The 114378-nt window shown below is 70.7% G+C and carries 98 protein-coding genes, 4 pseudogenes and 1 riboswitch (1 of these 103 only partly in view); of the genes and pseudogenes, 45 read left to right on the top strand and 57 right to left on the bottom strand.

Annotated features, from left to right (window positions below; translation table 11 throughout):
• From JEQ17_RS18190 to JEQ17_RS18240, 11 genes are all read right to left on the bottom strand, one after another.
• Positions 1 to 48 carry the 5' end (the start) of a cytidine deaminase gene (locus JEQ17_RS18190; RefSeq protein ID WP_200396230.1) on the bottom strand. It extends 354 nt beyond the left edge of the window, so the window shows 48 of its 402 coding nt (coding positions 1-48); it begins with the start codon at positions 46 to 48; its stop codon lies beyond the left edge, outside the window.
• The gene (locus JEQ17_RS18195; protein WP_200396231.1) at positions 45 to 1310 is read right to left on the bottom strand and encodes an ABC transporter permease; all 1266 of its coding nucleotides are present in this window, start codon (positions 1308 to 1310) and stop codon (positions 45 to 47) included. The genes JEQ17_RS18190 and JEQ17_RS18195 overlap by 4 nt, the downstream gene beginning before the upstream one ends.
• Positions 1307 to 2437 carry an ABC transporter permease gene (locus tag JEQ17_RS18200; RefSeq protein ID WP_200396232.1) on the bottom strand — a complete coding sequence of 377 codons (1131 nt, stop codon included), beginning with the start codon at positions 2435 to 2437 and terminating at the stop codon, positions 1307 to 1309. The genes JEQ17_RS18195 and JEQ17_RS18200 overlap by 4 nt, the downstream gene beginning before the upstream one ends.
• Complete coding sequence (locus JEQ17_RS18205) at positions 2437 to 4050, bottom strand: ABC transporter ATP-binding protein (RefSeq protein WP_200396233.1); 1614 nt, start codon at positions 4048 to 4050, stop codon at positions 2437 to 2439. Before JEQ17_RS18205 ends, JEQ17_RS18200 begins: the two co-directional genes overlap by 1 nt.
• 255 nt (positions 4051 to 4305) lie before the next feature.
• Complete coding sequence (locus JEQ17_RS18210; protein ID WP_200396234.1) at positions 4306 to 5355, bottom strand: BMP family lipoprotein; 1050 nt, start codon at positions 5353 to 5355, stop codon at positions 4306 to 4308.
• A 388-nt stretch (positions 5356 to 5743) separates the two neighbouring features.
• Positions 5744 to 6799, bottom strand: a complete 1056-nt coding sequence (locus tag JEQ17_RS18215; protein WP_200396235.1) for a BMP family lipoprotein — start codon at positions 6797 to 6799, stop codon at positions 5744 to 5746.
• A gap of 300 nt (positions 6800 to 7099) precedes the next feature.
• The gene (locus JEQ17_RS18220) at positions 7100 to 8356 is read right to left on the bottom strand and encodes an amidohydrolase (RefSeq protein WP_200396236.1); all 1257 of its coding nucleotides are present in this window, start codon (positions 8354 to 8356) and stop codon (positions 7100 to 7102) included.
• Positions 8357 to 8859: 503 nt separating this feature from the next.
• Complete coding sequence (locus JEQ17_RS18225) at positions 8860 to 10005, bottom strand: hypothetical protein (protein ID WP_200396237.1); 1146 nt, start codon at positions 10003 to 10005, stop codon at positions 8860 to 8862.
• Between the two features lie 51 nt (positions 10006 to 10056).
• Positions 10057 to 10995 (bottom strand): N-acetylneuraminate synthase family protein, encoded by a 939-nt coding sequence (locus JEQ17_RS18230; protein WP_200396238.1) that lies wholly within the window; start codon positions 10993 to 10995, stop codon positions 10057 to 10059.
• A 14-nt stretch (positions 10996 to 11009) separates the two neighbouring features.
• Positions 11010 to 12323, bottom strand: a complete 1314-nt coding sequence (locus JEQ17_RS18235; protein ID WP_200396239.1) for an N-acylneuraminate cytidylyltransferase — start codon at positions 12321 to 12323, stop codon at positions 11010 to 11012.
• A gap of 62 nt (positions 12324 to 12385) precedes the next feature.
• Positions 12386 to 13747, bottom strand: a complete 1362-nt coding sequence (locus JEQ17_RS18240) for a DUF6716 putative glycosyltransferase (protein ID WP_200396240.1) — start codon at positions 13745 to 13747, stop codon at positions 12386 to 12388.
• Positions 13748 to 13945: 198 nt separating this feature from the next.
• On the opposite strand from JEQ17_RS18240, the gene JEQ17_RS18245 reads away from it, so the two are divergent.
• The 4 genes from JEQ17_RS18245 (at position 13946) to JEQ17_RS18260 (ending at position 18754) form a co-directional block, all read left to right on the top strand.
• Positions 13946 to 14923 carry a glycosyltransferase family 2 protein gene (locus JEQ17_RS18245; protein WP_200396241.1) on the top strand — a complete coding sequence of 326 codons (978 nt, stop codon included), beginning with the start codon at positions 13946 to 13948 and terminating at the stop codon, positions 14921 to 14923.
• The gene (locus JEQ17_RS18250) at positions 14920 to 16254 is read left to right on the top strand and encodes a polysialyltransferase family glycosyltransferase (RefSeq protein ID WP_200396242.1); all 1335 of its coding nucleotides are present in this window, start codon (positions 14920 to 14922) and stop codon (positions 16252 to 16254) included. Before JEQ17_RS18245 ends, JEQ17_RS18250 begins: the two co-directional genes overlap by 4 nt.
• A 309-nt stretch (positions 16255 to 16563) precedes the next feature.
• Positions 16564 to 17724 carry an acyltransferase family protein gene (locus JEQ17_RS18255; protein ID WP_200396243.1) on the top strand — a complete coding sequence of 387 codons (1161 nt, stop codon included), beginning with the start codon at positions 16564 to 16566 and terminating at the stop codon, positions 17722 to 17724.
• Positions 17725 to 17815: 91 nt separating this feature from the next.
• On the top strand, positions 17816 to 18754 hold the full coding sequence (locus JEQ17_RS18260; protein WP_200396244.1) for a class I SAM-dependent methyltransferase: 939 nt from the start codon (positions 17816 to 17818) through the stop codon (positions 18752 to 18754).
• A 94-nt stretch (positions 18755 to 18848) separates the two neighbouring features.
• On the opposite strand, the gene JEQ17_RS18265 is transcribed toward JEQ17_RS18260, so the two are convergent.
• Positions 18849 to 19499 (bottom strand): TetR/AcrR family transcriptional regulator C-terminal domain-containing protein, encoded by a 651-nt coding sequence (locus tag JEQ17_RS18265; protein WP_200396245.1) that lies wholly within the window; start codon positions 19497 to 19499, stop codon positions 18849 to 18851.
• A 71-nt stretch (positions 19500 to 19570) separates the two neighbouring features.
• Between JEQ17_RS18265 and JEQ17_RS18270 the strand changes: the two genes are divergently transcribed.
• Positions 19571 to 21076, top strand: a complete 1506-nt coding sequence (locus JEQ17_RS18270) for an FAD-dependent oxidoreductase (RefSeq protein WP_234048251.1) — start codon at positions 19571 to 19573, stop codon at positions 21074 to 21076.
• Here the strand turns inward: JEQ17_RS18270 and leuE are convergent.
• Positions 21073 to 21726, bottom strand: a complete 654-nt coding sequence (gene leuE / locus JEQ17_RS18275; RefSeq protein ID WP_200396246.1) for a leucine efflux protein LeuE — start codon at positions 21724 to 21726, stop codon at positions 21073 to 21075. The two genes, JEQ17_RS18270 and leuE, sit on opposite strands and share 4 nt — an antisense overlap.
• A 148-nt stretch (positions 21727 to 21874) precedes the next feature.
• The gene (locus tag JEQ17_RS18280; RefSeq protein ID WP_200396247.1) at positions 21875 to 23455 is read right to left on the bottom strand and encodes an acyl-CoA mutase large subunit family protein; all 1581 of its coding nucleotides are present in this window, start codon (positions 23453 to 23455) and stop codon (positions 21875 to 21877) included.
• A 136-nt stretch (positions 23456 to 23591) separates the two neighbouring features.
• Here JEQ17_RS18280 and JEQ17_RS18285 point away from each other — a divergent pair, with 136 nt between their 5' ends.
• Complete coding sequence (locus JEQ17_RS18285; RefSeq protein WP_234048252.1) at positions 23592 to 24467, top strand: L,D-transpeptidase family protein; 876 nt, start codon at positions 23592 to 23594, stop codon at positions 24465 to 24467.
• Between the two features lie 252 nt (positions 24468 to 24719).
• On the opposite strand, the gene JEQ17_RS18290 is transcribed toward JEQ17_RS18285, so the two are convergent.
• The 5 genes from JEQ17_RS18290 to JEQ17_RS50705 form a co-directional block, all read right to left on the bottom strand.
• Complete coding sequence (locus JEQ17_RS18290) at positions 24720 to 26129, bottom strand: hypothetical protein (RefSeq protein WP_200396248.1); 1410 nt, start codon at positions 26127 to 26129, stop codon at positions 24720 to 24722.
• Positions 26129 to 26803, bottom strand: coding sequence for an RNA polymerase sigma factor (locus tag JEQ17_RS18295; protein WP_200396249.1), 675 nt, complete (start codon positions 26801 to 26803; stop codon positions 26129 to 26131). Before JEQ17_RS18295 ends, JEQ17_RS18290 begins: the two co-directional genes overlap by 1 nt.
• A 382-nt stretch (positions 26804 to 27185) precedes the next feature.
• Positions 27186 to 27917, bottom strand: a complete 732-nt coding sequence (locus JEQ17_RS18300) for a hypothetical protein (protein WP_200396250.1) — start codon at positions 27915 to 27917, stop codon at positions 27186 to 27188.
• A 39-nt stretch (positions 27918 to 27956) separates the two neighbouring features.
• On the bottom strand, positions 27957 to 28574 hold the full coding sequence (locus JEQ17_RS18305) for an RNA polymerase sigma factor (protein ID WP_200396251.1): 618 nt from the start codon (positions 28572 to 28574) through the stop codon (positions 27957 to 27959).
• Between the two features lie 105 nt (positions 28575 to 28679).
• Complete coding sequence (locus JEQ17_RS50705; RefSeq protein ID WP_325176265.1) at positions 28680 to 29297, bottom strand: hypothetical protein; 618 nt, start codon at positions 29295 to 29297, stop codon at positions 28680 to 28682.
• A 352-nt stretch (positions 29298 to 29649) separates the two neighbouring features.
• Between JEQ17_RS50705 and JEQ17_RS18315 the strand changes: the two genes are divergently transcribed.
• Complete coding sequence (locus JEQ17_RS18315; protein ID WP_407700154.1) at positions 29650 to 32316, top strand: FG-GAP-like repeat-containing protein; 2667 nt, start codon at positions 29650 to 29652, stop codon at positions 32314 to 32316.
• A gap of 134 nt (positions 32317 to 32450) precedes the next feature.
• On the opposite strand, the pseudogene JEQ17_RS50875 reads toward JEQ17_RS18315, so the two are convergent.
• The 4 genes and pseudogenes from JEQ17_RS50875 to JEQ17_RS18330 form a co-directional block, all read right to left on the bottom strand.
• Positions 32451 to 32596: pseudogene (locus tag JEQ17_RS50875) on the bottom strand (cobyrinate a,c-diamide synthase); the annotation flags it as partial.
• Positions 32559 to 33134: a hypothetical protein gene (locus tag JEQ17_RS18320; protein ID WP_200396252.1), complete on the bottom strand. Its 576-nt coding sequence runs from the start codon at positions 33132 to 33134 to the stop codon at positions 32559 to 32561. The gene JEQ17_RS18320 and the pseudogene JEQ17_RS50875, both read right to left, overlap by 38 nt.
• A 99-nt stretch (positions 33135 to 33233) precedes the next feature.
• Positions 33234 to 33752, bottom strand: coding sequence for a hypothetical protein (locus JEQ17_RS18325; RefSeq protein ID WP_200396253.1), 519 nt, complete (start codon positions 33750 to 33752; stop codon positions 33234 to 33236).
• Positions 33753 to 33959: 207 nt separating this feature from the next.
• Positions 33960 to 35546, bottom strand: coding sequence for a beta-N-acetylhexosaminidase (locus tag JEQ17_RS18330; RefSeq protein ID WP_200401564.1), 1587 nt, complete (start codon positions 35544 to 35546; stop codon positions 33960 to 33962).
• 425 nt (positions 35547 to 35971) lie between these two features.
• Between JEQ17_RS18330 and JEQ17_RS18335 the strand changes: the two genes are divergently transcribed.
• The 8 genes from JEQ17_RS18335 (at position 35972) to JEQ17_RS18370 (ending at position 42143) form a co-directional block, all read left to right on the top strand.
• On the top strand, positions 35972 to 36496 hold the full coding sequence (locus JEQ17_RS18335) for a 2-oxo-4-hydroxy-4-carboxy-5-ureidoimidazoline decarboxylase (protein WP_200401565.1): 525 nt from the start codon (positions 35972 to 35974) through the stop codon (positions 36494 to 36496).
• Positions 36497 to 36903: 407 nt separating this feature from the next.
• On the top strand, positions 36904 to 37284 hold the full coding sequence (gene sdhC, locus JEQ17_RS18340) for a succinate dehydrogenase, cytochrome b556 subunit (RefSeq protein ID WP_079053671.1): 381 nt from the start codon (positions 36904 to 36906) through the stop codon (positions 37282 to 37284).
• 8 nt (positions 37285 to 37292) lie between these two features.
• Positions 37293 to 37778 carry a succinate dehydrogenase hydrophobic membrane anchor subunit gene (locus tag JEQ17_RS18345; protein ID WP_200396254.1) on the top strand — a complete coding sequence of 162 codons (486 nt, stop codon included), beginning with the start codon at positions 37293 to 37295 and terminating at the stop codon, positions 37776 to 37778.
• 19 nt (positions 37779 to 37797) lie between these two features.
• A complete protein-coding gene (sdhA, locus tag JEQ17_RS18350; RefSeq protein ID WP_200396255.1) occupies positions 37798 to 39555 on the top strand; it encodes a succinate dehydrogenase flavoprotein subunit in 1758 nt (585 codons plus the stop codon).
• On the top strand, positions 39555 to 40334 hold the full coding sequence (locus JEQ17_RS18355; protein ID WP_200396256.1) for a succinate dehydrogenase iron-sulfur subunit: 780 nt from the start codon (positions 39555 to 39557) through the stop codon (positions 40332 to 40334). Before sdhA ends, JEQ17_RS18355 begins: the two co-directional genes overlap by 1 nt.
• A 148-nt stretch (positions 40335 to 40482) precedes the next feature.
• On the top strand, positions 40483 to 41076 hold the full coding sequence (locus tag JEQ17_RS18360; RefSeq protein ID WP_200396257.1) for a hypothetical protein: 594 nt from the start codon (positions 40483 to 40485) through the stop codon (positions 41074 to 41076).
• Positions 41073 to 41393: a hypothetical protein gene (locus JEQ17_RS18365; RefSeq protein WP_200396258.1), complete on the top strand. Its 321-nt coding sequence runs from the start codon at positions 41073 to 41075 to the stop codon at positions 41391 to 41393. The genes JEQ17_RS18360 and JEQ17_RS18365 overlap by 4 nt, the downstream gene beginning before the upstream one ends.
• A 48-nt stretch (positions 41394 to 41441) precedes the next feature.
• Positions 41442 to 42143 (top strand): LiaF transmembrane domain-containing protein, encoded by a 702-nt coding sequence (locus tag JEQ17_RS18370; protein ID WP_200396259.1) that lies wholly within the window; start codon positions 41442 to 41444, stop codon positions 42141 to 42143.
• Here JEQ17_RS18370 and JEQ17_RS18375 read toward each other — a convergent pair.
• Positions 42096 to 42836 (bottom strand): hypothetical protein, encoded by a 741-nt coding sequence (locus tag JEQ17_RS18375; RefSeq protein ID WP_234048253.1) that lies wholly within the window; start codon positions 42834 to 42836, stop codon positions 42096 to 42098. The genes JEQ17_RS18370 and JEQ17_RS18375 overlap by 48 nt on opposite strands.
• Before the next feature lie 667 nt (positions 42837 to 43503).
• Between JEQ17_RS18375 and JEQ17_RS50050 the strand changes: the two are divergent.
• Positions 43504 to 43797, top strand: a pseudogene (locus JEQ17_RS50050) (DNRLRE domain-containing protein); the annotation flags it as partial.
• Between the two features lie 56 nt (positions 43798 to 43853).
• On the opposite strand, the gene JEQ17_RS18380 reads toward JEQ17_RS50050, so the two are convergent.
• Positions 43854 to 44105, bottom strand: coding sequence for a hypothetical protein (locus tag JEQ17_RS18380; RefSeq protein WP_200396261.1), 252 nt, complete (start codon positions 44103 to 44105; stop codon positions 43854 to 43856).
• Positions 44106 to 44268: 163 nt separating this feature from the next.
• Between JEQ17_RS18380 and JEQ17_RS18385 the strand changes: the two genes are divergently transcribed.
• Positions 44269 to 45426 (top strand): serine hydrolase domain-containing protein, encoded by a 1158-nt coding sequence (locus JEQ17_RS18385; RefSeq protein ID WP_200396262.1) that lies wholly within the window; start codon positions 44269 to 44271, stop codon positions 45424 to 45426.
• On the opposite strand, the gene JEQ17_RS18390 is transcribed toward JEQ17_RS18385, so the two are convergent.
• From JEQ17_RS18390 to JEQ17_RS18400, 3 genes are all read right to left on the bottom strand, one after another.
• Entirely contained in the window at positions 45413 to 47887 is a 2475-nt protein-coding gene (locus JEQ17_RS18390) for a DUF4132 domain-containing protein (RefSeq protein ID WP_200396263.1), read from the bottom strand. The genes JEQ17_RS18385 and JEQ17_RS18390 overlap by 14 nt on opposite strands.
• Complete coding sequence (locus JEQ17_RS18395) at positions 47887 to 48279, bottom strand: hypothetical protein (protein ID WP_200396264.1); 393 nt, start codon at positions 48277 to 48279, stop codon at positions 47887 to 47889. The genes JEQ17_RS18390 and JEQ17_RS18395 overlap by 1 nt, the downstream gene beginning before the upstream one ends.
• A gap of 127 nt (positions 48280 to 48406) precedes the next feature.
• Entirely contained in the window at positions 48407 to 49420 is a 1014-nt protein-coding gene (locus tag JEQ17_RS18400) for an aldo/keto reductase (protein ID WP_143639277.1), read from the bottom strand.
• Positions 49421 to 49688: 268 nt separating this feature from the next.
• Here JEQ17_RS18400 and JEQ17_RS18405 point away from each other — a divergent pair, with 268 nt between their 5' ends.
• From JEQ17_RS18405 to JEQ17_RS18425, 5 genes are all read left to right on the top strand, one after another.
• Positions 49689 to 50555: a helix-turn-helix transcriptional regulator gene (locus JEQ17_RS18405; protein WP_200396265.1), complete on the top strand. Its 867-nt coding sequence runs from the start codon at positions 49689 to 49691 to the stop codon at positions 50553 to 50555.
• A 25-nt stretch (positions 50556 to 50580) separates the two neighbouring features.
• Positions 50581 to 50991 carry a VOC family protein gene (locus tag JEQ17_RS18410; protein ID WP_200396266.1) on the top strand — a complete coding sequence of 137 codons (411 nt, stop codon included), beginning with the start codon at positions 50581 to 50583 and terminating at the stop codon, positions 50989 to 50991.
• Positions 50992 to 51212: 221 nt separating this feature from the next.
• The gene (locus JEQ17_RS18415) at positions 51213 to 51620 is read left to right on the top strand and encodes a hypothetical protein (RefSeq protein ID WP_200396267.1); all 408 of its coding nucleotides are present in this window, start codon (positions 51213 to 51215) and stop codon (positions 51618 to 51620) included.
• 5 nt (positions 51621 to 51625) lie between these two features.
• Positions 51626 to 52138 (top strand): thiol-disulfide oxidoreductase DCC family protein, encoded by a 513-nt coding sequence (locus JEQ17_RS18420; RefSeq protein WP_200401566.1) that lies wholly within the window; start codon positions 51626 to 51628, stop codon positions 52136 to 52138.
• Positions 52139 to 52148: 10 nt separating this feature from the next.
• Positions 52149 to 52925, top strand: coding sequence for a TetR/AcrR family transcriptional regulator (locus JEQ17_RS18425; protein ID WP_234048254.1), 777 nt, complete (start codon positions 52149 to 52151; stop codon positions 52923 to 52925).
• Positions 52926 to 52938: 13 nt separating this feature from the next.
• Here the strand turns inward: JEQ17_RS18425 and JEQ17_RS18430 are convergent, their stop codons facing one another.
• Positions 52939 to 55359 carry an MMPL family transporter gene (locus tag JEQ17_RS18430; RefSeq protein ID WP_200401568.1) on the bottom strand — a complete coding sequence of 807 codons (2421 nt, stop codon included), beginning with the start codon at positions 55357 to 55359 and terminating at the stop codon, positions 52939 to 52941.
• A 168-nt stretch (positions 55360 to 55527) separates the two neighbouring features.
• Here JEQ17_RS18430 and JEQ17_RS18435 point away from each other — a divergent pair, with 168 nt between their 5' ends.
• On the top strand, positions 55528 to 56217 hold the full coding sequence (locus JEQ17_RS18435) for a response regulator transcription factor (protein ID WP_189837259.1): 690 nt from the start codon (positions 55528 to 55530) through the stop codon (positions 56215 to 56217).
• Entirely contained in the window at positions 56214 to 57659 is a 1446-nt protein-coding gene (locus JEQ17_RS18440) for a sensor histidine kinase (RefSeq protein ID WP_200396268.1), read from the top strand. The genes JEQ17_RS18435 and JEQ17_RS18440 overlap by 4 nt, the downstream gene beginning before the upstream one ends.
• A gap of 116 nt (positions 57660 to 57775) precedes the next feature.
• On the opposite strand, the gene JEQ17_RS18445 is transcribed toward JEQ17_RS18440, so the two are convergent.
• The 4 genes from JEQ17_RS18445 to JEQ17_RS50055 all read right to left on the bottom strand — a co-directional run bounded on the left by JEQ17_RS18445 (position 57776) and on the right by JEQ17_RS50055 (position 61617).
• Positions 57776 to 58177: an ATP-binding protein gene (locus JEQ17_RS18445; RefSeq protein WP_200396269.1), complete on the bottom strand. Its 402-nt coding sequence runs from the start codon at positions 58175 to 58177 to the stop codon at positions 57776 to 57778.
• A 96-nt stretch (positions 58178 to 58273) separates the two neighbouring features.
• A complete protein-coding gene (locus tag JEQ17_RS18450; protein WP_200396270.1) occupies positions 58274 to 59824 on the bottom strand; it encodes an ABC transporter substrate-binding protein in 1551 nt (516 codons plus the stop codon).
• A 204-nt stretch (positions 59825 to 60028) separates the two neighbouring features.
• The gene (locus JEQ17_RS18455; RefSeq protein ID WP_200396271.1) at positions 60029 to 61360 is read right to left on the bottom strand and encodes a metallophosphoesterase; all 1332 of its coding nucleotides are present in this window, start codon (positions 61358 to 61360) and stop codon (positions 60029 to 60031) included.
• A gap of 14 nt (positions 61361 to 61374) precedes the next feature.
• Positions 61375 to 61617: an SCO4848 family membrane protein gene (locus JEQ17_RS50055; protein ID WP_055615755.1), complete on the bottom strand. Its 243-nt coding sequence runs from the start codon at positions 61615 to 61617 to the stop codon at positions 61375 to 61377.
• A 145-nt stretch (positions 61618 to 61762) separates the two neighbouring features.
• Between JEQ17_RS50055 and JEQ17_RS18460 the strand changes: the two genes are divergently transcribed.
• On the top strand, positions 61763 to 63094 hold the full coding sequence (locus JEQ17_RS18460; RefSeq protein ID WP_407700155.1) for a D-alanyl-D-alanine carboxypeptidase family protein: 1332 nt from the start codon (positions 61763 to 61765) through the stop codon (positions 63092 to 63094).
• Here JEQ17_RS18460 and JEQ17_RS18465 read toward each other — a convergent pair.
• The 4 genes from JEQ17_RS18465 to JEQ17_RS18480 all read right to left on the bottom strand — a co-directional run bounded on the left by JEQ17_RS18465 (position 63048) and on the right by JEQ17_RS18480 (position 66052).
• Positions 63048 to 64097, bottom strand: coding sequence for a YihY/virulence factor BrkB family protein (locus JEQ17_RS18465; protein ID WP_200396273.1), 1050 nt, complete (start codon positions 64095 to 64097; stop codon positions 63048 to 63050). The two genes, JEQ17_RS18460 and JEQ17_RS18465, sit on opposite strands and share 47 nt — an antisense overlap.
• Complete coding sequence (locus tag JEQ17_RS18470; RefSeq protein ID WP_200401569.1) at positions 64085 to 64528, bottom strand: GtrA family protein; 444 nt, start codon at positions 64526 to 64528, stop codon at positions 64085 to 64087. The genes JEQ17_RS18465 and JEQ17_RS18470 overlap by 13 nt, the downstream gene beginning before the upstream one ends.
• A gap of 62 nt (positions 64529 to 64590) precedes the next feature.
• Complete coding sequence (locus JEQ17_RS18475; protein ID WP_200396274.1) at positions 64591 to 65538, bottom strand: decaprenyl-phosphate phosphoribosyltransferase; 948 nt, start codon at positions 65536 to 65538, stop codon at positions 64591 to 64593.
• Positions 65531 to 66052 (bottom strand): phosphatase PAP2 family protein, encoded by a 522-nt coding sequence (locus JEQ17_RS18480; RefSeq protein WP_200396275.1) that lies wholly within the window; start codon positions 66050 to 66052, stop codon positions 65531 to 65533. Before JEQ17_RS18480 ends, JEQ17_RS18475 begins: the two co-directional genes overlap by 8 nt.
• A gap of 132 nt (positions 66053 to 66184) precedes the next feature.
• On the opposite strand from JEQ17_RS18480, the gene JEQ17_RS18485 reads away from it, so the two are divergent.
• Both JEQ17_RS18485 and JEQ17_RS18490 read left to right on the top strand, forming a co-directional pair.
• Positions 66185 to 67540, top strand: a complete 1356-nt coding sequence (locus JEQ17_RS18485; protein WP_200396276.1) for an FAD-binding oxidoreductase — start codon at positions 66185 to 66187, stop codon at positions 67538 to 67540.
• A 79-nt stretch (positions 67541 to 67619) separates the two neighbouring features.
• A complete protein-coding gene (locus JEQ17_RS18490; RefSeq protein WP_200396277.1) occupies positions 67620 to 68375 on the top strand; it encodes a decaprenylphospho-beta-D-erythro-pentofuranosid-2-ulose 2-reductase in 756 nt (251 codons plus the stop codon).
• A gap of 104 nt (positions 68376 to 68479) precedes the next feature.
• On the opposite strand, the gene JEQ17_RS18495 is transcribed toward JEQ17_RS18490, so the two are convergent.
• From JEQ17_RS18495 to trpS, 3 genes are all read right to left on the bottom strand, one after another.
• Positions 68480 to 69667, bottom strand: a complete 1188-nt coding sequence (locus JEQ17_RS18495; RefSeq protein WP_200396278.1) for a hypothetical protein — start codon at positions 69665 to 69667, stop codon at positions 68480 to 68482.
• A 67-nt stretch (positions 69668 to 69734) separates the two neighbouring features.
• Complete coding sequence (locus JEQ17_RS18500) at positions 69735 to 70313, bottom strand: 2'-5' RNA ligase family protein (RefSeq protein WP_200396279.1); 579 nt, start codon at positions 70311 to 70313, stop codon at positions 69735 to 69737.
• 156 nt (positions 70314 to 70469) lie between these two features.
• Positions 70470 to 71483: a tryptophan--tRNA ligase gene (trpS, locus tag JEQ17_RS18505; protein WP_200396280.1), complete on the bottom strand. Its 1014-nt coding sequence runs from the start codon at positions 71481 to 71483 to the stop codon at positions 70470 to 70472.
• Positions 71484 to 71583: 100 nt separating this feature from the next.
• On the opposite strand from trpS, the pseudogene JEQ17_RS18510 reads away from it, so the two are divergent.
• The 3 genes and pseudogenes from JEQ17_RS18510 to JEQ17_RS18520 all read left to right on the top strand — a co-directional run.
• A pseudogene (locus JEQ17_RS18510) lies at positions 71584 to 72183 on the top strand (RNA polymerase sigma factor); the annotation flags it as partial.
• A gap of 97 nt (positions 72184 to 72280) precedes the next feature.
• A complete protein-coding gene (locus JEQ17_RS18515; RefSeq protein ID WP_407700061.1) occupies positions 72281 to 73264 on the top strand; it encodes a hypothetical protein in 984 nt (327 codons plus the stop codon).
• A gap of 247 nt (positions 73265 to 73511) precedes the next feature.
• A complete protein-coding gene (locus JEQ17_RS18520) occupies positions 73512 to 74246 on the top strand; it encodes a hypothetical protein (protein WP_234048257.1) in 735 nt (244 codons plus the stop codon).
• 365 nt (positions 74247 to 74611) lie between these two features.
• On the opposite strand, the gene JEQ17_RS18525 is transcribed toward JEQ17_RS18520, so the two are convergent.
• Complete coding sequence (locus JEQ17_RS18525) at positions 74612 to 76057, bottom strand: glycine hydroxymethyltransferase (RefSeq protein ID WP_200396282.1); 1446 nt, start codon at positions 76055 to 76057, stop codon at positions 74612 to 74614.
• Positions 76058 to 76088: 31 nt separating this feature from the next.
• A riboswitch (ZMP/ZTP riboswitch) is annotated at positions 76089 to 76175 on the bottom strand.
• Between the two features lie 172 nt (positions 76176 to 76347).
• On the opposite strand from JEQ17_RS18525, the gene rocD reads away from it, so the two are divergent.
• On the top strand, positions 76348 to 77553 hold the full coding sequence (gene rocD / locus JEQ17_RS18530) for an ornithine--oxo-acid transaminase (protein WP_200396283.1): 1206 nt from the start codon (positions 76348 to 76350) through the stop codon (positions 77551 to 77553).
• Between the two features lie 66 nt (positions 77554 to 77619).
• Here the strand turns inward: rocD and JEQ17_RS18535 are convergent, their stop codons facing one another.
• Together JEQ17_RS18535 and JEQ17_RS18540 are read right to left on the bottom strand one after the other, a co-directional pair.
• The gene (locus tag JEQ17_RS18535; protein ID WP_200396284.1) at positions 77620 to 78804 is read right to left on the bottom strand and encodes a glutathionylspermidine synthase family protein; all 1185 of its coding nucleotides are present in this window, start codon (positions 78802 to 78804) and stop codon (positions 77620 to 77622) included.
• 85 nt (positions 78805 to 78889) lie between these two features.
• Complete coding sequence (locus tag JEQ17_RS18540) at positions 78890 to 79252, bottom strand: hypothetical protein (RefSeq protein ID WP_200396285.1); 363 nt, start codon at positions 79250 to 79252, stop codon at positions 78890 to 78892.
• A gap of 148 nt (positions 79253 to 79400) precedes the next feature.
• Between JEQ17_RS18540 and JEQ17_RS18545 the strand changes: the two genes are divergently transcribed.
• Positions 79401 to 80333 carry a DMT family protein gene (locus JEQ17_RS18545; protein ID WP_200401572.1) on the top strand — a complete coding sequence of 311 codons (933 nt, stop codon included), beginning with the start codon at positions 79401 to 79403 and terminating at the stop codon, positions 80331 to 80333.
• A gap of 188 nt (positions 80334 to 80521) precedes the next feature.
• On the opposite strand, the gene JEQ17_RS50060 is transcribed toward JEQ17_RS18545, so the two are convergent.
• Positions 80522 to 82108, bottom strand: a complete 1587-nt coding sequence (locus JEQ17_RS50060) for an aminotransferase-like domain-containing protein (RefSeq protein WP_234048258.1) — start codon at positions 82106 to 82108, stop codon at positions 80522 to 80524.
• 47 nt (positions 82109 to 82155) lie between these two features.
• On the opposite strand from JEQ17_RS50060, the gene JEQ17_RS18560 reads away from it, so the two are divergent.
• A complete protein-coding gene (locus JEQ17_RS18560; RefSeq protein ID WP_200396286.1) occupies positions 82156 to 82713 on the top strand; it encodes a carboxymuconolactone decarboxylase family protein in 558 nt (185 codons plus the stop codon).
• Positions 82714 to 82885: 172 nt separating this feature from the next.
• Here the strand turns inward: JEQ17_RS18560 and JEQ17_RS18565 are convergent, their stop codons facing one another.
• From JEQ17_RS18565 to JEQ17_RS18595, 6 genes and pseudogenes are all read right to left on the bottom strand, one after another.
• The gene (locus JEQ17_RS18565; RefSeq protein ID WP_200401573.1) at positions 82886 to 83839 is read right to left on the bottom strand and encodes an ABC transporter substrate-binding protein; all 954 of its coding nucleotides are present in this window, start codon (positions 83837 to 83839) and stop codon (positions 82886 to 82888) included.
• Positions 83840 to 83915: 76 nt separating this feature from the next.
• Positions 83916 to 84230: pseudogene (locus tag JEQ17_RS18570) on the bottom strand (ABC transporter permease subunit); the annotation flags it as partial.
• Between the two features lie 292 nt (positions 84231 to 84522).
• Positions 84523 to 86523: an ABC transporter permease gene (locus tag JEQ17_RS18580; RefSeq protein ID WP_200396287.1), complete on the bottom strand. Its 2001-nt coding sequence runs from the start codon at positions 86521 to 86523 to the stop codon at positions 84523 to 84525.
• Positions 86523 to 87875 carry a quaternary amine ABC transporter ATP-binding protein gene (locus tag JEQ17_RS18585; RefSeq protein WP_325176268.1) on the bottom strand — a complete coding sequence of 451 codons (1353 nt, stop codon included), beginning with the start codon at positions 87873 to 87875 and terminating at the stop codon, positions 86523 to 86525. The genes JEQ17_RS18580 and JEQ17_RS18585 overlap by 1 nt, the downstream gene beginning before the upstream one ends.
• Entirely contained in the window at positions 87875 to 89404 is a 1530-nt protein-coding gene (locus JEQ17_RS18590) for a GMC family oxidoreductase (RefSeq protein WP_200401574.1), read from the bottom strand. The genes JEQ17_RS18585 and JEQ17_RS18590 overlap by 1 nt, the downstream gene beginning before the upstream one ends.
• An 83-nt stretch (positions 89405 to 89487) precedes the next feature.
• Positions 89488 to 90999 carry an aldehyde dehydrogenase family protein gene (locus JEQ17_RS18595; RefSeq protein ID WP_200396288.1) on the bottom strand — a complete coding sequence of 504 codons (1512 nt, stop codon included), beginning with the start codon at positions 90997 to 90999 and terminating at the stop codon, positions 89488 to 89490.
• Between the two features lie 245 nt (positions 91000 to 91244).
• Between JEQ17_RS18595 and JEQ17_RS18600 the strand changes: the two genes are divergently transcribed.
• Positions 91245 to 92138 (top strand): bifunctional helix-turn-helix transcriptional regulator/GNAT family N-acetyltransferase, encoded by an 894-nt coding sequence (locus tag JEQ17_RS18600; protein ID WP_200396289.1) that lies wholly within the window; start codon positions 91245 to 91247, stop codon positions 92136 to 92138.
• Positions 92139 to 92331: 193 nt separating this feature from the next.
• On the opposite strand, the gene JEQ17_RS18605 is transcribed toward JEQ17_RS18600, so the two are convergent.
• Both JEQ17_RS18605 and JEQ17_RS18610 read right to left on the bottom strand, forming a co-directional pair.
• Positions 92332 to 93321: a malate dehydrogenase gene (locus JEQ17_RS18605; protein WP_200396290.1), complete on the bottom strand. Its 990-nt coding sequence runs from the start codon at positions 93319 to 93321 to the stop codon at positions 92332 to 92334.
• A gap of 594 nt (positions 93322 to 93915) precedes the next feature.
• Positions 93916 to 95211 (bottom strand): helix-turn-helix domain-containing protein, encoded by a 1296-nt coding sequence (locus JEQ17_RS18610; protein ID WP_200396291.1) that lies wholly within the window; start codon positions 95209 to 95211, stop codon positions 93916 to 93918.
• A 573-nt stretch (positions 95212 to 95784) separates the two neighbouring features.
• On the opposite strand from JEQ17_RS18610, the gene JEQ17_RS18615 reads away from it, so the two are divergent.
• The gene (locus tag JEQ17_RS18615) at positions 95785 to 95946 is read left to right on the top strand and encodes a hypothetical protein (protein ID WP_200396292.1); all 162 of its coding nucleotides are present in this window, start codon (positions 95785 to 95787) and stop codon (positions 95944 to 95946) included.
• A gap of 166 nt (positions 95947 to 96112) precedes the next feature.
• Here JEQ17_RS18615 and JEQ17_RS18620 read toward each other — a convergent pair whose 3' ends face one another.
• The 3 genes from JEQ17_RS18620 to JEQ17_RS18630 all read right to left on the bottom strand — a co-directional run bounded on the left by JEQ17_RS18620 (position 96113) and on the right by JEQ17_RS18630 (position 99167).
• A complete protein-coding gene (locus tag JEQ17_RS18620) occupies positions 96113 to 96640 on the bottom strand; it encodes a helix-turn-helix domain-containing protein (RefSeq protein WP_200396293.1) in 528 nt (175 codons plus the stop codon).
• A gap of 354 nt (positions 96641 to 96994) precedes the next feature.
• Entirely contained in the window at positions 96995 to 97450 is a 456-nt protein-coding gene (locus tag JEQ17_RS18625) for a DUF3017 domain-containing protein (RefSeq protein WP_234048737.1), read from the bottom strand.
• Positions 97451 to 98312: 862 nt separating this feature from the next.
• On the bottom strand, positions 98313 to 99167 hold the full coding sequence (locus tag JEQ17_RS18630; protein ID WP_200396294.1) for a bifunctional methylenetetrahydrofolate dehydrogenase/methenyltetrahydrofolate cyclohydrolase: 855 nt from the start codon (positions 99165 to 99167) through the stop codon (positions 98313 to 98315).
• A 315-nt stretch (positions 99168 to 99482) separates the two neighbouring features.
• On the opposite strand from JEQ17_RS18630, the gene JEQ17_RS18635 reads away from it, so the two are divergent.
• The 8 genes from JEQ17_RS18635 (at position 99483) to JEQ17_RS18670 (ending at position 109018) form a co-directional block, all read left to right on the top strand.
• Entirely contained in the window at positions 99483 to 100121 is a 639-nt protein-coding gene (locus JEQ17_RS18635) for a hypothetical protein (protein WP_200396295.1), read from the top strand.
• A gap of 190 nt (positions 100122 to 100311) precedes the next feature.
• On the top strand, positions 100312 to 101130 hold the full coding sequence (locus tag JEQ17_RS18640) for an FHA domain-containing protein (protein WP_200396296.1): 819 nt from the start codon (positions 100312 to 100314) through the stop codon (positions 101128 to 101130).
• Positions 101127 to 102695, top strand: a complete 1569-nt coding sequence (locus JEQ17_RS18645) for a serine/threonine protein kinase (RefSeq protein ID WP_200396297.1) — start codon at positions 101127 to 101129, stop codon at positions 102693 to 102695. Before JEQ17_RS18640 ends, JEQ17_RS18645 begins: the two co-directional genes overlap by 4 nt.
• Before the next feature lie 207 nt (positions 102696 to 102902).
• Entirely contained in the window at positions 102903 to 103655 is a 753-nt protein-coding gene (locus tag JEQ17_RS18650; protein ID WP_200396298.1) for an FHA domain-containing protein, read from the top strand.
• Positions 103652 to 105316 carry a protein kinase domain-containing protein gene (locus JEQ17_RS18655; RefSeq protein ID WP_234048259.1) on the top strand — a complete coding sequence of 555 codons (1665 nt, stop codon included), beginning with the start codon at positions 103652 to 103654 and terminating at the stop codon, positions 105314 to 105316. The genes JEQ17_RS18650 and JEQ17_RS18655 overlap by 4 nt, the downstream gene beginning before the upstream one ends.
• A 272-nt stretch (positions 105317 to 105588) precedes the next feature.
• The gene (locus JEQ17_RS18660) at positions 105589 to 106065 is read left to right on the top strand and encodes a peptidoglycan-binding domain-containing protein (RefSeq protein WP_200396299.1); all 477 of its coding nucleotides are present in this window, start codon (positions 105589 to 105591) and stop codon (positions 106063 to 106065) included.
• A gap of 69 nt (positions 106066 to 106134) precedes the next feature.
• Positions 106135 to 106560 (top strand): peptidoglycan-binding domain-containing protein, encoded by a 426-nt coding sequence (locus tag JEQ17_RS18665; RefSeq protein WP_200396300.1) that lies wholly within the window; start codon positions 106135 to 106137, stop codon positions 106558 to 106560.
• 412 nt (positions 106561 to 106972) lie between these two features.
• Complete coding sequence (locus JEQ17_RS18670) at positions 106973 to 109018, top strand: serine/threonine-protein kinase (protein WP_200396301.1); 2046 nt, start codon at positions 106973 to 106975, stop codon at positions 109016 to 109018.
• A 99-nt stretch (positions 109019 to 109117) separates the two neighbouring features.
• On the opposite strand, the gene purH is transcribed toward JEQ17_RS18670, so the two are convergent.
• Positions 109118 to 110689, bottom strand: coding sequence for a bifunctional phosphoribosylaminoimidazolecarboxamide formyltransferase/IMP cyclohydrolase (purH, locus tag JEQ17_RS18675; RefSeq protein WP_200396302.1), 1572 nt, complete (start codon positions 110687 to 110689; stop codon positions 109118 to 109120).
• The gene (gene purN / locus JEQ17_RS18680) at positions 110686 to 111351 is read right to left on the bottom strand and encodes a phosphoribosylglycinamide formyltransferase (RefSeq protein WP_200396303.1); all 666 of its coding nucleotides are present in this window, start codon (positions 111349 to 111351) and stop codon (positions 110686 to 110688) included. Before purN ends, purH begins: the two co-directional genes overlap by 4 nt.
• A 342-nt stretch (positions 111352 to 111693) precedes the next feature.
• On the opposite strand from purN, the gene JEQ17_RS18685 reads away from it, so the two are divergent.
• The gene (locus JEQ17_RS18685) at positions 111694 to 112590 is read left to right on the top strand and encodes an MFS transporter (RefSeq protein WP_200396304.1); all 897 of its coding nucleotides are present in this window, start codon (positions 111694 to 111696) and stop codon (positions 112588 to 112590) included.
• 176 nt (positions 112591 to 112766) lie between these two features.
• Positions 112767 to 113753 carry an aldo/keto reductase gene (locus JEQ17_RS18690; protein WP_200396305.1) on the top strand — a complete coding sequence of 329 codons (987 nt, stop codon included), beginning with the start codon at positions 112767 to 112769 and terminating at the stop codon, positions 113751 to 113753.
• Positions 113754 to 114378 lie beyond the last annotated feature (625 nt).

The raw sequence follows: 114378 nt of genomic DNA on the forward strand, positions 1-114378 counted from the left end.
GGCCACCTCCCGCAGGGCCTCCCAGTCGACCTCGGCGGCGGACGTCACTTGCCCTGCCCCCGCCGGTACGGCATGCCGTCCGCCTTCGGCATCCGCAGCCGTTGTGCGGACAGCGAGAGGACGAGCAGCGTGATGACGTACGGCGTGGCGGAGACGACCTGGTTGGGCACCTCGTCGGTGAGCGAGTACCAGGTGAACACCAGCACGCCGACGGCCAGGGTGATCACGCCGGGCACGTACTTCTTCCTGACCAGCAGCCAGACCGCGCCGATGGCCAGCAGGATGGCGCCGAGCAGCAGCAGCGCGTGGACGTTCTCGGCGCCGCCGCGCAGGTTGAGGCTGTCGGTGTAGCCGAACAGGCCCGCGCCGAGGGCGAGTCCGCCCGGCATCCAGTTGCCGAAGATCATCGCCGCGAGACCGATGTAGCCGCGGCCGCTGGTCTGGCCCTCCAGGTAGAAGGGGTTGGCGACGATGGAGAGGAAGACACCGCCGAGGCCCGCAAGACCGCCGGAGATGATCACGGCCAGGTACTTGTACTTGTAGACGTTGACGCCGAGCGACTCGGCCGCGACCGGGTTCTCGCCGCAGGACCGCAGGCGCAGGCCGAAGGCGGTGCGCCACAGGATCCACCAGGTGGCCGGGATCAGCGCGACGGCGATCAGGGTCAGCCAGGAGACGTTGGTGACCAGACCGCCGAGCAGACCCGCGACGTCCGAGATGAAGAACCAGCCCTTGTCGTTGAGGTCGACGAGCGCGTCGGACAGTCCCGGCACCGTGAAGTTGCCGATCGACTCGACCGGCGGGGACTGCTTGGCCGAGCCGCCCTGCACGCCCTCGAAGGCCAGCGGGGCGAGATAGCGGGTGGCGCCGAGGGCCAGGATGTTGATGGCCACACCGGAGACGATGTGGTTGACGTTGAAGGTGACCGTGACGATCGCGTGCAGCAGACCGCCGATGCAGCCGCCGATGATGCCCACGAGGATGCCGTTCCAGGGGCCCCACTGGTAGCCGGCCCAGGCACCGAACCAGGTGCCCAGGATCATCATGCCTTCGAGGCCGATGTTGACGACGCCCGCGCGCTCGGCCCACAGACCGCCGAGACCGGCCAGGCCGATCGGGACGGCCAGTTCGAGCGCGGTCGACATCTGGCTGACGTTGGTGATGCCGTCGGCGCCGGTGATGATGCGGACGATCGAGGTCAGCGCGAGGCCGCCCGCGATGACCAGCAGGAGGACGGGGAGCGTGAGCCGGCGGCCCTTGGGCGCCGTGGGCTGCAGCGAGGGCTGGTTGAGGTCGGTCACGGTGGTCATCGTCCGGCCACCTCCTTCTGGATCGAGTTGTCGGAGGTGGCGCCGAGGACGTGCCCCGCCGCGAGTTCGGCGCCGACGCGGCGCTGCTGGCGGCGCAGACCCCACTCGCGCACGGCCTCGTACGAGACGACGACCGCGATCACGATCAGGCCCTGCATGATGACCGCGATCTCCTTGTCGTACCCGTGGAAGTCGAGCTCGGGCGAGGCCTTGTCCAGCCAGGCCCACAGGAGGGCCGCGAAGGCGATGCCCGTCGGGTTGTTGCGGCCGAGCAGGGCGATGCCGATACCGAGGAAGCCGATGCCGGTCGGGAAGTTCAGGCTGTACGTGTGCGAGTCGCCGAGCAGGATCGGCAGGCCCGCGAGACCGGCCAGACCGCCGGAGATCAGCATGGCGGTGAGCACCATGCGCTTGGGGTTCACACCGCTGGCCGCGGCGGCGGTCTCCGAGGCACCGGAGGCGCGCAGGTCGAAGCCGAAGCGGGTGCGGTTGAGGACGACCCAGTAGCCGATGCCGAGCAGCGCCGCGAGGACGACGAGGCCGTAGATCTCGCCGGCGTCGCCCATGTCGAAGCCGGGGATCCAGCCGGACTCGTGCATCTCGCCGGTGGTGTTGTTGTTGCCGACCTTGACGCCGAAGACGCTGGGCAGCCAGAAGTAGGCGATGAGGGAGGTCGCGATCGCGTTCAGCATGATCGTCGCGACGACCTCGCTGACCCCTCGGGTGACCTTGAGGACACCGGCGATGCCGGACCAGAAGGCGCCGGTGAGCACGGCGGTGAGGAGCAGCAGCGGAACCTGCAGGACCGCCGGCAGGCTGGCGTGGGCGCCGACCACCGCGGCCATCATTGCGGCGAGCTGGTACTGGCCGTCCACGCCGATGTTGAACAGGTTCATCCGGAAGCCGATGGCCACCGCGAGTGCCGCGATGTAGTACAGCGAGGCCTGGTTGATGATCAGGACCTGGATGTCGGAGAACGTGGCCTGCTCGAACATGATCGAGTACGGCTCGATCGGGTTCTTCCCCGAGGCGATCAGCACGACCGAGGTCAGCGCCACGGCCACGACGAGCGCGATGACCGGCCCGGCCACCGCGAGGAGCAGTCGCTCCTTGTCGAACTTCTTCATCAGCGGGCCTCGTCTTCCGGGGCGTCTGCCGGGCCGTCCGCCGGCGTCTCGGCATGCTCTTCGAGCTCTGCCTGCTCTTCTTCCAGCTGTTCCACGAGCTCTTCGTTCTCCAGGTGTCCGGAGGCGGCGCCGGTCATGGCCGAGCCGAGCTCCTCCGGGGTGATGGTCGCCGGATCGGCGTCCGCGACCAGCTTGCCGTTGTAGATCACCCGGAGGGTGTCGGACAGACCGATCAGCTCGTCCAGGTCGGCGGAGATCAGCAGGACGGCGAGGCCTTCGCGGCGGGCCTCGCGGATGTGGTCCCAGATCGCGGCCTGCGCGCCGACGTCCACACCCCGGGTGGGGTGGGCGGCGATCAGGAAGCGCGGCTTGTGGGTCATCTCTCGGCCGACGATCAGCTTCTGCTGGTTGCCGCCCGACAGCGAGGCGGCGGTGACGTCGATGCCGGGCGTGCGGACGTCGTACGCCTCGACGATGCGGCGCGTGTCGTCCTGGGCGCCCTTGATGTCGAGCCAGACGCCCTTCGCGTTGGGCTTCTCGGTGACGTGGCCGAGGATGCGGTTCTCCCAGAGCGGAGCTTCCAGGAGCAGGCCGTGGCGGTGGCGGTCCTCGGGGATGTAGCCGATGCCCTGTTCACGGCGCCTGCGGGTGGCCCAGGAGGTGATCTCCTCGGCGGCCAGCGTGATGGTGCCCGAGTCGGCGCCCTTGAGGCCGATGAGGGCCTCGATCAGCTCGGTCTGGCCGTTGCCCTCGACACCGGCGATGCCGAGGATCTCGCCCTCGTGGATGGTGAAGCTGATGTCGTCGAGGAGGGCCTTGCCGCCGGGGGCTACCAGGCGCAGGTCCGCGACGGTGAGCACCGGCCGGTCGGTGACCGTGGACTCGGCGGTCTCCGGGGTGGGCAGTTCGCTGCCGACCATCAGCTCGGCGAGCTGGCGCGGGGTGGTCTCGGACGGGACGGCCGTGCCGACCGTCGTGCCCCGGCGGATCACCGTGATGTCGTCGGCGACCGACAGGACCTCGCCCAGCTTGTGCGAGATGAAGATGACCGACAGGCCCTCGGACTTGAGCTCGCGCAGGTTGGCGAAGAGCGCGTCGACCTCCTGCGGCACGAGGACCGCGGTGGGCTCGTCGAGGATGAGGATCCGGGCGCCGCGGTAGAGGACCTTGAGGATCTCCACGCGCTGGCGGTCGGCGACACCGAGCTCCTCGACGAGGGCGTCGGGGCGCGCGCCGAGGCCGTAGCGCTCGGAGAGCTCCACGATCCGGCGACGGGCCCTGGCGCCGATGCCGTACGACTTCTCGCTGCCCAGGACGACGTTCTCCAGGACGGTGAGGTTGTCGGCGAGCATGAAGTGCTGGTGGACCATGCCGATGCCGCGGGCGATGGCGTCGGCGGGCGACGAGAAGGTGACCTGGTCCCCTTCGACGGCGATCGTCCCCTCGTCCGGCTTCTGCATGCCGTAGAGGATCTTCATCAGCGTCGACTTGCCGGCGCCGTTCTCGCCGACGAGCGCGTGGACCGTGCCCTTGCGGACGCTGAGGTGGATGTCGTGGTTGGCCACGACGCCCGGGAACCGCTTGGTGATCCCGGCGAGTTCGACTGCGGTCACCGATCCGTTGACCGCGCCGGCCGGAGGACTGCTGGACGCGTTGATGGCGCACTCTCCTGAAGGGAAAGGGGGTCGTCTACGCGCGTAGCGCCCCTACGGCAACATGAGGGGCCGACGCGCCGCGAGAACGGGGTACGGGGAGCCAGGCTCCCCGTACCCCGTTGAGCGGACGTAACCCCGCGGTTACGAGCGACTCCGGGGAAGATCGGTGCGCGAACTTCCCCGGATCACTGAGCTGCTCCTGAGGTACTGCTGTCAGCTGGACTTGACCTTGATCTCGCCGCCGATGATCTTCTCCTTGGCCGCAGACACGGCTTCCTGGATCGCGGTGTCGCTCTTGAACTTCGGGTTGGAGTCCGCGAGGCCGACCTCACCGGACTTCAAGTCGCCCCTGACGATACCGGTCTCGGGCTTGCCGTCCTCGACCGACTTCGCGAGGTTGTACACCGCCTTCGCGACGTCCTTCGTCGCGGAGGTGAGGATGGCGTCCTTGTACTTGCTCAGAGCTTCCTGCTTGTACTGGTCCGAGTCGACACCGATGGCCCACACCTTGTTGGCGGAAGCGGCCTCGATGACACCCTGGCCCGACAGACCGGCCGCCGCGTAGACGACGTCGGCCTTCTTCTCGATCTGGCCCTCGGCGGCCGTCTTGCCCTTGTCGGGGCTGGAGAAGCCGCCCTCCTCGGCGGTCTGCGTCAGGTACTGCGAGAGGACCTTCACGCCGGGCTTGGTGTCCTTGACGCCCTGCGCGAAGCCCGCCCCGAACTTGTGGATCAGCGGGATGTCCACACCGCCGACGAAACCGACGGTGTTGGTCTTGGTGGCCTTGGCGGCCGCGACACCGGCGAGGTAGGAGGCCTCCTGCTCGGAGAAGACCAGGTCCGCGACGTTCTCCGCCTCGATGGTGGAGTCGTCGACGATGCCGAAGGTGGTGTCGGGGTACTTCTCGGCGGCCGCCTTGACGGCCGGCGCGTAGGCGTAGCCGATGCCGATGACCGGGTTGTGGCCCTGCTTGGCGAGCGAGACGAGGCGCTGTTCCTTGTCGGCGTCCGTCTCACCGTCGGTGGGCTCGATGTCGGCGGTCTCGTAGCCGAACTCGCCCTTCGCCTTCTTCAGGCCCTCGTACGCGGCGTCGTTGAAGGACTGGTCGCCCCTGCCGCCGACGTCGTACGCGATGGCGAGGCCCTTGTCGCCCTTCGAGTCCGCCGAGCCGGAGGAGGTCGAGGTACCGCCACAGGCGGAGAGGACGAGGGCGAAAGAGGCGGCCGCTGCGCCTGCGAGCGCGATGCGGGGAACCCGGCGCATGTGTTGTGCTCCTGTCGTACAAGCTCGTGCTGGGGCGTGCTGTGAAAGTCCCGTGCGGTGCCGGTGCGTGCCGGGCGCCATGGGTGCTGTGCGGGACTTCCACAACACCCCCCAGCGCCGGGCGGAACACCTTCGGCGCTGGCTTCGCCGCAGATTAACGCGCGTAGACCCGCGAGAGAACCCCCTCTGTCCACCTTGTTATGCGGCTGTGCCCGAGGCCTCCCGCCGACCGGGTGCGGGCTTGCCGACCGCAAAGGTCCGTGCACGGCGGATGACCTGCGCGGGGAACACCTGAGCGGGCGGGCATCGAGGATGCCCGCCCGCTCTGTGTGGCTTCGACTGCTTCGCCCGTTCGGGCGGTGACGGGCCCGAGGGCCCGCCCCCTGGACTACTCGGTCTTCACCTTGATGGTGCCGTCGATGATGCTCGCCTTGGCCTTGGCCACCGCGTCGGTGAGACCGGCGATCTCGCCCATCTTCGGGTTGCTGTCGGCGAGGCCGACGCCGTCCACCTTCAGGTCGAAGGTCTGGACACCGGTGAGCGGCTTGCCGTCCTCGACCGACTTGGCGAGGGAGTACACCGCGCCGCCGACGTCCTTGAGCGCCGACGTCAGGATGTAGTCCTTGTACGCGGCCAGCGCCTCCTGCTTGTACTGGTCGGAGTCGACACCGATCGCCCAGACCTTCTTCTTGGCCGCGGCCTCGATGACACCCTGGCCGGACAGGCCGGCGGCCTGGTAGATGACGTCCGCGTTCTTCTCCAGCTGGCCCTCGGCGGCGGCCTTGCCCTTGTCGGGGCTGGAGAAGCCGCCCTCCTCGGCGGTCTGCGTCAGGTACTGCGAGAGGACCTTCACGCCGGGCTTGGTGTCCTTGACGCCCTGCGTGTAGCCGGCCTCGAACTTGTGGATCAGCGGGATGTCCACGCCGCCGACGAAGCCGACCGTGTTGGTCTTGGTGGCCTTGGCGGCCGCGACACCGGCGAGGTACGAGGCCTCCTGCTCGGCGAAGACGAGCGAGGCGACGTTGTCGCCCTCGACCACGGAGTCCACGATGCCGAAGCTGGTCTTCGGGTACTTCTTGGCGGCGGCCTCCAGCGCGGGGCCGTAGGCGAAGCCGACGCCGACGACCGGGTTGTAGCCCTGCTTGGCGAGCGAGACGAGACGCTGTTCCTTGTCGGCGTCCGTCTCACCGTCGGTGGGCTCGATGTCGGCGGTCTGGTAGCCGAACTCCTTCTTCGCCTTCTCCAGACCGGCGTACGCGGCGTCGTTGAAGGACTGGTCGCCCTTGCCGCCGACGTCGTAGGCGATGGCAAGACCCTTGCCACCCTTGCTCTCGCTGCTGTCACTACTGCTGCTGTCGCTGCTGGTGCCGCCACAGGCGGTCGCCGCCAGTGCCAGCGACGCGACCCCCACCGCGACGCGGGTCAGGCTGGATATCCGACGCATCTGAAGTTCCCCATTCTCCAAGCCCCGCAGTGGGTGCTGAGTTCGGCGCACATTAACGCGCGTAGACCCTTGAGGGAACGGGATAGCGCTTGGCCGTTATCCATTCGTGCCGATGGCCGGTTACGTCCTTGTGAACCCTGGGATCAAAAGGTGCACATGGGGACGCAGCACCCACTACGGCAGTCACGCTCCGCACGGGGCGGTGGAGTCCGCGTGACGACACGAGTGGTTGTTGACAGTGCACCACGCTACTGCGCGGGGGTACGCGGCGCGACCGGAAGGACCGGCCGCGCCGACCGCTCAGGCCCCGGCGTCGAGGAGGGCGGCCGCGGTGAAGAGCTCCACTCCCGCGGTGATCGCCGACTCGTCCGCGTCGAAGTCGCCCTGGTGCAGATCCCGTACGGTCCGCTCCCCCGGGGTGCGCACTCCGAGCCTGGCCATGGCGCCGGGCACCAGCTCCAGGTACCAGGAGAAGTCCTCGCCGCCGAGGCTCTGCTCGGTGTCCTCCACGGACTGGATCCCGCGCCGGGCGGCCATGGCGTCCCGCAACAGGTCGGTGGTGTCCGGGTCGTTGACGACCGGCGGCACCCCTCGGATGTAGTTGATCTCCGACTTGGCCCGGTACAGGTTCGCGATCTCGTCGATGGCCGCGTGCACCAGATCGGGCGCGGCCCGCCAGGAGGCGAGATCCAGACACCGTACGGTCCCGGAGAGCTCGGCGTGCTGCGGGATGACGTTGCAGGCGTGGCCCGACTCGATCCGGCCCCAGGTCACGGCGAGTCCGGACCGTGCGTCGACCCGCCGGGCGACCAGGGCGGGCACGTCCGTGACGACGCGGGCGGCGGCGGTCACGAGGTCGGTGGTGAGGTGGGGCCGTGCGGTGTGCCCGCCGGCCCCGTCCAGCGACACCTCGAGACGGTCACAGGCGGAGGTGATGGGTCCGTGCCGGAGCCCGATCCGGCCCGCGTCGACCCTCGGGTCGCAGTGCACCGCGACGATCCGGCCGACGCCCTCCAGCGCCCCGCACTCGATGACGTCCGGAGCGCCGCCGGGCAGCACTTCCTCGGCGGGCTGGAAGATCAGGCGCACGGCCCTGTCGAGCAGGCCCTGCTCGTGCAGCTGGGCGAGGACGAGTCCGGCCCCCAGGACCACGGTGGTGTGGATGTCGTGGCCGCAGGCGTGGGCCCGGTCGGGCACGGTCGAGCGGTACGCGCACTCGGTCTTCGTGTCCGGGATGGGCAGGGCGTCGATGTCGGCACGCAGGGCGAGCATCGGACGCGCGGGGTCCGGGTCGCCGATGTCACAGATGAGCCCGGTTCCGATGGCGAGCACGCGGGGGCGAAGGCCGGCCCGCTCCAGCCGCGCCTTGATGGCGGCGGTGGTGCGGAACTCCTGGTTGCCGAGCTCCGGGTGCATGTGCAGGTCGCGGCGGAAGGCCACGAGTTCGGCACGGAGCGCCTCGGGCAGCGTGCCGGGGAGTGCGCCGGGCAGGACGCCTTCGGGGGCGCCCGGAAGCGTGGCTTCCCCGGGCTGGTCGGCCTCGGAATCTCGGGACATCAGTTGGTTCACCCTCTGAAGGGTAGGGCGACGCGACGGCCAACTGACCCACGATCAACAAAACTTCAACCCGTAAGGGGAAGAAAACCTGGCCGCGTGGCGCATAGATATTGACTGGGATGGGTACACTCGCCCGGCTTTTCAGCCGTGTGGATCTTGAGTGGCCGAATGGATCGTGATCCAGGTCTCCTGATGGGAGAACCTCCGGGCGGCGATGCCCATTCCCGGGTCTCCGGGGACAGGCTCTCTACGCATACCACGCATACGTGGCCCTGGCCGGTTCTGTTCACCTGACGGACAGGCGGGCCTGGCGGGCCTGTCGTGGCTCGGCTCCGGATGGTGTGCCGGGTGCGGGTGGGTGGGGCTGGTCGCGCAGTTCCCCGCGCCCCTGAAAAGCGGGGCTGCGCCCCTGGCTTTTCGTCTTTAGGGGCGCGGGGAACTGCGCGACCAGCCACATCCGGCCCGCACCCCGCGTACGGCCAGTGACCCCCCGGGGTACCGGATCAGGTGGCCGTCGAGACGGCCGACAACCGGTGGACGTCCCGGGCCGTGCCCGTGACACCCGAGAGGAAGCCCTGGGCCCGGGGGGAGGCGCTCTCCGTGAGCCAGGCCGGGTCGATGTCGCACACCGCGACCTTGACCTCCGTGCCGACGAGAGCGAGGGGCAACGTGTGCACCACGGTCGACGGGAAGCTCAGGATCGTACGGCCGATGGGGCCGCGGCGGGCGATCAGTTCGAGCGGGAGGTCCGGGCGGACGATCTCCAGGCCGGTCTCGACCGCGAGCCGGTGCAGCTTGTCCGGGCTCTCCCTGCGGTGGGCGAAGTACCGGGTCGCGCCATAGGTCGTCGCGAGCCCCTTCACCGCCTCCAGATAGCGGTCGGGGTCCACGACTCCCGTCTCCACCAGGGACGTTCCGACCAGGTCGGCGCCCTTCGTGATCCGGGGAGGGCCGAACCGGGACCTCGTCCAGGAGAAGTCGTTGGCCGTGATGGTGACGCCCTCGGGCGTCTCGGTGATCGGCATGGAGGAGAAGACCTCCACCCGCCGTCCGTTCCCCGGCGTGAGCCGTCGGCGGGCCCGGGCCGAGACCGGTGCGAAGACCAGGTCACGGGCCCCGGGACGACCGCCGCGCCGGTGCCAGCGCACCAGCCGCTCACCCTTGGCGAGCTGGGAGACGAACTCCATGGTCGCGGTCCCGTCGTCGACGACGACGAGGTCACGGGCCCGGGTGATGGTGAGCAGCAGTTGTACGTAACGGGAGAAGGGGTCGCCCATCACGATCCGCTCGGCGCGCCGCAGAAGCGGGGCGAGTCCGCCGACCGTGTGGAAGGGGGCTGTCGTGCCGCCCCGCGCCTCCTCCCAGCGCACCTCGTACCCCTCGTCGCGAGCGAGCTCGGCCATGCGCCGGAGCTGTCCGCGGGTCATCGGGTCGGTGGGCGAGAGCACGACAAGGGTGAGTCCCGCGCCGGGCCGGGGCCGCCCGCCCTCCAGCTCCGGACCCGGGGGTCCGGAGGGCTCCGCGGCCGTCCTTAGGGCGTGGACATGTGCCCACTCCAGGACGTTGAGGAGCTGCACCGGGCTCTCTACGAAAGCCAGTGTGGCGGGTGCGGGTGACTGGGAGCCGGTGGACCCGGCGCGGGGACTCATCGACGTACGACCGTCGCTTTCCCTTGATCCTGATCGGGATTCGGAGGTGACTCAGACCGCGACGGGCTCGCCCGCCGCCGCAGCGATCTCGGCCTCGGCGACGACACCCGGGACGCGGCGCAGCTTCTTCATCGGGCCGAGCTCGGACTCGTAGACCTTCTTGACGCCGTCGCCGAGGGAGGCCTCGATGGTGCGGATGTCGCGGACGAGGCGGGTCAGGCCCTGCGGCTCGACGGAGGCGGCCTGGTCGGAGCCCCACATCGCGCGGTCGAGGGTGATGTGACGCTCGACGAAGGTGGCGCCCAGGGCGACCGCGGCGAGGGTGGTCTGCAGGCCCGTCTCGTGGCCGGAGTAGCCGATCGGGACGTTCGGGAACTCGGCCTGGAGGGTGTTGATGACGCGGAGGTTGAGCTCCTCGGCCTGCGCCGGGTAGGTCGACGTGGCGTGGCACATCAGGATGTTGTCGCTGCCGAGGACCTCGACCGCGTGGCGGATCTGCTTCGGCGTCGACATGCCGGTGGAGAGGATGACCGTGCGGCCGGTGCCGCGCAGGGCGCGCAGCAGCTCGTCGTCCGTGAGGGAGGCGGACGCCACCTTGTGGGCCGGGACGTCGAACTTCTCCAGGAAGGCGACGGCCTCGGTGTCCCACGGGGAGGCGAACCAGGCGATGTTCTTGCTCTTGGAGTACTCGTCGATCTGGCGGTACTCGTCCTCGCCGAACTCCACGCGGTGGCGGTAGTCGATGTAGGTCATGCGGCCCCAGGGGGTGTCGCGCTCGATGTCCCACTGGTCGCGCGGGGTGCAGATCTCCGGGGTGCGCTTCTGGAACTTCACGGCGTCGCAGCCGGCCTCGGCGGCGGCGTCGATCAGCTTGAAGGCGTTCTCGAGGTCGCCGTTGTGGTTGATGCCGATCTCGCCGACGACGTAGACGGGGTGACCCGGGCCGGCGGTCTTCGAACCGAACTGGCGCAGACGGGAGTTGGTGCTCATGGTGGAGAAGTTCCTTACTTGTCGAGGGAGTCGAGAGAAGGGCCGAGGATCCAGCTGGCGATCTCTCGGATCGCGCCGTCGCCGCCGGGAACGGTGGTGACCGCGCGCGCGGCGCCGCGTACGACGTCGTGGGCGCTCGCGACCGCCACGGGCCAGCCCACGAGGGCGAAGCACGGGAGGTCGTTGACGTCGTTGCCGACGTAGAGCACGCGCTCGGGCGCGATGCCCTGTTCCTCGCACCACTGCTTCAGTGCGAGGTCTTTCCGGTCGATGCCGTGGAGCACCGGGATCTGCAGCTTCCGGGCTCGGGCGGCGACGACCGGGTTCTGCTCCGTGGACAGGATCAGCATCGTGAGGCCGCTCTTGCGGAGGGCCGCGATACCGAGTCCGTCCCCGCGGTGCACGGAGACGAACTCCCGTCCGTCGGAGTCGATCAGCACCCTGTCGTCGGTCTGGGTGCCGTCGAAGTCGAGGACGACCGCGTCGATGTCTTCGGCGGTCGGGAGGGTGCCGGGGCGGTTCGCGTCGAAGAGCGGCGCGAGGGCCCGGGCACGGGCGAGGTCGTGCGGGTCGTCGATCTCCAGGACCCGGGCGGGGTCGGTGCGGACGAGTTCCGTACGGCCGAAGAAGCGGTGCTTGTGCTCGCGCAGCCCCGCCGCGTTCATGGCGTAGGCGGCGCCGGTCTCCAGGAGGTCCTGGGGGCGGTCCTGGCGGCGCGGGCGGAAGGACTTGTCGTGGTTGACGCCGTAACCGCCGTCCGTGGCCGTGGTGTTGGCGACGGTGGTGGTGCCGCCGACGGCCTGGGTGCGCCCGGTGTCGACGGCGGTCGGGTCGTCGTCCGCGTCCCGCCAGATGAACCCGTGGAAGGGCGCCACGGTCAGTGCGGTGTCCGCGCCGTTCTCGACGACCGCTCCGGCGACCCCGTCGATGTCCTCGCGGATGATGAAGGGGCTGGTGCACTGCACGAGGAGTACGGCGTCGACGACCGAGCCGTGCAGCGCCTCGTGGGCGTCCATGGCGTGCAGGACGGCCGCCTCGGAGGTGGCGGTGTCGCCGGCGATGGCGGCGGGGCGGAGCACGACCTCCGCGCCGGCCTCGCGGGCGGCGGCGGCGATCGCCTGGTCGTCGGTGGAGACCACGACGTCCGTCACGAGCCGGGCCGCGACGCACTCGCGCACCGCACGGGCCACCAGCGGCACGCCCCCGACGGGGAGGAGGTTCTTGGCGGGGACGCCCTTGGAGCCGCCCCGCGCGGGGATCACCGCGAGCACCCGGCGCACCGGCTTCACGCGGCCCGCTGTCGCCTGGCCCGCTTGCGAGTTGGTCATTGGCTGTACTCCTTGAGGAGGGTTCTGGACGCCCGCGGCTCGCGGATCCGTCGGGAGGGCGGTCACAGCTCGCCCATGCGCCGGATGACGGGCGCCACGCGCTGCACGCCGTGCCGGTAGGCACCCCGGGCCGCCCGGCGCACGATCTGCCGCACGGGGCCCGGTTCCTTGTCGGCGTCGGGGGCGCCGGGCAGCGGGCTGCCGTCCGGGCCGAGGTGGTGGCGGGCGAGGATGCCGGGCAGATAGCCGGGCGCGGTGGCGGGCGTGTAGTAGGGGGCGAGGGCAGTGAGTCCGCCCTGACCGAGCAGCTTCGCGATGCGCTCACGGGCCGCGTCGAAGGCCGTCTCGTACGATCCGTCGGCGGCGACCCCCTGCCGGCCCACCCACTGCTCGTCGGGCGACGGCTCGTGCCCGGCGTCCAGCTCGTCCCAGGAGGCGAGGCACCCGGAGCCCACGAAGTGGTGGTTGCCGAGCGACTCGCGCACACCGAGGTCGGTGAGGACGACGGTGGGGATCCGGCGGTGCAGGGACTCGAGGGCCGCCGTGGAGCTGACGGTGACCAGCAGGTCCGTACGGTCGAGGACCTCGCCCATGTGCCCGTACACGAGGCGGAAGTTGGCGGGCAGGCCGCCCGGGATCCGCTCCGCGAGGCGCTGGTAGGGCTGCTCCTCGATGTGCGTGGTGTGCTCGCCCGGCTTGGAGCGCAGCTTCAGCAGGACCTCGCGGTCCGGGTGCAGCCGTGCGTGCTTCACCAGCCGGTTCAGCAGGTACGTACGGTCCTTGCGGCTCTCCGGGACGGAGGGCTGCGCGGCGAAGACGACCGTGTACGGGTCGTGCTTCTCGTAGGCGGCGCCGCCGAGGAACGGCAGCGCGACCTCGGTCACGGAGGAGGCGTCGGCGCCCACTCCCTCGTACACGGCGGTGAAACGGTCCGCGTCCTGGCGGGAGTTGGCGAGGACGAGGTCCGCGCCGTGCCGCAGCAGCAGCCCGTCGGCGAGCTTCTCGTAGACGACCCCCACATAGCCGGTGACGACGACGGGCCGCTTGACGCGCCCCGGTCCGAAGCGCTCCCGCCACTGGTACGAGAGTCCGTGCAGCATCGCCTGGACGGCGCCGCCGACGAGCGAGAGCACGACGAGGTCGTACGCGGGCTCCCCCTCGGTCCCGTCGGCCCCCTCGGAGGCGCGGGACATCTCCCGCAGGAACTCCACGGCGGTGACCTCCCGGAGGGAGTCCGCGCGCACGCCGACCTCTTCGAGCTGTCGGGCGGTGGGGGTCGCACGGCCTCGCAGGAGGTAGCCGTCGAGCCGGATGTCCGAATCGGCCGGTGCGATACGGTTCGCGGTGAGCGCGCCCCATTTCCACCGGGTGTCGGAATCGGCGAGGACGGCGACTCGCAGGGACTTCGAGGTACTTGCTGGCACGTCCAAGACGCTAGGAAGCGATTCCGATGTGCGGCCCAACCAGAATGCAACAAAGGGTTAACAGCACATCGCCGAATGGCGAATCAGCCCCGGATCGGCAGCGCAAAAGACCTGATTCACCAATCCGCCACGCGTCGTTCACCTTGTATCTCACCAGCGGTCAAGACGAATGTCGGGCCGCCGCCTAACGTCACTCGGGTGGTCAAGCTCTCCGTCATCGTGCCGTTCTACAACGTGCAGCAATACGCACCCGACACCCTGAGGAGTCTGCGTGCGAACGCACGCGAGGACTTCGAATTCATTCTCGTCGACGACTGTTCGCGCGACGAGACCCCGGACATCCTCGCGCGCGCGGAGCGCGAGCTCCCGGGCGCGGTGCATGTCAGACACGAGCAGAACGGAGGGCTGGCCACCGCGCGCAACACGGGAATCGACGCGGCACGCGGCGAATATCTCACGTTCCTCGACGGGGACGACTGGCTGGCCCCCGGCTATTACGAGCAACTCCTGGGCGCCATCGAGGACTTGGGGTGCGACTTCGTCCGTACCGACCATGTCCAGTGCACCGCGCGGGCCCGTGCCATCCACCGCGTGCCGCACGGCAGGCGCGGTGTCGTACTGAATCCGCGCGAGGCGATCCTGCCCGCCGACCGGTCCACCTCCGTCGACTACGCCTACGCCTGGGCGGGCATCTACCACCGACGGCTGGTCGACCGTGGCCTGCTGCACTTCACCGACGGGCTGCGCACGGCCGAGGACCGGCCGTGGATCTGGAAGCTCCACCGGGAGGCCGAGTCCTTCGCCACGGTGGGGCTGCTCGGCGTGTTCTACCGGCGCGGTGTCGCGTCCTCGCTGACCCAGATCGGCGATGTGCGCCAGCTCGATTTCATTCGCGCGTTCGACCAGGTCGTCGTGGAAACCGCGCAGGACCCGGACGCGGACAAACTGCTTCCCAAGGCCGTGCGCACATATTGCGCGATTATTTCCCATCATCTGGGATCCATCGAAAGGTTCGAGCCACAGGTGGCACGGAAACTGAAGTCGATGAGCGCCGCGGCATTGCGCCGTATGCCGCAGAACGTCCTCGACGAGGCCCTCGACTCCATGGACATCCAGCGCGCCACCCGGCTGCGCCGACTGCGCCGCCGCCCGGCCGCCGCGGGGGTCGCCGCGTGACCACGCAGATCTTCCTGGCGTCGACGCTGTACGGCACGGCCACGCTGGCCGCCGCCCTCGACTCCGACTGTTTCGCGCCGGCGGACCGCCGCATCCTGCTCGTCTGCAACAACACGGCGACGCCGGAGACGACGCCCGGTGTCGACGAGATGCCCGGGTTCGACCGGCTGCGCGAGCGGTTCGACGACGTGGTGTCGTGGAACGAGACCATCTCCCCCTTCCACCCGGGCGGCTGGGCTCCCCGGCTCGACGACGTCCCGATCTGGGAGCGGCACCTGCGGCTCGCGTGGGGGCTCGGCGACGATCCCGTGGAACTCGCCGTCGAGTCGATCCAGGTCAATCCCGCGCTCGGCGTCACGCAGATCTTCACCGGCGCGCCCGTCACCGTGTACGCCGACGGTCTGATGAGCTACGGCCCCACGCGCAACAAGATCGACCCGCTGGTCGGCACCCGCGTGGACCGGCTGCTCCACCTCGACCTGGTTCCGGGTCTGCGGCCCCTCCTGCTCACCGAGTTCGGTGTGGACTCGGAGATCGTGCCGACGGACGCCTTCGTGAAGGTGCTCGCCGAACTGGTCGACACGGGCGACTCGTTGCCGTCGATCGACGAACCCGCCCTGCTGCTCGGCCAGTACCTCTCCGCGCTCGGCATCCTCACGCCCGAGCAGGAGGAGGACCTCCATGTGCGGATGCTGAAGGGTGCCGTCGAACTCGGCCACACCCGCGTGGTGTTCAAGCCGCACCCCTCGGCGCCGGCCCGCTGGACGCGCGGTCTGGAGAAGGAGGCCGAGAAGCTGGGCGCCGACCTGACGGTGCTCGACACCCCGGTCCTCGCCGAGGTCCTCTACCAGCGGATGCGTCCCGCCCTGGTCGTCGGCTGCTTCTCCACGGCACTGCTCACGGCCTACGCGCTGTACGGCCTGCCGGTCGCCCGGGTCGGCACCGCCACCCTCCTCGACCGTCTGACGCCGTACGAGAACAGCAACCGCGTGCCGGTGACGGTCGTCGACGCGCTGCTGCCGGACCTGACCGACCGCAAGGCGGTCACCGAGCAGCGCCGGGGCACGGACGAGCAGGGCCTGACCGACCTCGTGCGGGCCGTCGGCTACGCGATGCAGCCGAAGATCTACCCGGACCTGCGTCCGGCCGCCGAGGCCTATCTGACGAAGCATCTGAACACGCACACCTGGCGGTACTTCAAGCGCAAGCGCCTCACCTCGCTGGCGCTACCGGGCGCGGTCCCGGCGCAGCTGGCGTTCCTTCCGCGCAGCGCCGCGGTGCGCCGGGTGGCCCGCCGCGCCCGCTCCCTGAAGAAGGCCGTGCGCCGCTGAGCCCCGCTCTTGATCGCTCATCCACGCAAGCGTGTTCGGGGCCGGTTCCTCTGGAACCGGCCCCGAACGCGTGTCTGGCGGCCATCGGCCCGTCCGTGCGAGAGCCGTACGTGAGGAAAGTGGAAATCGAAAACAACGGACGGGTGAACTCATCGAGTCCGGGTGGAGAAGGGTTGACCCGTGGGCCGGGAGTGGCCTGTGAGTCGGACTAGTGTGCTGTGAATTAACTGAGGCCCTCGGAGGCCCCGGGTCACGGAATCCACGGCCCGCAGTGCGCACGACTTCACAGAACGGCCGTTGAGGGGACCCGTGACCGACATTCCCGAGGACACACGTACGACGTCCGTGGGCACGGTGGTCCGTGCCGTCCTCCCGGCGGCCGACAGGCCCAGCCCGCCGCAGCCGAAGAAGCCCCGGGAGAACCGGCTGCGGGCCCTGGACGGGCTGCGGCTGATCGCCGCGCTGATGGTGGCCGCGTACCACTACGGCGGTCGTGGCGGCGAGGTCACACAGGCCTGGGGGACCTCGGCGAAGGCGCAGTTCCCGACGATGCACACGTGGTTCGCGTACGGCTGTCTGGGTGTGCAGGTCTTCTTCGTCATCAGCGGCTTCGTGATCTGCATGAGCGGCTGGGGAAGGCCGCTGCGCTCGTTCTTCGCCTCCAGGGCGTCCCGGCTGCTGCCGTCCTACTGGGCGGCGATCGTCATCGTGACGGTGGTGTTCGCGCTGCCCGTGGTGGCGTACAAGACGGTCTCGCCGAGCGACACCCTGGTGAACCTGACCATGATGCAGCAGCCGCTCGGTGCGGACCGGGTGCTCGGGGTCTGCTGGACGCTCTGGGCCGAGGTCCGCTTCTACGCGCTGTTCGCACTGTGCGTCGTCATGCCGGGCGCCACCCGGCAGCGCGTGATCATGTTCTGCGCGGGCTGGACCCTGGCCGCGGTCCTCACCCAGGCCGCGAACGAGCCGCTGCTCGACCTGGTCCTGATGCCCGAGTACGCGCCGTTCTTCATCGGCGGCATCGGCCTCTATCTGGTCCACCGCGACCGGCACGACGCGTACGCCTGGGGCATAGTGATCGTGAGCTGGCTGATCGGCCAGCACCAGGCGGTGCGCGGGCTGTGGCACGCGCCGAACCCGGACTTCTTCTCCTACCGCACCTCCTTCGGAATCGTCCTCGTCGTCACGTTCGGCTTCGTCGCGGTCGCCGTGATCGCCCTGGGGTGGCTGAACTGGGCGAACTGGCGCTGGCTGACGGTCGCGGGCGCCCTGACCTACCCCTTCTACCTGGTGCACGAGCACCTGGGCTGGGTCGTCATCGAGGCCTACCACCAGAAGCTGGACATCCCGGCCTACGCGACCCTGCCCCTGACGGTTCTGTCGATGCTCACCCTGGCCTGGCTCCTCAACCGGTTCGTCGAGGACCCGCTGACACCACGTATGCGCAAGATGCTCTCCAAGCCGCGCTGACGCCGGGTTCCCCACCGACGGCGCGCGCTCTGTTCACCGGACATTCAGGTTCTCGAAAGTTCGCCACGTACCGAGGGAGAAGACTCATCACATGGCCAACTCACAGCAGACCCCCAGCCACCCCGGCGAGCTCAAGGACGTCCCGGGCTGGTTCCCGCCGCTGGACCAGGTGCTCTTCACCTGGCTGCTCGAGCAGCAGGAGACGGAGGGGATACAAGGCGATCTGCTGGAGCTCGGCGTCTACATGGGCAAGAGCGCGATCCTCCTCGGCCACCATCTGAGGGACGGCGAGACGTTCACCGTGTGCGACCTGTTCGAGGGGGACGCGCCGGACGAGTCCAACCGGGCCGAGGCGACGAAGTCGTACTCGTCACTGACGAGGCAGGCCTTCGAGCGGAACTATCTCTCCTTCCACGACACGCTGCCGACGGTCATCCAGGGACCGAGCTCCGTGATCTCCAAGGAGGTCTCCGACACGACCTGTCGCTTCGTCCACATCGACGCCTCGCACCTGTACGAGCACGTCCACGGCGACATCGGCGCGGCCCACGACATCCTGCTGCCCGGCGGCATCGTGGTCCTGGACGACTTCCGCTCCGAGCACACCCCCGGGGTCTCGGTCGCCGCGTGGGAGGCCGTGCTCAACCGCGGTCTGCGGCCCATCTGCCTCAGCACCCAGAAGCTGTACGGGACCTGGGGCGACCCGGAGCCGATCCAGGAGAAGCTGCTCGCGATGATCAAGGAGCGCGAGGACTTCGGTCTGAGCGTGCAGATGGCCGCGGGGCACCGGTTGATCCGGACCAGGTCCCAGGGCATGAAACCGCCGCCGTTCCCCCGCTCCCGGCACTTCGTGGAGCCCGTCGCCGCCGCTCCGGAGCCTGTGCGGCAGCCCGCTCCGGCCGCCGCGCGGCCCCCGGCCCGTCGTACCGGGCGGTCCCGTACCCGGCGTATCGCGCTCGACCTGCTGCCGCCGGTCGTCACGCGGGCCGTGCAGCGCAGTCGTGCCGCCAAGCGGGCTGAGCGCGGCTAGCCGCTTCGCTCGCTCTGGTGGGGGTGGTGTGTCGGCTGCGGATTCGTTGTGGCTTGTCGCGCAGTTCCCCGCGCCCCTTTCGGGGCGCTGCCCCTCACGGGGCCCGGTAGCGGGTCTCGATGCCTGTGATCACCAAGTCCAGACCCTCTTCGAAGTGTTGGTCGTAGTTCTCGAAGATCTCCGCGCCCGCCTGAGCCGACAAGGGATAGTCGGCCATCAGGCGGGCGCGTTCGTGTACGTCGTAGCCCTCCCTGCGTTCGCCGGGCAGTGGCTCGACGCCCTGTTCCTCGGTGACGAAACCGAGGGTGTAGAGGTACGTCGTCGAGGTCGCGCGGACCGCCTGGGCCAGGGTGAAACCGGCGGCCGTGAACAGCCGCAGGCTCTCCTCCATCTGCCCGGCGTGCTCGATGCCGGTGAAGCGTGAACCGCTGAACACCTTCGCGCCGTCGCGATAGCCGAGCAGCGAGGCCCGCAGGCCCAGGTTGGTCCTGCGCAGCCGCTCCTGCCAGGTGTCGTCCGGGTCGAGGGCGGTGCCGGCGATCATCCGGCGGTACATCTCGGTCGCCATCTCGTCGAGCAGCGCCTGTTTGTCCTTGAAGTGCCAGTACAGAGCGGGCGCCTTGACGTCCAGCTCCTTCGCGATGGCCCGCAGGCTGAGGCCGTCCAGGCCCACCTCGTTCAGCAGCTTCAGAGCGGTGTCCGCGACCCGTTTGCGGTCGAGGGGCGCTCGGCGTTCCGTATTCACACTTGACAGCTTAACGGCGTTAAGGCCACTCTCGAAGGGAAGCGAACTTAACAGCGTTAAGGAGTGCGGGCATGACCACGCGTACGCATGAACAGATGGACATGACAGACACCGATGTGCTGGTCGTCGGCGCGGGGCCCACCGGGCTCGCCCTCGCGGTCGACCTGGCCCGGCGCGGGGTGCGCGCCCTCGTCGTCGAGCGGGCCGGCGAGCTCTTCCCCGGCTCGCGCGGCAAGGGGCTCCAGCCGCGGACGCTGGAGGTCTTCGACGACCTCGGTGTGCTGGACGCGACCCGGGCGGGAGGCGGCGCGTATCCCGTCGGGATGATCTGGCGGAACGGGACCCGGCAGGGCGAGCACCGGATGTTCGACGAGACGGAGGTGACGGAGGCCGAGCCCTACGCGGGCGTCCCGTGGATGGTGCCCCAGTGGCGCACGCAGGAGATCCTGTTCGCGCGCCTGGAGGAGCTGGGCGGGAGCATCGCCTTCGGCCGCGAGCTGACCGGCCTCTCCCAGGACGCGGACGGCGTGACCGCGGCCTTCGCCTCCGGCGCCCCGGTCCGGGCCCGCTGGGCCGTCGCCGCGGACGGCGGCCGCTCGGCCGTGCGGCGCGCACTCGGCATCGGCATGACCGGGGAGACCGTGGACCCGGGTCCGGCGATCGTGGCGGACCTGCGCATCAGCGGACTCGACCGCGACAACTGGCATGTGTTCCCGCCCGCCGACGGCGAGGGCTTCCTCGCGATCTGCCCGCTGCCGCACACGGAGGACTTCCAGCTGGCGGGCGGCTTCGAGGATCCGGCCGCCGAACCGGACCTGTCCCTCGACGGCATCCGGAAGCTGGTCGCCACGCGGACGCACCTCGCGGCCGACGACGTGACCGAGGTGCGCTGGGCCTCCGACTTCCGGCCGCGTGCCGCCATGGCGGACCGTTTCCGTCAAGGGCGGGTGTTCCTCGCGGGCGACGCGGCGCACATCCACTCGCCGGCGGGCGGACAGGGCCTGAACACCAGCGTCCAGGACGCCTACAACCTCGGGTGGAAGCTCGGGGCCGTCCTGCGGGGCGAGGCTCCCGAGTCCCTCCTCGACTCGTACGAGGAGGAGCGGCTGCCGATCGCCGCGCACATGCTCGGTCTCTCCACCCGCGTCCACCGGGGCGAGGTCCGGCGTGGCACGGCCACGCAGCAGCTGGGCCTCGGCTACCGGGACTCCTCACTCGCGCGGGAGACCCGGGACGACCTGCCGGAGAACGCCCTCCACGCGGGCGACCGCGCCCCGGACGGCATCCGAGGCGGCGTACGCCTCTTCGACGCCTTCCGGGGTCCGCACTGGACACTGCTCACGGTGGGCACGGACACCGACCTGCCTGAGCTCGCGGCCCGCACGGTCCGGATTCCGGCGTACGAGGCGTACGGAACCGGGGTGTTCCTCGTCCGGCCCGACGGTTACGTGGGCTGGGCGGGCGGGACCGAGCAGGGGCTGGCGGAGTACGCGGCGCGGGTGGGAGTGGGTGCGGGCGCCGTCGGCCGGGCCGTGTCGGGGACTGTCGGCCAGGCGGTGTCGGGGACTGCCGGCTAGGCGGTGTTCGAGAGGGAGAGCTTCACCGCGAAGCCGAGGAAGAGGGCGCCGGCCGCGGAGGTGGCCCCGGCGGAGAGCCGCCTGCGCCGCCGGAAGGCCGCCGCCAGCTTCGTACCACCGAATATCAGCGCGCTGAGGTAGAGGACGCTCGCCAGCTGGGCGAAGGCGCCGAGCACCACGAAGGACAGGGCGGGGTACGCGTATCCCGGGTCGACGAACTGCACGAAGAAGGCGACGAAGAACAGGATCGCCTTCGGGTTGAACAGGCTGATGACGAGCGCCCGCCGGAAGGGCCGCTCCTCGGCGGCCGGGGCGGCGGCCTCCTGTGACTCGGTCCGCTCCTTGCGGGTCCGCCACATGCCCCACGCGGCCCGCAGCATGCCGACCGCCAGCCAGGTCAGATACCCGGCTCCCGCGTACTTCACGATCCCGAACAGCAGTGCGTTGGCCTGCAGCAGCGAGGCGACGCCTGCTGCCGACAGCGTCATCAGCACGGCGTCCCCGCACCAGACGCCCGCGGCGGCCCGGTATCCGGTCCTGATGCCCCGCCGCGCGGCGACGGACAGCACATAGAGGGAGTTGGGCCCGGGCAGCAGGACGATCAGCACGAGGCCCGCGAGGTACGTGGGGAGGTCGATTACGCCAAGCATGGGACGAAGTGTGGCACGCGGGTACGACAATCCGCCCGGGGGTTTCACCTTGCGGGACGGCCGCCGTGCGGGCCGGGCGAACCGCCCCTCCGCGACGCCTTGAACGGCGGCCGGGAGCGGTGTCCGCGAACGGCATCCGGGAGCGGTGTCAGAAGGCGTCGCTCGGCACGTAGGTGCCCCAGACCTCCCGCAGGGCGTTGCACACCTCGCCGACGGTGGCCCGGGCCCGCAGCGCGTCCTTCATCGGGTAGAGGACGTTGTCGTCGCCCTCGGCGGCCTTCTTCAGGGCGGCCAGGGCCAGGTCCACCGCGGGCTGGTCGCGCCCGGCACGGAGCGTGGCCAGGCGTGCGGCCTGCTGGGCCTCGATCGCCGGGTCCACCCGCAGCGGCTCGTACGGCTCCTCCACATCGAGCCGGTACCGGTTGACGCCGACCACGACCCGCTCCCCGGAGTCGGTCTCCTGCGCGATCCGGTACGCGCTGCGCTCGATCTCGCCCTTCTGGAACCCGTGCTCGATCGCCGCGACCGCCCCGCCCAGCTCCTCCACCCGGCCCATCAACTCGACCACGGCCCCCTCCACGTCGTCGGTCATCCGCTCGACCACATACGAGCCCGCGAACGGATCCACCGTCGCGGTCACATCCGTCTCATAGGCGAGGACCTGCTGGGTGCGCAGCGCCAGACGCGCCGACTTGTCGGTGGGCAGGGCGATCGCCTCGTCGAAGGAGTTGGTGTGCAGCGACTGGGTGCCGCCCAGGACCGCGGCCAGACCCTGCACCGCCACCCGCACCAGATTCACCTCCGGCTGCTGCGCGGTCAGCTGCACCCCCGCCGTCTGCGTATGGAAGCGCAGCATCAGCGACTTGGGATTGCGGGCCCCGAACTCCTCACGCATCACCCGCGCCCAGATCCGGCGCGCCGCACGGAACTTGGCGACCTCCTCCAGCAGCGTCGTACGGGCCACGAAGAAGAACGACAGCCGGGGCGCGAAATCGTCCACCTCCATGCCCGCCGCGACCGCCGTCCGCACATACTCGATGCCGTCCGCGAGGGTGAACGCGATCTCCTGCGCGGGCGAAGCACCCGCCTCCGCCATGTGATAGCCCGAGATCGAGATGGTGTTCCACCGCGGGATCTCGGCCCGGCAGTACCTGAAGATGTCCGCGACCAGCCGCAACGACGGCCTGGGCGGAAAAATATAGGTACCGCGCGCGATGTACTCCTTCAGCACATCGTTCTGCACCGTGCCAGTGAGCCTGTCGGCCGGCACCCCCTGCTCCTCGCCCACCAGCTGATACATCAGCAGCAGCAGCGCGGCGGGCGCGTTGATCGTCATCGACGTCGACACCCGGTCCAGCGGAATCCCGTCGAACAGCACCCGCATGTCCTCGACCGAGTCGACCGCCACCCCCACCTTGCCCACCTCCCCGTGCGCGATCGGAGCATCGGAGTCATGGCCCATCTGGGTCGGCAGGTCGAAGGCCACCGACAGACCCGTCGTACCATTCGCGATCAACTGCCGGTAGCGGGCATTGGACTCCACCGCCGTACCGAACCCGGCATACTGCCGCATCGTCCACGGCCGACCCGTGTACATGGAGGGGTAGACGCCCCGCGTGAAGGGATACGCACCGGGTTCACCCAGCTTCACCGCCGGATCCCAGCCCTCCAGGGCCTCCGGACCATAGACCGGCTCGATGGGCAGTCCGGACTCCGACTCGCGCGCCATGACGTCTGCCTCCCACTGGACCGGGACGGGCCTGTTGCCCCCAACAATGCCGCGTAGTTCGCAACCGGGCACGCGCGGGAAACATCTCAGGGGACACGACGCACCACCGGGGGTCGGTGAGCAACGGGGGGTTCGGATGCGTATTCCGGTCATGTGGCGAACAGGCGCGGTGGCGACGACGGTGGCGGCGCTCGTCGCGGTGAGCGGATGCACCGTCCAGACCCTCGGCCCGCCCGCCGAAGGGACCACCGACGGACCGACACCCGCCGGACAGACACCCTCCGGTAAGACACCGGGCGGTACGTCTCCGACGCCCGGCTCTTCCCCGGACGACGCCAAACCGTCGAAGCCGAAGCCCACCGCCCCGCCCGCGCCCGCCCCCAGGACCCTGTGGTCGAAGGGTGACCGGGGCCGGGACGTACGGGAGCTGCAGGCCCGGCTGCGACAGGTGTTCTGGCTCTTCGAGGGGCCGACCGGGACGTACGACGGTTCGACCGTCACCGCGGTGAAGGGCTTCCAGGGCAAGCGGGGCCTGCCGAAGACGGGCAAGGCGGACACCGTGACGTGGCAGCGGCTGCTGAAAATGACGCGCGAGCCCGGCAAGTGGGAGCTGTACGCGTCGGGCGGTCAGCCGGCCGCGACGCCCGACCCGCGCTGTATGACGGGCCGGGTGCTGTGCGTCAGCAAGACGAGCCGCACCCTGCGCTGGATGATCGACGGCCGCACGGTCTCGACGATGGACGTGCGCTTCGGCTCGCAGTACACGCCCACCCGGGAAGGTGTCTTCAACGTCTACTTCAAGTCGCGCCACCATGTGTCGACGATCTACGACTCACCCATGCCGTACGCGATGTTCTTCAGCGGCGGCCAGGCGGTCCACTACTCCTCGGACTTCGCGGCGACGGGCTACTACGGAGCCTCGCACGGCTGCGTGAACGTACGGGACGAAGGGAAGATCGCGACGCTGTTCTCCCAGGTGAGGAACGGCGACAAGGTCGTCGTCTACTGGTGAGGAACCGGCGGCGGGAAGAGTGCGTGGGCACGGGCGGGACCGGGGGAACGTGTCCCGCCCGCGCCACTGTGCACAGAGCCGTGGGTACGGGGGGAACCCCGGCTCGTGCGACAGCCGATGACCAGTCGGCTCGCTTACTACTGCGTCAGCGCGGCTGAAAACGTCACACCCGGCGGCCGGCAGCCGGGCAGCGGAAGGAAACCGCAGGTCGAGCGACGGGCGGACGATGCTCAAGCGGTGATCAGGCGGCGATCAGGAGGGTGACGAGAGCGCGGGGAGTGTCCGCGGGGAGCGCGGGGCGGATGCCTTGGGCCCGGTGGAGGGGGCCGAGGCGGACCGGGCCGGGGCGGAGGGCGCGGCAGTGGCGGCGGTCACGGGCCGCGTCGGGGCGCCGGCATCGAGGGCCAGTGCCCGAATCGGCGCTTGAGGCTGTGCCGGGGCCGGTGCCTGAGTCTGTGCCCGGGTCGGCGCCTGCGCATGTGCCCGGGTCGGTGTCTTGGCCGGGGCCTGGAGCAGCGTCCGCACGGGTGTCGGCGTCCGTGTCGCCGAGGGCCGGGCGGCGGGGGCGAAGGCCGTGCGTTCGGCCGCGCCCGTGGCGAGGCGGACCGTGCCGTTGTCGCCCCGGAACGCGCCCGCGCCTATGTGCGAGCCGTCGCCACCCCCATCGCCGTCGTCGTCGTTGTCCCTGCCGTCTCGGTCGTCTCGGTCGTCTCGGTCGTTGTTCCAGCCGGAGCCGCCCCGGCCCGACTCGCCCCTGCCCGACCCACTGCCGCTCCGGCCGTCACCGGAGCCGCGGTCGTCCCAGTTCTTCAGGATGCCGTTGCAGTACCTCTTCACCTGCTCGGCGCCGTTCGCCGCGTCCTCCAGGCCGCGTCTGCGCTCGGAGTCGAGGTTCTTGCCGTCGTGGAAGTCGCGGCAGACCGAGGCGAGCCAGCGCCACCCCCGGCCGGTCCGCCCCTCGCGCCGGTCGTCGCCGGAATCGGGCCGCGCGCCCGGGTCCGTACCGCCGCGCGCCTCTCCGCGCGGGACGGAACCCTTGCCGGTCAGGCCGCCCGCGCTGCCGTCGGGCCTCGGCTTGTCGGGGCCGCCGCCCGGCTTCTTCTCGGGGGACGGCGAGACGAGTGGGCGGTCCGGGGTGACGGCGACCGTCGCGGACGAGCCGGGTTCCGGTTCCTCTCCGCCGAACGGCAGGACACCGGAGGTCGCGGCCATGGCGGCCCCGCCGATCATCCCCGCGGCCAGCGCGGCGGCGAGTCCGTATCGCACCGGGCGGCCCCAGCGGGAGGGGGCGTGCCGATGAGCGGTGGGGCGGCCGAGGTGGATCAGGCCCGCGTCGGAGGAGATCTGGGAGGCCGCGGAGGAAGCGGCGGCGGCCGCGGCCGCCGAGCGGGGACGCGTGCGCGGGCCGAGGCTCGCCTGTTCGCCGTTCTTGCCGGTGCGTGCTTTGCGGAACGCGGCCAACGCGGCGGCCTCACCCGGGAGTTCGGCGTCGGCGGGCGTGGATTCGGCGGCCTGCGTGCCCAGCGCGTCGAGGGCTTCGAGCGCCTCGGTGAGGCGGTCGGCCTGGTCACGACTGTCGGCGTCGACGGCGTCCAGCGGCTCGCCGCGCAGCAGCCGCTCCGCCGTGTCGCGGTCCAGCCACCTGTACTGCTCGTCGGCCATCACATGTCCTTCTGCGTCCGCGAACGCGTATGCGTCACACCGGCGGACGTCACCGCGCGGGTACGCGGTTCTTCGTGTGGGGGTCTTTGTGGGGGTACGGAACTCAGGGATCCGACCGATTCCGGATCCGCGCCGATCAGCTCCGCGAGCCGCTTCAGACCGCGATGCGCGGCCGTGCGGACGGCGCCCGGCCGTTTGCCCAGGGTCTCGGCGGCGGTCTTCGCGTCGAGGCCGACGACGACGCGCAGCACGACGGCCTCGGCCTGGTCCTGCGGGAGCTGGGCTATCAGGGAGAGCGTGCTGCCGGTGGCGAGGGCCTCGATGGCCTCACCGGCGGTGTCGGACTCGGCCGCCCTGCCGGTGAGCTCGGTCTCGTCGCCGCCTATCGCGGGGCGGCGGCCGCGCATGCGTATGTGGTCGAGGGCTCGGTTGCGGGCGATCCGGGCCGCCCAGCCGCGGAAGCGGTCGGCGTCGCCGCTGAACCGTTCGAGGTCGCGGGCGATCTGCAGCCAGGCCTCGGACGTGACGTCCTCCGCGTCCGGGTCGCCGACCAGCGTCCGTACATACCCGAGCAGCCGTGGATGCACGGCTCGGTACACAGTCCGGAACGCGGTCTCGTCTCCGTCCTGTGCCGCAAGCACCGCGGCGGTCAGCTCCGCGTCGTCCCCCAGCACCGAACGCCCCTCTTTGCGCCTGATCCGGCGCCGCTCTCGCGGACCGGGTTCTCGCCGTCGTGGTTGCTCAATCGATGGTTGCGGTCGTGGAGCCTTGGTGGGTTCCGCTCCGCCTCAGTCCGGCGCGAATGGCACGTTACGGCGTGAAACCGTTCCCCGTCCATGTCCGTACAACGTGCAACTATCGCGTTCCGGCGTGGGGTGTGACACAAAACGCACCTCCGACGCTGAAGCAAGTACGGGCCGCCGCGCGGCCCGTGCCGCGCGACGGCCGGGGCCTCTCCTGTGGGGGGTGGCGGCCCCGGCCGTTGCCATCGGCACACTGAGGCTGGGACTTTGTCCCGCTTTTCACTCTTTGTCGGCCACCCTCGGCCACTCCCGGTCAGTCGGCCTTGCTCTTCGGGCTCTTCGTGGTCTTCGGATTCTTCGTGGCACCGCCGCCGGGAGTCGTGGACGCCTTGGGTGATTTGCCCGCCTTGTTCGCGTCGGCGCTCCCCTCCTCCTTCTTCTTCCCCTTCTTCTCGGCCAGCTGCTCGGCGCAGTACGCCTCGACGTTCTCCTCGCCGCCCGCGGCTTGTATCAGTCGCTGCCAGGCGGTCGAGTCGAGGGCCTTGCCGCGCTTCCTGACGGAGTCGTACGCGCGACAGTGGGCCTCGGTGTCCTGGGCGGTCGTCGGACGGCGGACACCGCGGTCGGCCTGCGCGGGCGCGGACGGATCCGGCACGGCGGCGGTCGGGCCGGTCGGAGCGCTGCTCGTGGGCAGCGGCCTGCCCCGCTCGGCACCCTCGTCACGCGTTCCGCCGCCTACCGAGCCGATGGCCGCGACCGCCACCCCGCCGAGCGTCACGCTCGCCACCAACGCGACCAGGGTCGCCCGCACCGGCCGACCGCCCCGCCGCTCCCGCTCCGGCCGCCAGTCGTCCCGTCGCCGGTTGCGCGCCGCCGCCCGGTGCGCCCCCTCGTCGCGCGCCGCCCGGAACGCGGCGAGCGCCCGCTTCTCGGCATCGACGTCGACCGCGCCGCCGCGCACAGCGGCGGCGAGCAGTTCACCGAGATCGGGCGGGTTCGCGGCAGGGAGGTTCCAGGGGCCGTCGGGGTCGTGTCGTTCAGGCATGTCCGTATCCACCCTCGCCGGCCAAGGACCGCTTGCCGTTCATCTCGACTCCCCCAGCGTGCTGGGCCCGTCATCCGTCACACCCTCCGCGCCCAGCCGGCTCGCGAGGCGTTTCAGGCCCCGGTGCGCGGCGGTGCGTACGGCGCCGGGGCGTTTGCCGAGGACGCGCGCGGCGGCGGGGCCGTCGAGGCCGACGACGACACGCAGCAGTACGGCCTCGGCCTGGTCGCGCGGAAGACTCGAGACGAGTTCGAGCGCGTACTCCGTGGAGAGGGACTCCAGAGCCTGGTCATGGGTGCTGTGCGGGCCGGGCAGATCGAGCATGTCCTGTTCCAGCGCGGACGCCCGCGGCCGCACCTTCAGCCGCCGCAGATGGTCGAGGGCCCGGTGCCGGGCGATGGTCGCGGTCCAGCCGCGGAACCCCGCCCCGTCGCCGCGGAACCGCCCCAGGTCCCGGGCGATCTCCAGCCAGGCGTCCGACGCCACGTCCTCCGCCTCGTCGCCGACCAGCCCCCGCAGGTAGCCGAGCAGTCCGGGCTGCACGATCCGGTACGCGACGGCGAAGGCCGCCTCGTCACCGTCCTGCGCCCGTGCGACGGCCGCGCCCAGCTCACCGTCGGACGCCCGCCCGCGGTGGGGTTCCCCTCCCTGGCCCAACAGTGTCCTCGTTCATGCCGAGTTCGTACCGGATCCGCACCACGGGGCGCGGGTCGCCTTGCCCGCGCGCCTCCAAGGTCATCAGCGTCGGACGGCACGGAAATGTCACAGCCCGTCAGACGCCGCACCGGTCCCACGGCTGGCACGGTCGCCGGTCCCGCCGGTCCGGCGGCCGGCGCGGGCACTGGTTCCGCCGGCCTCACGTCCGGCACGGTCACCGGTCCCGCCGGTCCCGCGCCCGGCGCGAACAACGGTTTCGCCGGTTCCGCCTGTCTCGGTGGGCCCGGGCTGCGCGGGCAGTCCCGGCAGTCCGGGCCGCGCCCGCCCGTGCAGTTGCAGATAGAAGGTCCGCAACGACTCCCGCTCCCCCGCCTCGAACCGCTTCACGACCTTGCCCAGCGGATTCCAGAGCCGCCCGTCCGGCATCCGTACGCCCACCGGCCGGCCGAACAGCTCCCGCTGCTCCTCGTCGAACTCGACCCACACGGCACCGGCCCGGCGGACGAGCACCTCACCGGCGTACACCCCGAGCCCGAACAGCACGTGCCCCACGGCCGTGCGGTCGCGGCCGCTCTTGCGCAGCCCGTCGACGATGAAGTCGACGACCCGCAGGCTCTCGACCGAATAGTCCAACGGCAGCCGACTGCGGGCCGTGACGTCCCGTACGAACTCCGCCGCGTGCCGCCGCATCCGCAGATCAGCCGACAGCCTTGTCCCATCCACCGCTTCCGCCCCCCTGGCTCACCGCTCACGCATGTGCCTCTGGCAGACCAAGCGGGGCGGGCTCCAGGAACATCACACGTCACCACGGTGACAAGGGTCACGTGACAAGTCGGCGATACCCGTACAACCATCCGACCCGCTCGGACGTCTGCGCGAAAGCGAAGTGACGTACCCCACACCCCTGTTGGGTGATGTTTAACCTCGTCTTACCGCTGAATTAGAAAGCCACCCCAGTGACGGGTGGGTTTTTTGTGAGGCTTTTCTAGGGGTGGGGTAATTGAGTCGCCGGACGACCCATGCGTACAAGCCGCTGAGTCTGAAGCGGAGAGCGTGGCTGACGATTGGGGCCGTGGTGCTGGGCGGGACGGGTGCCGTGACGTACGCCGTCGCGAACCCGAGCACGGACCCGGCCGTGGACACCGCGCGCGGCAAGCGGCCCGTGAAGGTGCACGAGCTCACGATGCAGAGCGACGGCACCGGCCGGCGCGAGGTCGAGCGGACGAGCACCGCTCAGTTCTCGCTGCTCGGCGTCACCTGGACCGGCGCGAAGACCGAGCTGGACGGCACCGCCCAGGTACGCACCCGCGACCTGGCGACGGGCGAGTGGACCGGCTGGCAGAACCTGGATCTGGAGCCGCACCCGGTCGACAAGGCCGAGCCGGGCGCCAAGGAGGCCCGCGGCGCCTCCGACCCGCTGTGGGTCGGCCCGAGCGACGGCGTCGAGGCACGTGTGGTCGCCGCCGACGGCTCGACGAGTTCCCCGCTGCCCAAGGGCCTTGAGGTCAGCCTGGTCGACCCGGGTGTGACCTCGGCCGAGGCGAAGAACAAGGCCCTAGGCACGACGACCGGCGCCTCCCTGGAGAACGCCGCCTTCGTCGCCGAGGACCCGACCGACTCGCCGACTCCGACCGACCCGGCCTCGGAGTCCCCGTCGCCGACGGAGTCCACCGGTACGGAGCCCACGACCAGCGCGCCGGCGACGCCCACCGAGAGCACGTCGGAGAGCCCGTCGGAGTCCGCGTCTCCGACCCCCGACCCGGTGCCGTCCCCGCCGCCGTCCACCGTGGCGCAGCCGCCGATCGTCTCCCGCGCCCAGTGGGGCGCCGACGAGTCGATGGTCAAGGACCCGCCGGAGTACATCGACAAGGTCAGCGCGGTCTTCGTGCACCACACGGTCGGCACGAACGACTACAGCTGCGCCGAGTCCCCGGCGCTGGTCCGCGGCATCATGGCGTACCACGTGCAGAGCGAGAAGTGGAACGACCTCGGCTACAACTTCCTGGTCGACAAGTGCGGCCGGATCTTCGAGGGCCGCGGCGGCGGCATCGACCTGCCGGTGCGCGGCGCGCACACCTACGGCTTCAACGGCGACTCGGCGGGCATCGCCGTCCTCGGTGACTTCGAGGGCGCTGCCGCCACCTCCACCACTCCGGCGAAGGCCGCGGGCAGGCCCAGCCGCGCCGCTCTTGAGTCCGTGGCGCGCGTCGCCGCGTGGAAGCTGGGCCAGTACGGGGGCAACCCGAGCGGCCAGGTCACGCTGACCGCCGCCGCCGACACGGGGGTGTGGAAGGCGGGCCAGCAGGCCACGCTGAACACGATCTCCGGCCACCGCGACGGCTTCGCCACCGCGTGCCCCGGCAAGAACCTGTACTCGAAGCTGAGCGAGATCCGCCGGTACGCCTCCAGCCCCGGCAAGAACTCCGCGATCCCCACGGCCGACTTCAACCGGGACGGCATCAGTGACGTCGTCGCCGCCACGCCCAAGGTCGGCAGCGGCTGGCTCACGCTCGTGCCGGGCGGCCTCAACGGCCCCGTCTCCGCCTCGAAGGTGAAGCTCAACCAGGGCAGCGCCGGTGTTCCGGGTGCCGCCGAGTCCGGCGACCAGTGGGGCACGGCCACCGCCTGGGGCGACATCAACGCCGACGGCTACGCGGACCTCGCGGTCGGCGCGCCCGGCGAGGACGACACGACCGGCCACGCGGACCGTGGCGCGGTGACGATCCTGTACGGCCCGAAGTTCGACACCGGTGCCGACACCATGGCGCTGGGCGACGACTACGAGCCGGCCGGTGCGCGGTTCGGCGCGACGGTCGCGGTCGGCGACTTCAACGCCGACGGCAAGGCGGACGTCTTCACGGCGGCCACCGGCACGGGCGGCAACTGGGCGGCCCGCTTCAACGACGGCCACGAGGTCGCGGGCGACCTCACCACCGTCTCCGGCTCCCTCTCGTACGCGGACGCCACGAGCGGTGACTTCAACCGGGACGGCTACGCGGACGTGGCGCTCAACTACCGCGACGCGTCCGGCGTCGGCAGGGTCACCTGGTTCAAGGGCTCCAAGTCGCTCGGCCTGTCGAAGGTTTCGACGATCTCCGTGAAGGGCGGCCGGTCCATCGCCTCGGGCGACGTGAACGGCAACGGCTACGACGACATCGTCATCGGGCAGCCGTACGCAACGGAGTCCGGCGCGATCTCCGGCGGCCAGGTCACCATGGTTCCGGGCACGTCGACCGGCTTCACCACGACCGGGATGACGAAGATCACTCAGGACACCGCGGGGGTTCCGGGTGCCAACGAGTCCGGCGACGCGCTGGGTTCGTCGGTCTCCGTGGGCGACTTCAACGCCGACGGTTACGCGGACGTCCTGACCGGCGCCCCGAACGAGGACATCACCCGCAGTGGCAACCGCGCCAACGCGGGTGCGGTCTGGCTGTTCAAGGGCGCCTCTTCGGGCCTGACAGGTACTGGTTCGCTGTCCTACTCCCAGGACACGACGGGTATCGCCGGCTCCACGGAGAAGGACGACAAGCTGGGTTCGTCCGTCTCGCTGACGGACGTCTCGGGCCACGGCCGCGCGCATCTGCTGCTCGGTGCGGAGGGTGAGGACGCGGGCAACGGCACGCTCCTCTACCTCCCGACCACAGCCTCGGGCGTCTCCGTCACCAAGTCGGCCTACTACGGCGTAACCCAACTCGCCTCGCCGACGGCGGGCCGCTTGGGCCAGTTCCTGACTCCGTAGTCCCACGGGGGGAGAGCCGGGGCCCACGCGTGTGGGTCCCGGCTTTTTTCGCCCCCGCCGCCCCTACCCATTCCCGTCACTACTCGGGGGCTCCGCCCCCGAACCCCCGCTCCTCAAACGCCGGAGGGGCTGATTTTCAGCCCGTCCGGCGTTTGAGGACGAGCGCGTTCAGCGCGATACGGGGGTCTGGGGGCGGAGCCCCCAGGGACGGGACGGGTAGGGGCGGCGGGGGCGAGGAATCCTCAGACCCGCCCGCGGGCCCGGCGCGAGACGACCGCGCGCAGCACGCGCCGACCCTCCGTCGACAGGTCGAGCGCCTGGCGCAGCCCCGCCGGACCGTGGGCGGACAGCAGCTCCAGGATGGCGATCTGCCGCCGCAGTTCGGCCGCGACAAGCGGCGACATGTCCTGCGTACGCCCCTCACGCCGAGCCGTCACAGAGGACGCACCATCGCTCGCGGCATCGAGCAGCCGATGGATCTGAAGCGCCGCGACGGAACAGGCATCCGCCCACTCCCGCAGTTTCCCGCCGGCCCGGTCCACCGGAACGGCACCGAGCATCCGCTGAGCAAGCACGGTGGCCTCCCCCTCGGCAAGCCCCCCGCCCTCCGGAACACCCGGCACATCGAGCTTGGCGCGCGCCTGCTCGACCCGCTCCCCCCAGTCCTCCCACCCCTCGCTCTCGGCAAGGCTCGCCCACAGCGGCCGCAGGATCTCGTCGTCCCCGCCCAACAGCGGCACGCACCGGTCCAGACACGCCAGACCGCTCGCCGCCAGACCACGCTCGTCGGCCTGAGCGATCAGTTCCACCAGGCTCATCACGCCTCCCTCGGTGGGGCCGCCTCTGGTAACGGAGCCCGCACTTCCCCTTACTGCGTGCACTGTGGCCGGAACGTCACACTGCGAGTTGGCCGAAATCTACATGGGGACAACGCCGAGCCGGTCCAGAAATCGGAAGAAAAGCATCTCGGCCGACGGATCGGCGTCGGCGGTGAGCACGTCGAGGAGGGGTTCCTCGGGCACGGGACGCCCCGATTCGGCGGCCCAGGCGACGGCACGTCCGACGGCGTCGTGCGGTTCGAGGAAGAAGTCGTCGACGGCCAGCCCGTCCTCGTTGCCGCCGAGGTACCCGGCCATCGCGTCCCTGTCCAGGCAGGTCGTCCAGGCGCCGCTCTCGGGCGCTGCCGCCTCGACGACCACGCAGTCGCTGTCCATCACGTACCCGAAGAGCGCGGGCGCGCCCGTCTCCTCGGCCAGGTCGTTCATGTTGCCGACGTCACCCTTGGCAGGGTCGTCGGGAGCGTTCGGGTACTCCCACACCTGCCAGCCGTCGTCCGCCGTCTGGTGCAGCGTCAGACCCGTCGCGCCCGACAGCGCCTCCAGTTCCGCGAGCGGCTGCTCGCTCCTGCCTACGACGAAATATCCCCAGTAGCCCATCCCGCTCCCCCGGTGTATCGGTTCGGCCAGCGTGAATACACCACACACGCACGGCAGTTCGCCACCGAAACGGGCAAGCCGCCGCAACTACACCACACCGGCGCGTGATCCAGGCCAGGCCTTTCGTCCTGCATACCGCCACCTGGGTGTTGACGTCCACGCGACACGACCGTCACGTCCGCACGGCCCGCCTCATCCGTACCGTCCTCAGCCCAATTTCCCCGCGAGTCCCTTGAACTCCGCCCACGGCATCCCCGGCTTCCGCGGATCCCACAGCTTCTGGGTCAGCGCCCGCAGCGGCATCCGGATGCCTGCCGCCACCTGGTCCTGCGTCTGCGAAGCTGAAAGGTCGCACCAGACGGCGAAGTAGCCGCCGAGGATCTGGTCGTCGTACTCCCGTGGCACCGGCGTCGTGCCGCGCACGACGAGCGGGGTCCACTGCTCGTAGATGCGCTGCCCGGTCGGGTAGACGAAGGCGTTGGGCTGCCCGAGCACGTAGTACAGGTACTCGTCGTTGTAATTGATGACCTCGCGCCCGGCGCGCAGATACTCGGCCGGCTGCCGCGCGCCGATCTCCTTGCCCGTCCAGTACGCGACCTGGATGTCGTCGTCGGCCTGCACGGTGCCCCCCGCGAAGAACCCGTCGTTCCAGGCCCGCGGGGTCCGGTCGTGCCCGCGCATCACGTCGGCCCGGTCGTTGAGCCACCCGGTCGCGAGGTCGGCGATCCCGGCGCCCGAGCCGTACTTGTCCTTCGCGGCGGCGGCCAGCTGCGGATACGAGGCCGCCGGGTTCGACACCGTCAGCGCCCGGTACTCGTCGGCGCCGAGATGCCAGTACCGCCCCGGGAAGAGGCCCGCGTACTCGTTCAGCAGGTCGTCCACGATCTTCGCGGACGCGGGCTTGGAGATGTCGAGCGAACCCTGCGAGACCACACCCCGCGCATTGCGGAGCTGCAGGTCCGGGTGGGCGGCGAGCACCGCGCCCAGGTGGCCGGGCGAGTCGATCTCGGGCACGACGGTGATGTGCCGGCTCGCCGCGAGCGCGAGGATGCGCCGCACCTCCGCCTTCGACAGATGCTGCTTCGACACGACCTCGGGATGCGAGTCGGAGGCGATCCGGAAGCCCTGGTCGTCGGAGAAGTGCAGCCCGAACTGGTTGTACTTCAGGTCCCCCAGCTCACGGATCCGGTCCTCGATCCACCCGGCCGTGAAGTGCTTGCGCGCGATGTCCAGCATGAACCCGCGCTGCGGCTTGGCCGGCGAGTCCCGTACGACTCCCTCGGGTGCCGTGCCGCCCGCGCGCACCTCCTGCTTGAGCGTGCGCGTGCCGTAGAAGACGCCCGCCTCGGCCGTCCCGCTGATCCGCACGCGCCCGTCCTTCACGGTCAGCGTGTACGACTCGGCGTTCGCGTCCTCGTCGGTGAGGCCCAGCTCCACGTCACCGGCCCGCGCCCCGCCGGAGCCCGCGTAGGCCAGGCCCAGTTCCCCGGCGAGCAGCCGTCCCTCGTCCGCGAGCGCGTCGTCGCCCACGACGACCCGCCCGCCCTTCGCGGGCCGCCAGCCGGGTCCGCGCGCCGGGGTGTGTTCCCGTACGGCCGGGATGGTCCGAGGAGTCTTCGACAGCGGATACGTCCGACTGGGTGACGGAGTGGGCGAAGCGGACGGTGTCGGCGCCAGGGCGGTTCTCCCGCCGGAGGGCCGCTGGGACGAGGGCGAGCCGGAGTCACCGCTCGGCCAGAGCCCGACGGTCAGCGCGGCACCCGCCGCGACCGCCACGCCCGCACCGACCAGCAGAGTCCTCCTGCCGCCCGGCAGGGACCGCGAAGCCCTGCGCCCACGCCCGTTCACCACAGACCACTCACCCTCCTGCGATCACTCTCGTACGCTGTACCTTCACTGTGAACCTAGGCCCCGTCACCCGGGGCCGCCGTCCACCGCCCGTTCTTAAACTCTCTCTTACGGGTGATATTCGGGCATCCGTCGGACAGGTCGCGTCACACCTCGATAGCGTGATGACACATCTCTCACTTGACCCCCTGCCGAACCACGCGTGGCGCACATCCGAGCGTCACCGAACCGCCGAGGAACCCACGCTGCCCGCGCACCGTCCTTCCCGCCTCCCCGGCCAGGCCGTCGCCATTCCGGAACCGTCCGAACCGACCGAACCGACCGACCAGTCGGAGAGCTCGACGCTCGCGGAGTTCCCGGAGCCCTCGGAACTGCCGGGGCAGACCCGATCGGCGCCGGATCCCACCGGACCCCGTCCCACCGGCCTGGACCGGTTCAACGGCATGCCCGCCGACGAGGCCGAGCGCGCCCTCCTCGCCTGCTGCGGCAGCCACCACTGGGCCCGCCGCGTCGCCGCCCACCGCCCGTACCCCGACCTGGACGCCCTGCTGGCCGCGGCCGACGAGGCGGCGTACGACCTGACCCCCGGCGATCTCGCCGAGGCCCTGGCCTGCGAATCCCTCACGCTCCTCCCGGAGGGCGCCTACTCCGCGGCCCACACCGCCCTGAGCGCCGCCCACGCCGCCTACGAGAGCCGTTTCGGCCACGTCTTCGTCATCTGCCTCGACGACACGGCCCCCGAGGAGTCCCTCGACCAGGTCCTGGCCGGAATCCGATCACGATTGACAAACGATCCCGACGAGGAACGAATCCTGACGGCCGAAGAACTCCGCCGCCTGGCAAGAGGCCGCCTCACCAGGTCTTTCAGACCGGCGGGAAACTGCGCGGTCTCTTAGCGACACTTCCAGGGGCACGGGGGCCAGCTCCAGGGGCACGGGGGCCAGCCCCTTGGGGCGCGGGGGAACGGCGCAGCCCTTTGGGGGCACGGGGACCGGCGCAGCCCTTTTGGGGGCGCGGGGAACGGCGCAATCTTTTAGGGGCGCGGGGAACTGCGCGACCAGCCACAACGAACCCGCACCCGGCAAACCACCCAAAGCCCCACCCCCGTAGCCGCCCCGCCCAACCCACGGAGTAGCCCGTCCGTGTCCCATATGACTGCCGGTTCGATCACATCGGTAGGCCCGCCGTAAACGTTCCGACAACACGTCGCTACGATGGCCAGGGCCGGTGGACCGTACCCGGCCGGGCCCGTCCGACACAGAAGCCGGCGCGGCCCCAATCCCCGCTCCCGGAGGGTTCTTCCGTGCCGGCTGGAACGCTGTACCGCGGCCGGGAAGGAATGTGGTCATGGGTGGCTCATCGAGTCACCGGCGTCCTCATCTTCTTCTTCCTGTTCGTACACGTGCTGGACACCGCTCTTGTCCGTGTCTCCCCCGAGGACTACGACAAGGTCGTAGCCACCTACAAGACGCCGATCGTCGCGCTGCTGGAGTACGGCCTCGTCGCCGCCATCCTCTTCCACGCGCTCAACGGCCTGCGTGTGATCGCCGTCGACTTCTGGTCGAAGGGACCGCGGTACCAGAAGCAGATGCTCTGGACCGTGGTCGGCATCTGGGTCGTGCTGATGGTCGGGGCCCTGTACCCCGTACTCGGCCACGCCGCTCGTGAAGTCTTCGGGAGCTGACGCCAACAATGTCCACCACTGAGAAGACCGCCGCCTCCGGCATCGGCCCCGTCGAGGGTGCGTCCCTCTACAGCGTCGACAACCCGGCGCCCCTGATCGAGGCCCCGCGCAAGCGGACGAAGAAGACCCCGAAGTCCACTCGTGGCAACTTCGAGATGGCCGCATGGCTCTTCATGCGTCTGTCCGGCATCGTCCTCGTCGTCCTCGTCATCGGCCACCTGCTGATCCAGCTCGTCCTCGACGGCGGTGTCTCCAAGATCGGCTTCGCCTTCGTGGCGGGCCGCTGGGCGTCCCCGTTCTGGCAGACGTGGGACCTGCTGATGCTGTGGCTGGCGATGCTGCACGGCGCCAACGGCCTGCGCACGGTCATCAACGACTACGCGGAGCGCGCGAACACCCGGCTGTGGCTCAAGGGCCTGCTCTACACGGCCACGGTGTTCACCATCCTGCTGGGCACGCTGGTGATCTTCACCTTCGACCCGAACATCCGCTAGATCCGGGGCTACGAGAATCATGAAGATCCACAAGTACGACACAGTCATCGTCGGCGCGGGCGGCGCCGGCATGCGCGCCGCGATCGAAGCGACGAAGCGCAGCCGTACCGCCGTGCTCACGAAGCTCTACCCCACCCGCTCCCACACGGGCGCCGCGCAGGGCGGCATGGCCGCCGCGCTGGCCAACGTGGAGGAGGACAACTGGGAGTGGCACACCTTCGACACGGTCAAGGGCGGTGACTACCTGGTCGACCAGGACGCCGCCGAGATCCTGGCGAAGGAGGCCATCGACGCGGTCCTCGACCTGGAGAAGATGGGCCTGCCGTTCAACCGCACGCCGAACGGCACCATCGACCAGCGCCGCTTCGGCGGTCACAGCCGCAACCACGGCGAGGCCCCGGTCCGCCGGTCCTGCTACGCGGCCGACCGCACCGGCCACATGATCCTCCAGACGCTGTACCAGAACTGCGTGAAGGAGGGCGTGGAGTTCTTCAACGAGTTCTACGTCCTCGACCAGCTCATCACCGAGGTCGACGGCGTCAAGCACTCGGCCGGTGTCGTCGCGTACGAACTGGCGACCGGTGAGATCCACGTCTTCCAGGCGAAGGCCGTGATCTACGCGTCCGGCGGCACCGGCAAGTTCTTCAAGGTGACGTCGAACGCGCACACGCTGACCGGTGACGGCCAGGCAGCGGTCTACCGTCGCGGCCTGCCGCTGGAGGACATGGAGTTCTTCCAGTTCCACCCGACCGGCATCTGGCGCATGGGCATCCTGCTGACGGAGGGCGCCCGCGGTGAGGGCGGCATCCTCCGCAACAAGGACGGCGAGCGCTTCATGGAGAAGTACGCGCCGGTCATGAAGGACCTCGCGTCCCGTGACGTCGTGTCCCGCTCCATCTACACGGAGATCCGTGAGGGCCGCGGCTGCGGTCCCGAGGCCGACCACGTCTACCTCGACCTCACGCACCTCCCGCCGGAGCAGCTGGACGCCAAGCTGCCCGACATCACGGAGTTCGCACGTACGTACCTGGGCATCGAGCCGTACACGGACCCGATCCCGATCCAGCCCACCGCGCACTACGCGATGGGCGGCATCCCGACGAACGTCGAGGGTGAGGTCCTGTCGGACAACACCACGGTCGTCCCGGGCCTGTACGCGGCCGGCGAGGTCGCCTGTGTGTCCGTCCACGGCGCGAACCGCCTGGGCACGAACTCGCTCCTGGACATCAACGTGTTCGGGCGTCGCGCGGGTATCGCGGCGGCGGAGTACTCCGCGAAGACGGCCGCGCACGTCGAGCTGCCCGAGGAGCCGCAGTCCCTGGTCGTCGAGCAGATCGAGCGGCTGCGGTCGTCGACGGGCAACGAGCGTGTGGCGGACATCCGCCGCGAGCTGCAGGAGTGCATGGACGCCAACGTCATGGTGTTCCGCACCGAGCAGACGATCAAGACGGCCGTGGAGAAGATCGCGGAGCTGCGCGAGCGCTACCGGAACGTCTCGATCCAGGACAAGGGCAAGCGGTTCAACACCGACCTGCTGGAGGCCGTCGAGCTCGGCAACCTCCTGGACCTGGCCGAGGTCATGGCGGTCTCCGCCCTCGCCCGCAAGGAGTCCCGCGGCGGTCACTACCGCGAGGACTACCCGAACCGCGACGACGTCAACTTCATGCGCCACACCATGGCGTACCGCGAGGTCGGCGACGACGGCACCGAGTCCATCCGTCTCGACTACAAGCCGGTCGTCCAGACCCGCTACCAGCCGATGGAGCGTAAGTACTGATGGCTACCCCCACCCTGGACAAGGCGGACAGCGCCGGCGCGCCGGAGGCCGGCTTCGCCGACACCCCGTACATCACCGCCACGTTCCGCATCCGCCGCTTCAACTCCGAGGTCTCGGCGGAGGCGGTCTGGGAAGACTTCCAGCTGGAGATCGACCCGAAGGAGCGCGTCCTGGACGCGCTGCACAAGATCAAGTGGGACCTGGACGGCACGCTCACGTTCCGCCGGTCCTGCGCACACGGCATCTGCGGCTCGGACGCGATGCGGATCAACGGCAGGAACCGCCTTGCCTGCAAGACGCTGATCAAGGACATCAACCCCGAGAAGCCCATCACGGTCGAGCCCATCAAGGGCCTGACGGTCCTGAAGGACCTGGTCGTGGACATGGAGCCGTTCTTCCAGGCGTACCGCGACGTGATGCCCTTCCTCATCACGAAGGACACGAACGAGCCGACGCGGGAACGTCTCCAGACGGCGGAGGACCGCGAGCGCTTCGACGACACGACGAAGTGCATCCTCTGCGCGGCCTGCACGTCCTCGTGCCCGGTCTTCTGGAACGACGGCCAGTACTTCGGCCCGGCCGCGATCGTCAACGCGCACCGTTTCATCTTCGACTCGCGTGACGAGGCGGGCGAACAGCGCCTGGAGATCCTGAACGACAAGGACGGCGTCTGGCGCTGCCGCACGACGTTCAACTGCACGGACGCCTGCCCTCGGGGCATCGAGGTCACGAAGGCGATCCAGGAAGTGAAGAGGGCGCTGATCACTCGACGGTTCTGACTCCTGTTGAGCAGTACCGAGAGCCCTGTTTCCGCTGTGACGCGGAAGCGGGGCTTTCGGTTATAGCGGCGGGTTTCCACCGCTACTGAAGGGAGCATTCCGCGGTCACACTCCTTCCCGGAAGCCGGTGGGCTTGGGGAGGGGAACCATGGCGCTGCTGAAGGCACCCGTGCCACTGGGATACGCGCAGGCCTCGAAAGAAGCCCATTCCGTCGCCGCCCCGCTGCTTACAGGGGCCGCACTGGCCCTGGCGGGAGTCGTCGCCGGAGCGAACGACAAGATCTTCCGCTGGCCCGGGATAAGTCTGCTGATGCTCGTCTCCACATCTTTGGCCCTGATTGCCAGCATCCAACTCCACTACTACTCCCGCCAATATTTCTATTCACGCCAGGACATACACGACTGGTACGACATCGGCGACGGGCTGCGTCACAAGGCGCAGCGCGCCCGGCTGTACGCGTGGCAGGGCGACGACTACGACAAGTGGGCACGCAACAACGACCGAGCCGTCCACTGCTTCAACGCGGGGACCGTCCTGTTGGGGCTAGGTATCGTCGCCGCCCTGAGTCCCCCGGACGGCGGCCGACAGGCCACATGGCGCTGGGCAGCCGCTGGGCTGGTACTGCTCTGCACCGTGGCGGAAGCGGTGTGGACGCTCGCCATCTACCGCAAGAACGTGCACCTGCGGCGAACGCGTGGAGTTGCGCTCAGCGCGATCACCGAACCGAGGGAGACCGCATGACCACCCATGCCATGACCCTGCCGGGCCATCCCGATATCCACGACCCACGCAGCACAGATTGCCGGGGCACCGACTGCCATCTTGTGGTGGGCCCCGCCATCGCAGGTGACACGGCGTCTGCCTGGCACGCCGCACTGGAGGGCGGTGCCGAGGCAATGGACACCTATCTGAAAACGTACAACTCCCAGTTCAAGGGCAAGCACGAGGAGCACTGCGAATTCAGCGACCTTCCTCCGTCCATCCATGTGGCATGCCACGGCTCCTACGAGGCCCTTGTAGAAGAGCTCAATTCGGCGAACGACGCACTGAACGAGTAGCCGCCCCACCCCGAAGGCCCGCCCGATCACCGCACTACGATGACGCGCGTGGCGGGCACAGGGGGTCGAGTGGGGCAACGCTCCCGGCTGTGGCTCGGTCTGACCGTCCTGGCCGTCGGCAGTTTCACCGTCGGAGACACCGCGCACCGGGTCCGGGCCGCCATGGACTGGCTCAGCGCATGGTGGCCCTGGCTGTTGTTGGCCCTCGCCCTGCTGAACCTGCTGCGTTCTGCCATCACCGCCGGCTCGCTCATCGCGCCGGGCCTGCTCGCCGCCGTGGCCCTCGGCGGACTGGCGGCGGCGCACGACATCAGTACGCACACGCTGACCGACCTCGTCGCGCCCACCGCGCTGATCTTCCTGGGCCTGGCGCTGCTGCTCTCCTCTCGCGAGAAGGACTCCCACCGGTGGACGCGCGTGCTGGCGACCGGCCGGGTGCGCACGACGGGTACGCTCGGAAGTCGCACCGGCAACCGCCAAGTGATACTCCGAGCCATAGCCGGTGAAGTGCGTGCCGACCTGACCGGGTCCGTCCTTGACGGGAGCCTGACCGTCCTGGTGACGGCGGTGGCCGGCTATGTCCACCTGACCGTGCCCCACGACTGGCCCGTCACGGTTCGTACGGCAGGTACCATCCTCACTCACGTCAGCGACACGGGTCCGCGCGCAAGCACCGAGGACAACGCCGCTCGCGAGGTCGGTCTACACCTTCTCGGGCTGGTCGGGGCCATCAGTCTCGTCCGGGCGTGAACTCCCGTGTACGTACGGCAGGTTCACCCGACGCCCGGCGAACCGGTCCGAGAGCCGCTGGAAGAGTGCCCACTCTCCGTCGCGGTCCGGCAGCGGGTGGTGCAGGGCGTCAACCAGGTCGAACCTGTGCAGGTCGTAGACGACATGCATGAGTCCCGCGTAAGCCTGCGCCGCGACCACAGCTCCCTTGTACGCCACCGCGGCCAACACCAGCGCGAGTGCGACCAGCCACCACTCGTCCGGTTCGTCGTAAAAGGCGGCCATCATGACGCCGGCGCAGACAAGGAAGGCGTGGCAGAGGTTGACCGCCGTATCCAGCATGTCCCGAGCCGAACTCAGCGCCTGAGCAAGCGGGGCGGACACCTGGGGATAGATACGCGGCCACGACGAGAGGGTCGTCAGTCCGTAACGCTCACCCGCGCTGAGCTCACCCGCCCTGAGGGCATTGCCGAGCGCGGTGGGCAGCAGCGCATGAGCCGGCGGTGCGGCCGCCAGGCGCCTGGAGGCGTCTGCCGCGACCCGCTGAGCGTCAGGACCGGCATCGGCCGCCGCGTCGGCTCGATCGGCGAGCGTCTGCCCGCGGCGGCGCTGGAATTCCATCAACACGCCTGCCATTCCCGCCGTGACCGGCCAACGGTCCCAGTACCCCTCCAACACCCGCACCGCCCGCACCTGAAAGGGCTGCAGAAGCATCCCGAGTACTGCAGCGCAGACACCGATCAGAAGCAGGGCCCCTACCGTGGCAGCCGGGTTCGACGGCAGGACGGCGGACCAGTTGGCACGCCCCGAGAAGCTCCCCGCCCGGAGCAACCCGCCAAGGCAGGTGACGAAGAGCGCACACGGCACGAAGTGCACCGCCAACAGTCGTCGCACGAAATCGGCCCCCTTGCCCCGCGTATCCCCATCACCTCACACACCACCGAGCACTCTCCAGTATGGACTCCGGGCAAAACCCTTCGCTCGAGTCACTGAAGCGTCGACGGCATGGGAGAACAAGGACGGAGCGCGGCGCTCACCCGCCCAAGCTGGCACGATCCCCGCCCATACCGATCCGCAATCGGATGAAGTGGCTGGTACGGGACACCCCGGGCCACCCGCTCCACGGTGATGTTCTCGACTCCAGCCCACGGGAGGCAGGTGATGTCTGCAGCAGCTGAGCGGCCTTCCGGGAACCGGCCACTGACGGTCCTGACCTACGAGATCATGGAGAGCCGTCCGGGCTACCGGGTCGAGATCATCAGAGGCAGATTCTCGTGACACCGTCCCTGGACGCTGCTCACGCTCGGGCGTTGGCTCGGCCGACTCGCCCCTTCGTCGCAGCCGGACTGGAGAGCGGCGAGACCGAGGGTTCTCCAAGGCGTCGGCAACGGTCGGCCTGCCCGGGCTCGATGGCCCGTCCCCCCGAATTCCGCGGCGAACTCGTCGAGGCCGATCTGTCCAGGGCGAACTGGGTGATCACCCCCGCCCAGGACTTCCTCGTGGACTCGGCCACTACGAATACCCGGTGTTCATCGACCCGTCGGTGAAGAAACACACGCAGAACCAGACCACGACGTATAGTCGCCGCCCGAACGCCACCTTCTACAACGGCAAGGGCTTCGACAAGGGCGGTACGCACGAGGCCCGCGTCGGCTTCGAGTCCGACACCTGGGGCCGTAGGCCCAGTGGAAGAGCCGGTCCCAGGGTGATGGCCACGATCGGCCAGACCGGTCAGCGGTCGAACCGTCGAAGGTCCCCGGCGCCGTACGCGGCCCACAGCCCGCCACCCGCCAGGAGAACAACAGGCCCGGCCAGCAGCCCCCTTGGCACGGCCGCTCGCAGGATCAGCAGAAGACCCGCCGCAGCGAGTGCGTACGGCAACGCCGACAGTGCCCACCGTCCGCCCGACCGGACCGCCGACCCTCCCCCCAGCAGCCAGACCGTGCCGACGACAACCACCAGCAGCCCGAAGGCAATTCGCACGCGGCCCACCGGCTCCCCCTCCCGCAATCAGCCTGAAGAGTACTGAAGCCTCCATGACAGGTCAGGTCCCGGGCCGGGCAGGGACAGGGTCGGGGTGAGGTCAGGGTCTTGTCCGGGTGATTCCCCATGGAAGCGGCGGATGTGCGGCGCGAGGCTGGTGTGCATGGCGAACTTACTTGGGCGCAAGAGGTGTTGGAGGACAGCGGCGGCCGCCGGGGCAGTGGCGGCCGTGCTGGTGGTGGGGACCGTGCCGGCGATGGCTGCGGGCGACTCCGGGGTGGGCGCGGGCGACCCCGGGCACGGTGTGGTCCGTGGTGACCGGGGGCTCGACAAGGAGGCGTTGCGGGCGGCCCTCGCCGGGCTGCCCGACGCGAATGTCACGGGCGGGCTGATTCGGATGTCCGGGACGGACGGCCGTTGGTCGGGTACGGCCGGTCCGTCCGTGCCGGCCACCGACGCGCACTTCAGGATCGGCAGTGTCACGAAGATCTTCACGTCGACGGTGCTGCTCCAACTGGCCGCCGAGGGACGGCTGACCCTGGACGACACCGTGCAGGAGCTGATGCCGGGCCTGCTGCCGCCCGGCTACTACCCCGTCACCGTGGGCCAGTTGCTCAGCCACACGAGCGGCCTGCAGATCATGACCTGCGCCACGGAGGACATGTCACCGCGCGAGGCCGTGGACGCCTCCCTGGCCTGCGGAGAGCCGACGGAACCGGGCAAAGCCACGCGCTACAACGGCATCAACTACTTCATCGCGGGTCTGATCATCGAGCAGGTGACCGGCCACTCGTACGGTTCCGAAGTCCGCTCCCGCATCCTGAAACCCCTCCGGTTGCGTGACACGTACGTCCCCGCCCTCGACGACTGGTCGATCCCGGCGCCCCACACACGCGGCCTGGTGGCAGTGCCGGACTCCGGCGACCTCAAGGACGTGAGCGTCCAGAACCCGTACGGCTGGGCGGAGGGCGGCATGATCTCCAACGCCCCCGACCTGGCCCGCTTCTTCACCGCCCTGTACCGCGGTCACCTCCTCCCTCCGGCCCAGCAGAAGGACCTCTTCCGGATGCCCGCCGCGGCCGGCGGCGACAAGCAGTTCAGCTATGGCGGCCTCCAGCGCACCGAGTTCCCCGACGGCACGGTCGTCTGGGGCAAGAGCGGACACGTCCCCGGCTACACGAGCGGCGTCTTCGCCACCCGCGACCTCCGCCGCGTCCTGGTCTACGCCCTCAACCCGACGGATCGCTACCCGGAACTGCCGTACGTCCTGCGGATAGCGGGGGCGGCATTCGACGTCCCGGCACCGGCTACAGCTGGCTGAGGATCGTCGGGTCCGTGATCTCCGTGTCCTTGGCCAGCATCATCGCCTTGCTGAGGATGACGGCGAGGGTGCGGTCTCCCTCGTACGGCAGGTAGCCGGTCTGGGGAGACGTCGGCGCGGACTTCGGGACTATGCACAGGTACTGGTCGTTCGGGGTCATGAGGATGTTGCCCGAGCCGAGGTGGATCTTGTACGTGTGGCGCTCGCCCTTCACGTGCAGGAAGCGGCCCTCCAGGGTGCAGCGGTCGGCTATCGCGAGGCGGGGGATCAGGCGGTCGAGGAGGGCCCGGCGGGTCTCGGCGCTCTGGTTCAGCTCGCCGAAGCTGTAGCCCGACCAGTACTCCTGGAAACGGCCGCCGGGGCCGCCGTCCTGCCAGGTCGGGTCGTTGCCGACGCTCGCGACACCCACGAACAGGTCGACGTCGCGCAGGACTTCGGAGAGGGCGAGGGGCGGGATCTCGGTGAGGGGCAGCGGCTCGACCGGGTCCTGTCCGTCCCTCAGCCACATGCTGTACTCGCCGCCGTAGCAGTGCGCCGAGTTCTCCGGGGCGGCGATCGGGTAGAAGCGGACCTGGTCGGTGCGCAACCGCAGGTAGCTGCCGGATTCCGTGGTGTCCTCGCCGTACTCCTCGCCGTCGCCCTCGATCCAGTACTCGGCGCGCAGGCCCCACTGGGGCAGTTCCCGGACGGCCGGCGGAGCCGAGTCGTCGACGCACAGCCGGAGCTTGTTGCGCCAACCCCTGATCGCGGCCAGCGAGTTGAACTGGTGCTGTCGCAGCACGTGCGCCGCGAAACGGTTCGAGTACGTGCCCGTGGCTCGCTCGGCGTCGGTGAGGAGGTACACCTCGCGGTGGGCCTGTTTGAACGGCTGGGTGATCTCGTGCCGCTCCAGCCAGTCGCGCCAGGCGACGACCTCGGCGGGTTCGCGCCCCACCGGATGCCAGAGCTCGACCTCCGAACCCGTGGTCACCGGGTCGTCGGTGAGCGTGCGCAGCTCGCCGTCGGCGAACCCGACCGGTCTGCCGTCGACCGTCCACAGGAGGCGTCGGGCGAGGGTGCCGACCAGTGGGTGGTCGATGTAGCGCTCGCGCCAGGCGTCGTACGCCCAGGTGCGCCGGGCCAGGAACTGGCGGTCGAGCCGCTCCGCCTGCGCCGAGAGCATCTTGTCGATGTCCTTGGCGGCGGCCTTGAGCTCCTTGAGCTCGTCGGCATGGTCCCGCTTCACCGAGGCGGGCACGCTCTTGACCTCCTTACCCGCCGCGTTGCGCCAGCCGAACACGGACTTGGTGCCGTGGATCTCGATGAGGGCGGTGACGTCCCCGAGCTGGTGCCGGGCACGCCCCACCTCGGTGAGCCCGTACGCCGGGACGGCGAGCTCCTCGATCTCCTCCCGGCTCAGGCCGAGCGCGGTGGCGCGCGCCTCCAGCGCGACGTCGAGCAGCTTCGCCGTGTTCTTGTACGTCACCCGGGTGGCCAGGCGGGCGAGTTCGGCGAGGGCCGCCTCGCTGTCGACGCGGGAGAGCGCGATGACGCCCGCGTTGGCGACCTTCGGGTTGCGCGGGCCCATTCCGGCGACCTTCTTGAGGGAGGTCTCGACGAGCGCGCCGAGCGCCCGGGCCGTGTCGGGGTGCGGCGGGAGGATGGACAGCAGCCAGGCGAGGCCCCGCAGGGCGTTGGCGTTGTACGGGTCGTAGCCGTTGTTGATGTCCGGCTCGTACGTCTGGCGTTCCAGCGGGATGGTGCGCGGGCGGCCGACGAGGGCGAGCCAGGACAACACGGTCCGCCCGACCCGGTCCGCTCCGATGGTGCCGATGAGAGCCTGCGCCTGCTTGTCCCACTTGGCGCTGGGCTTGGAGGCGGTGGCCGTGAGCGCGTGGACGAGCAGGGCGTGCCAGGGGTCGTCGTCCGAGCCGGTGACCTGCTCCATGGCGTGATCGGCCCACGCCTCGCCGACGTTGAGGACTGGGGTGGTGAGCTTCTTGACCAACTCCACGAGGTGCTCCGCGCGGTAGGCGGCAAGGGCCGTACGACGGAAGACGGCCACGACGGAGGGCGCGAGCTGTCGACCGGTCGCGAGCTCCGCCTCCGCCAGGAGGTCGAGGCGCGTGGCGTGCCAGAAGGAGTGCCGGGCACCGAGCGCTTCGAGCTCCGCCAGCCGCTCGGTGGGGAGGAAGAAGTCGTCGGGCAGGTCACGGGCGATGATGCCGAGCAGCGTCAGCACCTTCTGCCGGGTCTCCGGCTGCGTGTCGAGGGAGTGGAAGCGCTCGATGAGCGCGTGGGCGAGCCGGCGACGCTCCTCCAGGGGCAGGTCGCGCAGGGCGTCGAAGATCTCGCTCCAGTCGTCACCCCAGAAGCCGTGGTTGGCGGCAGCGGCCTTCAGCGCCTCGTCGGCGAGCCTGCCCATGTTCCCCGCGGCGATCTGGTTGCGGATCTTCTGCTTGTTCGATCGCATCGACGTCATCAGCCACCCACCAGCGCGACGAGCTTCAGGAACGTGACCTCGGTACCGAGCGCCAGCTCGATCTCCTCGTCGAGGTCGGTGAGCTGCCGGTCCCCCACCAGCACCAGGAACCCGTTCCCCGCGAAGGCCTTGAGCGCCAAATCCGTCTGGGCCTCGGGATCTATCCGGCGGGGCGTCCGCAACGCGTATCCGTTCAGCACGCGCTCGGTGTCCTTGGGCTGCACCAGTCCCTGGAACACCTCCGGCGTACGCGCGTTGAACTCGGCGACCTCCTGAAAGACCCGCCGCCGGATCAACTCGCGCAGTGCGAGCCGCTCCTCGGCGATCTCCAGCCCCCAGCCCGCAGCGCGGTCCCCGCTTGTCGTCTCGTCGACGAACGTCACCATTCCCATGCCCCCGACAGTACGAGGCACCACTGACAATCAGTCACCGCGGGGGGAAATCAGGCGGCGGGGCCCCGGTTTCAGGACCCCGCCGCACCGCGGGCCGTACCCTCCGCTGCGGGCCGCACCCTCCGCGCTACCTGCGGCGGCGCAGCGACGGGTCCGTCAACGCGGGCTGCTCGACGAAGTAGTTGTCGGCCCGGTTCAGGTCCGTGCCGGGCGGAACGATCTCGTCGATGCGGTCCAGGATCGCGTCGTCGAGGGTGACGTCGGCGCCCGCCAGCAGGTCGGTGAGCTGGTCCATCGTGCGCGGGCCGATGATGGCCGAGGTGACGCCCGGGTGGGCGCGCACGAAGGCCAGGGCCATGTGCGGGAGCGGGAGACCGGCATCGGCGGCGACCTTCTTGAGGTCGGCGACCGCGGCGAGCTTGGCCGCGTTGCCGGGCAGGGCCGGGTCGAACTTGAAGCCCTCCAGCTTGGCGCGCCCGCTGGCCGCGAGGTCGCGGCCGGAGAGCCAGCCGGCGCTGAGCGGACCCCAGGTCAGCGTGCCCATGCCGTAGCGCTGGGCCGCCGGGAGGATGCTGCCCTCCGCCCCGCGGGCCAGGATCGAGTAGGGCGGCTGCTCGGTACGGAACCGGACGTGGCCGCGCCGCTCGGCCGTCCACTGGGCCTCCACGATCTGGTCGGCCGGGAAGGAGGAGGAGCCCACGACCCGTACCTTTCCGGACCGTACGAGGTCGGACAGGGCGGACAGGGTCTCGTCGATGTCCGTGAGCGGGTCGGGACGGTGCATCTGGTAGAGGTCGATGTAGTCGGTGTCCAGGCGTCGCAGGCTGTCCTCGACCGCGCGCATGATGTAGCGGCGCGAGCCTCCCGCCAGGTTGGGCTCGTCGCCCATGGGCAGCCGGAACTTGGTGGCGAGGACGACCTCCTCGCGGCGCCCCTTGAGTGCCTTGCCGACGATCTCCTCGGACTCGCCGGTGCTGTAGATGTCGGCGGTGTCCACGAAGTTGATGCCCGCTTCCAGGGCCGCGTGGATGATCCGTACGGAATCGTCGTGGTCGGGGTTGCCGATCTCCCCGAACATCATCGCGCCGAGGGCGTACTCGCTGACCGAGATGCCGGTGCCGCCCAGAATCCTGCGCTGCATAGGGGTCGAGCCTCCTTGGGCTTCACATGGCTATGAATTGATTCATGTAGGTATGGCGTGCTTCACGTGGCAATGACTTGCTTCACGTGGCTGTGTGGATACCTTTCGACCCTCCCTCCCACCGCGGATCCGGACCAGGCCCGGTCCAGCCTGGGTCTGCCAGTACCAGGAACCGGCGGCGCAGGAGCCGCGGGCGGATCCGGCGACGGCATCGGCATCGGCATCGGCATCGGCATCGGCCATGGTCCGGCTGGGCGATACTCGGAGCATGGTCACGCGTCCCGAACCCGACATCAGCGGGTTCCTCAAGGCCCGCCGTGCCGCTCTCGACCCGGCCGAGCTGGGACTCCCGGCGGGGATCAACCGCAGACGGGTGCCGGGCCTGCGGCGCGAGGAGGCCGCCCAGCTGGCGGGGATCAGCGTGGACTACTACACGCGCATCGAGCAGGGTCGTACGCCCAACATCTCGGACTCCGTCCTGGACGCCGTCGCCCGCGCGCTGCGGCTGACCGACTCCGAGTACGCCTATCTGCGGGACCTGACCCTTCCCGGACGCAGGACGCCGTCGACGGGGACGACGGCCTCGCAGCAGGTGCGGCAGGGCATCCGGCTGCTGATGGACGCCATGGGGGACGTGCCCGCGTACGTGTGCAGCGCGGCCATGGACGTCCTGGCCTGGAACACGCTCGGCGGGCGGATCTCCTACGACTTCGCCGCGCTGGAACCGCGTGAGCGGAATCTGGCCCGGCTGTACTTCCTGCACGAGGAGCAGTCCAGGTCGCTGTATCCGGAATGGGAGGCGGGCGGCGAGTACATGGCGGCGACGCTCCGCGCGGACGTGGGCCGGCACCCCGGCGATCCCGCCCTCGGCGCGCTGATCGCCGACCTGCTGGAGCACAGCGCGCTGTTCCGCCGCTGCTGGGACCAGCAGCACGTACGGGGCCTGTGCTACGGCGTGAAGCACATCACCCACCCGGTCGTGGGCGAGCTGTGGCTGCACTACGAGTCGCTGCCGCTGCCCTCCGATCCCGGCCAGACGCTGGTCACGTACACGGCGGAGCCCGGCTCCGCGACGGACAGGGCGCTGCGGCTGCTCGCCACGCGCGCGACGCCGCAGCCGGTTCCGTCGCCCTGAGCGGACGGCGACCTATTCTGACGGTATGTCAGATGACGAGTCGTACGAACTGCTCGGTTTCGACAACGTGCTGCTGCCCGTCGGGAATCTCGAAGAGGCGCTGGGCTTCTACGGACGGGCCGGGTTTCCGGTGGCCTTCCGCCTGGACGAGGCCGGGATCGCCCTGCTGAAGGTCGGGAACGAGACTCCGGGCGTGCTGCTGCGCGTGGACGAGGAGCTCGGACAGCGGGGGCCGTCCTGGCCGGCGTGCCGCGTGTGGCTGGAGGTGCGGGACGCCCGGGTGACGGCGCGGGCGCTGACCGCGGCAGGGATCCAGCCCCTGGACGAGCCCTTCCCGGTCGCCACCGGCTGGACCGTCGAGATCGCCGACCCCTGGGGCAACGTCATCGGCTTCACGGACTACGGCAAACGCCCGGAACTGGCACGCACCGGCTGAGCCGCACTCGCGGCACCGACCGGGCACGCCCCAGCCACCCGACCACCCGGCACACCGGCACTCAGCCCCCTCCTGGGCCTCTCCCCCACCCCCTCGCGGCCTGAGCCGCACGTCACACACGCACGCCCCGCAATCCACTTGAACACGTTCAAAAACAGGTCTACATTCTTCCTCGACAGCGCGTTTTGAACGCGTTCAAGAAGTCGGGAAGGGGTGGGGACATGGACCTCACGGTCGTCGCTTACGTCATATATCTGCTGGTCAGCGTGGCGCTGACGATCTGGGTGGCACGGACGCTCAGCCAGAACGGGCGGATCTTTCTGGCGGATGTGCTGCACGGGAACGAGAAGCTCGCGGACGCCGTCAACCACCTGCTGGTGGTGGGCTTCTACCTGGTGAACCTGGGCTTCGTGGCCCTCTATCTGAGCCAGGACGAGGAGATCGCCGACGCCCGCGGGGTCTTCGAGGCCCTGTCGACGAAGCTCGGCGTGGTGCTCCTGGTGCTCGGCGCCATGCACCTGGGCAATGTGTACGTCCTCAACAAGATCCGGCGCCGGGGCCTCATGGAGCGCGAGCAGCAGCCGCCCGTGCCGCCGCAGGACTGGGTCGCCCCGGCGGTCGGGGCGTGACCACGATGGCCACCGCCGCCACCCCGGACCGGGACGCCGCGCGCGTCCCGGTCCGCGGGCTCACCGTCCTGTACGACGCGCAGTGCTCGCTCTGCGCCTTTGTCCGCGACTGGCTCGTACGGCAGCGCCAGTTGGTGCCCCTGGAGCTGGTGCCCGCCGGCTCGGAGGCCGCCATGCGGCGCTTCCCGGGGCTCGACCACGCGGCCACGCTCGACGAGATCACCGTGATCGGCGACTCGGGCCAGGTCTACCGGGGCACCGCCGCCTGGATCGTCACCCTGTGGGCGCTGGCCGAGTACCGCCCGGCGGCCCACCGGTTCAGCACGCCGGCCGGGGCACGGCTCGCGCGCGGCGCGGTCCTCGCCGCCGCAAAGTGGCGCGAGGGCCAATGGGCCCGCAGGCACGGCGCCTGGGGCGGAGGCGCGTACTACGGGGCCGACGGATGGCAGTACTCCCCGGCCACGGGGTGGACCTACAACGCACCCGCCTGCGACAGCGACACCTGCGCGCCTCGTTAGGCTCTCTCCCGTGCCAGCAGAGAAAGACAGCGCCAGTCGTCCGGACGGTCCCGCGGAGCCGGACGGCCCCGCCCGGCCGTCCCGTACGCCCGCCAAGAGCGAGCAGACCCGGGCCCTGATCCTGGAGACGGCGATGCGCCTGTTCCAGGAGCGGGGCTACGAGAAGACGACGATGCGGGCCATCGCCAAGGAGGCCGGGGTCTCCGTAGGCAACGCGTACTACTACTTCGCCGGCAAGGAACACCTGATCCAGGGCTTCTACGACCGGCTCGCCGCCGAGCACCGGGCGGCGGTCCGTGAGGTCATGGACCAGGAGAAGGATCTGGAGGCGCGGATCGCCGGGGTGCTGAAGGCGTGGCTGGACGTGGCGACTCCGTACCACGAGTTCGCGGTGCAGTTCTTCAAGAACGCGGCCGATCCGGACAGCCCGCTCAGCCCGTTCTCCGCCGAGTCGGAGCACGCGCGCGTGGAAGCCATCGGGGTCTGCCGAGAGGTGCTGGCGGGCTCCAAGGCGAAGATCCCGGAAGAGCTGCGGGAGGTGCTCCCCGAGTTGCTCTGGCTCTCCCAGATGGGCCTCGTCCTGTACTGGATCTTCGACCGTACGGAGGGTCGCGAGCGCAGTTACCGCCTCGCCGAACGAGGTGCCCGCCTCACCTCGCTCGGCATCTCACTGGCCCGCTTCCGGGTGCTGCGGCCCCTGGTCCGTGAGGTCCACGGGCTGTTCACGGACTTCCTGCCGGGGATGACGAACGCACTGCCCGACCCCGCCAAGAAGTCCGCGAAATAGCGCCCCCGCGCGGTCAGTTCACGGCGTCCACCTCGTCCTCCGCGAGTTCCACGTCGTACACCAGGGGCTCGGCACCGACCATCACGTGCCGGGCGCGGGAGGGGTGCTCGGCGGCCGTCACGGCCAGCAGGTACGAGCCCGCGGAGGGCACCGAAACGATGTACGAGCCGTCGGCCAGGGACGTCACCCGGTCGAGCTGACGGCCTCCCTTGGAGAGCAGGGTCAGCGCGGCGCCTTCTACGGGTGCGCCGTCCGGGGTGCGGACGAAGCCGTGGATCACGGTCGAACCGCCGTCGGTGTCGTCGGGCACGCGCGCGTGGGGCTCGGAGACCTCCTCCTCGCGGGGCTCGACGGCCAGATGCGGCAGCCGCTTCTCCAGACCGGCGGGCAGCCACCAGTTGGAGTTCCCCAGGAGGTGCATCGCGGCCGGCACCAGCGCCGTACGCAGGATGAACGCGTCCAGCGCGACCGCCGCCGCGAGCCCGATGCCCGCCATCGCGCCCTCCATGTCGCCGCTGAGGACGAACGCGGAGAACACGCAGATCATGATCAAAGCCGCGCAGTTGATGACCCGGCTGGTCTCGGCGAGGCCGACCCGGACCGCCCGCGCGTTGTCCTTGGTGTGCACCCATTCCTCGTGCATACGGCTCACCAGGAACACCTGGTAGTCCATCGAGAGCCCGAAGAGCAGCGACAGCATGATGACCGGCAGGAAGGCGGTGATCGGCCCCTCCTTGCCGATGCCGAGCAGTTCCGTGCCCCAGCCCCACTGGAAGATCGCGACGAGCACTCCGAAGGACGCGGCGGCCGCGATGAGGTTCATCAGGGCTGCCGTCAGGGGCACCACCAGGGAGCGGAAGGCCACCATCAGCAGCAGGAAGCCGAGCGTGATGATCGCCGCGACGAAGTACGGCAGCCGGTCCCCCGTGACGGCCGCGAAGTCCTTGAAGACGGCGGTCACTCCGCCCACATGGGCCTCGGTTCCGGACTCCGGGATCACGTCGTCCCGCAGCCGGTCGATCAGCTGGTCCGTCTTCTCGGACTGCGGTGACGTGGTGGGCACGACCTGGATCACCGTGACGCCCTGGGAGGGCGGCGCGGCGGCGACCTGGGCGACGCCCTCGGTCGAGCGGATGGTCGACACGAGCGCGTCCGTGTCGCCGCCGTCCACGACCACCTGGAGCGGGCCGTTGAAGCCGGGCCCGAAGCCCTCGGCGAGCAGGTCGTACGCCTGGCGTGTCGTCGTCGAGTCCTTGTGGTTGCCCTGGTCGGTGGCGCCGAGCCGGATCGACAGGACGGGCAGCGCGAGGATCACCATCACGACCAGTGCCCCGGCGGCGATCGAGCGCGGCCGCTTCTGCACGTACATGGACCAGCGTGCCGCAAGGCCGCTCGCCTCGGCCGGCTCCGGTCCCGTCTCGGCGAGCCTGCGCCGCTGCTTGCGGCTGAGGACGCGCATGCCGAGCAGGCCGAGGAGCGCGGGCAGCAGGGTGGTCGCGGCGAGGACGCTGAGCACGACGGTCAGCGAGGTCGCGACGACCACGCCGTCCAGGAAGCGCATGTTCATCACGAGCATGCCGGCGAGCGCGATGCACACCGTGCCGCCCGCGAACAGCACGGCACGGCCCGAGGTGTTGAGCGCCGTGACGGCGGCCTCCTCGGGCTTCATGCCGCGCAGGATGCCCCGCCGGTGCCGCGTCACGATGAACAGGGCATAGTCGATGCCCACGCCGAGACCGATCAACGAGCCCAGCAGTGGGGCCACTTCGGGTACGTCGGTGACATGGCTGAGCAGTGAGGTCGCCATCAGGCCGGTGCCGAGGGCCGCGATCGCGACGACGAGCGGCAGCAGCATCGCGAAGAGCGAGCCGAAGGCGAGGAAGAGGACGACGGCAGCGGCCAGGATGCCGACCATCTCGGCGATACCGGTGGGCGGTTCCTGGATCCGGGTGATCGCCTGGCCGCCCAGTTCCACCTGGAGGCCGGCGCGTTCGGCGTCCTGTGCCGTGTCGACGACGTCCTGGACCAGCTCCTTGGGGACGCCGTTCGCCTGCTCGGTGAAGGTCACCTGGGCGTAGGCGATCCGCCCGTTCTCGCTGATCTGGGTGGCCCCCTGGGCGGCGTACGGGCTGCTGACGTCGCCGACGCCCTTCATCCGCCCGATCTCCTCCAGGGCGGGCTCGATCCGGGAGCGTACGGAATCGTCCCGTACGGATCCGTCGTCGACCTTCCACACCACCGTGTCGGTGTCGCCGGAGCGCTCCGGGAAGGCCTTCTCCATCAGGTCGTACGCGCGCGTGGAGTCCGTGTTCGGAAGGGTGAAGGTGTCCGCGTAGTTCGTGCCCGCGGCGGATCCCGCGAAGCCCAGCCCCAACAGCGCCCCCACCCACAACAACAGGACCACCAGCCGGTGCCGATAGCACCACCGTGCCAATGTCGTCACGCCTCAACGCTCCTTAGATCGGTCGTCGGTCGGTCCCCCAGGTCCTGCGGCTCAGCATCGGGGTGGCGCGCACCCGTGGACACGACTCGGCCATGACTCACAAGGAACTCCAAGGCACGACCCGGCCCCGTTGTCAGTGCCCGCGCCGATACTGGGGACATGACCGCTCACGAGGGGGCGACCGTCCTGGTCGTCGAGGACGAACCGAGCATCGCGGACGTCCTGGCCATCGCTCTGCGCTACCACCGCTTCGAGGTGATGACGGCGGGGACCGTGCGCCAGGCGCTGACGCTGGCCGAGCGCACCCGCCCGGACGCCGCGCTCCTCGACGTGATGCTCCCGGACGGCGACGGCCGGGCGCTGGGCCGCGAACTGCGCGCGAAACAGCCCGACCTGGCCCTGGTGTTCCTGACCGCGCGGGACGCACCCGCGGAGATCGTCGGCGCGCTCGCCTTCGGCGACGACTACATCACCAAGCCGTTCAACATCGACGAGGTGATCGCCCGCATCACCGCGGTCCTGCGCCGCACCCGCCCGGCCGACGTCCTCCCCGAGCGCCCGCCCCTGCGCTACGGAGACCTGGAGCTGGACGAGACGACGTACTCGGTGCACCGCGCGGGCCGCTCGGTCGAACTCACCCCCACGGAGTACGCGCTTCTGCGCTTCCTCGTGCGCAACGGCGGCCGGATCGTCCCCAAGGAGCAACTCCTGCGCCACGTCTGGCAGTACGAGCACTCGGCCGAGTCGACCGTCGTCGAGACGTACATCAGCTATCTGCGGCGCAAACTCGACGCCCTCGGCGCCCCGGTGATCACGACACGCCGGGGCGTCGGATACGGGCTCGCATGATCTTCCGCCACCACCACAGCCATGGCATCCACTCGCTGCGCGGCAAGCTGACGCTGGCCAACGTGGCGCTGCTGGCGCTCGGCATCATCGTGGCGACGGCGGTCAGCCTGATGGGCATGCGGTACTACCTGCTGGACCAGGTCGACTCGGAGCTGCTCAAGACGCGGGACTCACTTGGGAGTACGCAGCTCACGGCGCGGCAGATCGACTCGATGAGCGCGCTGGCCTTCGTCCGCGACGGGAAGATCCCGGAATCGCAGGGGCCGCCGAACTCGGACTCCCTCTTCGCCATGGTCGACGCGAAGGGAAAAACCCTCACGATCGGCACCTTCGAACCGACGGAGAACCAGCGGGCGCTGGCCGCGGCCGTGGACGACCCCCAGTCCCTCACCGGCGACGCAGAGCCGCGGGACGTGAGCGTGGACGGCGCCCCGTTCCGGGTCATAGGTGTCTCCCTCACGGACGGCACGACCATCCTGCTGGCCACCTCGACGGACGCCCTGCACAAGGGCATGGCCAAGGCCCTCAAGCTCGATCTGACCTTCGGTGTCCTGCTGTTGGCGCTCCTCGCCGTACTGACCATGCTCAGCGTGAGCCGCCGGCTGCGGCCCCTGGAGGACATGGTCGAGACGTCGTCGGCGATCGCCGAGGGGGATCTGGCCCGGCGCGTGCCCTCCAGCCACCACCCGACCCAGGAGGTCGAGCAGCTGCGGCTCGCCCTCAACTCGATGCTCCACCAGGTCGAGTCGGCGTACCGCACCCGTGAGCGGAGCGCCACGCAGCTGCGCCGCTTCGTCGCGGACGCCTCCCACGAACTGCGCACGCCGCTGTCGGCGATCCGCGGCTACCTCCAGCTGTACGACAAGGGCATGCTGCGCGAGCCCGGCGAGCGCAAGCGGGCCTGGGACCGGATGACCGGTGAGGCCGACCGCATGGCCCGCCTGGTCGACGAGCTGCTCACCCTGGCCCGCCTCGACCAGCAGCCCGAACTGCGCTTCAAGAACGTCGACCTGAGCCGTCTCGTGCGTGACGCGGCCGAGGATCTGCGGGCCCAGCAGCCCGAGCGGCCGGTGTCCGTGGGCGCCGACGGGGCCCTGCTGATACACGCCGACGAGTCGGGCCTGCGTCAGGTCCTGGGCAACCTCGTGGCGAACGTACGGACGCACACGCCGGCGGATGTCGCGGTCACGCTCGGCCTGGAGCGGGTCGACGGGGTTGTGCGTCTTTGTGTCTCCGACGAGGGGCCCGGTCTTGAGGAGGATGACGCCTCGCGGATTTTCGACCGGTTCTTCCGGGCGGGTGGGGGCGCAGGCAGCGGGCTCGGGATGGCCATCGTTCAGGGCGTGGTCGTGGCCCATGGGGGTGAGGTGGAGGTGCGGACGGCTCCGGGGGAGGGGTTGGCGGTGACGGTTACGTTGCCTGCGAAGGCTTGTGCGGGGTGATGTTCATGGGGCTTGCGGTGCGTTGTTGGCTGCGGGCCGGTGGGGGCTTGTCGCGCAGCTCCCCGCGCCCCTGAAGGACGGGGCTGCGCCCCTGTCCTTCGTCCCCCACACAGGCGCTATGCCGCCGGGACCAGTGCCCATACCGTCTTGCCGTATCTTCCTCGGCTCCATACTCCCCAGGCGGTTGTGAGGTGTTCCACCATGGTCAGGCCTCGACCGGACTCCTCGTCGTACTCTCCGACCACCCGCAGGCGGGGCTGGACGGGACTCTCGTCGGAGACCTCGATGAGGCAGGAGCCGTCCGCGAGTACGGTGACCGCGACCTCGAACTCCCGCTCCAGCAGCGGCCCGTGGCGCACCGCGTTCGTCGCCAGCTCGGACACGAGCAGCACGACGTCCTCGAACGCCTGCTCCCCCTTGCTGTGCCCCCAGTTCGACAGATGGTCACGCACCCGGCGCCGGGCGAGCCCGACCGAAGCCGGATGCCGGGGCAGCCGGAAGGAGTTGCGTCTCAACACATTTGCTCCTCACCCCACGCACACCTTCGTCACAAGGTGCTGCGTGGGGTGAGCCCATCGCGTCACTGACGCAATCGTCAACCCCGCGCGAACGCGTCAGATCCGGTCGAGGCTCCACAGCCGGAAGACTCCGGTGCCGTCCGACAGGTACTGGCCGCCGCCCACGGCCTCGCTGCTCAGTACGTAGTCCTTGCGCTGCCACAGCGGAACCAGCGGAACATCGCGGGCGACGTCGTCCTGTACCGCCCGGAAGTCCCCCTCGGTGCGACTGCGGTCCGCGTACTGCCGACTGTCCTGAATCCGCCGGTCCACGTCCTTGCTGCTGTAGCCGTTCTTCATGCTGCCGCCGGTGCCCACCAGCGGCGCGGTGAAGTTGTCCGGGTCGGGGAAGTCGGCGACCCACCCGACGGCGTACGCGTCCAGCTCGCCGTCCGCGTACCGCTTCTGGAAGTCGGTCCACTCGTAGCCCTTGAGCGTCACCTGGAACAGTCCGCCCCGCTCCAACTGCCGTTTGAGCTCGGCGGCTTCCGCGCCTGCCGCGTCCTTTCCCTTCGCGTAGCCGTAGGTGAAGCGCACGGGCACCTTCACCCCGGCTGCCGCGAGCAGTGACTTCGCCCGCGCGGGGTCGGGTTTCGGGTAGGCGTCGAAGAAGGAGGCCGTGTGCCCGGTGATGCCCGCGGGGATCAGCGAGTAGAGCGGATCCACCGTGCCCTGGTACGTAGTCGCGGCCAGTTCGTCGCGATCGACCAGCAGGGCCAGCGCCTGCCGTACCCGGCGGTCGTGGAGCGGCGATCCCGCTCGCACGTTGAGGTACAGATTGCGGGTCTCGGCACCGGCCGCCTCCGTGACGCGATGGCCCGGGTCGCTCGGCGACAGCCCGGCGAGCACCTTCGGCGGCAGCGTGCGCGAGACGACGTCGACCTTCTTGGCCTTCCACGCGGCATCGAGTTTCTCAGGGGTCGCGTAGTAGCGCACGACGGCGGATTCACCCTTGCTCTGCGCCGCCCCCCGATAGCGGGAGTTGGGCGTCAGAACGGCCCGCTGATCCTTCGTGTAAGTCTTCAGTGTGTACGGTCCCGAACCGTCGACCCCGTTGTCGGTACGCAGAGAGTGCCCGGAGTAGCGGGTGTGGTCGACGATCGAACCGGCGCCGGTGGCGACCTTGAACGGGAACGTGGCGTCCGGCGACGACAGATGGAAGGTGACGGTGAGCCCGCTCGCGTCCACCGAAGCCAGCGTGTCGAACAACGAGGCGGGTCCCACGGCCGAGTCGATGGACCTGACCCGGTCGAAGGAGAACTTCACGTCCTGGGCGGTCATCCTGTGCCCGCTGGGAAACGTGATGCCCGCCTTCAGCGTGCACCGATACGTGGTCAGGCCCGTACCGACGAATCCACAGCTCCGGGCGGCGTCCGGCACGGGGTCCGCGCCGCCCGGCTCGAAGGTCAGCAGCGACTGGAAGACGTTGCTGAACAGGTCCCAGGATCCGGCGTCGTAGGCGCCCGCCGGATCGAGGGCCGTCACCGCGTCCGTCGTACCGACGGTGATGGACCCGCCGCCGCCCGTCGGCAGCAGCTGCCAGCCGCCCACACCCACGGCGACCAGCACCAGAACCACCGCGAGAATCCGTATGCGAACCGATCGCATCGGCGCCCCTCCTGGAGCCACTGTCCCGTGGCTCGATCCCGCCACTCCCCCAGTGGCTCCTCATGCCACTCCCCGGTGGCGCGAGGCACTCAACCACAGGGGTTTCGGGCAGGGAAAGGCTTATGGGGAGTGTTGGGAGAAAGCTGACCAAGCGATGGTTTCCGGCCGCTTCCACAGCTCGCTCCCCGGCGTGACGTGTGCGCCTCAGGCCTGTCTGGAAGCCAGCTCCACGACCGTGATGTCCGACGGCGCGCCCACCCGCGTGGGCGGCCCCCAGGCACCGGCGCCCCGCGACACGTACAACTGCGTGTCCCCGTACCGCTCCAGACCGGCGAGGGTCGGATTGGCCTGATCCGCTATGAGGCTGCCGGGCCACAACTGGCCGCCGTGCGTGTGCCCCGAGAGCTGAAGATCCACGCCATGGTCGACGGCATCATGGATCTGCACCGGCTGATGTGCCAGCAACACACATGCCCGCGACCGGTCCCGGTCACCGAGCGCCTTGACGAAGTCGGGTCCCTGCCCCTCGTCCTCACCGGCCACGTCGTTGACCCCGGCGAGATCGAAATCGGCCAGTTCCGTACGGGCGTTCTCCAGCGGGCGCAGCCCCAACTCCCGTACGCGCGCGACCCACTCCTCGGCGCCGGAGAAGTACTCGTGATTGCCCGTGACGAAGAACGACCCGTGCCGTGCCCTCAACTGGGCGAGGGGCGCGGCCGCGGGCCCGAGATCCTTCACGCTGCCGTCGACGAGGTCTCCCACGACCGCGATGAGGTCGGGCTGCGTCGAGTTGATCGTGTCGACCACCTTCTGCGCGAACCCACGCCCCAGTACGGGCCCGAGGTGCACATCACTGACGACGGCGATCCGGTATCCGTGAGCCGACCTGGGAAGTTTGGCGAGGGGCACGGTCACCCGCTTCACCTTGGGCCCGCGCAGGACGCCGTACGTCCCGTATCCGACGGTCCCCACAGCTGCGGCGGCGGCGGCCCCGCCGACCACGCGCGAGACGAAGAGGCGACGCGAGGGACCGGTGGCCGCGGGCTCCGGCTTCTCGGCACGATCGGGCTTGGCCTCGGCCTCGGCCTCGGTTTCGATTCCGGCCTCAGCCTCGGCTTCGGAGGAGGACTCGGCTCGGGAAGAAAGCTCGGCTTCCCGGTCGGGGACTCGCGCGGGTACGGGTGCGCTCTCGCGTACGCCCACCGGCTCGACCGTGGGTGTCGAACGCCGCTCCAGCACCCGCCGGAGCAACGGCCGCACGACCTCCCCCACCAGCAGAGCCAGCAGGAGATAGAGCGAGAAGGCCATCCACAGGAACCCGGGCCAGGCCAGCACCTGCTGCAGCCAGAACGGCGCCCCGGCCCGCTCGGACGCGATCGCCGCGAACATGACCAGCGGTCCGCCGACGACCAGGGCGGTGCCCACCCGACGGGCCACTCCCGGCCGCGCCGTCGTGTCGCGCACCATCCGACGCCACACGTACCAGTGCAGGCCGCCGAACACGGCCAGGACCAGGACCACGAACACGATGATCACGCGGAGACTCCCCGTTATGACGTATGACGCAAGGCTCGAACACCGCGCAACCCGATGCCCCCGACGACCGTCCCCAAGACAAAGGAGACAACGGCGAGCGTCAGGTGCACCCAGAAGTACCCGGTCGGATCGCCCGCGTCGTCGAACGCGAGCCCACTCCCGTCCTTCCACAGGTTCTTGACGAAAGTGATCCAGATGACCCAGCTCCACACTCCGAAGGCGAGCAGGAACCAGGAGACGGGACGGCTGAGCTTCATGGGTTCAGTATCGCCGCCGTCGAACGGCACCGGCGCCCGGGGTGGGGAGGGCCACAGCGGGAACGACCGCAATCGTACGAGCCACGGTGAGGAGGGCCGCGCGACTTCCCGCCCCTCGCCCTGTACGTTCTCGACCGTGCCCGCCATGAAAAAGACCGCCAAGTCCTCCTTGCTGGTCACCTCCGCCACCCTGTTGTCGTTCTCGCTCGCGCTCACCGCGACCGCCACCGCGCCGGCCCTCGCGGACGACAAGCCCTCCTCGACTCCGTCGGCGACTCCGTCGACGTCGACCTCGCCGTCCGGCAAGTCGTCGACCAGTCCGTCGGCCACGCCCCCGGCGAACATGTCGACCGTGGGCGGCACCCAGCTCGGCCGGTCCGGCACCCAGGCGAATCTCGGCACCGGCGCCCCGGTCCTCCCGAAGGACCTGAGCGCCCGGTCCTGGATCGTCGCGGACGCCGAGTCGGGCGATGTCCTCGCCTCGCACAACGCGCACTGGCGGCTGCCTCCGGCGAGCACGCTGAAGATGCTGTTCGCCGACACCCTGCTGCCGAAGTTCCCGAAGACGGAGAAGCACAAGGTCGTGCCGTCCGACCTGGCGGGCATCGGCTCGGGCTCCAGCATGGTGGGCATAAAGGAGGACGAGACGTACACGGTCCACGATCTGTGGCTCGGCGTCTTCCTTCGCTCCGGCAACGACGCGGTCCACGTCCTGTCCGCGATGAACAAGGGCGTCGACCAGACCGTCAAGGACATGAACGCCCACGCGGAGGAGCTCCAGGCCCTCGACACGACCGTGGTCAGCCCGGACGGGTACGACGAGAAGGGGCAGGTGTCCTCGGCGTACGACCTGACCCTGTTCGCCCGCTCCGGCCTGCAGAAGAAGGACTTCCGGGAGTACTGCTCGACGGTCCGCGCGAAGTTCCCCGGCGAGACCAAGAAGAACAAGAAGGGCAAGACGACCCGCGGGTCCTTCGAGATCCAGAACACCAACCGGCTGCTCACCGGCGACTACGGTCTCGACGCCTACAAAGGCATCGCAGGTGTGAAGAACGGCAACACCACGAACGCCGGTTCGACCTTCACGGGTGTCGCCGAGCGCGACGGCAAGGTGCTGCTCGTCACGGTCATGAACCCCGAGAAGGAGGAGCACGACCAGGTCTACAAGGAGACCGCGAAGCTCCTCGACTGGGGCTTCCAGGCGTCCGGCAAGGTCGACCCGGTGGGCGAGCTGGTGCCGCCGAAGAGCGCGGACACGGACGCGCAGCCGGGCGCGAACGCCTCCGGCGAGGCGGGCGGTTCGGGCGACGGCGAGGCCTCCTCGAAGCCCGTCGCGGCCTCGGCGGAGACGGAGGGTTCGAGCGGCGTCGGCATCGCGCTGGCGATCACGGGCGGCGTCCTCGTGCTCCTCGCGGCCGGTGTCTTCGTGATCAACCGCCGCTGGCCGCTGCCCGACCTGATGCGCCGCCGCCGCTGACACCGGCGGACTTGCCGATGCCGGTGGGTTTACCGATGCCGGTGGATCCGCCGGAGTCGGCGACCGTGCCAGCTCCGGTGGGCCCGCCGGTCCCGGCCGTTCCGTCCTCCGGGGTGGACTCGTCGGGCTCGGCCGACTCCTCGGACCCGGCCGGCTCCTCGTGCTCCGTCGCAGTCCAGGCGGCGCAGTACAACAGCAGCTTCGAGGTGAAGTTGATCCACAGCAGCAATGCGATGGGCACCCCGAACGCCCCGTACATGCTCTTCGACGCGACGCCCTGCATATAGCCGCTGAGCAGCAGTTTCAGCAGCTCGAACCCGGCCGCCCCGATGAGCGCGGCGACCACGAGCCGACGCCGCCCGGGCTGGACTCCGGGCAGCAGCGTCAGGACGTACAGAAGCAGCAGGAAGTCGGCGAGGACGGCCACTGCGAACGCGGCGGTCTGCAGCAGCACCCCGCCCCAGCCGTCCTCGTCGATGCCGAACAGCCGTGCCGTCCAGCCGACCGCGCTCGACGCGACGGTGGAGGCGGCGAGCGTGACGAGCACGGCGCCGCCGAGGCCGACGAGTACGCCGCCGTCCTTGAGCTTGCTCAGGAAGGGGTTCTCCTCCTCGTCCGGCAGCTCCCAGACCGCGCGCAGGCACTCGCGCATCGAACCGACCCAGCCGATGCCGGTGAACAGCAGCAGCGCGCCGGCGATGAGTCCGACCGTGCCGGCGTTGTCGACGAGGCCGCCGATGTCGAGTTGGTCGGAGATGCCCGGCACCTGCTCGGCGATCTTCTCCTGCAGCTTCTCCTGCCCCTCCTTGTCGAGCGTCGCGGCGGCGATCGCGGCGGCGACGGTGATCAGCGGGAACAGCGCGACGAAGCTGATGAAGGTCATCGCGGCGGCGAGCCGCGTCCACTTCACCCGGTCCAGCCGTTCGTACGAGCGCCACGCGTGCGTGGCCATCAGACGTGTGACCAACGGGCCCACGCCGGGGAGCTTTTTCAGCCAGTCCATGATCCGACTCTGCCCTCGCCTCGGAAAACCAATGTCCGGGTACCCCAAAACCGCAGGACAGTGGCGAACGCCATGCCGATTCCCGAACCCGACACCGTGTCCGCGCGCGGGGAGGTGAAACCGAGGCCGTAGTGGCTGATGAGGATGCACAGCAGCTGGACGAGGGCGCCGGCGATGTTCACCGCGAAGAAGACCGCGTACCGGCGCAGGCCCCCCGTCGTCGTGTGGCGGTAGGTGCCGAGCGCGTTGCCCGCGTACGCGACCGAGCAGCCCGCCACGAACGACAGGGCCTTTGCGGTGAGCGGGTCCAGTCCGACGGGGCCGCGCAGCCAGACGAAGAGGGCGAGATCGGCGGCGTACGCGAGGAGCCCGGCGGCGGCGAAGCCGAGCAGTTCCTGGGCTCCGGGGCGCCGGGCCCGCGACCTCGGCAGTGACTGGGGGTGGGCCTGGAGCCGAGGCTGGGGCCCGGGGGTCTTCAGCCGCTGTGCGTGGCTCACCAGTTGGCCACCGCCAGGCCGTACATCGCGAGCCACACCACGCCGATGAGGGCGAGCGCGCGGTCGCGCAGGACGACGTCCTCGGGTTCGCCCGCGGTGCCGCGGTCGGCGAACACCGCGTATCGCAGGACCGCGAGGATGAAGGCGACCATCGACAACTGCCGCCAGGGCAGGACGCTGGTGTGGGGTACGCCGCCCTCCTCCAGGGCCCACAGGCAGTAGCCGAGGACGGCGACCGAGGCCGCGAGCTGCCAGACGAAGCGCAGGTAGCCGGTGGTGTACTCGGTGAGCAACGCGCGCGTGGCGCCCGCTTTCCCGGCCATCTGCACGGCTTCGGAGTAGCGCTTCGCGGAGACCATGAACAGCGCGCCGAAGCCGGTGGTGATCAGGAACCAGCGCGACAGCGGGATCCCGAGCGCGAGGCCCCCGATCATGGCCCGCATCAGGAACCCGGTGGTCACCACGACGAGGTCGATCACGAGGACGTGCTTGAGGCTGATGCAGTACGCGAACTGCATGCCCAGGTAGGCGGTCAGCAGGGCCGAGGTGAGCGGGGAGCACAGGAACGCGGCCACGGTAGGGGCGACGACGGCGAGCGCGATCCCCACGGAGTAGGCGACCGGTACGGGCACCTGTCCGGCGGCGACCGGCCGGTGGCGCTTGACGGGGTGGGCACGGTCGGCGTCGGCGTCCCGGGCGTCGTTGACCAGGTAGACGCCGGCGGCGCAGGCCGTGAACAGCACGAAGACGAGCGCGATCTGGGTGAGCGCGTGGCGCGAGAAGAGCTCACCGGCCGCCGCCGGGGCGGCGACCACGAGGATGTTTTTGACCCACTGTTTCGGACGGGCGGTCCTGATCAGCCCTCTTAGGAGGCCACTTTTCTCCAGAGCGGGCTGTTTCTCGTGCTTCTTGCGCGTGCTCTCCAGAAGGGCCGTGTCAGCCATGGTCCCGACCTCCGGTCATCCAGCGGGCCCCGAGCCGGGCCGTCATCGCGCCGAGTGCCGCGCCCGCGGCCACGTCGGAGGGGTAGTGGACGCCGACGACCAGCCGCGAGAGGCACATCGCGGCGGCCAGCGGGGGCACCGCGTGCGCGCCGAGCGCTCCGAAGGCCACGGCCGCAGCCGCCGCGGAGGTGGCGTGCGAGCTGGGGAAGGAGTGCCGGCCCGCGGTGCGGACCAGGGGTTCGACGTGTCCTGGGCGCGGGCGGCGCACGAGCCGTTTCACACCCATGCTGGCCAGGTGCGCGCCCGCGGTCAGAGCCGTGCCGCGCAGCCAGGCGCCACGCCGCTCCCGGTCGACGGCCGCTCCGGCGAGGCCCGCCGCGAGCCACAGCGCGCCGTGCTCGCCGGCCAGGGACAGGGCCCGCGCGGCGGCGGCGACACGTGGGGCGGCGCCGCGGGCGTGGATGGCCGTGAGGATCCGGTGGTCCAGGTCGGGGACGTCGTCGTGGTGGTCCATGTGGACTCACTGTTCACGTCAACACGGCTGGAACTCCGGCAATATTGAGCGACATCCCATTAATCACCCATTTCGGGGAGAGCGTGGATGTTAGGGAACTAGCCGTCACTTTCGGGCGATACGGTCGCGTGCATGCCTGCCGACACGGTTTCCGTCACGGGGTGGGGCCGCACCGCCCCCACCACCGCCCTTCTGATCCGCCCTCGTTCGTACGAGGAGGCCGCGGCGGCCGTCCGGGAGTGCGGGCCCCGCGGGGGCATCCCACGGGGCCTGGGACGGGCCTACGGGGACGCGGCGCAGAACGCGGGCGGGGCCGTGTTCGACATGACGGGCCTGGACCGCGTCCACGCCATCGACGCCGACGGGGGGACCGTGCTGTGCGACGCGGGCGTCTCGTTGCACCGCCTCATGGAAGTCCTGCTGCCGCTGGGCTGGTTCGTGCCGGTGACGCCCGGGACGCGCTATGTGACGGTCGGCGGGGCGATCGGCGCGGACATCCACGGCAAGAACCATCATGTGTCCGGCTCGTTCGCCCGCCATGTGCTCTCCTTCGAACTGCTGACCGCGGACGGCGAGATCCGTACGGTGAGCCACGGCACGCCCCTCTTCGACGCGACGGCGGGCGGTATGGGCCTGACCGGTGTCATCCTCACGGCCACTGTCCGGCTGCAGCCGGTGGCGACCTCGTTGATGTCGGTCGACACGGAACGCGCCACGGACCTGGACGACTTGATGGCCCGCCTCACGGCCACCGACCACCGCTACCGCTACTCGGTCGCCTGGATCGATCTGCTGGCCCGCGGCGCGTCCATGGGGCGTTCGGTGCTGACCCGGGGCGATCACGCTCCCCTGGAGGCGCTGGCGGAACGCACGCGCGCGCGTAGAGCCCCGCTGGAGTTCCGTCCCGGCCGACTGCCCGCCGCCCCCGCCTGGATGCCCGAGGGACTGCTGGGCCGGACGACGGTCGGCCTCTTCAACGAGCTCTGGTACCGCAAGGCGCCCCGCGCGCGCAGCGGCGAACTGCAGCGGATCTCCACCTTCTTCCACCCGCTCGACGGCGTGCCGCACTGGAACCGCGTCTACGGGCGCGGCGGTTTCGTGCAGTACCAGTTCGTCGTCGGATACGGCCAGGAGGACGCCCTGCGCCGGATCGTGCACCGCATCTCGCAGCGCCGCTGCCCCTCCTTCCTCGCCGTCCTGAAGCGCTTCGGGGAGGGCGATCCGGGCTGGCTGTCCTTCCCGATGCCCGGCTGGACCCTCGCCCTGGACATCCCCGCGAACCTGCCGGGGCTCGACGGCTTCCTGGACGAGCTGGACGAGGAGGTGACCGCTGCAGCCGGGCGTGTCTACCTCGCCAAGGACTCCCGGCTGCGGCCCGAACTGCTCTCGGCGATGTATCCGCGGCTGGGCGATTTCCGGGCGCTGCGCGAGGAGTTGGACCCGCGTTCCGTCTTCACCTCGGACCTGTCCCGCCGCCTCGGCCTCTGAGACGAGCCGCTCGGTGAGTTCGGTTTTCCCACTCTCTCTGAATCTCTCCATCTGAATCTCTCCATAGGAGTTCGGTCTCATGAAGGACGCCTTCGGTGCCCCCCAGTCCATGCTCGTCCTCGGCGGCACGTCCGAGATCGCGCTGGCCACCGCACGGCGGCTGATCGCCCGCCGTACCCGCACGGTGTGGCTCGCCGGCCGCCCCTCGCCCGCCCTGGAGACGGCCGCCGCCGACCTGCGCGTCCTCGGCGCGGACGTCCGTACGGTCGCCTTCGACGCGCTCGACCCCGACGCCCACGAGACCGCCCTCGGCAAGGTCTTCGCCGAGGGCGACATCGATCTCGTACTGCTCGCGTTCGGTGTCCTCGGCGACCAGTCGCGCGACGAGAACGAGCCCGGCTCGGCGGTCCGGGTCGCGCAGACCAACTACACGGGCGCGGTGTCCTCGGGCCTGGTGTGCGCGCGGGCCCTCCAGGCCCAGGGCCATGGCTCCCTGGTCGTGCTCTCCTCGGTGGCAGGCGAGCGCGCCCGCCGCGCCAACTTCATCTACGGCTCCAGCAAGGCAGGCCTCGACGCCTTCGCCCAGGGCCTGGGCGACGCCCTGTACGGAACGGGCGTCCACGTGATGGTCGTACGCCCCGGTTTCGTCCGCACCAGGATGACGACGGGCCTGCCGGAGGCCCCACTCGCGACGACCCCCGAGGCGGTCGCCACAGCCATCGAGACGGGCCTGCGCCGACGCTCCGAGACGGTGTGGGTACCGGGGGCACTGCGGGTGGTCATGTCGGCACTGAGGCACGTACCGCGGGCGGTGTTCCGCCGCCTGCCGATCTAGGAGCACGACGTTCGGCGGGGGGAGCGGCCCCGTAAGGGGCACGGGGAACTGCGCGACAAGCCCACACAGCGCCGCACTCCGAGTACTGCCCCGCGCGGAGAGCGCTACCGCTTGAGCGACACGATCACGGACTTGCTCATCGGATTCCCGCTCTGGTTGACCTGGACGTGCCCCACACCGAGAACCCGGTCGCTGCCCGGCACAACCTCCACGGCCGACAGCCACAACGACTGCCGGGAACCCGCCCGCACCCCACCCTCGCTGGGCAACCGCGGCCGATTGATCTTCGTACAGGCGCCATCCCTGCCGACGTACCAGTTGCCCTCCAGGAAGAGCCCATGCGTGCCGTCGACCGCCATGGGGTCGCGTCCGGCGCAGTCCCCCGCGGCGTCGGGCCGCTTGGTCCAGCGGGAGCCGTCCCAGGCCAGGCGTACGTCCTCGTCCTGGGGTTCGTTCTCCATCTCCCCGTGGTTGAAGCTGTGCGAGCCGTAGCCGCGGACGTCGTCGGCGGTGAGGGCGAGGACATGGTCGAGCGACGCGCCGGGCTCGGGCGGCACCGGGTGGGGGAAGCGATAGACGGGGGTCTCCACCAGCTGCCAGGACGTGCCGTCCCAGTGGACGGCCGCGGGCTGCGTGAGTTCTTCGTTGTCACTGCCGTCGCTCGTCTCGCGGTGGCCGACGGCCCACAGGTCGTCGGGGGCGACGCCGTCGATCGAGGTCACGTTGGCGGGCAGGGACGTGGTGATCCGCCGGGTGCCGTCCCAGTGGTTGATCTGCGACTCGCCGCTCACGGTCCAGATGTCGTCGGCCGCGAAGGCTTTCATGTCGACGAGCCGGGCGCCGCCCGGCATCTCGGGGAGCGCGATCCAGCGCGTGCCGTCCCAGCGGACCGTCCGTGGCCCTTGCTCGTTCGGCTGCGAGGCCGTCAGCAGGAAGCCGTCGGAGCCCAGGGTGTCGAAGCGGGCCGCGTGGACACTGGTGCCGAGTCCGGCCGGCATCGGCTGCCGCTGCCAGCGCGTGCCGTCGTGGCGGAGCAGGAAACCGTCGTCGCGGGACGGAATCGCGCTGTTCGTGACAGCGCCCGCGACCCAGACGTCGCCGTCGGCCGTCGCGATCACGTCCGACAGCTTGCTCTCGTCGTCGAGGATCTCGTCGTAGGCCCAGGTCGGCCCGGACGTCTCACTGCCGGTCGACGAGGACGGCTTCGCCCTGCCGTCGTCGCCGTCGGCCTCCGTACCGCATCCGGTCAGCGCGAGGCCGATCGCAGTGAGCCCCGCCACGATCCTGCGCATGATCCCCCTGATCGTCCGATCCCCCGCCCGCCCGGGCCGCGGACTGCCCGACCGGCGGACGGTGCACTCAGCGGGCCGGGAGCGGGCCCCGCTCCGCGCGGGTGGCCTGCGGCGGTACGACAGCGCCGCCGAAGGCGTAGTCACGCAGCCTGCGCCACACGCCGTCGGCCCCCTGCTCATAGAGCGCGAAGCCGGTGCACGGCCACTCGGCCCCGTACTCGGCAAGCTCCTCGAACGCCCGGTCCATCGCCTCGTCGTCGATGCCGTGCGCCACCGTCACATGCGGGTGGTACGGGAACTGCAGCTCGCGCGCCACCGGCCCGGACGCGTCCCTGACCTGCTTCTGCAGCCAGGTGCAGGCCTCGGCCCCCTCGACGACCTGCACGAACACGACGGGCGACAGCGGACGGAAGGTTCCCGTGCCCGACAGCCGCATCAGGAAGGGCCGGCCGGCGGCCGCGACCTCGACGAGATGCGCCTCGATCGCGGGCAGCGCCGAGTCGTCGACCTCGGTCGGCGGCAGCAGTGTGACGTGCGTGGGGATGCCGGAAGCCGCGGGGTCGCCGAAGCCCGCGCGCCGCTCCTGGAGCAGGCTGCCGTGTGGCTCCGGGACCGCGATCGACACACCGATCGTTACGGTCCCCACGTCGTCTCCTGTCGTTGTGTTGATGTTCCGCCGTGTCGGCGTACTTCTCGGGCAGGGGTTGCTGCCGGTTCGGCTATCGACTGTACGGCCGTACGACCCCGTTCCGGTTGTCGTACCGGTGTTGTCCTGGTCTCGTCCTGGCCGTCGTCCCGGCAGTCAGTGCTTCGCCGGCAGGAAACCCACTCTGTCGTACGTCTGGGAGAGGGTCTCCGCGGCGACGGCGCGGGCCTTCTCGGCCCCCTTGGCCAGGATCGAGTCGAGCGTCTCCGGGTCGTCCAGATACTGCTGGGTACGCTCCCGGAACGGCGTCACGAAGTCGACCATGGCCTCGGCGAGGTCGGTCTTCAGCGCACCGTAGCCCTTGCCGACGTACTTCTGCTCCAGTTCCGCGATACCGGTTCCGGTGAGGGTGGAGTAGATGGTCAGCAGGTTGCTGACGCCCGGCTTGTTCTCGATGTCGTACCTGATCACCGTGTCCGTGTCGGTGACCGCGCTCTTGACCTTCTTGGCGGTGACCTTCGGATCGTCGAGAAGGTTGATGAGGCCCTTCGGAGTCGACGCCGACTTGCTCATCTTGATCGCCGGGTCCTGGAGATCGAAGATCTTCGCCGTCTCCTTGAGGATGTACGGCTTCGGGACGGTGAACGTCTGACCGAAGCGGCCGTTGAAGCGCTCGGCGAGGTCGCGCGTCAGCTCGATGTGCTGGCGCTGGTCCTCACCCACCGGGACCTCGTTGGCCTGGTACAGCAGGATGTCCGCGACCTGCAGGATCGGGTACGTGAAGAGGCCGACCGAGGCGCGGTCGGCGCCCTGCTTGGCGGACTTGTCCTTGAACTGGGTCATGCGGGACGCCTCACCGAAGCCGGTGAGGCAGTTCATGATCCAGGCGAGCTGCGCGTGCTCGGGGACATGGCTCTGGACGAAGAGCGTGCAGCGCTCCGGGGCGAGACCGGCGGCCAGCAGCTGGGCCGCGGCGAGCCGGGTGTTGGCGCGGAGGTCCGCAGGGTCCTGCGGAATGGTGATCGCGTGCAGGTCGACGACCATGTAGAACGCGTCGTGGGACTCCTGCAGGGCCACCCACTGACGGACGGCGCCGAGGTAATTGCCGAGGTGGAACGAGCCGGCGGTGGGCTGGATTCCAGAAAGCACGCGAGGACGGTCTGAAGCCATGCTCACCATTCTCTCAGGTGTCAGGGGCCGTTCCGGAACTGGTCGGAAACAGATGTGACACGGGTGGGAACCGATCTGCCTCGGGCGGTGTAACAAGAGCGTGAGGACGCGGGAGGGGGGCCGCATCGTCGATGAGGCCGCGGTGATCGCACGCGTGCGCGCCGGAGAGCCGGAGGCGTATGCGGAGCTGGTGCGTGCCCATACGGGCCTCGCGCTCAGGGCGGCCGCGGCACTGGGGGCGGGTGCGGACGCGGAGGACGTGGTGCAGCAGGCCTTCTTCAAGGCCTACTGCTCCTTGGGGCGCTTTCGGGACGGCGCGGCGTTCAAGCCGTGGCTGCTCTCGATCGTCGCCAATGAGACGAGGAACACAGTGCGGACGGCGGTGCGCCAGCGGACGCTGGCCGGCCGTGAGGCCGCGCTCGTGGAGGCCGAGCCGCTGATACCGGAATCGGCGGATCCGGCTGCCGCGGCCCTGGAGGTCGAGCGCCGGACGGCCCTGCTGACCGCCCTGGAAGGACTGGGCGAGGACCACCGCCTGGTCGTCACCTACCGCTATCTGCTGGAGATGGACGAGTCGGAGACCGCCCAGGCCCTGGGCTGGCCGCGGGGGACAGTGAAATCCCGGCTCAACCGCGCCCTGCGGAAGCTCGGCAGACTGCTGCCGGACTTCGAGCCGCGGGAGGGGTCGGGGGATGCGCAGGGCGCGGCAGGTGCGGCGCGTCCGGTGGATGGGACTGATGTGGGGGATGCGGAGGGCCTGGGCGGCCCGAGAGGTCGGAGAGCGCGGGGAGGAGGTGATGAGCATGGGTGAGTCGCACGAGTCGCACGAGTCGCACGAGGAGTACGAGGCGGGGGGTACGGGGTCCTCCGGTGACCGGGGCCGTGGTGAGGGCCGGCACGGAGGTCAGTACGGGGCCGGGGACGGACTTGGGCATGGGCGCCGGCCGGGGCCGGGGCAGGGGGATGGGCACGGGCAGGGTGCTTCCCGGTTGCCCGAGGAGTTGCGGGCGCTCGGGCGGTCGCTGGACCGGCCCGGGGCGGTGGGCGGTGAGTCGATGGTCGAGCGGGTGCTGGAGCAGATACTGGCCGAGCACGTGCCGGTCCCCGTGGCCGAGCCACCGGGCCTCGCGGAGCGACTGCGGATGATTCGCCGCTGGGCCCGGGCGCGTCGTCGCGCGCTGGCCGCGGGGCTGTGCGGCCTGCTGACGGTCCTCGTGCTCACGCCTCCGGTGCGCGCCGCGGTCGTCGAGTGGTTCGACTTCGGCGGGGTGGAGGTGCGGTACGACCCGTCGGCGACGCCTTCGCCGGGGGCCGAGGTGCCCGGCTGCGGTGGCCCGTCACTCACTCTCGCCGAGGCCGAGCGAAAAGCGGGCTTCGCGCCCCTCGCGTCCCCTGCGCTGGGGACCCCGGAGGCGGTGACGGTGACGCGCGAGCCGAAGGGTCGGTTCCTGATCACCCTGTGCTGGCGCGAGCAGGGACGCACGATCCGGCTGGACGAGTATCCGGCGGTGCTGAGTCCCGGCTTCATCAAGTTCGTGCGGGAGCAGCCGGAGTATGTGCCGCTGGGCAAGGACGCGGACCTCGTCGAACGTACGGCGCTGTGGTTCCCCGACCCTCATCTCCTGCGCCTCTGGCTGATGGACGGGGACGGGGAGTTCACCCGCTCCAAGCGGACCGCCGGACCGACGCTGCTGTGGATGCACGGGGGCGACATGACGCTCCGGCTGGAGGGCGTGGCGTCGAAGGCGCGGGCGGTGGAGATCGCGAAGTCGCTGGGCTAGAGGGTCCGTTGGCCGGGGCGGGATGGGGGGCCCGGCTGCGAGGGCGGAGCAGGCCGGGCGCGGCAGGGCGGGGCGGATGTCTCGAGATTTTGGTCGGTGTCGAGTGGGAACCCCGCCGGGTCGAGCGGTGTACCAGAAGTGACACGCAGGTGCGGGCGGACCGCATCGGGGCCGATTGGGGGGTGTCGGGATGCGCAGGGTTCGTGCACGGGTGACGGGGAGCCCACGAGTGACGGGGAGGCCGCCGGTGACGTGGAGCCGGGGATGGGCGGCGATCTCGGGGTGGGCGATGGCGCTCGGTCTGGTCGTGATGTGCGCGCCCACCGCGGCGGCCGGCGGTCCGACGAGCGTGCTGGTGGTATCGCCGGAGAGCGGCCAGAGCGCGGCGCTCTACAACTCGAAGGAGGAGTACGGGGAGTTGGAGCGCCTCCTCGGACAGCCGGGCAGCGGCACCCGCGAGGAGCCGCCCGGGCTTGGCGTGGGCAGCGGTCGGCAGATCAACGTCACGTGGATGATCCATGACGTGTCGCCCTGGCGGGTCGACCGCGTCTATCCGGAGACACCGCGCACCAAGGACGTCTGGATACACACGGCTGCCAACGTTCCGAAGTCCATGAACGGCTACTGGCACAAGGCCGAGCAACCGGCCGCGGTGCGCGCGTTGTTCAAGAAGCTCGGCGTGCTGGGCGAATCGTCCGGCGGGGGCGCCGGGGCCATCTATCCGGCGCCCTGGGAGACGACGGAGGATGCCGCCGCGGCCGCGCCCGCTCCGGGGCCCACTCAGCGGTCCGGCACGGCTGCGGCCGCCGCGGCGGCGGGTGACGACGGCACCGACTGGTGGTGGGCGATACCTGGGCTGGCGACCGGGGCCGTGCTGGCCCTTGTGCTGCGGCCGTTCGTCGGGCGGTTGCCGGGAGTACGGCAGTTGGGCCGTCCGCGGGTTCGGGAGGCGGGTCCTCGGCAGGAGCTGAGGGATGTCTGAGAGGGGCGTAGGAGTTGTTGGGTCCGGGCGCGTGACGGGCGGGGCCGATCGCGTGGGCGGCCCGGAGTGGGCTGTGGCCGGGCTCGCGGCGGGGCTGGTCCTCGGCTCCTGCGGCACCCTGCTGATACGCCGCGCGGCGGCCGGGCGTGAGCCTGGGCCGCCGCGGGAGTCACGACAGGACTTGATCGACTTGTGAGCCGGTCTGTGGGTCGACTTGTCAGTCGGCCTGTAAGTCGGTCTGTGAGTCGGTCTACGGATCCGCTGGTTCGGCTGGTGAGGCGGTTGCGGCCGGGACCGAGTGTCGGTTCTCGGTCCCGATCTCGGTCTCGGCGCCCGTGTCCTCGCCCGCGGTCTCGGTCCAGGGCTCAGCCGAGGTCGATCTCCGGGTAGAGCGGGAAGCCGGTCAGGAGGTCGGTCGCCCGGTGGGAGATCTCGTCGGCGATCTTCGGGTCCAGGATGTGCTGGGCCTTGGAAGGGGCGCCCTTGGCGGTGGTGCCGGGCTCCGTGGTGGCGAGGACGCGGTCGATGAGGCCGGCGATCTCGTCCATCTCGGTGGCGCCGAGGCCGCGGGTGGTGAGCGCAGGGGTGCCGATGCGAATGCCGGAGGTGTACCAGGCGCCGTTGGGGTCGGCGGGGATGGCGTTGCGGTTGGTGACGATGCCCGAGTCGAGCAGGGCGGACTCGGCCTGGCGGCCGGTGAGGCCGTAGGAGGAGGCGACGTCGATGAGGTTGAGGTGGTTGTCGGTGCCGCCGGTGACCAGCGTGGCGCCGCGTCGCATCAGGCCCTCGGCGAGAGAGCGGGCGTTGTCGACGACGGCCTGGGCGTAGTCGCGGAACTCGGGGCGGCGGGCCTCGGCGAGCGCGACGGCCTTGGCGGCCATGACGTGCGGGAGGGGGCCGCCGAGGACCATCGGGCAGCCGCGGTCGACCTGGTCGGCGAGGGAGGAGTCGCACAGGACCATGCCGCCGCGTGGGCCGCGCAGCGACTTGTGGGTGGTCGTGGTGACGATCTGGGCGTGCGGGACCGGGTCGAAGTCACCGGTGAGGACCTTGCCGGCGACGAGACCGGCGAAGTGCGCCATGTCGACCATGAGCGTGGCGCCTACCTCGTCGGCGATCTCCCGCATGATCCGGAAGTTCACGAGACGGGGGTAGGCGGAGTAGCCGGCGACGATGATCAGGGGCTTGAACTCACGGGCGGAGGTGCGCAGGGCCTCGTAGTCGATGAGGCCGGTGGCGGGGTCGGTGCCGTAGGAGCGCTGGTCGAACATCTTGCCGGAGATGTTCGGGCGGAAGCCGTGGGTGAGGTGGCCGCCGGCGTCCAGGGACATGCCGAGCATGCGCTGGTTGCCGAAGGCCTGGCGCAGTTCGGCCCAGTCGGCGTCGGAGAGGTCGTTGACGTTGCGGACGCCGGCCTTCTGGAGGGCGGGGGCCTCGACGCGGGCGGCGAGGACGGCCCAGAAGGCGACGAGGTTGGCGTCGATGCCGGAGTGCGGCTGGGCGTAGGCGTGCTCGGCGCCGAAGAGCTCGCGGGCGTGCTCGGCGGCGAGGGCCTCGACGGTGTCCACGTTGCGACAGCCGGCGTAGAAGCGGCGGCCGACGGTGCCTTCGGCGTACTTGTCGCTGAACCAGTTGCCCATCGCAAGGAGGGTGGCCGGGGAGGCGTAGTTCTCGGAGGCGATCAGCTTGAGCATCTCGCGCTGGTCGGCGACTTCCTGCCCGATGGCGTCGGCGACGCGGGGCTCGACGGCGCGGATCACTTCGAGGGCGCTGCGAAAGGCGGTGGATTCGTTGGAGAGGGGCTCTGGCATGACGGCCTCCGGACGTGGCGTTCGGCGTTCACGGTTCGGCCCAGGCGCACGGCACACAGTTCTTGGGCCGCTCCCCGATGGTCGTTCCCATCCCAGCGCGCCAGTCACGGCCCGTGGATCAGCGTACCGGGCGCGCCGGACCGTCGGGGTCCGCCGTCCACCATGCGAGCGACGATAGGAAGGGGCCACATGCAGTCGGACGGCCGGAAGGGAGCCGGGCCGGAGCTCTGGCACAGAAGCGGGAAAAGAAGCAGGTCACGAGCCCTCGTGCGGCCGGAAACGGAGACCCCGTGAGCACCACAGAAGAACTGATCGCCTCGGCCGAAGCCCACAGCGCGCCCACCTACCACCCGCTGCCCGTCGTCGTGGCGACAGCGGACGGGGCCTGGATGACGGATGTCGAGGGGCGCCGCTATCTGGATCTGCTGGCCGGGTATTCGGCGCTGAATTTCGGTCACGGCAACAGGCGGCTGATCGAGGCGGCGAAGGCGCAGTTGGAGCGGGTGACGTTGACGTCGCGGGCGTTCCACCACGACCGGTTCGCCGAGTTCTGCGCGCGGCTGGCCGAGTTGTGCGGCATGGAGATGGTGCTGCCGATGAACACGGGCGCGGAGGCGGTCGAGTCGGCCGTGAAGACCGCCCGAAAGTGGGGGTACCGGGTCAAGGGCGTGCCCGAGGGGAGGGCGAAGGTCGTCGTGGCGGGCAACAACTTCCACGGGCGTACGACGACGATCATCAGCTTCTCCACGGATGCCGAGGCGCGGGCGGACTTCGGTCCGTACACGCCGGGCTTCGAGATCGTGCCGTACGGGGATCTCACGGCGATGCGCGCGGCGGTCACGGAGAACACGGTGGCCGTGCTGCTGGAGCCCATTCAGGGCGAGGCGGGGGTGCTGGTGCCGCCGGCCGGTTATCTCGCGGGCGTACGGGAGCTGACGCGCGAGCGGAACGTGCTGTTCGTGGCGGACGAGATCCAGTCGGGCCTCGGGCGGACGGGGCGGACCTTCGCGTGTGAGCACGAGGGGGTCGTGCCGGACATGTATGTGCTGGGCAAGGCGCTCGGGGGCGGGGTCGTGCCGGTGTCGGCGGTGGTGTCGTCGAGCGAGGTGCTCGGGGTGTTCCGGCCGGGTGAGCACGGGTCGACGTTCGGCGGGAATCCGCTGGCCTGTGCGGTGGCGCTGGAGGTGATCGCGATGCTGCGGTCGGGCGAGTACCAGCGGCGGGCCACCGAGCTGGGCGAGCATCTGCACCGGGAGCTGGGGCAGTTGGCCGGTTCGGGCCGGATCACTCAGGTGCGGGGGCGCGGGCTGTGGGCGGGTATCGACATCGACCCGGTGTACGGAACGGGCCGGGAGATCTCCGAGAAGCTGATGGACCGGGGTGTGCTGGTCAAGGACACCCATGGGTCCACGGTCCGCATCGCGCCGCCGCTGGTGATCAGTAAGGAGGACCTGGACTGGGGGCTCGCGCAACTGCGGGGCGTGCTGGGTGTGTGACCGGCGTCTTTGGCATCTTCGGCCTCGCCGGACCGAGGGCGTCCGGCGAGGTGTCGTGGAGGTGGGTCACAGGATCACGTGCGGCAGGAAGCGGGCGTACTCGTCCGTGATCAGGCCCGAGGATTCGCGGATGCCGAGGCCTGCCGACTCGTTCTCGACGACCCAGGCTCCGAGGACGACCCGGTTGCCGTCGAAGGAGGGGAGGGGTGCCAACTCCTGGTAGCAGCAGGGTTCTTCGCGGAGTACGGGAGCGGAGCCCGGTTCGTGGACCGTGACTCCGGCGCCCTCGCGGCCGAGCAGGGGCTTGGCCACGTATCCGCGGGTGGTGGCCAGTTCGCGTGGGCCGTCGAGGAAGGCGGGGAGGAGGTTTGGGTGGTCCGGGTACAGCTCCCAGAGGATGGCGAGGAGGGCCTTGTTGCTGAGCAGCATCTTCCAGGCCGGCTCGATCCACATCGTGGTCCCCGTGCCGCCGCCGTTGTCGAGGGTGGCGAGGACGTGCGGGGCGAAGCGGTCGGTGGTGAGCCATTCCCACGGGTAGAGCTTGAAGCAGCTGCGGATGAAGCGGAGTTGCTTGTCGACGAAGCGGCCGGAGAGGCGGTCCCAGCCGATCTCCTCCATGGCGATCCAGGCGGTGTCGAGGCCGGCCTGTTCCGCCGTCTCCTTCAGATAGGCGACGGTCATCAGGTCCTCGCCGAGTTCGTCGGCGGCGGAGTGCGCGAAGTAGAGGGGGCTGCCGGGCGGAAGGAGGCCGGACTGTTTCTTCCAGGCGTCGATGAGGCGTTCGTGGAGGGAGTTCCACTGGTCGGCGCCGGGGAAGCGTTCCTCCATCCAGAACCACTGGGGGCTGGCGGCCTCGACGAGTGAGGTCGGGGTGTCGGCGTTGTACTCAAGGAGCTTGGCCGGGCCCGTGCCGTCGTGGCGGAGGTCGAAACGGCCGTACAGGGAGGGGAGTTCGGTGCGGCGGTGCCAGGCCTCGGTGACCGCCTCCGCCACTCGCGGGTCGGTGATGCCGAGGTCGGTGAGGCGGTTCTCGGTGACGATGTGCTCGGCCGCCGCCAGGCACATCGTGTGGAGTTCCTCGACGACCTCCTCCAGGGCCTCGACCTCGGGGAGGGAGAAGACGTAGTACGCGGACTCGTCCCAGTACGGGCGCAGGGAGTCGTCCGGGTGACGGGTGAGGGGGTAGATGAGGCCCTGTTCCTCGACGGTCTGCTGCCAGCCGGGGCGAGGGGTCGTGGTGCGGCGTTCCATGACGACGGTCCGGTTCCTCGGAGTTGCTCGGGGTTCTCGGAGTGCTTGGAGTTCCTGGGCTCCTGGGTTCCTGGGTTGCCCGTGGTCAGCCGCCGCCGCTGCCCGAGCCTGAGCAGCCGAAGCCGTCGCGGTCCACGGCCTCGCTTCGGCTGAAGGTGCCGTAGTCGGCATGGCCGGCGCTGACGTCGGAGTCGTAGTACCAGGCGGCGTCGACCGTGTCGGTCCGACTGCCGCCGCTCTTGCGGTTCTTGCCCGACGAGGAGGAGGTGGAGCCCGACTTGCAGTTCTTGTCGGCGACGATCTTGTAGCCGTTTACGTACTCGTAGCTGTCGCGGTCCACGCAGCGGCGGTCGGGGTCGGAACCGCACGAGGTGAGGGCTGCGGCGAGGACGCCCATTCCGCCGAGTACGACCGTGCTCGAACGCAGTTTTCTGCGCTGGTCCGCCATGTTCTCTCCCCCGTTGGGCCCGTCCGGCGGGCTCGTCCATGGCCGGTTCGCTCGTCCGGCCCCGGACAGGTTAAAGATCAGGTGAGTGGGTTGTACAAACGGCTCTCCCCAACTCTCGCTCCCCTACAGTCGCTTTGTGCTCTTTGGAATGGTGTGCGCCCTTGGTGCGGCGGTGTGCTTCGGCACGGCGACGGTGTTGCAGGCGATCGCGGCGCGGGCGGCCGCGCGGGGACCGGAGAGTTCCGGCTCTTCGGGGGACTCCCCCGACGGATCGTCCGGCGGGGCTTCCGGCGGGACTTCGGCCCGGGCTTCAGGGCGGGCTTCCGGTGTGGACGCCGCCCTGTTGCTGCGGGCGCTGCGCGAGTGGCGGTACATCGCCGGGCTCGCGCTCGACGGGGTCGGGTTCGTCCTGCAGATCGCGGCCCTGCGGTCGCTCCCGATCTACACGGTGGGGGCGGCGCTCGCCGCGAGCCTCGCGGTGACGGCGGTGGTCGCGGCCTGGCTGCTCCATGTGCGGCTGAGCGGGGTCGAATGGGGCGCGGTCGCGGTGGTGTGCGCGGGGCTCGCGATGCTCGGGCTCGCGTCGGGAGAGGAGGGGGACGAGGCCGGGTCCACCGCGCTCAAGTACGCGATGCTCGGCACCGCCGTGGTCGTGCTGCTCCTCGGCGCGCTGGCCGGGCGGCTGCCCGATCGGGGGCGGGCGCTCGCGCTCGGGCTGGGTGCCGGGTTCGGGTTCGGGGTGGTCGAGGTGTCGGTCCGGCTCATCGACGGCCTCACTCCCTCGGCGCTCCTCACCAACCCGGCGACGTACGCCCTGCTGCTGGGCGGAGGCGCGGCGTTCCTGCTTCTCACCTCAGCGCTCCAGCGGGGCTCGGTGACGGCGGCCACGGCGGGGATGGTCATCGGCGAGACCATCGGGCCCGCGGTGGTGGGCGTGGTGTGGCTGGGCGACCGTACGAGGGAGGGGCTGGCCTGGCTGGCCGTCCTCGGCTTCGCCGTCGCGGTGGCCGGGGCGCTGGCGCTGGCCCGCTTCGGGGAGGCGCCGGTGGAGGCGGACGAGTCGGAGCCGGTCGCGCCGTAGGGCTCCACGGGTCGGTTCCGTTCCGCGCGGTTTCCGTGCCTCGCGGGGCCGTTCCGCGGGGCCGTTCCGCGTGGCCGGGCGGTGCGCCCGTGTCTCGGACCGTGCCTCGCGGAGCCGTTCCGCGCGCGGCCGGGCGGTGCGCCCGTGCCTCGCAGGGCCGTGCCTCGCAGGCGCATCGCCCGGCCGCTCTAGGGCAGCGCCCTGACCAGTGCCTCCAGTGCTCCTGGCCATGCGCTGTCCGTAGGCGTGCCGTACCCGACGACCAGGGCGTCCAGGGGTGGGGCCGTGGCGGACGGGTGGCGGTAGCGGGTCAGGCCGTGGACTGCCAGGCCCTGCCAGACCGCCGCGCGGACGACCGACTGCTCGGTGCCTGGCGGGAGTTGGAGTACCGCGTGGAGGCCGGCCGCGATGCCGGTGGCCGTGACCGACGGGGTGTGGGCGGCCAGCGCGGAGACGAGGTGGTCGCGGCGACGGCGGTAACGCAGACGCGAGGCGCGCACATGGCGGTCGTACGCGCCCGATGTGATGAACTCCGCCAGGGTCAGCTGGTCCAGGACACCGCACGACCAGTCCGCGCCGCCCTTCGCCGCCGTGACCTCGGCCGCCAGGTCCGGTGGCAGGACCAGCCAGCCGAGGCGCAGGCCGGGGGCCAGGGACTTGCTGGCGGTGCCGAGGTACACCACGTGGTCCGGGTCGAGGCCCTGGAGCGCGCCCACGGGCTGCCGGTCGTAGCGGAACTCCCCGTCGTAGTCGTCCTCCAGGATCAGCCCGTCCGTCCGCCGCGCCCAGTCGACCACGGCGGCCCGGCGGTCGGGATGCAAGGGCACACCCATGGGGAACTGGTGGGCGGGGGTCAGCAGCACCGCCCGCACACCACCGTGCCCACCTTTGCCCCCACTCCCACTCCCGCTCCCGCTCCCGCTCCCGCCCCGGGATCCCTGCCCGCCCCGACTCCCCGGCCCGCCGCCACTCCCACTCCCACTCCCACTCCGGCTCCCACTCCGGCTCCGGCTCCGGCTCCCGCGCCCACCCCCACTTCTCTCCCCGCTCCAACCAAGCCCTCCCCCGGTCAACTCCTCCGTGCGTGTGCCCAGTTCGTCGAACGGCAGGGTCACCGATCGCAGTCCCGCCCGTTCCACCAGATTCCAGTGCACGTCGAGCCCGTACGACTCCATCGCCAGCGCACTCGCGCCCCGCTGTCGCAGTACCGCGCCGAGCAGCATCAGGCCGTGTGCGAATCCGGAGCAGATGAGGATGCGTTCGGGGTCGGCGCGTACGCCGCGGGCCCGCGCGAGGTAGCCCGCGAGCGCGGTGCGCAGTTCGACCCGGCCGCGCGGGTCCCCGTATCCGAGAGCGTCGTACGGGGCCGCCGCGAGGGCCCGGCGGGAAGCCTTGAGCCACTCGGCGCGCGGGAAGGACGCGAGGTCGGGGGTGCCGGGGACGAGGTCGTACGCCGGGCCGCCGGGCGTACGCGGCCGGGGCGGGGCGGTGGCCGGTGCCACCACCGCGCGTTCCGCCACCCGCGTGCCCGAGCCCTGGCGGGCGGTGAGCCAGCCCTCGGCCACGAGGTCGGCGTAGGCGTCGGCGACGGTGTTGCGCGCGATGCCCAGATCGGCGGCGAGGGAGCGCGACGACGGCAGCCGGGTCCCGGGCGCGAGCCGTCCGCCGCGCACGGCCGCCCGCAGCGCGTCCGTCAGGCCTTTGCGCAGGCCGGAGCCAGTGCGCGTCACGTCGACATGCAGATCCACGCCAAAAGTGGCCCAGGATTTCACCATGGAAATGGACCATACTCCTGGGCTACTCCGAACATAGGCTCATGATCATGACGACGAACACCGCCCCCACGGGCAGCACCCCGACCGACACCGCGGCCAAGACCGTCGCCGGCATCCCGCAGGACACCCCGCTCGCCCGCGAGCACGCCCCCCGGCTCCAGTGGACCGAGTTCGCCCCCGAGGTCTACAAGGCCATGGTCAGGCTGGACGCGGCCGCCCGGAAGGGCGTCGACCCGGTGCTCCTTGAGCTGGTGAAGATCCGCACGTCGCAGCTCAACCACTGCGCGTTCTGCCTCGACATGCACACGAAGGACGCGTTCGCGGCGGGCGAGAGCGTCGAGCGGATCGTCCAGCTCAGCGCGTGGGAGGAGTCACGGCACTTCTACACGGAGAAGGAGCTCGCCGCCCTCGCGCTCACCGAGGCCGTGACGGTCCTGACGGACGGCTTCGTGCCGGACGAGGTGTACGAGGCCGCCGCCCGCCAGTTCGACGAGGCCGAGCTGGCCCAGCTGATCGCCGCCATCACGGTGATCAACGCCTGGAACCGCTTCGGCGTGACCTGCCGTCTCGTGGCCGGCCACTACACGGCCGGGCAGTACAAGTAGCAGCGCGAGCAGCTGCTCAGCACGACAAGCGGCGGCACGGCATACGGGAGTGCCGGGTGCCCTCGTCAGGGAGACACCCGGCCCCCGTACAGGGAGGGCCACTTGGACGGCCCGCACGGCAGACGGCCCGCACGGCAGACGGCCCGTACGGCAGTGACCTACTGGCAGTGACCTACTTGCGCAGCCACGCCTTCCACGTGGACTCATGGCCCTTGGCCCACTTCCGCGCCGCCTCCTCGGGCGTCAGCTTCTGGTCGGCGATCATCAGGGAGACCTCGTTCTGGTCCTCGGTCGTCCACTTGAAGTTCTTCAAGAAGGCCGCCGCCTTGCCACCGCTCTTCGCGAAGTCCGTGTTCAGGTACTTCTGCAGCGGGGTGTGCGGGTAGGCGCACGCGACCTTCTCCGGGTCGGCGTCACAGCCCTCCTTGTAGGCGGGCAGCTTCACCTCCGTCATGGGGACCTTCTTGAAGAGCCACTGGGGTGAGTACCAGTACGTGAGGAACGGCTTCTTCTCCTTGGCGAACTGGCGCATCTGGGTGATCTGGGCCGCCTCCGAACCGGCGAACACCACCTGGAGGTCGAGGTCCAGGTTCTTCACCAGCGCCTTGTCGTTCGTGACGTAGGAGGGTGAACCGTCGAGCAGTTGCCCCTTGCCGCCGCTCTCGGGAGTGCGCAACTGGTCGGCGTACTTGTTCAGGTTCTTCCAGTCGGTCACGTCCGGGTGCTGCTTCGCGAAGTACGTCGGTACGAACCAGCCGATGTGCCCGGTGACGCCGAAGCCGCCGCCGTTCACGATCGTCTTCTTGTCCTTGACGTACCGCTGTTCCTGCTCGGGGTGACCCCAATCCTCCAGGATCGCGTCGACGCGGCCCTGGCTGAGCGCGTCCCACGCGGGGACCTCGTCGACCTGGACGGTGTCGACGCGATAGCCCAGTTCGTGCTCCAACAGGTACTGCGCGACGGCCACGTTGGCCTGCGCGCCGACCCACGACTGCACGGACAGGGTCACGGTCTTGGCCCCCTGCGCGTTGGCGAAGGGCGAGGCCTGCTTGGTCATGTCGGCGGCTCCGCAGCCGGCCGTCGTCAGCACCAGCAGGGAGCAGCCGACGGCCAGAGCGCCCGTCATGCGCGTACCACCGGTCATACCGGACGTGCCGGACGTGCCGGTCGTGCCGGTCCTACGACGTATGCGCGTACGCATCTCAGGCTCCCTTCTTCGTGCGGCGGTCCGTCGGCTGGGTCACGCGGTCGAGCATCAGGCCGAGGCAGACGATCGCCGCGCCGGCCACCAGACCCGTGGCGAGGTCGCCCTGGGCGAGCCCGAACACGACGTCGTAGCCGAGTGCGCCACCGCCGACCAGGCCGCCGATGATGACGACGGCGAGGACGAGGACGACGCCCTGGTTGAGCGCGAGCAGCAGTGCGGGACGGGCCAACGGCAACTGGACCTGGCGCAGTTGCTGCCAGCCCGTCGCGCCCATCGAGCGCGAGGACTCCATGGCCGCCGGGTCGACCTGGACGGTGTCGACGCGATAGCCCAGTTCGTGCTCCAACAGGTACTGCGCGACGGCCACGTTGGCCTGCGCGCCGACCCACGACTGCACGGACAGGGTCACGGTCTTGGCCCCCTGCGCGTTGGCGAAGGGCGAGGCCTGCTTGGTCATGTCGGCGGCTCCGCAGCCGGCCGTCGTCAGCACCAGCAGGGAGCAGCCGACGGCCAGAGCGCCCGTCATGCGCGTACCACCGGTCATACCGGACGTGCCGGACGTGCCGGTCGTGCCGGTCCTACGACGTATGCGCGTACGCATCTCAGGCTCCCTTCTTCGTGCGGCGGTCCGTCGGCTGGGTCACGCGGTCGAGCATCAGGCCGAGGCAGACGATCGCCGCGCCGGCCACCAGACCCGTGGCGAGGTCGCCCTGGGCGAGCCCGAACACGACGTCGTAGCCGAGTGCGCCACCGCCGACCAGGCCGCCGATGATGACGACGGCGAGGACGAGGACGACGCCCTGGTTGAGCGCGAGCAGCAGTGCGGGACGGGCCAACGGCAACTGGACCTGGCGCAGTTGCTGCCAGCCCGTCGCGCCCATCGAGCGCGAGGACTCCATGGCCGCCGGGTCGACCTGGCGCAGGCCCTGCGTGGTGATGCGGACGACGGCGGGCAGGGCGTAGACGACCGCGGCGGCGACCGCCGGGGCGCGGCCCACGCCGAACAGAGCCACGACGGGGATGAGGTAGACGAACTGCGGCATCGTCTGGAAGACGTCCAGGAAGGGACGCAGCACGCGTTCGCAGCGCTCGCTCCTGGCCGCCGCGATGCCGGTCGCGAAGCCCAGGACCAGGGTGACGGCCACGGCCGCGAGGACCTGCGACAGCGTGTCGAGGGACGGCCCCCAGACGCCGAGCACGCCGATCGCGGCCATCGCGAGGACGGCGGTGAGCGCGGTGCGCCAGGTGCCGATCAGCCAGGCGAGCGCGGCGACGATCAGCAGGACCGACCACCAGGGCAGCCACTGCAGGCCGTCCCGCATCGGGTCCAGGACCCAGGTGGTGAAGTGGCCCGCCCAGTCGGCGGTGCCACCCACGTAGGGGACGCCGGAGTAGAGATGGTCCGTCATCCAGTCGACGGCCCTGTTGACGGGCTCGGCGATGTTCACGAGCCAGGCCTCGGGCCAGTCGAGACGGCCGGTGAGACGTCCGGCGACCGCGACGGCGAGGGCCACGACGGCCGCGTAGGCCCAACCGGTCCAACCGGTCCAACCGGTCAAACGGGTCCAGCGGGATCCGCTGCTTCTGCCGAGCCCCTCGCCGCCCGTTCCGTCCGTTCCCACCGCTCCCGCCGCGCCCGTCACCCGGTCGAGGACGACCGCGAGCAGCACGATCGGGATGCCGGCGGCGAGCGCCGCGCCCACGTCGACCGAGGCGAGCGCCTGGTAGACGCGGTCACCGAGACCGGCCGCGCCGATGACGGACGCGATGACGGCCATGGACAGGGCCATCATGATCGTCTGGTTGAGGCCGAGGAGGAGTTCCTTGCGGGCGAGCGGGATACGGGCCGTGAGGAGCCGCTGCCGAGCCGTGGTGCCCAGGGACTCGACGGCCTCCATCACCCCGGCGTCGGCGCCGCGCAGACCGAGCGCGGTGAGCCGGGCCATCGGCGGGGCCGCGTAGACGACGGTGGCGAGTACCGCGGCCGGCACACCCATGCCGAAGACGAGGACGACCGGCAGGAGGTACGCGTAGGCCGGGAACACCTGCATGGTGTCGAGTACGGGGCGCAGCGCGCGGTACGTACGGTCGGAGAGCCCGGCCGCGAGGCCGAGGAACACGCCGAGCACGACGGACGCGAGGACCGCGACCACCATCAGCGCGAGCGTCTGCATGGTGGGGATCCACATGCCGAGCAGCCCGCAGGCCAGGAACGCGGCGCCCGTGCCGAGCGCCAGCCGTACCCCCGCGACCCGCCAGGCGACCAGTGCCGCCGCGGCCGTGACGCCCGCCCAGCCGGCGGCGAGCAGGACGAGGTAGACGGCGCGTACGGAGAGGACGACCGCGTTGGAGACGTACCCGAAGAAGTAGAGGAACAGCGGGTGGCTGTCGCGGTTGTCGATGACCCAGTCGCTGGCCCTGCCGAGGGGTTCGGAGAGGTCGACGGTGAGGGCGTTCGGCCAACTGCCGCTCGCCCAGCGGGCGTCGGCCAGCGGGACGAGGACCGCCGCCGCGACGGCGAGCAGCAGGAGCTTGCCGGTGGCGGGGTGCCTGAGGAAGCCGGGGAGACCGCTCCGGGGAGCGGCCGCGGTGATCGTGGCCATCAGGCCGCCCCCTCGCGAGTGGGCGCGGCCGTGCCGTCGCCCTTGCCGCGAGCGGGCGCGGCCGAACCGGTACCCGGCCCCGAATCGGCACCCGAACCAGCGGCCTCACCAGTCGCCTCATCGGTGGCCGAACCGGCCCTCGGACCGGCAGCCGAACCGGCAGCCGAACCACCGGCCGAACCGGCAGCCGAACCACCGGCAGAGCCGTCGGCCGTATCGATGGCCGCATCGGTGGCCGACCCGGCGAACTGTCCACCCGTCCCCGCCACCACCCCCAGCAGCGCGTCCGAGTCAACGACTCCGAGGCAGCGCCCCTGGTCCACCACGCGGGCGGTCTGGCCGGTGCGCGCGACCGCCTCGATGGCCTCGGAGACCGTGGCCTGGGGCGCGAGGGCCGGGCCCTCGCCCGCCTCCTGCGCGGACGCGGCCCGCATGGCCCGCCGTACCGTCATGACCTGCTCGCGCGGCACGTCCCGTACGAACTCGCGTACGTAGTCGTCGGCGGGCGAGCCCACGATCTCCTCGGGCGTGCCGAGCTGGACGACGCGGCCGTCGCGCATGAGGGCGATGCGGTCGCCCAGGCGCAGGGCCTCGTTCAGGTCGTGGGTGATGAAGACCATCGTGCGGCCCTCCTCGTGGTGGAGCCGGACGACCTCCTCCTGCATGTCGCGCCGGATCAGCGGGTCGAGCGCGCTGAACGGCTCGTCGAACAGCAGGACCTCGGGGTCCACGGCCAGCGCCCGCGCCAGTCCGACGCGCTGCTGCTGACCGCCGGAGAGCTGGCCGGGACGCCGCTGTTCCATGCCTTCGAGGCCGACCTTGGTGACGACCTCCTGCGCCCTCTCGCGGCGTTCGCGCTTGCCCACGCCCTGGACCTCGAGCCCGTACGCGACGTTGTCGAGCACGGACCGGTGCGGCAGGAGGCCGAAGTGCTGGAAGACCATCGCGGCGCGGTGGCGGCGCAGTTCGCGCAGCCGGGCCTTGTCCATCGCGCGGACGTCCTCGCCGTCGATGACGATCGAGCCGGCCGTCGGCTCGATGAGCCGCGTCAGACAGCGTACGAGCGTGGACTTGCCCGAGCCGGACAGGCCCATGACGACGAAGACCTCGCCCTTGCGCACATCGAAGCTCACGTCCCGGACGGCGGCCGTGCAGCCGGTACGGGACCGGAGTTCGGCCGGGCTGAGGGCCGCGAGCTCGGGGTCGGCGGGGACACGGTCGGCCTTGGGGCCGAAGACCTTCCACAGCCCGTCGACGGCGAAAACGGGATCGGCACCCGAGCCCCCGGCACTCGTGTGCCCGGCATCCGCGCGCTCGGCAGCGGTGTTCTGAACATCGGTCGACGTACTCATCACGCATCGCCTCCCAGCAGGTCCACGCACTTCTCGCCGACCATGAGCACCCCGATCATCGGGTTCACGGCGGGCATGGTCGGGAAGACCGACGCGTCGGCGATCCGGATGCCTTCGAGGCCACGGATGCGCAACTCGGGGTCCACGACGGCCAGTTGGTCGTCGGAGGCGCCCATGCGGCAGGTTCCCGCCGGGTGGTACACGGTGTGCGCCACCGACCGGGCGTACACGCTGAGTTCCTCGTCGCCGGTGATGTCGGGCCCCGGACACACCTCGCGCTTGAGCCAGTGCGCGAGCGGCTCGGACTTGGCGATCTCGCGGGCGATCCTGATGCCGTCGACGAGGGTGCGGCCGTCGTAGTCGTCCTCGTCCGTGAAGTAGCGGAAGTCGAGGGCGGGCTTCTCCGCCGGGTCGGCGCTCGTCAGATAGAGGCGGCCTCGGCTGCGCGGCTTGGGGATGTTCGGGGTCATCGAGACTCCGTGCGCGGGGCGTTCGTAGCCGATGCGCTCCGGATTGTCCGTGAAGGGGACCTGGTAGAAGTGGAACATCAGGTCCGGGCCCGCGTGTTCGGGGTCGCGCCGCACGAACAGGCCCGCGTCGGAGTCCATCGCGGAGTTCTCGGGGATCGGCCCGTCCGTCTCCCAGACGATGACCGACTCGGGGTGGTCGAGCAGGTTCTCGCCGACGCCCGGCAGGTCGTGGACGACGGGGATGCCGAGCGCTTCGAGGTCCTGGCGCGGCCCGATGCCGGAGTGCATGAGCAGCCGCGGTGAGTCGACGGCGCCGGCGCACAGCAGCACTTCGTTCCTGGCCTTGACGAGGACTTCCTCGCCGTCCTTGGTGCGTACGTGCACACCGCAGGCGCGCGTCCCGTCGACCTCCAGCTTGTACGCCCACGTCTCCAGGAGGATGTGGAGGTTGGGCCGTTCGTCCATGAACGGATGCAGGTAGGCGACCGACGCGCTCGACCGCTTGTTGTTCTCCGGGTGGTACGCGAGGTCGAAGAAGCCGACGCCCTCGGTGAACGGCTGCTTGTTGAAGCCCTCCACGCGCGGCACTTCGAGCGTCGACTGCGCGGCGTCGACGAAGTCGCGGGCGATGGCGTTCCGGTCCTTCTCGTCGACCGGCACGATGTTGTTGCGCAGCCGCGGGAAGTACGCCTCCATCGGTACCGCGCCCCAGCCCTTGGCGCCCGCCGCCTCCCACTCGTCCCAGTCGGACGGCAGCGGCTTGAACGCGATGAGCGTGTTGTGCGAGGAGCAGCCGCCGAGGACACGGGCGCGGCTGTGCCGGATGTGCGAGTTGCCACGCGGCTGCTCGGTCGTCGGGTAGTCGTAGTCCAGCTCCCCGCCGAGCAGGCCCATCCAGCGCCGCAGGGTCAGGACGTCCTCGCGGTCGACGTCACTCGGGCCGCCCTCGATGACGGCGACGGTGACGTCCGGGTTCTCGGTGAGCCGGGAGGCGATGACCGATCCCGCGGTGCCGCCGCCTATGACGACGTAGTCGTACGTGTTCTGTTCTTCGGGCATGGCGTGTTCAGGCATGGCGTGGCGCTCCAAGGTGCCTTGTGCGGTGGGGAGTCCGGGGAGTCGAAGGTGGTACGGGGCGGGGGTCAGCCCGCGAACCACCGGACGGGCTTCGGCGCGAGGTTCTGGTAGACGTGCTTGGTCTCGCGGTACTCGGCGAGCCCCGCGGGCCCGAGTTCGCGCCCCACACCGCTCTTGCCGAAGCCGCCCCACTCCGCCTGCGGGAGGTAGGGGTGGAAGTCGTTGATCCAGACGGTGCCGTGCCGCAGCCGGCCGGCGACGCGCCGGGCGCGCCCCGCGTCGGCGGTCCAGACGCCGCCCGCGAGCCCGTACTCCGTGTCGTTGGCGAGCGCGACGGCCTCGTCCTCCGTGCGGAAGGTCTCGACGGTCAGGACCGGGCCGAACACCTCTTCCCGGACGACCCGCATGTCTCGGTGGCACTGGTCCAGGACGGTCGGCTCGTAGAAGTAGCCGGTGGCGGGCCGCTCGGCGGACGGCTCGGGGCGGGCGCCGCCGGCTCGCAGCACCGCGCCCTCGGCGAGCGCGGAGGCGACGTACGACTCGGTCTTCTCGCGCTGGTCGGCGGAGACGAGCGGTCCGCACTCGACGCCGTCCTCGGTGCCGCGGCCGAGCCGTATCCGCTCGGCCCGCCGCGCCAGTTCGGCGACGAAGCGCTCGCGCACGGACTCCTCGATGATGAGCCGGGAGCCGGCGGAGCAGACCTGCCCGCTGTGGATGAAGGCGGCGTTGAGGGCCTGGTCGACGGCGGTGTCGAACCCTTCCTCCGTGGCGCAGGCGTCGGCGAAGACGACGTTGGGGTTCTTGCCGCCGAGTTCGAGGGCGACCTTCTTCACGGTGACGGCGGCGGCCTGCGCGACCTTCGTACCGCTGACGAGCCCGCCGGTGAACGACACGAGGTCGACGTCCGGGTGCTCGGCGAGCCGGGCGCCGACGCTGTGGCCGGGCCCGGTGACGATGTTGGCGACACCCTCGGGAAGACCGGCCTCGACCAGCAGCTCGATGAGGGCGACCGTGGTCAGCGGGGTGATCTCGCTCGGCTTGACGACAAAGGTGTTCCCGGCGGCGAGGGCGGGCGCGATCTTCCAACTCGCCTGCAGCAGAGGGTAGTTCCAGGGCGTGATCATCGCGCAGACGCCGACGGGTTCGTGCACGACGACGCTGTGGATGTCGTCCGACCCGGCGTCGACGACCCGTCCGCCACCCTCTCCGACGACGAGATCGGCGAAGTACCGGAAGGCGTCGGCGACACAGTCGATGTCGACGCGCCCCTCCTCCAGGGTCTTGCCCGCGTCCCGGCTCTCCAGGAGCCCGAGCTGTTCGCGGTCGCGTACGAGGAGGTCGGCGACGCGGCGCAGGAGCGCGGCCCGCTCGGTGACGGGCGTGTGTGGCCACTCTCCGTGGTCGAAGGCGCGCCGGGCGGCCTCGACGGCGGCGTCCGTGTCCGGTACGCCGCCTTCGGCGACCACGGCGAACGTCTTGGCGTCCGCCGGGTCGAGAATGTCGCGAGTGGCCCCTGAGGCGGCCGCACGCCACTCTCCGCCCACGTGAATCGTCTGCTGCGCCTGGTGTCCCGACATGATCGGTGCTGCCTTCCGTTCCTGTTCCGTGCCCCTGTGTCACACGCGTGTCACTCTCGCGGGCCGAGTGCACCTGCCCCGGGACCCGGTTTGCATGCACAACCAGTGACGGATAGTGCGCGGGGTCACTGAAAAATCACCGGAAAGAAGACCAGAAGGTGCGAAACGCGGGGCCGGCCCGACCCATGACCACCTGGCCATCCCCCATGGACACCCGACCGTCCTTTGACTAAAGTCAAAGAAATATGGAGCCAGTGAAAGCGTCAGTGTCCGCGGAGCACGTGACCACCCTGCGCCGCTTCAACCGGTACTTCACCCGCCGGATCGGTGTGCTCGACGATCACTACCTCGGGCAGGACCGGCCGCTCGGCGAGGCGCGCCTGCTGTTCGAGATCGGGACCGGCGCGTCACTGAAGGAGCTGAGGACCCGACTCGGCCTGGACGCCGGGTACTTGAGCCGGATGGTGCGCGCGCTGGAGGGCCAGGGGCTCGTCCGGGTCAGCGTGCACCCCTCCGACAGCAGGCTGCGGCTCGCGGAGCTCACGGAGGCCGGGCGGGCGGAGCTCGCGGAGCAGAACCGGCGGGCCGACGGACTCGCCGAGGGGCTGCTCGACGGGCTGAGCGAGGAGCAGCGGGGGCGGCTGACGGAGGCCGTCACGGTGGCCGAGCGGCTGCTGCGGCTGGCCGCGGTCGGTGTCAGGGCCGTCGACGCCCGGTCGGCCGACGCGCGCGCCTGCCTGGCCGGCTTCGCCGCCGAGCTCGACGAGCGGTTCCCCGAGGGATACGCCACCACGGATCTCGTACCGCCGGAGCAGATCGCGGTCCTCCTCGTCGCGTACGAGGAGGAGCGTGCCGTCGGCTGCGGGGCGCTGTGCGCACTCGACGCGGACACCGCCGAGATCCGGCACCTCTGGGTGCACCCGGACGCCCGCGGACTCGGCCTCGGGCGGCGGCTGTTGACCGCCCTGGAACATGCGGCCGCCCGGCGCGGGCATCACGTCGTACGCCTCGACACGCACGAGGTCCTCAAGGAGGCCGCCGCGATGTACCGCACGAGCGGGTACGTCGAGATCCCGGCGTACGACGCGAACGAGCACGCCAGTTACTGGTTCGAGAAGGTCCTGGTCCCGCCCGGCTGACGTACGGCCCGGCGCTGTTGTCCCCGTCCGACCCGCCCCGGAAAGCTCGTTCCATCGGCCGGGACCTGCTGCACAGGGGAGGGCAGGTACCTACCGGACAGCGGCGTGGTGCGCGAGAAGCCGCCCCCGGGAACTGCCGGGGGCGGCTTCAGGCTTGGGCTTCGGCCCTAAGAGCCTCGGCTCGGTGTGCGGCTCAGAGGAGGCCGAGTCCGCGGACCGCCTCGCGCTCCTCCTCCAGCTCCTTCACCGACGCGTCGATGCGGGCGCGGGAGAACTCGTTGATGTCGAGGCCCTGGACGATCTCGTACGAGCCGTCCTTCGTGGTGACGGGGAAGGAGGAGATGAGGCCCTCCGGAACGCCGTACGAACCGTCGGACGGGATGCCCATCGAGGTCCAGTCGCCGTCCGCCGTGCCGTTGACCCACGTGTACACGTGGTCGATGGCGGCGTTCGCGGCCGAGGCGGCCGAGGAGGCGCCGCGCGCCTCGATGATGGCGGCACCGCGCTTGGCGACGGTCGGGATGAACTCCTCGGCCAGCCACTTCTCGTCGTTCACGGTCTCGGCGGCGTTCTTGCCGGCGATCGTGGCCTGGAAGATGTCGGGGTACTGGGTGGCGGAGTGGTTGCCCCAGATGGTGAGGCGCTTGATGTCCGCGACCGTCGAACCCGTCTTCTTCGCGAGCTGCGTGAGCGCGCGGTTGTGGTCCAGGCGGGTCATCGCGGTGAAGCGCTCGGCCGGTACGTCCGGGGCGGCGGCCTGGGCGATGAGGGCGTTGGTGTTGGCCGGGTTGCCGACGACGAGGATCTTGACGTCGTCCGCGGCGTTGTCGTTGATGGCCTTGCCCTGGGGCTTGAAGATGCCGCCGTTGGCCTCCAGGAGGTCACCGCGCTCCATGCCCTTGGTGCGGGGGCGGGCGCCGACGAGGAGACCGACGTTCGTGCCGTCGAAGGCGACGTTCGGGTCGTCCGTGATGTCGATGCCCTGAAGGAGCGGGAAGGCGCAGTCGTCGAGCTCCATGGCGGTGCCCTCGGCGGCCTTCAGCGCCGGCGTGATCTCCAGGAGACGCAGCTTGACCGGCACGTCCGCGCCGAGCAGCTGGCCGGAGGCGATGCGGAAGAGCAGGGCGTAACCGATCTGGCCGGCCGCGCCGGTGACGGTGACGTTCACGGGAGTGCGGGTCATGGCGTTCTCCGTATGACAGCTGACGACGGTGGGGCGTCCCTGCCCCGGGGTACGGGATCCCCTGCCCTGACGCCGGGATGATCGATCACCTGTGTCGATGATCGATCTCTTGGCGTCAAGAGAGATCCAGCGGTCAGGCTATCGCGCATCCGGGATCCCGTACGGCCGGGGCCGATGTGGCCCGCCCCACAGGGCGCTCCGCGCGGCGCTCAGCCGGGTTTCGGGCACGGGGTGGGGTGTGCGTGGGGCATGGGAAGGCGGCCGTCGTTCCGGGAGAGAAGGACGACGGCCGCCTTGGTGGGGGTGCCGGTTGGCCGGGAGGCGGGGGAACCTCCCGGGCGGCGCCGGACTCCCGTGGGGGTACGGTTCGCCTGCCCCGGCGGGGGGAGGGCATTCCTCTTGCGCGGCGAATTGTTGCGGGGCGGGTTGGATCGCGTGGGGAGGGCTTGGGCCGGTGGGTGCGTGCGGGTTGTCTTGGGCTGGTCGCGCAGTTCCCCGCGCCCCTCAGGCGCCACGGGTGCCCCCGGAAAAACAGGTGCCCGCCTCTGGTGAGGCGGGCACCTGCTGAGGCTCTGGTTCGGTGAGCCTCTGTTGTTACTTGGTGCAGCCCTCCTCGCCCGAGGTCTGCAGGGTGGCGCAGGCCTTGGCCTCGGTGGCGTTCTTCACGGCGACCATCGGGGTGTAGGCGTCGGTGTCCGTGTCGACCTCGGCGGTCTGGGCGGCAGCCTTGCCCGCCGTGATCCGGACCTCGTCGCCGGGCCCCGCCGCGGTGATGCGGGCCCAGGCGGCCCCGCACGTCTCGCTGTAGCGGACCTCGACCTGGGCGGTGCCGACGACGGCCTTCTCGACCGTCGTCGCGAGCGTGCCGCCGCAGCCCATGTTCTCCGGGTCCTTGCCCGCGCAGTCCGCGCCGAAGCACTCGACACCGGCCGGCAGCTCCTTGCTGGCGGTCGGCGTCGGCGACGGCGTGGTGTCGCTCCCGGCCTTGTCGTCGCCCCCGCCGTCCGTGAGGAACACGGCCGCGGCTATCACCACGAGCGCGCCCACGACCCCCGCGAGGAACATCGTGAGCCGCCGCTTCCCACGCTTCCCGTCGGGCGAACCGCCCGAACGCGGACGCGCGTCCTGAGGCGGCCCCCCGGCCGAACCGGACGCACCTGCCGGACCGGCCGTGCCGGGCGGCCCGAAGGAACCCGACGGACCGAGGCCCGACGCACCGGAACCACCGGACACACCGGCGGAGCCGGACGCACCGGCACTCGACGCACCCAGACCCCCGGGGTATCCGTACCCCCCGGCCGACCCGGACGCCCCCGAAGGCGTGGCGACGGCTCCCCAGCCGCCACCGCGCGAACCCGAGGCCCCGCCGGAGGCGTTGCCTGCACCGGCGCCGTGCGGCGTCCGCCGCTCCTCCCCCTGCACCGGAGTCTGCGGCGGCACCGTGGGAGCCACCCCCGCAGGCCCCGCGATACCCGGCGTGGGCGCCCCCGTCGCACTACCCCCGGCGCGCGCCTGCTTCCCGTTCCGTCCCCCCTTGGCCGGAGTCGACCCGAACTCTCCGAGCGCGGCACGCGCCTGGGAGATCCGGATCGCTTCCATGGTCATGTCGTGGCGCATCTCCGAGCGGCTCCAGGCCCTCTCGGCAAGCTCCCACATCGTCGTCAGATGGACGGGATTGGTCCCGGTCACCTCGGCCAAAGCCACGATCGCGCCCTTCGGCGCGAGCAGTCGGCCGTTCAGATACCGCTCCCAGGACGTCTTGCTGTACCCGGTGCGGTCGGCCACGGCGGCGACACTCAGTCCGCCACGGTCGACCAACCGGCGCAGCTGGCTGGCGAACTCCCTGACCTGCGGATCGAGTTCATCCGGCAAGGCCCTCCAACGAGGCATTGCTACCCCCCTCTTTCCCCCCGTACATGCTGGCTTTTCCCGCGCGTGAAGCCCTCTGCCGAGTCCTCGTTCTGGCTACCCACAGGGATGCGCACAGTAAGGATCTCAGTTCCCGGGATGGGGGCGCACGGGAGCATTCGGGCCTGTGGGCATGCACCGTTGCACGCCCGTTGGTCTGCGGTCCAGTGTCCCACCGACTTCCCCCTCGGCCGACGGGATCGCCTGGTCAGCGCACGGGACGTCCCGGAGCGTCCCGATTGCCCACGTTATCCCTGGTGTCGGGGGTGATCAGCGTAAATCCTCGAACTTGTCAACACATCGACACGTGGGGAACACATGCGCGACCCCCTGCGTCACTCGCGACGCCAGGGGGATCACATGCGCACCAGGGACAGATCGAATCGTCGACCGCTCGCTGTCGTGACCGGGACGGCGACCGCGGGACCCGCGCCCGGCGCGAGGGCCCGCCCCCGGCGACCACGTGCGGGTCCACCGCCTCTCCGCAGGTCATCGACGGCACCGGCGACCCGTACAACAACTGGGTCACGGCGCCGGATGGAGGGCGACAACGGCGTGAAACACCCCCTCACGAAGTACGACATCGACGGCATCGCCGGTCGGCGGACGCGTTCGGTCACGGAGTGGCAACGGGTACACGAGAAGCCGGAGGGCGTCCACGGCATCGCCGGAAGAGAGACTTTCAGCCATGCAGACGACTTCCTCGACGGCCCGTAACGGGGCGGCAAGGTTACGTACAGCGGCTACCGGCGGGACGTCATGTCCGAGCGGCTGAGCGGGAAGTACTACGTCAAGATCGGTACGCAGTGGAAGGTCGCGGCGTGCGGCCGGCGCGGCCGAGCCCGTGGGCCCCGAGCCCTCGGACTGTCACTCCGACGTGTGATCACGCCAGGGTGATGGCACCGATCACCGCGGTCAGCAGCAGGACGAGCACGAGCACGAGGGCGTAGAGCAGCAGACGGTGCGAGGCGGGCCAGGAATCCCTGGCGGGGACGGATTCCGGTTCCGGTGTCTCGGCGAGCAGGTCCCACCAGGGGACCGTGGGGTCGTCCTCGTACCCGCCGTCGTCCGCCGCCCCGCGCGCACCGGCGCTCATGCCCGCGCCCCCGGTCACGCCTGCGGGAGCCGCCGCCGGAGCCACCGTTCGTGGCCACGCCCGCACCGCCAGCTCCCAGCGGACGCCGAAGCGCTCGGCGTCCGCCCCCGCGACCTTGCACAGGGCGACGACCGCCTGCCGGGGCGGGGGCTGTGTCGCGTTCAGGTAGCGGTGCCAGGAGGACTTGCTGTACGCCGTGCGCTCGCCCAGGGCGACCAGGCTGAGCCCCGTACGGTCCTTGAGCAGCCGCAGCTGCTCCACGAAGTGCCCCACTTCCGGCGGAAGGTCCGCAGGCAGTGGCTGCCAGGCGCTCATCCCTCTCCTCGCCCCCTCACCGTCTCCTCGTACATCCCCCGCTATGACCGGGTGACGGCACCGACGGCGGTTTGGTTCCCACCGGACGCGTCCCGGGACGCACGCCACACGGCACCGCACGAGGGTGTGCGAGGGCGTTCGGCGGCGCCCTGACGGGTGGGACGTACCGGAACCGTCACCTCCGTGCCACAGGCGACTGACAGGCATTGAACCGCCGTTGGCACGTCCATGACTCTGGAGTCCAGGCGGCGCCCGTCCTCGCTCGGGGGAGTGGACGGGCGCCGCTCCCGTCCACGAAGAAGCCCGCCTCCTCGGCGAGAGGGGGCGGGCTTTCGTCGTACGGCACCGCGTTCGCTAGGTCCTGATCGTGAAGTGCAGCGTGTCGTCCAGGAACGGGATCTCCAGCCACGGGTTGGGCTGCGCCATCATCGCGAGCAGCGCGATCGTCACGCCCAGGACGCCGTACGTGACGAGGTCGGTGAACCTGGAGCGGACGGCGAGCATGCCCACGTCGGGCAGCATCCAGCGCATGACGCCGCCCGCGAGCAGCGCGAGACCGATCAGCAGGGTGCCGAACTTGAAGGCGTCGAGCGCGGTCAGCAGCAGACCGAGTCCGACGGTGCCGATGACCGCGAGGATCGGCCACTGACGCGCGGGGGCGGGCGCGTCGCGCGGAGCCGCCCTGCCACCGCCCTCGGGCCGCGCGGTGTCCCGCGTGAACAGCGGAAACCGGCGCGTGGTCCGCTGCGGCTCTCCGTCCGGTCCGGGCGCGCTGACGGCGTCCCGCACGGTGGGTTCACCCTCGCGCACGGCATCGGCACCGGCTTCGGCGCCCTCGGTCGGGTTCCCGCCGGAGCCCCCGTCCCCAACATGCACGGGGCGCGGCTCACTGCCGACCGACTTCGCGGCCGACGCCTGCCCGATCGTCGGCTCACTGCCGGTCGGCCCTGCGTCACTCGGCTCGGCGCCGGTCGGATTCGCGGTCCGCGCCTGTCCGACCTCCGGCTCGGCCCCGGCTGGCTCGGCGCCCGCCAGCTTTGCGTCCGGTGTCCGTCCGACCTCCGGCTCGCTGCCGGTCGGCCCTGCGCCACTCTGCTCGCTGCCGGGCCGCTCTGCGTCACTCGGCTCCGTGCCACTCGGCTTCGCGTCCGGCGCCTGTCCGGTCTCCGGCTCGACACCGGACGGCTCGGCGCCACTTGACTCAGTGCCGGGCCGCCCTGCGCCACTCGGCTTCGCGGCCGACGCCTGCCCGGCCTCCGGCTCGGCGCCGGTCGGCTCCCGTTCCGGTACGGATGCCCCGGAGGCGGACGCCCCCTGCGACTCGGTGTCCTGGACGACCGGGGCGCTCTCGGCACCCTGGCCCCCGGCCTCGCTCCGAGCCCGGCCGTCCTCCCGGCGCCCCCCGTCGCTCTGATCCGCAGCCTCGACCCGTGTCGCGGCGTCGGCCTGCGCCGGAGCCTCAGCCCGCGCCGGAGCCTCGACCCGCGCCGCAGCCTCGGCCCGCATCACCGCGTCAGCCGTCGTCGAGGCATCCCCCTTCGCCAACGTGTCCGCCTTCGCGGAGGTGCCCGCGCCCGCGGAGACGTCCGCGTCCGCGGAGACGTCCGCGTCCGCGGAGGTGTCCGCCCTCGCGGACGTGTCCGTCTCGTTGTCCCGCCCCGTGGCGGCCCGGTCAGACGGCACTGCGTTCCGCCGCCTCGACCACGTTGACGAGGAGCTGGGCGCGGGTCATCGGGCCCACTCCGCCGGGGTTCGGGGAGATCCAGGCGGCGACCTCGGCGACGCCGGGGTGGACGTCGCCCACGATCTTGCCCTCGGCGCTGCGGGAGACGCCGACGTCGAGGACGGCCGCCCCGGGCTTCACGTCCTCGGGGCGGATCAGATGCGCGGAGCCCGCCGCGGCGACGATGATGTCGGCCCGGCGCAGATGCGAGGCGAGGTCGCGGGTGCCGGTGTGGCACTGCGTCACCGTCGCGTTCTCGGAGCGGCGCGTGAGCAGCAGCGGCATCGGGCGGCCGATCGTCACGCCACGGCCCACGACCACGACCTCGGCGCCCTTGATCTCCACGCCGTACTGGCGCAGGAGGGTCAGGACGCCGTTGGGGGTGCAGGGCAGCGGGGCCGGCTCGTTCAGGACGAGGCGGCCGAGGTTCATCGGATGAAGCCCGTCCGCGTCCTTGTCCGGGTCCATCAGCTCCAGGATGCGGTTCTCGTCGATGCCCTTGGGCAGCGGCAGCTGGACGATGTAACCGGTGCAGGCCGGGTCCTCGTTGAGCTCGCGGACGACCGCCTCGATCTCCTCCTGCGTGGCGGTCGCGGGCAGTTCCCGCTGAATGGAGGCGATACCGACCTGGGCGCAGTCGCGGTGCTTGCCCGCGACGTACTTCTGGCTGCCGGGGTCGTCGCCCACCAGGACGGTTCCGAGGCCGGGCGTGATGCCCTTCTCCCTCAGGGCCGCCACGCGGACGGTCAGATCGGACTTGATCGCGGCTGCGGTGGCCTTGCCATCGAGAATCTGGGCGGTCATGGACCCATCCTCGCGGATGACGGGGCCCTGGTTCCAATCCGGCCCTCCACGGCCACTTCCCGCCTCCCCGACGCGCCTCCCCCGCCCGCTCCGTCCGGTCGTCGTCCGGTCACCGTCCGGCCCGCGGCCATGATCGGCGATGTTGCACTTGCACAACACACGCGGTATCCGGCTGGACAAATAAGCGACGCGTTAAGGACGATGAGCGGCACAGTGCCGCGGACAGTACCGGGGGGACGAACCGCATCTGTAGAACTTTCCTCCGAAATGTGCCGCGTCGTCCCCGCACTTACGCAACGACGGAGGAAAGACGCCATGAGTTTTGGCGACCCGAACAACCCCTACGGTCCGCCGCAGGGCCAGCAGCCCGGCTACCCTCCCCAGCCTCCGCAGGGCCAGCCCGGCTACCCTCCCCAGGGCCAGCCCGGCTACGGCTATCCGCAGGGCGCCCCGCCGCAGCAGCCCGGCTACGGCTACCCGCAGCAGCCCGCGTATCCCGGTTACCCGGGCGGCAACCACATGACGATGGAGATGCCCGGTCTGATGAAGACCGCGCGCGTCCTGCTGTTCATCATGGCGGGCCTCCAGATCCTGTTCGGCATCATCGCGGGCATCGCCGTCGGCGCCGTCCAGGACGTGTCGAACGGCGTCGGCAGCGGTGACGAGACCGACACCCTCGCCGGACTGGGCTTCGTACTCGCGGCGTTCCTGGTGGGCCTGGGCGCCCTGTCCATCTTCCTCGGCGTCAAGTTCAAGAACGGCGGCAGCGGGATCCGCGTCACGACCATCGTGTACGCGTCGCTGATGATCCTCGGCGGCCTCGTCAACACCGTGCAGGGCGCGGGCGGTTCCGGCACCTTCGGCGGGCTCATCTCCCTCGCCATCGCCGGCATCATCCTCGCCTCGATGGTGAACAGCGCCGCCTCGGCATGGTTCAACCGCCCGCGGTACTGACCTCGGAGTCCCCGCGGCACCCGCCCCGGAGTCCCCGGGCTCCGACTCCGGAACGGCACGTTCACGCCATTCACGCCAAGGGCCGTGTTTCACCCCGCTGAGGGGGAACACGGCCCTGCCGCGTCGCCATACCCTGATCCGGTAACCGCGTGCGGGACTGGGAACGGGGAGCGGGACGGGGAGAACGGCCTTGTACAGCATCATCGTGGTACCTCCGCCGACCACGGAGGACGGACACAACGGCACGTACGGCGGCGCGAGCGGTGGCACCAGCGGCGACGCGCACGGCGGCACATACGCCGCGAAACGCACCAGCCCCCAGATCCGGCTCGCGCCCGGCGAGCGGCTGCCCTTCGGGCGTTCCGCGACCGGCAACGGACTTGCAATCGCACACGAAGGCGTTTCCCGGCACGCCGGTGAGATCACCGCGCAGGGCGCCTTCTGGGTACTGAGCAACCTCTCGGCCCGCCAGACGTACGTGGTGGAGAACCCGGAGGGCGCGGGCGAGCACATCAAGGTCGGACCCGGGCGGCTGGACGCACCGGTCCCCTTCGAGTTCTCCCGGATCGTGCTCCCGGCGGCGGGCGACCTGCTGCCCATCGAGGTGTGGGCACCCCGCCACGACTATCTGCGCTCGCCCGGGGGCCTGGACGGGGCGACGACCACGCCCGCGTTCTCCGTCGACCGCACCAAGCGGTACTTCGCGGTCCTGGCCGCCCTCTGCGAGCCCCGACTGCGCGGTGAACCGCACGCCCCACTGCCCACGGTCGACCAGGTCGTGGAGCGGCTGCGGCCCCACTGGCCCGCCGCGTCCCGCACCTCGGTCCAGTGGAACATCGACTACCTGGCCGTGAAACTGCGGCTCAAGCCGGGCCCAGACACGGCGGACACGGGCCCGCGCCTCAACGGCAAGAAGGAGTCCCTGGTCTCCCTGGCCCTGCGTTTCGATCTCGTACGGGAGGACGACCTGCTCGTTCTGACGGAGCCGGCGAGCCGGGCGGCGCGGTGACCGAGGCGTACGCGGTCTCGGTGCCCAAGGGGTACCGGGTGGGGGCCTGGGAAGTGCGGGACCCGATCGCCACGGGCGCGTTCGGCAGCGTCTACGAGGCCCGGTGCGCCCACCCGCGCGAGGGCCTGCCGAAGTCGGCCGCGCTGAAGTTCCTGCCCACCGGCACGGGTACGCCCCGGCAGCTGACGCATCTGCGTGAACTCGCCGAGCGCGAGGTCGAGTTGCACCGAAGACTCACGCGCCCGCGGCTGATCCGGATGTACGAGACGCTCACCGTGGACGACCCGGGCCACCCCGAACTCGACGGCGCCACCGTCCTCGTACTGGAACGGGCCGAGGGCTCGCTCGCCGCGCTCCTCGCCCGCTCCCCGCACCCGCCGCACGGACCCGCGCTGCTCGCGCAGACCTGTGAGGGGCTGGCCCAGCTGCACAGCGCCGGCTGGGTGCACGGCGACCTCAAGCCCGCCAACGTCCTGCTGATGAAGGACGGTTCGGCCCGCCTCGCGGACTTCAACATGGCCGCCGAGCTGGAGGGCACCCACGCCTACACCCCCGCCTTCTCCACCCCCGACTACACCCCGCCCGAACTCCTCTGGTCGGAGATCGGCGAACGCGGCCGCCAGATCCGGCCCTCGGCCGACGTCTGGGCCTTCGGTGTCCTCGCCCATCTCGTCCTCACGGACACGTTCCCGCTGCCCGGCGGCACCCCCTCGGCCCGCCGGGACGCCGCGGTCCGGTACGCGCGCGGCACGGACGAGCTGCGGCTGTCCCCTCAACTCCCGGACGGCTGGCGGGAGATCGTGCGGGACTGTCTGGCCCGTACGCACACGGAACGGATCTCCTCGGAGACGCTGCTGCGGCGGGTGGAGGAGGCGGCCGGCACCGGCCCGTCGCCGCGCCTGCCGAGGCTGCGCGCCCGGCGCGGACGCCGCTCGACGCTGGTCCTCGCCGCCGCGGCCGCCACGGTCGCCGTCTCGGGGCTCGCGTACGGCATCACGACCTGGGCGGGCGACGACGCGAGCGGCACCGAGGGGGGCGGGGGCGGCGCTCCCACGCCCGAGAAGGTCGTCCAGGCTTCGTACGGCTCCGGCGAACTCCGTACCGACAAGGGCGTACCGGCCGCCTACCGGCCGCTGATCGTCGACTCCGCGCACGACTGCGTGCAGGAGAAGGTCACCCCGGCGCTCCTCGCCGCCATGCTGAAGGTGGAGAGCGACTTCGACCCGGAGCTGTCCGACCCCGCCAACGACGAGTACGGCATCGCCCGTTGGACCCCGCGCGTGCTGCGCTGGTGGATCCGGTCCGACGGCGTCACCGCCAAGACCATCCCCGAGCCGCCCTTCTCCCCGGCCGAGTCCATCCCCGCCATGAGCAGATACCTGTGCTGGATCGCGCCACGACTCGATCCCAAGCTCGACGGCGACCACCGCGTGCTGATCGCGGCCGCCTACCGGACGTCGTACGAGAAGGTGAACGACGCGGCCGGTGTTCCCCCGAAGTACCGCGACTACGCCGCCCGCGTCGCTCACTACCTCAAGGAGTACACGCCCGCGGAGAAGAAGTGACCCTGAGACCTCCGAGGTACCGCTCGCGGGCGTCCACCCGCAGAGTGGGCGGTATCGGTCCATGGTGAACGCGGCGGTCTCCGGCCCCCTCGGGGGAGGGCCGGAGGCCGCCGTCGCCATGCCCTCCCCCGTCGCGCCGCCGTGACATGTCCCCGGTAACTCGCCCTACTCTGGCCTCCGTTGAGGCAGGAGGAGGGGGACGACTCCATGTACAGCGTCATCGTGGTGCCACCGTGCAGTGGCGGATCCGGCGCCGGATACAACGACCAGATCAGGCTCGCGTCGGGCGAGAGGCTCGCCTTCGGCAGAACCGCGCGGGACGGCGGACTGAGGATCGCCCACGACGGGGTGTCCAGGGTCGCCGGTGAGATCACCGCCCACCGGGCCTTCTGGATTCTCAGCAACCTCAGCGAGGACCAGACCTACGTGGTCGAGAACCCGGAGGGCGCCGGCGAGCACATCAAGGTCGCGCCGGGCCGCCTGGACGCGCCCGTGTCGTTCGAGTTCTCCCGTGTCGTCCTGCCCGCGGCGGGCGAGCTGCTCAGCTTCGACGTGTGGGCGCCGCGCCACAGCTACGGCGCCGCGGCCCGCTCCGGGCTCTCCGGAACCACCACGGCACCGGCGTTCACGCTCGACCGCACGAAGCGGTACTTCGCCGTGCTCACCGCCCTGTGCGAGCCCCGACTGCGCGGCGAGCCGCACGCCCCGCTGCCCACCGTCGACCAGCTCGTGGAGCGCCTGCGGCCCGGCTGGCCCGCCGCGAACCGCTCCTCCGTGTACTGGAACATCGACTACCTGGCGGTCAAACTCCGGCTGCGGCCCGGCCCGGAGGCGGCGGAGCCCGGCCCGCGCCGCTACGGCAAGAAGGAGTCGCTGGTCTCCCTGGCCCTGCGTTTCGACCTGGTACGGGAGGACGACCTGGTCGTTCTCGCGGCCGCCCCGAGCGAGGTGGGCCAGTGACCGCAGGCCCCACCGTCCCCGTCCCGAAGGGCTACCGGGTGGGCCCCTGGGAGGTACGCGAACCCCTCGCCTCCGGCGCGTTCGGGAGCGTCTACGCGGCCAAGTTCACGGGAGACGGCGACGAGGGCGGGGACCGGCCCGCCGGGGCCGGGGAGGGGTCTGCCGGGGCCGGGGAGGGGTCTGCCGGGGCCGGGGAAGGGTCCCCCGGGACCGGGGAGAGGTCCGCCCGGGCCGGGGAGAGGCACCCCGGGGCTGGGGGAAAGTCCCCCGAGCCGGGCGGGGTGTCCCCCGAGGCGGGCGAGAGCCACGCCGAGGCCGGCGCGACGTCCGCCGAGGCCGGTGCGGCGTCCGCCGAGGTCGGCGAGAGGCCCGCCGAGGGGACCGTCGTCGGCCGAGGCGCCGGGCCGCCGCCCCGGTACGCGGCGTTGAAGTTCCTGCCCACCGGCACCCGGACCCCGCGTCAACTCCGGCATCTGCGGGAACTGGCCCACCGGGAGCAGGAGTTGCTGAGCCGGCTGCGCTCGCCGCGGCTGATCCGGATGTACGACGCCCTCACCGTGGACGACCCCGACCACCCCGAACTCGACGGCGCCACCGTCCTCGTACTGGAGCGGGCCGAGGGCTCCATGGCCGCCCTGCTGGACCGCTCGCCGCGCCCGCCGCACGGCCCCGCCCTGCTGGCCCAGGTCTGCGAGGGCCTGCACCAGCTGCACCACGCGGGCTGGGTGCACGGCGACCTCAAGCCCGCCAACGTCCTGCTGATGAAGGACGGTTCGGCCCGCCTCGGCGACTTCAACATGGCGGCGGAGATGGAGGGCACCCATGCGTACGCGCCCGCCTTCGCCACCCCCGACTACACCGCGCCTGAACTCCTCTGGTCCGAGGTCACCGAACGCGGCACGCAGATCCGCCCGAGCGCCGACGTCTGGTCCTTCGGCATACTGGCCCACCTCGTCCTGACCGGCACGTTCCCGCTGCCCGGCGGCACCACGGAGGCCCGCTCCGACGCGGCGGTGCGGTACGCGCGCGGCACCGAGGAACTGCGCCTGTCCCCCGAACTCCCCGCCGTTTGGCGGGAGATCGTCACCGACTGTCTGGCCCGTACGCACGAGGAGCGGGCCGCCCACGACACCGCCTCGCTGCTGCGCCGGGTGGAGCGGGCCGCGGGCGCCTCCCGCTCGGCCCGGCTGCCGAGGCTGCGGCCCCGACGCCGGTGGCGTCCGGCGCTGGTGGGAACCCTCGCGACCGCGGCGCTGATCGTGGCGACGACGGCACTGGTGTACGCGACACGGGACGAGGAGCAGGGTCTGACATACGGATACCACCGCTGCCCGGCCGACTCCGTCTGCTTCTTCAGCGAGCCCAACGGTTCGGGCGAGATGTGCAGTTGGGACGAGGACGACGCGGACTGGCTGTCGGGGGCTGACACCTGCCGGTGGACGCGGGGCCAACCGGTGAAGTCCATCTTCAACAACAGCAGCGACGACGAGAACGGCCTCGGCGCGGTGGCGTACTTCAGGGGCCGCGACTTCACCCCGGTCGGCGCGGACGTCACCCGGAAGAACTCCCGCAACCGCACGGGCTGCACCTCCCAGCGAAACCAGGGAAACCTGGCGGGCACGTACGCCCCGCTGTCCCACAGGTGGATCGCACGCTGCTGACGCTCGGGGAGGGACTGGGCCATCTTCTGTGCGGTGTCCGCCGTCGTCAGCGTCCTGGCCATGTGGACCGGCCTCTTCCCCCTGGGCGCGGGCTGCTCCGCGGCGACCGGCTGACTCGTCGGCACGCCGGCACGCCGGCACCCTTGAGCGCCCCAAGGGCACCGACAGGACCCGTATACCTCGCCGCATACCTGAAACATTCCAGGTTCCCCGGAAGGTCCGCCCCGGCCAGCATGGCCATGGCGAGAACGGACCACCGAATGAGGGGGAACATGAAGACCTTGCACACTCTGCGGGCCAAGGCGGGAATCTCCGCAGCCGCCGTCCTGCTGTCCGGCGTCGGGCTCAGCCTGGCCACCGCCTCGCCTGCCGCCGCCTACGCGGGTTACTGCAACAAGTCGGTGACCAGGAGCAGCGCGCTCGGTTCCGTCAGCTTCGTCTTCGACGCGAAGATCCCCGCCTACAACGGCACCATGGACTGCTACATGAACCAGGGCGCGGACAGCGCGGCCGTCGAGGCACTCCAGACCACGCTGAACGAGTGCTACGGCCGGAGCCTGACCGTCGACGGAATCTTCGGCCCCGCGACCAAGACCGCCCTCGAATACGCGCAGGGCAAGGCGGACATCGGTGTGGACGGCAAGTACGGCACCGAGACGCGTAGGGGCCTCAAGTGGTACTGGGACCAGCGGTACGGCTCCCGCTGGGGCTGCGCCCGGCTGGGAGACGTCATCCACATCGGTGTGTGACGCAGACCGGCCGACAGCGCGTCGGCCGACCGGACGAACGGGGAGACGAGTCGAATGAGGATGTCCAGGATGTCGCGGCCGAAGTCAGGTCTCGTGGCCGGGGCCGTGCTGCTGTCGGGGCTCGGGCTCGGTCTGGCCACCGCTTCACCGGCCGCCGCCTATGACGGCTACTGCAACTCCTACGTGGAGAGGACCAAGACCTTCAGCGGCACCACGCACACCGCCTACATCCCGTCCTACAACAGGAGCACCAACTGCTACATGAACTCGGGTGCGACGAGTTCCGCGGTCGGCGTGCTCCAGCGGTCGTTGAACGTCTGCTACGGCCGGAGTCTGACCATAGACGGAATCTTCGGCCCCGCGACCAAGGCGGCCCTCGAGTACGCGCAGGACAGGGAGGGGATCGGTGTGGACGGCAAGTACGGCAACCAGTCACGCGACCACCTCAAGTGGGAGTTCAGCCACATCGGCTCCCTGAAGTGCGTCCGGCTCTGATCCTGTGGAGAAGTCCCGATCGCTGCGCGCCAAGGCAGGCTGCGCGGTCGGCGTGAGCTGCCGGCCGGCCCGGGAGTGGCCGGTGCCGGTACCTCCGCGCCCGCCTACGGCAGCACGGACAACTGCATCGCCGGACGGGGCGTACGGCACCCATGTGCAGGCGATCCAGAGATCCTTCCGTAGCGTCGACACCACGATGAGGCGAGTTCGCTCGCTTCGTCGTGTACGGCCGCGGTGACCGTCACGGTCACCGCGGCCGGCTGTTTCCGCCCCGGCTTTCCGCAGGTCCGGCTGCCGTGGTCCCAAGAAGCCGCGGGGCGCACGGGGCCCGCGATAGCCTCGTGCCAACTGGGCTGGTGGCACAGCCCTTTGTGAAGGAACGGCTGCGAAAGAACAGCGCATCGGGGGACCCATGCCGGACCAGCGGTCCACGTCTCCGTACTCTCCGGAGTCCGGCGACGCCGCGTTGGAGCAGGCGGGGGCCGGTCGGCTACGGCCGAAGGACCCCGCGCGCATCGGGCCCTACGTGTCCCTCGGGCTGCTCGGCAAGGGCGGGATGGGGCGGGTCTATCTGGCACGGCCCGCCGACGACGGCCCGGGGCTCGCCGCGGTGAAGGTGATCCGGCCCGAGTACGCCGAGGACGCCGACTTCCGGCGGAGGTTCGAGCGGGAAGCCGCCGTGCACGCCCGGGTCAGTACCCCGCACGCACCGCGATTACTGGGCACCGGCTTCCAGGACGAGCTGCTCTGGATGGCCACGCAGTACGTGCCCGGCCTCAACCTTGCGGAGGCCACCCGTGAGTGCGGCGGGCTCGAACCGGCGGGCGTGTGGCGGCTGGTCGGCGAACTCGGGCAGGCCCTCTCCGCGCTGGCCGCCGCCGGGATCGTGCACCGGGACCTCAAGCCGTCGAACGTGATCCTTTCCACGTGGGGCGCCCACGTGATCGACTTCGGCATCTCGCAGGCCGCCGACAGCAGCGCGATCACCACCACCGGGAGCCGGGTCGGCACCCCCGCCTTCATGTCCCCCGAGTACCTCAGGGAAGGCCGCTGCGACACCGCCTCCGACGTGTTCTCGCTCGCGAGCACCCTCGTCTACGCGGCCACGGCACGCGCCCCGTTCGGCGACGGCACCGGTGTGGACGTCATGCACCGTGTCGCCTTCGAGGAACCCAGGTCCGAGATCATGGACGAGCTGGCGGAGACTGATCCCCCGCTGGCCGCGCTGCTCCTGGCCTGCTTGTCCAAGGACCCGGCCGGACGACCCACACCCCGGCAACTGATCGACGCCGCCCCGGCAGATCCCCGTACGGTGTGCAAGCCGCGTGAGCCGGGCGAGCTGCGTGAGCCGGATGAGCCGCGTGCATCGCATGAACCGCATGAGCCGACGTGGCAGGAACCCCTCGGCTCGCTGCTGCTCGCCCGCCGTGCGGCCCACGAAGTGCTGGGGCACGCCTCCGCGGAGCAGCTGGGCCACTTCCGCGCGCCCGCACAGCGCACGGCGTCCCCCGGCCCCGCCCCCGCCCCGCTTCCGGCCTTCGGGCCCCCGCCTGCGACTCCGGTCAGCCCATACGGCGCGGCCACGCCCGCGCCTGCCCCACCTCCCGGCTTCGGCCCGGCCACGGCCACGGCCGACAGCCCGTCGGTAGGCGGACCGTCGGCAGACGGGCCATCGGCAGGCAGCCCGGTCCCCGGCGCTCCACCCGACCCCGCACCCGACCCCGCCCCCGCCCCCGACACCACACCCGCACCCGCACCCACACCCGCCCCGGACACCGCCCGAGGAACGGTCGTAACGCGCCGCAGGAAGCCGTACTTCGTCATCGCCGCGGTGCTGGCCGTGTGCGCCGTCGCTGTGAGCGCCTTCCTGCTCACCCGCCCGGGCACCACCGACACCGCCTCCCCCGCGCCGACCGTCGAACGTACCGCCTCCGAGAAGCGGGAGAACTCTCCGTCGCCCGACTCCTCCGCCTCGGCGTTCCCTTCCCCATCGCGCGAGGAGAAGGACGACAAGGACGGCGGTACCAAGGGCGACGCCCCCGGAACGGGAGGTGAGGGCGAGGGTGACGGCGGTCGGGGCCCCGGGCAGGCCGAGCCCACCCGGACGGCGACCACCGCGGCCGGCGGCAGCGGCGGATCCGGAGAGGGAGACGGCGGCAGCGGAAGCGAACCCGCTCCGAGCAGGACCACGGCCGAACCGGCCACACCCCCGTGGATCTCCCAGTGCACGTACTACTCCGGGACCCAGCTCACGCAGTCCGGCGACAGGGGCCAGCGCGTCGTGCAGGTGCAGTGCATGTTGGACAAGCGCGGCTACAGCGTCGGCGGCTCGGGCGTGGACGGCCAGTTCGGCAGGGACACCACGGCCGCGGTCAAGCTCTTCCAGCGCGACAAGGGGCTGGAGGTCGACGGCCAGGTCGGCCCCAACACCTGGGCCGCGCTGCGCAGTTCGACGTGACATCGCGACACGACGACAACGGCCCGCCGGTGTACTGGGTGTACTACCGGCGGACCGCCCTGCGCGTACGGCTCGGTGATCCCGGCGATCCCGGTGGGCTCAGTGGAAGAAGTGCCGCGTACCCGTGAAGTACATCGTCACGCCCGCCTTCTTCGCGGCCTCGACGACCAGTTCGTCACGGACCGAACCACCGGGCTGGACGACGGCCTTGACGCCGGCGTCGGTGAGGATCTCCAGGCCGTCGGGGAACGGGAAGAAGGCGTCCGAGGCGGCGAAGGAGCCCCGGGCCCGCTCGGCGCCCGCGCGCTCGACGGCGAGCTTGGCGGAGTCGACGCGGTTGACCTGGCCCATGCCGACGCCGACGGAGGCGCCGTCCTTGGCGAGGAGGATCGCGTTGGACTTCACCGCGCGGCAGGCCCGCCAGGCGAAGGCCAGTTCCTCCAGCTCGCCGGGCGACAGGGCGTCGCCGGTCGCCAGGGTCCAGGAGGCAGGGTTGTCGCCGTCGGCCTGGAGGCGGTCGGCGACCTGGAGGAGACGGCCGCCGTCGATCTGCTTGACCTCGACGGAGGCGGCTGGGCCCTGGTGGGCGCGGAGCACGCGGATGTTCTTCTTCTTGGTGAGGGCCTCCAGCGCGCCGTCCTCGTACTCGGGCGCGACGATGACCTCGGTGAAGATCTCGGCGACCTGCTCCGCCATCTCCTTGGAGACGGGACGGTTGACGGCGATCACACCGCCGAACGCGGAGAGCGGGTCGCAGGCGTGCGCCTTGCGGTGCGCCTCGGCGACGTTCGCGCCGATCGCGATGCCGCACGGGTTGGCGTGCTTGATGATCGCGACACAGGGCTCGTCGTGGTCGTACGCGGCACGGCGCGCGGCATCCGTGTCCGTGAAGTTGTTGTACGACATCTCCTTGCCGTGCAGCTGCTCGGCGTCGGCCAGACCGCCCGTGCCGTCGACGTACAGCGCGGCGCCCTGGTGCGGGTTCTCGCCGTAGCGCAGGGTGCTGCGCTTCTCGAAGGTCGAGCCGATGAAGTCGGGGAAGGCGGAGTCGTCGGCGGGCGCGTACGAGCTCGCGAACCAGGAGGCGACGGCGACGTCGTACGCGGCCGTGTGCTGGAACGCCTCGGCCGCGAGCCGCTTGCGGGCGTGCAGGTCGAAGCCGCCGTCGCGGGCGGCGGACAGCACGTCCGTGTACCGCTCGGGGCTGGTGACGACTGCCACGGACGGGTGGTTCTTGGCGGCGGCGCGGACCATCGAGGGGCCGCCGATGTCGATCTGCTCGACGCACTCGTCGGGCGTGGCGCCCGAGGCGACGGTCTCGCGAAACGGGTAGAGGTTCACGACGACCAGCTGGAACGGCTCCACGCCCAGTTCGCCGAGCTGCTGCCGGTGGGACTCCAGACGCAGGTCGGCGAGGATGCCGGCGTGCACGCGCGGGTGCAGCGTCTTGACCCGGCCGTCCAGGCACTCGGGGAAGCCGGTGAGCTCCTCGACCTTGGTGACCGGGACTCCGGCGGCGGCGATCCTCCCGGCGGTGGAGCCGGTGGAGACCAGCTCGACACCGGCAGCGTGCAGGCCGCGGGCGAGCTCTTCAAGACCGGTCTTGTCGTAGACGCTGATGAGCGCGCGGCGGATGACCCGCTTGGTGTCCTGCGTACCTTCGGCGGTCACGGGATAACTACCTTTCGTCCCTCAATGCGATAGCCGTTGCGGGCGAGCCGCCCCACGACATCGACGAGCAGGCTTCGCTCGACTTCCTTGATGCGCTCGTGCAGAGCGCTCTCGTCGTCCTCGTCCCGGATCTCGACCACGCCCTGAGCGATGATCGGGCCGGTGTCGACGCCGTCGTCGACGAAGTGGACGGTGCAACCGGTGACCCTCGCGCCGTACGCGAGGGCGTCGCGAACGCCGTGCGCCCCCGGGAAACTCGGCAGCAGCGCCGGATGGGTGTTCACGGTCCGGCCGCCGAAGCGGGCCAGGAACTCCTTGCCCACGATCTTCATGAACCCGGCCGAGACGACGAGATCCGGCTCGTACGCGCCGGTGGCCTCGGCCAGTGCCCTGTCCCACTCGTCGCGCGTGGCGTGGTCCTTGACCCGGCACACGAAGGTGGGAAGCCCGGCGCGCTCGGCGCGCTCCAGGCCGGCGATGTTGTCGCGGTCCGCGCCGACCGCGACGATCTCGGCTCCGTAGGCGGCCGTCCCCTCCGACGCGATCGCGTCGAGGAGAGCCTGCAGATTCGTACCTGATCCGGAGACCAGCACGACGAGGCGCTTGGCCTTGGCCACGGCGGGGCCCTTTCTCGGGGGTTTTCGGGGTTCCTGGGGGTTCATGGGGTTCTTGGGAGGCGGCTCTCGGGGAGAACGCGTCCGCGGTCGGCGTTTGTACGGTCGTACGAATGCATCGAGCCCCCGGATACGGGGAAGTCTACGAAGCGGCCGACCGTCAGCAACGATACCGGCACACCGAGCGGCCCCCACGGGACGGGGGCGTGGCCGGAAGGTAGCGTCTGGGGAGGATCCGCCCGGGGAACACGGTGCGCACAGGGGAACGCCTTTTGCGCACGGGACGTTGACCAGGGACGGGTACGAACGCTTGGGCGCGAGCCCCGGACACGTAACCAGCTCTGTGGACACGTTGCCGCCAGAGACCATCAAGGGGAAGACGCACACCTGATGCCGGACCGCAGTCTCCGACTCCCTCCACTCCTGCTGCGCGAGCGGCGCCCTTCTCCCACTCCGCCGCGGGAGAGCGACGACGTGCCCGAGGGCGGGCAGGGCTCAGCGGGCGGCCAGGGTTCCGCAGGTGGGCAGGGCTCCTCGGGTGGCCCGGGCGGCTCCGGTGACACGGGCGGCTCCGGGGCGCCCGATTCCGGCCGACGGCCCGAGCCGCCGCAGCCTCCCGCCGACGACAACCCGTTCGCCCCGCCGCCCGAGGGCACGCCCGACCGGCCCTGGCAGCCGCGGCGGCCCGCGGGCGGTCAGGGCGACGGCCAGGACGGCCGGGGCGAGGGCGACAGCTCCCCCTGGGGCAGCCAGTGGAGCGACCGCCAGCCGGGGCCCGCGCAGGGCGGCCGGTTCGGTGACCGGCCCGGTTCCAACGGCGGCGGGCCCGGCGGCGGACAGAACGGCCCCGAGGGGCCCGGCGGCCCGGGGTCCGGCATGCGCTGGGACCCGACGGACCCCGCCCAGCGCCGCGCCCGGTTCGCGCTGCTGTCCGGCATGTGGGCGTTCTTCTTCGCCCTCTTCAGCTGGCCGTACGTGGCGCTGCTACTCGGCGCGCTGGCCATGTACTGGGCGATCAGCGCCCTGCGCAGCAAGCCGCCGCGCGCGCCGGATCCGAACACCCCGGCGCCGCCGTCCTCGGGCTCCAGGCCCCAGACCACGGCGGCGATCAGCGGCCTGGTCACCGCGTCCCTGGCCCTCGCCATGGTCGCGGCCACGTTCACGGCACAGCTCGTGTACAGCGACTACTACACGTGCGTGAACGACTCGCTCACGAACACGGCGAAGAAGTCCTGCGACAAGCTGCTGCCGGAGGAGCTGCGGGGGCTGCTGGGCACGCAGGGCTGAGGGCCCGCGCCGTACGTGCTGCGGTGGAGGGGCCGTACGTGTGCGGCCGTGGACCGTACGTGGTGCGGTAGTTGGGCCATCCGTGGTGCGGCCATGGGTTGACTTGGAGTGCGCTTCAAAATCCATGCTCCTCTCGACGCCCGCCGCTCGGCGGGCCGTAAGGGGAGGACACCCGCATGCGCTACCGCACGATCGGAACGGCCCCCGGCACCCGCCGTGAGGTGAGCGTCCTGAGCCTCGGCGCGATGCTGTTCGGGACGGTCACGGACGAGGCGACCTCGTTCGCGATCCTCGACCGGTTCGTCGAGGCGGGCGGCACGTTCGTCGACACGTCCGACAACTACGCGTTCTGGGTCCATGGCACACAGGGCGGCGAGAGCGAGGCCCTGCTCGGCCGCTGGCGGCGCAGCCGTGGCATCGGCGACGAGATCGTCATCGCCACGAAGCTGGGCGCACGGCCGCTCGCCCCGGGCACGAGCTACACCGACAACCCGGAGGGCCTGTCCGCCAAGGCGATCCGGGAGGCGGTGGAGGGCAGCTGCGAACGGCTCGGCGTCCCGAAGCTCGACCTGCTGTACGCCCACATCGAGGACACGACCGTGCCCCTGCGGGAGACCGTCGAGGGCTTCGCCGAACTCGTCGCCGAGGGCACGGTCGGGCTGCTCGGCGCGAGCAACCACTGGACCTGGCGACTGGAACGGGCCCGCGGCCTCGCGGCGGCGGCCGGCCTGCCGGGTTACGAGGTCCTCCAGTACCAGCACAGCTATCTGCGCAAGCGCGCCGACCTGCCCGGGCAGCTCTCGCCGGACGGCGACCAGGGCGTGACCGGCGGCGACCTGCTCAGCTATCTGCGCGCCGAACCGTCCCTCACACTCGTCGCCTACACCCCGCTCCTGTCCGGCCGTTACGTCCGCGAGGACAAGCCGCTCGGGCCGGAGTTCGACCACGCGGGCACTCCGGCCCGGCTGGCCGCGCTCCGCTCGGTCGCCGAGGAGACCGGCGCGACGGTCAACCAGGTCGTCCTGTCCTGGCTGATCGACGGCGAGGTCCCGGCGATCCCCCTCGTCGGCTGCTCCTCGGTGGCCCAGCTCAACGAGAACCTGGCAGCGGTCGACCTGGAACTGACGGCGGAACAACGGGCCCGCCTGGACGCGGCCCGCTGACCCGCGTCAGTCCCTCCGGTCCCCCTGCCCCGGGGGATCGGCAGGGCCGGACGCCTTCTTGAGAGCGGCCCAGCGCGCCTCACGCGAGACATCGTCGTGCCAGAGCGATCCGAAGGAGTCGGAGGGAGGCAGAAAGTCGTACGGCTCGAAGTCGGGGTCCGGGGCGGCACGGCGAGTCTCGACGGGCGTGACGGGGACAACAGCCGCCCCCTCCGACCGCCACCGAATCCGCATACGCCCGAACCAACTGGTTCGCGGGGTGGGTTGAGTGCCTTGGAGGCCCTGAGTGCCCTGAGTGCGCGGGGGCGGCGGGGGTTCGGTGGGGAGTTCGGGGGATGTCCGGGGGTGGAAGGGGGATGCGGGCGGCTCGGGGGCGAGGGGCTGGTGGGCGAGGCGCTCGGGGGCGATGGACTCGGGGCGAAGGGCTTGCTCGGAGGGCCCGTCGGTCGGGAGCCTCCCTCCTGACCGCTCGAAGTCCGAGGGCACGGTTCCCGACGGCTCGTGGGCGTGGGAGGGGAACAGGCCTCCCGTCGGCTCGGAGCTCGGAAGGTGTGCCTGCGGAGCCTTGGCCGACGGCTCCCGGACCAGCGGCTGATGAGCCGGGGTCGCCCGACCCGAAAGCTCA

Origin of the sequence: Streptomyces liliifuscus, assembly GCF_016598615.1 — a bacterium.
GTDB lineage: Bacteria > Actinomycetota > Actinomycetes > Streptomycetales > Streptomycetaceae > Streptomyces > Streptomyces liliifuscus.

Bases quoted from the DNA above. Each gene is read 5' to 3' on its own strand.
- JEQ17_RS18195 (WP_200396231.1), bottom strand. From the start codon at position 1,310: ATGACCACCGTGACCGACCTCAACCAGCCCTCGCTGCAGCCCACGGCG.
- JEQ17_RS18200 (WP_200396232.1), bottom strand. From the start codon at position 2,437: ATGAAGAAGTTCGACAAGGAGCGACTGCTCCTCGCGGTGGCCGGGCCG.
- JEQ17_RS18210 (WP_200396234.1), bottom strand. From the start codon at position 5,355: ATGCGCCGGGTTCCCCGCATCGCGCTCGCAGGCGCAGCGGCCGCCTCT.
- JEQ17_RS18215 (WP_200396235.1), bottom strand. From the start codon at position 6,799: ATGCGTCGGATATCCAGCCTGACCCGCGTCGCGGTGGGGGTCGCGTCG.
- JEQ17_RS18220 (WP_200396236.1), bottom strand. From the start codon at position 8,356: ATGTCCCGAGATTCCGAGGCCGACCAGCCCGGGGAAGCCACGCTTCCG.
- JEQ17_RS18225 (WP_200396237.1), bottom strand. From the start codon at position 10,005: ATGAGTCCCCGCGCCGGGTCCACCGGCTCCCAGTCACCCGCACCCGCC.
- JEQ17_RS18230 (WP_200396238.1), bottom strand. From the start codon at position 10,995: ATGAGCACCAACTCCCGTCTGCGCCAGTTCGGTTCGAAGACCGCCGGC.
- JEQ17_RS18235 (WP_200396239.1), bottom strand. From the start codon at position 12,323: ATGACCAACTCGCAAGCGGGCCAGGCGACAGCGGGCCGCGTGAAGCCG.
- JEQ17_RS18260 (WP_200396244.1), top strand. From the start codon at position 17,816: ATGGCCAACTCACAGCAGACCCCCAGCCACCCCGGCGAGCTCAAGGAC.
- JEQ17_RS18270 (WP_234048251.1), top strand. From the start codon at position 19,571: ATGACCACGCGTACGCATGAACAGATGGACATGACAGACACCGATGTG.
- leuE (WP_200396246.1), bottom strand. From the start codon at position 21,726: ATGCTTGGCGTAATCGACCTCCCCACGTACCTCGCGGGCCTCGTGCTG.
- JEQ17_RS18280 (WP_200396247.1), bottom strand. From the start codon at position 23,455: ATGGCGCGCGAGTCGGAGTCCGGACTGCCCATCGAGCCGGTCTATGGT.
- JEQ17_RS18285 (WP_234048252.1), top strand. From the start codon at position 23,592: ATGCGTATTCCGGTCATGTGGCGAACAGGCGCGGTGGCGACGACGGTG.
- JEQ17_RS18290 (WP_200396248.1), bottom strand. From the start codon at position 26,129: ATGGCCGACGAGCAGTACAGGTGGCTGGACCGCGACACGGCGGAGCGG.
- JEQ17_RS18300 (WP_200396250.1), bottom strand. From the start codon at position 27,917: ATGCCTGAACGACACGACCCCGACGGCCCCTGGAACCTCCCTGCCGCG.
- JEQ17_RS18320 (WP_200396252.1), bottom strand. From the start codon at position 33,134: ATGAGCCTGGTGGAACTGATCGCTCAGGCCGACGAGCGTGGTCTGGCG.
- JEQ17_RS18325 (WP_200396253.1), bottom strand. From the start codon at position 33,752: ATGGGCTACTGGGGATATTTCGTCGTAGGCAGGAGCGAGCAGCCGCTC.
- JEQ17_RS18345 (WP_200396254.1), top strand. From the start codon at position 37,293: ATGTCCACCACTGAGAAGACCGCCGCCTCCGGCATCGGCCCCGTCGAG.
- sdhA (WP_200396255.1), top strand. From the start codon at position 37,798: ATGAAGATCCACAAGTACGACACAGTCATCGTCGGCGCGGGCGGCGCC.
- JEQ17_RS18355 (WP_200396256.1), top strand. From the start codon at position 39,555: ATGGCTACCCCCACCCTGGACAAGGCGGACAGCGCCGGCGCGCCGGAG.
- JEQ17_RS18360 (WP_200396257.1), top strand. From the start codon at position 40,483: ATGGCGCTGCTGAAGGCACCCGTGCCACTGGGATACGCGCAGGCCTCG.
- JEQ17_RS18365 (WP_200396258.1), top strand. From the start codon at position 41,073: ATGACCACCCATGCCATGACCCTGCCGGGCCATCCCGATATCCACGAC.
- JEQ17_RS18375 (WP_234048253.1), bottom strand. From the start codon at position 42,836: ATGCTTCTGCAGCCCTTTCAGGTGCGGGCGGTGCGGGTGTTGGAGGGG.
- JEQ17_RS18385 (WP_200396262.1), top strand. From the start codon at position 44,269: ATGGCGAACTTACTTGGGCGCAAGAGGTGTTGGAGGACAGCGGCGGCC.
- JEQ17_RS18390 (WP_200396263.1), bottom strand. From the start codon at position 47,887: ATGACGTCGATGCGATCGAACAAGCAGAAGATCCGCAACCAGATCGCC.
- JEQ17_RS18395 (WP_200396264.1), bottom strand. From the start codon at position 48,279: ATGGGAATGGTGACGTTCGTCGACGAGACGACAAGCGGGGACCGCGCT.
- JEQ17_RS18400 (WP_143639277.1), bottom strand. From the start codon at position 49,420: ATGCAGCGCAGGATTCTGGGCGGCACCGGCATCTCGGTCAGCGAGTAC.
- JEQ17_RS18405 (WP_200396265.1), top strand. From the start codon at position 49,689: ATGGTCACGCGTCCCGAACCCGACATCAGCGGGTTCCTCAAGGCCCGC.
- JEQ17_RS18410 (WP_200396266.1), top strand. From the start codon at position 50,581: ATGTCAGATGACGAGTCGTACGAACTGCTCGGTTTCGACAACGTGCTG.
- JEQ17_RS18415 (WP_200396267.1), top strand. From the start codon at position 51,213: ATGGACCTCACGGTCGTCGCTTACGTCATATATCTGCTGGTCAGCGTG.
- JEQ17_RS18420 (WP_200401566.1), top strand. From the start codon at position 51,626: ATGGCCACCGCCGCCACCCCGGACCGGGACGCCGCGCGCGTCCCGGTC.
- JEQ17_RS18435 (WP_189837259.1), top strand. From the start codon at position 55,528: ATGACCGCTCACGAGGGGGCGACCGTCCTGGTCGTCGAGGACGAACCG.
- JEQ17_RS18440 (WP_200396268.1), top strand. From the start codon at position 56,214: ATGATCTTCCGCCACCACCACAGCCATGGCATCCACTCGCTGCGCGGC.
- JEQ17_RS18450 (WP_200396270.1), bottom strand. From the start codon at position 59,824: ATGCGATCGGTTCGCATACGGATTCTCGCGGTGGTTCTGGTGCTGGTC.
- JEQ17_RS50055 (WP_055615755.1), bottom strand. From the start codon at position 61,617: ATGAAGCTCAGCCGTCCCGTCTCCTGGTTCCTGCTCGCCTTCGGAGTG.
- JEQ17_RS18460 (WP_407700155.1), top strand. From the start codon at position 61,763: ATGAAAAAGACCGCCAAGTCCTCCTTGCTGGTCACCTCCGCCACCCTG.
- JEQ17_RS18465 (WP_200396273.1), bottom strand. From the start codon at position 64,097: ATGGACTGGCTGAAAAAGCTCCCCGGCGTGGGCCCGTTGGTCACACGT.
- JEQ17_RS18475 (WP_200396274.1), bottom strand. From the start codon at position 65,538: ATGGCTGACACGGCCCTTCTGGAGAGCACGCGCAAGAAGCACGAGAAA.
- JEQ17_RS18480 (WP_200396275.1), bottom strand. From the start codon at position 66,052: ATGGACCACCACGACGACGTCCCCGACCTGGACCACCGGATCCTCACG.
- JEQ17_RS18485 (WP_200396276.1), top strand. From the start codon at position 66,185: ATGCCTGCCGACACGGTTTCCGTCACGGGGTGGGGCCGCACCGCCCCC.
- JEQ17_RS18490 (WP_200396277.1), top strand. From the start codon at position 67,620: ATGAAGGACGCCTTCGGTGCCCCCCAGTCCATGCTCGTCCTCGGCGGC.
- JEQ17_RS18495 (WP_200396278.1), bottom strand. From the start codon at position 69,667: ATGCGCAGGATCGTGGCGGGGCTCACTGCGATCGGCCTCGCGCTGACC.
- trpS (WP_200396280.1), bottom strand. From the start codon at position 71,483: ATGGCTTCAGACCGTCCTCGCGTGCTTTCTGGAATCCAGCCCACCGCC.
- JEQ17_RS18515 (WP_407700061.1), top strand. From the start codon at position 72,281: ATGAGCATGGGTGAGTCGCACGAGTCGCACGAGTCGCACGAGGAGTAC.
- JEQ17_RS18525 (WP_200396282.1), bottom strand. From the start codon at position 76,057: ATGCCAGAGCCCCTCTCCAACGAATCCACCGCCTTTCGCAGCGCCCTC.
- JEQ17_RS18535 (WP_200396284.1), bottom strand. From the start codon at position 78,804: ATGGAACGCCGCACCACGACCCCTCGCCCCGGCTGGCAGCAGACCGTC.
- JEQ17_RS18540 (WP_200396285.1), bottom strand. From the start codon at position 79,252: ATGGCGGACCAGCGCAGAAAACTGCGTTCGAGCACGGTCGTACTCGGC.
- JEQ17_RS18545 (WP_200401572.1), top strand. From the start codon at position 79,401: ATGGTGTGCGCCCTTGGTGCGGCGGTGTGCTTCGGCACGGCGACGGTG.
- JEQ17_RS50060 (WP_234048258.1), bottom strand. From the start codon at position 82,108: ATGGTGAAATCCTGGGCCACTTTTGGCGTGGATCTGCATGTCGACGTG.
- JEQ17_RS18560 (WP_200396286.1), top strand. From the start codon at position 82,156: ATGACGACGAACACCGCCCCCACGGGCAGCACCCCGACCGACACCGCG.
- JEQ17_RS18565 (WP_200401573.1), bottom strand. From the start codon at position 83,839: ATGACGGGCGCTCTGGCCGTCGGCTGCTCCCTGCTGGTGCTGACGACG.
- JEQ17_RS18580 (WP_200396287.1), bottom strand. From the start codon at position 86,523: ATGGCCACGATCACCGCGGCCGCTCCCCGGAGCGGTCTCCCCGGCTTC.
- JEQ17_RS18585 (WP_325176268.1), bottom strand. From the start codon at position 87,875: ATGAGTACGTCGACCGATGTTCAGAACACCGCTGCCGAGCGCGCGGAT.
- JEQ17_RS18590 (WP_200401574.1), bottom strand. From the start codon at position 89,404: ATGCCCGAAGAACAGAACACGTACGACTACGTCGTCATAGGCGGCGGC.
- JEQ17_RS18595 (WP_200396288.1), bottom strand. From the start codon at position 90,999: ATGTCGGGACACCAGGCGCAGCAGACGATTCACGTGGGCGGAGAGTGG.
- JEQ17_RS18600 (WP_200396289.1), top strand. From the start codon at position 91,245: ATGGAGCCAGTGAAAGCGTCAGTGTCCGCGGAGCACGTGACCACCCTG.
- JEQ17_RS18605 (WP_200396290.1), bottom strand. From the start codon at position 93,321: ATGACCCGCACTCCCGTGAACGTCACCGTCACCGGCGCGGCCGGCCAG.
- JEQ17_RS18610 (WP_200396291.1), bottom strand. From the start codon at position 95,211: ATGCCTCGTTGGAGGGCCTTGCCGGATGAACTCGATCCGCAGGTCAGG.
- JEQ17_RS18620 (WP_200396293.1), bottom strand. From the start codon at position 96,640: ATGAGCGCCTGGCAGCCACTGCCTGCGGACCTTCCGCCGGAAGTGGGG.
- JEQ17_RS18630 (WP_200396294.1), bottom strand. From the start codon at position 99,167: ATGACCGCCCAGATTCTCGATGGCAAGGCCACCGCAGCCGCGATCAAG.
- JEQ17_RS18635 (WP_200396295.1), top strand. From the start codon at position 99,483: ATGAGTTTTGGCGACCCGAACAACCCCTACGGTCCGCCGCAGGGCCAG.
- JEQ17_RS18650 (WP_200396298.1), top strand. From the start codon at position 102,903: ATGTACAGCGTCATCGTGGTGCCACCGTGCAGTGGCGGATCCGGCGCC.
- JEQ17_RS18660 (WP_200396299.1), top strand. From the start codon at position 105,589: ATGAAGACCTTGCACACTCTGCGGGCCAAGGCGGGAATCTCCGCAGCC.
- JEQ17_RS18665 (WP_200396300.1), top strand. From the start codon at position 106,135: ATGTCGCGGCCGAAGTCAGGTCTCGTGGCCGGGGCCGTGCTGCTGTCG.
- JEQ17_RS18670 (WP_200396301.1), top strand. From the start codon at position 106,973: ATGCCGGACCAGCGGTCCACGTCTCCGTACTCTCCGGAGTCCGGCGAC.
- purN (WP_200396303.1), bottom strand. From the start codon at position 111,351: ATGAACCCCCAGGAACCCCGAAAACCCCCGAGAAAGGGCCCCGCCGTG.
- JEQ17_RS18685 (WP_200396304.1), top strand. From the start codon at position 111,694: ATGCCGGACCGCAGTCTCCGACTCCCTCCACTCCTGCTGCGCGAGCGG.
- JEQ17_RS18690 (WP_200396305.1), top strand. From the start codon at position 112,767: ATGCGCTACCGCACGATCGGAACGGCCCCCGGCACCCGCCGTGAGGTG.